The organism is Streptomyces sp. NPDC048671, from assembly GCF_055587045.1.
Genome location: NZ_JBVJHB010000008.1, coordinates 171,344 through 285,027, shown reverse-complemented (window position 1 = coordinate 285,027; position 113,684 = coordinate 171,344). Strand labels below are relative to the sequence as shown.

At 71.0% G+C, this 113,684-nt stretch carries 102 protein-coding genes, 1 tRNA gene and 1 pseudogene (2 of these 104 running past the window's edge); 57 read left to right on the top strand and 47 right to left on the bottom strand.

What is annotated here, in order from left to right; all coding sequences use genetic code 11:
• Positions 1-798: the 3' portion of a 4Fe-4S single cluster domain-containing protein gene (locus ACZ6S6_RS18240; RefSeq protein WP_469706213.1), read on the top strand. The gene continues 318 nt to the left of window position 1, outside the view; the window shows 798 of its 1,116 coding nt (coding positions 319-1,116); its start codon lies beyond the left edge, outside the window; its stop codon occupies positions 796-798.
• Here the strand turns inward: ACZ6S6_RS18240 and ACZ6S6_RS18235 are convergent.
• A complete protein-coding gene (locus ACZ6S6_RS18235; RefSeq protein WP_469706212.1) occupies positions 773-2,044 on the bottom strand; it encodes a macro domain-containing protein in 1,272 nt (423 codons plus the stop codon). The two genes, ACZ6S6_RS18240 and ACZ6S6_RS18235, sit on opposite strands and share 26 nt — an antisense overlap.
• Positions 2,045-2,056: 12 nt before the next feature.
• Between ACZ6S6_RS18235 and ACZ6S6_RS18230 the strand changes: the two genes are divergently transcribed.
• The 5 genes from ACZ6S6_RS18230 to ACZ6S6_RS18210 all read left to right on the top strand — a co-directional run bounded on the left by ACZ6S6_RS18230 (position 2,057) and on the right by ACZ6S6_RS18210 (position 9,084).
• Positions 2,057-2,374, top strand: a complete 318-nt coding sequence (locus ACZ6S6_RS18230; RefSeq protein ID WP_469706211.1) for a hypothetical protein — start codon at positions 2,057-2,059, stop codon at positions 2,372-2,374.
• Entirely contained in the window at positions 2,371-4,698 is a 2,328-nt protein-coding gene (locus ACZ6S6_RS18225; protein WP_469706210.1) for a serine/threonine-protein kinase, read from the top strand. The genes ACZ6S6_RS18230 and ACZ6S6_RS18225 overlap by 4 nt, the downstream gene beginning before the upstream one ends.
• Entirely contained in the window at positions 4,695-6,329 is a 1,635-nt protein-coding gene (locus ACZ6S6_RS18220) for a hypothetical protein (RefSeq protein ID WP_362953398.1), read from the top strand. Before ACZ6S6_RS18225 ends, ACZ6S6_RS18220 begins: the two co-directional genes overlap by 4 nt.
• Before the next feature lie 62 nt (positions 6,330-6,391).
• Positions 6,392-8,479: an AAA family ATPase gene (locus tag ACZ6S6_RS18215; RefSeq protein ID WP_469706209.1), complete on the top strand. Its 2,088-nt coding sequence runs from the start codon at positions 6,392-6,394 to the stop codon at positions 8,477-8,479.
• Entirely contained in the window at positions 8,476-9,084 is a 609-nt protein-coding gene (locus ACZ6S6_RS18210) for an FHA domain-containing protein (RefSeq protein WP_469706208.1), read from the top strand. Before ACZ6S6_RS18215 ends, ACZ6S6_RS18210 begins: the two co-directional genes overlap by 4 nt.
• Before the next feature lie 70 nt (positions 9,085-9,154).
• Here ACZ6S6_RS18210 and ACZ6S6_RS18205 read toward each other — a convergent pair whose 3' ends face one another.
• From ACZ6S6_RS18205 to ACZ6S6_RS18195, 3 genes are read right to left on the bottom strand one after another with little or no spacing between them, the layout of a single operon-like run.
• Positions 9,155-9,814: an RES family NAD+ phosphorylase gene (locus ACZ6S6_RS18205; RefSeq protein WP_469706207.1), complete on the bottom strand. Its 660-nt coding sequence runs from the start codon at positions 9,812-9,814 to the stop codon at positions 9,155-9,157.
• The gene (locus ACZ6S6_RS18200; protein WP_469706206.1) at positions 9,814-10,476 is read right to left on the bottom strand and encodes a hypothetical protein; all 663 of its coding nucleotides are present in this window, start codon (positions 10,474-10,476) and stop codon (positions 9,814-9,816) included. Before ACZ6S6_RS18200 ends, ACZ6S6_RS18205 begins: the two co-directional genes overlap by 1 nt.
• On the bottom strand, positions 10,473-14,222 hold the full coding sequence (locus tag ACZ6S6_RS18195) for a CHAT domain-containing protein (RefSeq protein WP_469706205.1): 3,750 nt from the start codon (positions 14,220-14,222) through the stop codon (positions 10,473-10,475). Before ACZ6S6_RS18195 ends, ACZ6S6_RS18200 begins: the two co-directional genes overlap by 4 nt.
• A gap of 326 nt (positions 14,223-14,548) precedes the next feature.
• Here ACZ6S6_RS18195 and ACZ6S6_RS18190 point away from each other — a divergent pair, with 326 nt between their 5' ends.
• The 7 genes and pseudogenes from ACZ6S6_RS18190 to ACZ6S6_RS18160 all read left to right on the top strand — a co-directional run bounded on the left by ACZ6S6_RS18190 (position 14,549) and on the right by ACZ6S6_RS18160 (position 20,214).
• Positions 14,549-14,929 carry a hypothetical protein gene (locus ACZ6S6_RS18190; RefSeq protein ID WP_469706204.1) on the top strand — a complete coding sequence of 127 codons (381 nt, stop codon included), beginning with the start codon at positions 14,549-14,551 and terminating at the stop codon, positions 14,927-14,929.
• Entirely contained in the window at positions 14,926-15,579 is a 654-nt protein-coding gene (locus ACZ6S6_RS18185; protein WP_362953391.1) for a hypothetical protein, read from the top strand. Before ACZ6S6_RS18190 ends, ACZ6S6_RS18185 begins: the two co-directional genes overlap by 4 nt.
• A gap of 120 nt (positions 15,580-15,699) precedes the next feature.
• Complete coding sequence (locus ACZ6S6_RS18180; protein ID WP_469706203.1) at positions 15,700-16,596, top strand: hypothetical protein; 897 nt, start codon at positions 15,700-15,702, stop codon at positions 16,594-16,596.
• Positions 16,597-16,689: 93 nt separating this feature from the next.
• The gene (locus tag ACZ6S6_RS18175; protein ID WP_469706202.1) at positions 16,690-17,649 is read left to right on the top strand and encodes an NADP-dependent oxidoreductase; all 960 of its coding nucleotides are present in this window, start codon (positions 16,690-16,692) and stop codon (positions 17,647-17,649) included.
• 56 nt (positions 17,650-17,705) lie between these two features.
• A complete protein-coding gene (locus tag ACZ6S6_RS18170) occupies positions 17,706-18,062 on the top strand; it encodes a DUF2630 family protein (RefSeq protein WP_469706201.1) in 357 nt (118 codons plus the stop codon).
• Positions 18,023-18,133: pseudogene (locus tag ACZ6S6_RS18165) on the top strand (DUF2630 family protein); the annotation flags it as partial. The gene ACZ6S6_RS18170 and the pseudogene ACZ6S6_RS18165, both read left to right, overlap by 40 nt.
• Before the next feature lie 164 nt (positions 18,134-18,297).
• Positions 18,298-20,214: an FUSC family protein gene (locus tag ACZ6S6_RS18160; protein WP_469706292.1), complete on the top strand. Its 1,917-nt coding sequence runs from the start codon at positions 18,298-18,300 to the stop codon at positions 20,212-20,214.
• Between the two features lie 200 nt (positions 20,215-20,414).
• Here ACZ6S6_RS18160 and ACZ6S6_RS18155 read toward each other — a convergent pair whose 3' ends face one another.
• Positions 20,415-20,819, bottom strand: a complete 405-nt coding sequence (locus ACZ6S6_RS18155; RefSeq protein ID WP_362953387.1) for an RNA-binding S4 domain-containing protein — start codon at positions 20,817-20,819, stop codon at positions 20,415-20,417.
• Positions 20,820-21,099: 280 nt separating this feature from the next.
• Here ACZ6S6_RS18155 and ACZ6S6_RS18150 point away from each other — a divergent pair, with 280 nt between their 5' ends.
• Positions 21,100-22,542, top strand: a complete 1,443-nt coding sequence (locus ACZ6S6_RS18150; protein ID WP_469706200.1) for a VWA domain-containing protein — start codon at positions 21,100-21,102, stop codon at positions 22,540-22,542.
• Here ACZ6S6_RS18150 and ACZ6S6_RS18145 read toward each other — a convergent pair.
• Both ACZ6S6_RS18145 and ACZ6S6_RS18140 read right to left on the bottom strand, forming a co-directional pair.
• A complete protein-coding gene (locus tag ACZ6S6_RS18145) occupies positions 22,491-23,687 on the bottom strand; it encodes a sensor histidine kinase (protein WP_362953385.1) in 1,197 nt (398 codons plus the stop codon). The genes ACZ6S6_RS18150 and ACZ6S6_RS18145 overlap by 52 nt on opposite strands.
• Complete coding sequence (locus ACZ6S6_RS18140; protein WP_362953420.1) at positions 23,684-24,337, bottom strand: response regulator transcription factor; 654 nt, start codon at positions 24,335-24,337, stop codon at positions 23,684-23,686. The genes ACZ6S6_RS18145 and ACZ6S6_RS18140 overlap by 4 nt, the downstream gene beginning before the upstream one ends.
• A 149-nt stretch (positions 24,338-24,486) precedes the next feature.
• Here ACZ6S6_RS18140 and metG point away from each other — a divergent pair, with 149 nt between their 5' ends.
• The gene (gene metG / locus ACZ6S6_RS18135; RefSeq protein ID WP_469706199.1) at positions 24,487-26,106 is read left to right on the top strand and encodes a methionine--tRNA ligase; all 1,620 of its coding nucleotides are present in this window, start codon (positions 24,487-24,489) and stop codon (positions 26,104-26,106) included.
• Between the two features lie 73 nt (positions 26,107-26,179).
• Here the strand turns inward: metG and ACZ6S6_RS18130 are convergent, their stop codons facing one another.
• From ACZ6S6_RS18130 to aspS, 3 genes are all read right to left on the bottom strand, one after another.
• Complete coding sequence (locus ACZ6S6_RS18130) at positions 26,180-26,761, bottom strand: Uma2 family endonuclease (protein ID WP_469706198.1); 582 nt, start codon at positions 26,759-26,761, stop codon at positions 26,180-26,182.
• A gap of 68 nt (positions 26,762-26,829) precedes the next feature.
• Positions 26,830-27,678, bottom strand: a complete 849-nt coding sequence (locus tag ACZ6S6_RS18125) for a L,D-transpeptidase family protein (protein WP_469706197.1) — start codon at positions 27,676-27,678, stop codon at positions 26,830-26,832.
• A 295-nt stretch (positions 27,679-27,973) separates the two neighbouring features.
• Positions 27,974-29,797 carry an aspartate--tRNA ligase gene (gene aspS / locus ACZ6S6_RS18120; RefSeq protein ID WP_362953382.1) on the bottom strand — a complete coding sequence of 608 codons (1,824 nt, stop codon included), beginning with the start codon at positions 29,795-29,797 and terminating at the stop codon, positions 27,974-27,976.
• Positions 29,798-29,962: 165 nt separating this feature from the next.
• Here aspS and ACZ6S6_RS18115 point away from each other — a divergent pair, with 165 nt between their 5' ends.
• Positions 29,963-32,110 carry an ATP-binding SpoIIE family protein phosphatase gene (locus ACZ6S6_RS18115; RefSeq protein WP_469706196.1) on the top strand — a complete coding sequence of 716 codons (2,148 nt, stop codon included), beginning with the start codon at positions 29,963-29,965 and terminating at the stop codon, positions 32,108-32,110.
• A gap of 74 nt (positions 32,111-32,184) precedes the next feature.
• On the opposite strand, the gene ACZ6S6_RS18110 is transcribed toward ACZ6S6_RS18115, so the two are convergent.
• The 3 genes from ACZ6S6_RS18110 to ACZ6S6_RS18100 all read right to left on the bottom strand — a co-directional run bounded on the left by ACZ6S6_RS18110 (position 32,185) and on the right by ACZ6S6_RS18100 (position 34,938).
• Positions 32,185-33,303 carry an AI-2E family transporter gene (locus ACZ6S6_RS18110; RefSeq protein ID WP_469706195.1) on the bottom strand — a complete coding sequence of 373 codons (1,119 nt, stop codon included), beginning with the start codon at positions 33,301-33,303 and terminating at the stop codon, positions 32,185-32,187.
• A gap of 84 nt (positions 33,304-33,387) precedes the next feature.
• On the bottom strand, positions 33,388-34,344 hold the full coding sequence (locus ACZ6S6_RS18105; RefSeq protein WP_362953379.1) for a pirin family protein: 957 nt from the start codon (positions 34,342-34,344) through the stop codon (positions 33,388-33,390).
• A 153-nt stretch (positions 34,345-34,497) separates the two neighbouring features.
• A complete protein-coding gene (locus ACZ6S6_RS18100) occupies positions 34,498-34,938 on the bottom strand; it encodes an SseB family protein (protein ID WP_018522179.1) in 441 nt (146 codons plus the stop codon).
• A 205-nt stretch (positions 34,939-35,143) separates the two neighbouring features.
• On the opposite strand from ACZ6S6_RS18100, the gene ACZ6S6_RS18095 reads away from it, so the two are divergent.
• From ACZ6S6_RS18095 to ACZ6S6_RS18065, 7 genes are all read left to right on the top strand, one after another.
• The gene (locus ACZ6S6_RS18095) at positions 35,144-36,970 is read left to right on the top strand and encodes an acyl-CoA dehydrogenase (protein ID WP_362953378.1); all 1,827 of its coding nucleotides are present in this window, start codon (positions 35,144-35,146) and stop codon (positions 36,968-36,970) included.
• 121 nt (positions 36,971-37,091) lie between these two features.
• Complete coding sequence (locus ACZ6S6_RS18090; RefSeq protein ID WP_362953377.1) at positions 37,092-37,703, top strand: Uma2 family endonuclease; 612 nt, start codon at positions 37,092-37,094, stop codon at positions 37,701-37,703.
• Positions 37,704-37,761: 58 nt separating this feature from the next.
• Positions 37,762-38,436, top strand: coding sequence for a hypothetical protein (locus ACZ6S6_RS18085; protein ID WP_362953376.1), 675 nt, complete (start codon positions 37,762-37,764; stop codon positions 38,434-38,436).
• 61 nt (positions 38,437-38,497) lie between these two features.
• Positions 38,498-39,796: a M18 family aminopeptidase gene (locus ACZ6S6_RS18080; protein WP_469706194.1), complete on the top strand. Its 1,299-nt coding sequence runs from the start codon at positions 38,498-38,500 to the stop codon at positions 39,794-39,796.
• A 100-nt stretch (positions 39,797-39,896) separates the two neighbouring features.
• Complete coding sequence (locus tag ACZ6S6_RS18075) at positions 39,897-40,112, top strand: DUF6458 family protein (protein WP_362953374.1); 216 nt, start codon at positions 39,897-39,899, stop codon at positions 40,110-40,112.
• Between the two features lie 123 nt (positions 40,113-40,235).
• Positions 40,236-43,013 (top strand): AfsR/SARP family transcriptional regulator, encoded by a 2,778-nt coding sequence (locus ACZ6S6_RS18070; protein WP_469706193.1) that lies wholly within the window; start codon positions 40,236-40,238, stop codon positions 43,011-43,013.
• 168 nt (positions 43,014-43,181) lie between these two features.
• Positions 43,182-43,886 carry a DUF4232 domain-containing protein gene (locus ACZ6S6_RS18065; RefSeq protein WP_469706192.1) on the top strand — a complete coding sequence of 235 codons (705 nt, stop codon included), beginning with the start codon at positions 43,182-43,184 and terminating at the stop codon, positions 43,884-43,886.
• Positions 43,887-43,917: 31 nt separating this feature from the next.
• Here the strand turns inward: ACZ6S6_RS18065 and ACZ6S6_RS18060 are convergent, their stop codons facing one another.
• Positions 43,918-45,729, bottom strand: a complete 1,812-nt coding sequence (locus ACZ6S6_RS18060) for an NHL domain-containing thioredoxin family protein (protein ID WP_469706191.1) — start codon at positions 45,727-45,729, stop codon at positions 43,918-43,920.
• A 64-nt stretch (positions 45,730-45,793) separates the two neighbouring features.
• Here ACZ6S6_RS18060 and ACZ6S6_RS18055 point away from each other — a divergent pair, with 64 nt between their 5' ends.
• Positions 45,794-46,285 carry an LURP-one-related/scramblase family protein gene (locus tag ACZ6S6_RS18055; RefSeq protein ID WP_469706190.1) on the top strand — a complete coding sequence of 164 codons (492 nt, stop codon included), beginning with the start codon at positions 45,794-45,796 and terminating at the stop codon, positions 46,283-46,285.
• Positions 46,286-46,339: 54 nt separating this feature from the next.
• Here ACZ6S6_RS18055 and ACZ6S6_RS18050 read toward each other — a convergent pair whose 3' ends face one another.
• Positions 46,340-47,140: a carbon-nitrogen family hydrolase gene (locus ACZ6S6_RS18050; RefSeq protein WP_469706189.1), complete on the bottom strand. Its 801-nt coding sequence runs from the start codon at positions 47,138-47,140 to the stop codon at positions 46,340-46,342.
• 176 nt (positions 47,141-47,316) lie between these two features.
• On the opposite strand from ACZ6S6_RS18050, the gene ACZ6S6_RS18045 reads away from it, so the two are divergent.
• Positions 47,317-48,141, top strand: a complete 825-nt coding sequence (locus ACZ6S6_RS18045; protein ID WP_362953368.1) for a maleylpyruvate isomerase family mycothiol-dependent enzyme — start codon at positions 47,317-47,319, stop codon at positions 48,139-48,141.
• Between the two features lie 107 nt (positions 48,142-48,248).
• On the opposite strand, the gene ACZ6S6_RS18040 is transcribed toward ACZ6S6_RS18045, so the two are convergent.
• Positions 48,249-49,559 (bottom strand): MFS transporter, encoded by a 1,311-nt coding sequence (locus ACZ6S6_RS18040; protein ID WP_362953367.1) that lies wholly within the window; start codon positions 49,557-49,559, stop codon positions 48,249-48,251.
• Positions 49,556-50,236 carry a GntR family transcriptional regulator gene (locus ACZ6S6_RS18035; RefSeq protein ID WP_469706188.1) on the bottom strand — a complete coding sequence of 227 codons (681 nt, stop codon included), beginning with the start codon at positions 50,234-50,236 and terminating at the stop codon, positions 49,556-49,558. Before ACZ6S6_RS18035 ends, ACZ6S6_RS18040 begins: the two co-directional genes overlap by 4 nt.
• Before the next feature lie 220 nt (positions 50,237-50,456).
• Here ACZ6S6_RS18035 and ACZ6S6_RS18030 point away from each other — a divergent pair, with 220 nt between their 5' ends.
• On the top strand, positions 50,457-51,356 hold the full coding sequence (locus tag ACZ6S6_RS18030) for a D-alanyl-D-alanine carboxypeptidase family protein (RefSeq protein ID WP_469706187.1): 900 nt from the start codon (positions 50,457-50,459) through the stop codon (positions 51,354-51,356).
• A gap of 170 nt (positions 51,357-51,526) precedes the next feature.
• Here the strand turns inward: ACZ6S6_RS18030 and ACZ6S6_RS18025 are convergent, their stop codons facing one another.
• Both ACZ6S6_RS18025 and ACZ6S6_RS18020 read right to left on the bottom strand, forming a co-directional pair.
• Positions 51,527-52,198 carry a DUF4232 domain-containing protein gene (locus ACZ6S6_RS18025; RefSeq protein ID WP_469706186.1) on the bottom strand — a complete coding sequence of 224 codons (672 nt, stop codon included), beginning with the start codon at positions 52,196-52,198 and terminating at the stop codon, positions 51,527-51,529.
• 144 nt (positions 52,199-52,342) lie between these two features.
• Entirely contained in the window at positions 52,343-52,702 is a 360-nt protein-coding gene (locus ACZ6S6_RS18020) for a hypothetical protein (RefSeq protein WP_362953363.1), read from the bottom strand.
• 128 nt (positions 52,703-52,830) lie between these two features.
• Between ACZ6S6_RS18020 and ACZ6S6_RS18015 the strand changes: the two genes are divergently transcribed.
• Positions 52,831-53,265, top strand: a complete 435-nt coding sequence (locus tag ACZ6S6_RS18015; protein ID WP_469706185.1) for a VOC family protein — start codon at positions 52,831-52,833, stop codon at positions 53,263-53,265.
• 50 nt (positions 53,266-53,315) lie between these two features.
• Here the strand turns inward: ACZ6S6_RS18015 and ACZ6S6_RS18010 are convergent, their stop codons facing one another.
• Together ACZ6S6_RS18010 and ACZ6S6_RS18005 are read right to left on the bottom strand one after the other, a co-directional pair.
• The gene (locus ACZ6S6_RS18010) at positions 53,316-54,182 is read right to left on the bottom strand and encodes a GyrI-like domain-containing protein (RefSeq protein WP_469706184.1); all 867 of its coding nucleotides are present in this window, start codon (positions 54,180-54,182) and stop codon (positions 53,316-53,318) included.
• 125 nt (positions 54,183-54,307) lie between these two features.
• Positions 54,308-54,790 (bottom strand): nuclear transport factor 2 family protein, encoded by a 483-nt coding sequence (locus ACZ6S6_RS18005; RefSeq protein WP_469706183.1) that lies wholly within the window; start codon positions 54,788-54,790, stop codon positions 54,308-54,310.
• Positions 54,791-55,087: 297 nt separating this feature from the next.
• On the opposite strand from ACZ6S6_RS18005, the gene ACZ6S6_RS18000 reads away from it, so the two are divergent.
• Positions 55,088-55,636, top strand: coding sequence for a DUF1062 domain-containing protein (locus ACZ6S6_RS18000; protein ID WP_469706182.1), 549 nt, complete (start codon positions 55,088-55,090; stop codon positions 55,634-55,636).
• A 99-nt stretch (positions 55,637-55,735) separates the two neighbouring features.
• Here ACZ6S6_RS18000 and ACZ6S6_RS17995 read toward each other — a convergent pair whose 3' ends face one another.
• The 3 genes from ACZ6S6_RS17995 to ACZ6S6_RS17985 form a co-directional block, all read right to left on the bottom strand.
• Positions 55,736-56,014, bottom strand: a complete 279-nt coding sequence (locus tag ACZ6S6_RS17995; RefSeq protein ID WP_362953358.1) for a hypothetical protein — start codon at positions 56,012-56,014, stop codon at positions 55,736-55,738.
• A gap of 306 nt (positions 56,015-56,320) precedes the next feature.
• Positions 56,321-56,794 (bottom strand): TrmO family methyltransferase domain-containing protein, encoded by a 474-nt coding sequence (locus ACZ6S6_RS17990; RefSeq protein WP_362953357.1) that lies wholly within the window; start codon positions 56,792-56,794, stop codon positions 56,321-56,323.
• A gap of 37 nt (positions 56,795-56,831) precedes the next feature.
• On the bottom strand, positions 56,832-58,223 hold the full coding sequence (locus ACZ6S6_RS17985; RefSeq protein ID WP_469706291.1) for a Tat pathway signal protein: 1,392 nt from the start codon (positions 58,221-58,223) through the stop codon (positions 56,832-56,834).
• A 937-nt stretch (positions 58,224-59,160) separates the two neighbouring features.
• Here ACZ6S6_RS17985 and fxlM point away from each other — a divergent pair.
• The 6 genes from fxlM to ACZ6S6_RS17955 all read left to right on the top strand — a co-directional run bounded on the left by fxlM (position 59,161) and on the right by ACZ6S6_RS17955 (position 66,797).
• On the top strand, positions 59,161-60,366 hold the full coding sequence (gene fxlM / locus ACZ6S6_RS17980; RefSeq protein ID WP_469706181.1) for a methyltransferase, FxLD system: 1,206 nt from the start codon (positions 59,161-59,163) through the stop codon (positions 60,364-60,366).
• Between the two features lie 63 nt (positions 60,367-60,429).
• Positions 60,430-60,621 (top strand): FxLD family lanthipeptide, encoded by a 192-nt coding sequence (locus ACZ6S6_RS17975; protein ID WP_469706180.1) that lies wholly within the window; start codon positions 60,430-60,432, stop codon positions 60,619-60,621.
• 158 nt (positions 60,622-60,779) lie between these two features.
• Positions 60,780-63,599 (top strand): lantibiotic dehydratase, encoded by a 2,820-nt coding sequence (locus ACZ6S6_RS17970; RefSeq protein WP_469706179.1) that lies wholly within the window; start codon positions 60,780-60,782, stop codon positions 63,597-63,599.
• Positions 63,596-64,840: a lanthionine synthetase C family protein gene (locus tag ACZ6S6_RS17965; RefSeq protein ID WP_469706178.1), complete on the top strand. Its 1,245-nt coding sequence runs from the start codon at positions 63,596-63,598 to the stop codon at positions 64,838-64,840. Before ACZ6S6_RS17970 ends, ACZ6S6_RS17965 begins: the two co-directional genes overlap by 4 nt.
• Positions 64,841-64,858: 18 nt before the next feature.
• Positions 64,859-65,689, top strand: a complete 831-nt coding sequence (locus tag ACZ6S6_RS17960; RefSeq protein ID WP_469706177.1) for a thiopeptide-type bacteriocin biosynthesis protein — start codon at positions 64,859-64,861, stop codon at positions 65,687-65,689.
• A 151-nt stretch (positions 65,690-65,840) separates the two neighbouring features.
• A complete protein-coding gene (locus tag ACZ6S6_RS17955) occupies positions 65,841-66,797 on the top strand; it encodes a hypothetical protein (protein WP_469706176.1) in 957 nt (318 codons plus the stop codon).
• Here ACZ6S6_RS17955 and ACZ6S6_RS17950 read toward each other — a convergent pair.
• From ACZ6S6_RS17950 to ACZ6S6_RS17940, 3 genes are all read right to left on the bottom strand, one after another.
• Positions 66,763-66,987 carry a DUF397 domain-containing protein gene (locus tag ACZ6S6_RS17950; RefSeq protein WP_469706175.1) on the bottom strand — a complete coding sequence of 75 codons (225 nt, stop codon included), beginning with the start codon at positions 66,985-66,987 and terminating at the stop codon, positions 66,763-66,765. The two genes, ACZ6S6_RS17955 and ACZ6S6_RS17950, sit on opposite strands and share 35 nt — an antisense overlap.
• Positions 66,988-67,054: 67 nt before the next feature.
• Positions 67,055-67,237 (bottom strand): DUF397 domain-containing protein, encoded by a 183-nt coding sequence (locus tag ACZ6S6_RS17945; RefSeq protein ID WP_362953354.1) that lies wholly within the window; start codon positions 67,235-67,237, stop codon positions 67,055-67,057.
• Positions 67,234-68,124, bottom strand: a complete 891-nt coding sequence (locus ACZ6S6_RS17940) for a helix-turn-helix domain-containing protein (RefSeq protein WP_362953353.1) — start codon at positions 68,122-68,124, stop codon at positions 67,234-67,236. The genes ACZ6S6_RS17945 and ACZ6S6_RS17940 overlap by 4 nt, the downstream gene beginning before the upstream one ends.
• 226 nt (positions 68,125-68,350) lie before the next feature.
• Between ACZ6S6_RS17940 and ACZ6S6_RS17935 the strand changes: the two genes are divergently transcribed.
• On the top strand, positions 68,351-68,848 hold the full coding sequence (locus ACZ6S6_RS17935; protein ID WP_469706174.1) for an ATP-binding protein: 498 nt from the start codon (positions 68,351-68,353) through the stop codon (positions 68,846-68,848).
• On the opposite strand, the gene ACZ6S6_RS17930 is transcribed toward ACZ6S6_RS17935, so the two are convergent.
• Genes ACZ6S6_RS17930 through pdhA (ACZ6S6_RS17920) form a run of 3 tightly spaced genes read right to left on the bottom strand, consistent with a single transcriptional unit; the run spans position 68,835 to position 72,473 of the window.
• Positions 68,835-70,316, bottom strand: a complete 1,482-nt coding sequence (locus ACZ6S6_RS17930; RefSeq protein WP_469706173.1) for a dihydrolipoamide acetyltransferase family protein — start codon at positions 70,314-70,316, stop codon at positions 68,835-68,837. The genes ACZ6S6_RS17935 and ACZ6S6_RS17930 overlap by 14 nt on opposite strands.
• Positions 70,317-70,326: 10 nt before the next feature.
• On the bottom strand, positions 70,327-71,307 hold the full coding sequence (locus ACZ6S6_RS17925) for an alpha-ketoacid dehydrogenase subunit beta (RefSeq protein ID WP_362953350.1): 981 nt from the start codon (positions 71,305-71,307) through the stop codon (positions 70,327-70,329).
• 2 nt (positions 71,308-71,309) lie between these two features.
• The gene (pdhA, locus tag ACZ6S6_RS17920; protein WP_362953349.1) at positions 71,310-72,473 is read right to left on the bottom strand and encodes a pyruvate dehydrogenase (acetyl-transferring) E1 component subunit alpha; all 1,164 of its coding nucleotides are present in this window, start codon (positions 72,471-72,473) and stop codon (positions 71,310-71,312) included.
• Positions 72,474-72,813: 340 nt separating this feature from the next.
• On the opposite strand from pdhA (ACZ6S6_RS17920), the gene ACZ6S6_RS17915 reads away from it, so the two are divergent.
• From ACZ6S6_RS17915 to ACZ6S6_RS17905, 3 genes are all read left to right on the top strand, one after another.
• Positions 72,814-73,473 (top strand): response regulator transcription factor, encoded by a 660-nt coding sequence (locus ACZ6S6_RS17915; protein ID WP_362953348.1) that lies wholly within the window; start codon positions 72,814-72,816, stop codon positions 73,471-73,473.
• Positions 73,474-73,582: 109 nt separating this feature from the next.
• The gene (locus ACZ6S6_RS17910; protein ID WP_362953347.1) at positions 73,583-74,020 is read left to right on the top strand and encodes a pyridoxamine 5'-phosphate oxidase family protein; all 438 of its coding nucleotides are present in this window, start codon (positions 73,583-73,585) and stop codon (positions 74,018-74,020) included.
• Between the two features lie 58 nt (positions 74,021-74,078).
• Entirely contained in the window at positions 74,079-75,071 is a 993-nt protein-coding gene (locus ACZ6S6_RS17905; RefSeq protein WP_362953417.1) for a phosphotransferase enzyme family protein, read from the top strand.
• Positions 75,072-75,131: 60 nt separating this feature from the next.
• Here ACZ6S6_RS17905 and ACZ6S6_RS17900 read toward each other — a convergent pair whose 3' ends face one another.
• A complete protein-coding gene (locus ACZ6S6_RS17900; RefSeq protein ID WP_469706172.1) occupies positions 75,132-76,766 on the bottom strand; it encodes a protein kinase domain-containing protein in 1,635 nt (544 codons plus the stop codon).
• Between the two features lie 350 nt (positions 76,767-77,116).
• Between ACZ6S6_RS17900 and ACZ6S6_RS17895 the strand changes: the two genes are divergently transcribed.
• From ACZ6S6_RS17895 to ACZ6S6_RS17870, 6 genes are all read left to right on the top strand, one after another.
• The gene (locus ACZ6S6_RS17895) at positions 77,117-78,769 is read left to right on the top strand and encodes a protein kinase domain-containing protein (protein ID WP_362953345.1); all 1,653 of its coding nucleotides are present in this window, start codon (positions 77,117-77,119) and stop codon (positions 78,767-78,769) included.
• A 358-nt stretch (positions 78,770-79,127) separates the two neighbouring features.
• Positions 79,128-79,637: a hypothetical protein gene (locus ACZ6S6_RS17890; RefSeq protein ID WP_469706171.1), complete on the top strand. Its 510-nt coding sequence runs from the start codon at positions 79,128-79,130 to the stop codon at positions 79,635-79,637.
• An 84-nt stretch (positions 79,638-79,721) separates the two neighbouring features.
• Positions 79,722-80,339 carry a PadR family transcriptional regulator gene (locus ACZ6S6_RS17885; protein WP_362953343.1) on the top strand — a complete coding sequence of 206 codons (618 nt, stop codon included), beginning with the start codon at positions 79,722-79,724 and terminating at the stop codon, positions 80,337-80,339.
• Between the two features lie 165 nt (positions 80,340-80,504).
• A complete protein-coding gene (locus tag ACZ6S6_RS17880) occupies positions 80,505-81,272 on the top strand; it encodes an ABC transporter ATP-binding protein (RefSeq protein ID WP_362953342.1) in 768 nt (255 codons plus the stop codon).
• A complete protein-coding gene (locus tag ACZ6S6_RS17875) occupies positions 81,269-84,130 on the top strand; it encodes an FtsX-like permease family protein (protein WP_469706170.1) in 2,862 nt (953 codons plus the stop codon). Before ACZ6S6_RS17880 ends, ACZ6S6_RS17875 begins: the two co-directional genes overlap by 4 nt.
• A 153-nt stretch (positions 84,131-84,283) precedes the next feature.
• Positions 84,284-84,832 carry a bacterial proteasome activator family protein gene (locus ACZ6S6_RS17870; RefSeq protein WP_362953340.1) on the top strand — a complete coding sequence of 183 codons (549 nt, stop codon included), beginning with the start codon at positions 84,284-84,286 and terminating at the stop codon, positions 84,830-84,832.
• A 161-nt stretch (positions 84,833-84,993) separates the two neighbouring features.
• Here the strand turns inward: ACZ6S6_RS17870 and ACZ6S6_RS17865 are convergent, their stop codons facing one another.
• The 7 genes from ACZ6S6_RS17865 to pdhA (ACZ6S6_RS17835) form a co-directional block, all read right to left on the bottom strand.
• Positions 84,994-85,983: an NAD(P)H-quinone oxidoreductase gene (locus tag ACZ6S6_RS17865; RefSeq protein ID WP_469706169.1), complete on the bottom strand. Its 990-nt coding sequence runs from the start codon at positions 85,981-85,983 to the stop codon at positions 84,994-84,996.
• Between the two features lie 102 nt (positions 85,984-86,085).
• A complete protein-coding gene (locus ACZ6S6_RS17860; protein ID WP_362953416.1) occupies positions 86,086-87,159 on the bottom strand; it encodes a potassium channel family protein in 1,074 nt (357 codons plus the stop codon).
• A gap of 20 nt (positions 87,160-87,179) precedes the next feature.
• Positions 87,180-88,775, bottom strand: coding sequence for a molybdopterin molybdotransferase MoeA (locus ACZ6S6_RS17855; RefSeq protein WP_469706290.1), 1,596 nt, complete (start codon positions 88,773-88,775; stop codon positions 87,180-87,182).
• A 41-nt stretch (positions 88,776-88,816) separates the two neighbouring features.
• Complete coding sequence (locus ACZ6S6_RS17850; protein WP_469706168.1) at positions 88,817-89,665, bottom strand: NTP transferase domain-containing protein; 849 nt, start codon at positions 89,663-89,665, stop codon at positions 88,817-88,819.
• A gap of 129 nt (positions 89,666-89,794) precedes the next feature.
• On the bottom strand, positions 89,795-91,132 hold the full coding sequence (locus ACZ6S6_RS17845) for a dihydrolipoamide acetyltransferase family protein (RefSeq protein ID WP_469706167.1): 1,338 nt from the start codon (positions 91,130-91,132) through the stop codon (positions 89,795-89,797).
• Positions 91,132-92,163, bottom strand: coding sequence for an alpha-ketoacid dehydrogenase subunit beta (locus tag ACZ6S6_RS17840; protein WP_362953335.1), 1,032 nt, complete (start codon positions 92,161-92,163; stop codon positions 91,132-91,134). Before ACZ6S6_RS17840 ends, ACZ6S6_RS17845 begins: the two co-directional genes overlap by 1 nt.
• A complete protein-coding gene (gene pdhA, locus ACZ6S6_RS17835; RefSeq protein WP_362953334.1) occupies positions 92,160-93,323 on the bottom strand; it encodes a pyruvate dehydrogenase (acetyl-transferring) E1 component subunit alpha in 1,164 nt (387 codons plus the stop codon). The genes ACZ6S6_RS17840 and pdhA (ACZ6S6_RS17835) overlap by 4 nt, the downstream gene beginning before the upstream one ends.
• Before the next feature lie 226 nt (positions 93,324-93,549).
• Here pdhA (ACZ6S6_RS17835) and ACZ6S6_RS17830 point away from each other — a divergent pair, with 226 nt between their 5' ends.
• Positions 93,550-94,056 (top strand): Lrp/AsnC family transcriptional regulator, encoded by a 507-nt coding sequence (locus ACZ6S6_RS17830; protein ID WP_362953415.1) that lies wholly within the window; start codon positions 93,550-93,552, stop codon positions 94,054-94,056.
• A 26-nt stretch (positions 94,057-94,082) separates the two neighbouring features.
• Here ACZ6S6_RS17830 and ACZ6S6_RS17825 read toward each other — a convergent pair whose 3' ends face one another.
• Positions 94,083-94,676 (bottom strand): TetR/AcrR family transcriptional regulator, encoded by a 594-nt coding sequence (locus ACZ6S6_RS17825; RefSeq protein ID WP_362953333.1) that lies wholly within the window; start codon positions 94,674-94,676, stop codon positions 94,083-94,085.
• 123 nt (positions 94,677-94,799) lie between these two features.
• Between ACZ6S6_RS17825 and paaN the strand changes: the two genes are divergently transcribed.
• Complete coding sequence (paaN, locus tag ACZ6S6_RS17820; protein WP_469706166.1) at positions 94,800-96,500, top strand: phenylacetic acid degradation protein PaaN; 1,701 nt, start codon at positions 94,800-94,802, stop codon at positions 96,498-96,500.
• Between the two features lie 214 nt (positions 96,501-96,714).
• Here the strand turns inward: paaN and ACZ6S6_RS17815 are convergent, their stop codons facing one another.
• The 3 genes from ACZ6S6_RS17815 to ACZ6S6_RS17805 all read right to left on the bottom strand — a co-directional run bounded on the left by ACZ6S6_RS17815 (position 96,715) and on the right by ACZ6S6_RS17805 (position 99,676).
• The gene (locus tag ACZ6S6_RS17815) at positions 96,715-97,446 is read right to left on the bottom strand and encodes a TrmH family RNA methyltransferase (protein ID WP_469706289.1); all 732 of its coding nucleotides are present in this window, start codon (positions 97,444-97,446) and stop codon (positions 96,715-96,717) included.
• Positions 97,447-97,520: 74 nt separating this feature from the next.
• Complete coding sequence (locus tag ACZ6S6_RS17810; RefSeq protein WP_362953330.1) at positions 97,521-98,807, bottom strand: HTTM domain-containing protein; 1,287 nt, start codon at positions 98,805-98,807, stop codon at positions 97,521-97,523.
• Positions 98,804-99,676: a DUF5819 family protein gene (locus ACZ6S6_RS17805; protein WP_469706165.1), complete on the bottom strand. Its 873-nt coding sequence runs from the start codon at positions 99,674-99,676 to the stop codon at positions 98,804-98,806. Before ACZ6S6_RS17805 ends, ACZ6S6_RS17810 begins: the two co-directional genes overlap by 4 nt.
• A gap of 114 nt (positions 99,677-99,790) precedes the next feature.
• Here ACZ6S6_RS17805 and paaA point away from each other — a divergent pair, with 114 nt between their 5' ends.
• From paaA to ACZ6S6_RS17775, 6 genes are all read left to right on the top strand, one after another.
• A complete protein-coding gene (paaA, locus tag ACZ6S6_RS17800; protein WP_362953328.1) occupies positions 99,791-100,795 on the top strand; it encodes a 1,2-phenylacetyl-CoA epoxidase subunit PaaA in 1,005 nt (334 codons plus the stop codon).
• Positions 100,792-101,082, top strand: a complete 291-nt coding sequence (gene paaB, locus ACZ6S6_RS17795) for a 1,2-phenylacetyl-CoA epoxidase subunit PaaB (RefSeq protein ID WP_362953327.1) — start codon at positions 100,792-100,794, stop codon at positions 101,080-101,082. Before paaA ends, paaB begins: the two co-directional genes overlap by 4 nt.
• Positions 101,079-101,780, top strand: coding sequence for a 1,2-phenylacetyl-CoA epoxidase subunit PaaC (gene paaC / locus ACZ6S6_RS17790; protein ID WP_362953326.1), 702 nt, complete (start codon positions 101,079-101,081; stop codon positions 101,778-101,780). The genes paaB and paaC overlap by 4 nt, the downstream gene beginning before the upstream one ends.
• On the top strand, positions 101,774-102,277 hold the full coding sequence (paaD, locus tag ACZ6S6_RS17785) for a 1,2-phenylacetyl-CoA epoxidase subunit PaaD (RefSeq protein WP_469706164.1): 504 nt from the start codon (positions 101,774-101,776) through the stop codon (positions 102,275-102,277). Before paaC ends, paaD begins: the two co-directional genes overlap by 7 nt.
• Positions 102,278-103,336 carry a 2Fe-2S iron-sulfur cluster-binding protein gene (locus tag ACZ6S6_RS17780; protein WP_362953324.1) on the top strand — a complete coding sequence of 353 codons (1,059 nt, stop codon included), beginning with the start codon at positions 102,278-102,280 and terminating at the stop codon, positions 103,334-103,336.
• 127 nt (positions 103,337-103,463) lie between these two features.
• The gene (locus ACZ6S6_RS17775; protein ID WP_362953323.1) at positions 103,464-104,651 is read left to right on the top strand and encodes an acyl-CoA dehydrogenase family protein; all 1,188 of its coding nucleotides are present in this window, start codon (positions 103,464-103,466) and stop codon (positions 104,649-104,651) included.
• A gap of 48 nt (positions 104,652-104,699) precedes the next feature.
• On the opposite strand, the gene ACZ6S6_RS17770 is transcribed toward ACZ6S6_RS17775, so the two are convergent.
• The 4 genes from ACZ6S6_RS17770 to ACZ6S6_RS17755 form a co-directional block, all read right to left on the bottom strand.
• On the bottom strand, positions 104,700-105,044 hold the full coding sequence (locus ACZ6S6_RS17770) for a rhodanese-like domain-containing protein (RefSeq protein ID WP_362953322.1): 345 nt from the start codon (positions 105,042-105,044) through the stop codon (positions 104,700-104,702).
• A gap of 55 nt (positions 105,045-105,099) precedes the next feature.
• Positions 105,100-106,167, bottom strand: coding sequence for a J domain-containing protein (locus ACZ6S6_RS17765; RefSeq protein WP_469706163.1), 1,068 nt, complete (start codon positions 106,165-106,167; stop codon positions 105,100-105,102).
• A gap of 58 nt (positions 106,168-106,225) precedes the next feature.
• The gene (locus ACZ6S6_RS17760; protein WP_469706162.1) at positions 106,226-107,677 is read right to left on the bottom strand and encodes a DUF2252 domain-containing protein; all 1,452 of its coding nucleotides are present in this window, start codon (positions 107,675-107,677) and stop codon (positions 106,226-106,228) included.
• 214 nt (positions 107,678-107,891) lie between these two features.
• On the bottom strand, positions 107,892-108,239 hold the full coding sequence (locus tag ACZ6S6_RS17755; protein ID WP_362953319.1) for a winged helix-turn-helix transcriptional regulator: 348 nt from the start codon (positions 108,237-108,239) through the stop codon (positions 107,892-107,894).
• A 148-nt stretch (positions 108,240-108,387) separates the two neighbouring features.
• On the opposite strand from ACZ6S6_RS17755, the gene ACZ6S6_RS17750 reads away from it, so the two are divergent.
• Entirely contained in the window at positions 108,388-108,999 is a 612-nt protein-coding gene (locus ACZ6S6_RS17750; RefSeq protein ID WP_362953318.1) for an FMN-dependent NADH-azoreductase, read from the top strand.
• Positions 109,000-109,307: 308 nt separating this feature from the next.
• Here ACZ6S6_RS17750 and ACZ6S6_RS17745 read toward each other — a convergent pair.
• A tRNA-Leu gene (locus ACZ6S6_RS17745) sits at positions 109,308-109,390 on the bottom strand.
• Between the two features lie 316 nt (positions 109,391-109,706).
• Here ACZ6S6_RS17745 and ACZ6S6_RS17740 point away from each other — a divergent pair.
• The 4 genes from ACZ6S6_RS17740 to ACZ6S6_RS17725 form a co-directional block, all read left to right on the top strand.
• The gene (locus tag ACZ6S6_RS17740) at positions 109,707-110,600 is read left to right on the top strand and encodes an FhaA domain-containing protein (RefSeq protein ID WP_469706161.1); all 894 of its coding nucleotides are present in this window, start codon (positions 109,707-109,709) and stop codon (positions 110,598-110,600) included.
• Between the two features lie 10 nt (positions 110,601-110,610).
• Entirely contained in the window at positions 110,611-111,126 is a 516-nt protein-coding gene (locus ACZ6S6_RS17735; protein ID WP_362953316.1) for an FHA domain-containing protein FhaB/FipA, read from the top strand.
• A 129-nt stretch (positions 111,127-111,255) separates the two neighbouring features.
• Positions 111,256-112,752 (top strand): Stp1/IreP family PP2C-type Ser/Thr phosphatase, encoded by a 1,497-nt coding sequence (locus ACZ6S6_RS17730; protein ID WP_469706160.1) that lies wholly within the window; start codon positions 111,256-111,258, stop codon positions 112,750-112,752.
• Positions 112,753-112,775: 23 nt separating this feature from the next.
• Positions 112,776-113,684 carry the 5' portion of an FtsW/RodA/SpoVE family cell cycle protein gene (locus ACZ6S6_RS17725; RefSeq protein ID WP_362953314.1) on the top strand. The gene runs 504 nt beyond the window's last position, so only the first 909 of its 1,413 coding nucleotides appear in the window; it begins with the start codon at positions 112,776-112,778; its stop codon lies beyond the right edge, outside the window.

Below are 113,684 nucleotides of genomic sequence, written 5' to 3'. Positions count from 1 at the left end.
TGTGTGCCGGGGCGAGACGACCGGCCCGGTCCGGCCGGCGGTGCCCGTACCGCCGCGCCGGCCTCACCGGTACGGACGGCGGGTCGCGAGGGAAGGGGGCGGCGGATGAGGGTCGAGCTCAGCGGGACACATTTTCCGCTGGAGACACTGGGTCCCGGCCGACGGCTGGGCATCTGGCTGCAGGGCTGCCCGCTGGCCTGCGCCGGTTGCATGTCGCGGCACACCTGGGCGCCGCACGGGGGTGAATCCGTTGATGTGGAAACGCTGTTGGACCTGTGGCGCGCGGCGCTCGCCGACGGCGCCGAGGGCCTGACGGTGAGCGGCGGCGAGCCGCTCGACCAGCCCGCGGCCCTGGCGGAGCTGCTCCGGGGCGCCGCGCGGCTGCGTTCCGCGCATCCCCGCCAGGGCTCGGCCGTCGACGGTCTCCCCGCCGATCTGCTGGTCTACACCGGGTACGAGGAGTCCGAGCTGGACGCTTCCCGGCAGGCCGCCCTGGCCCATGCGGACGCCGTGGTGGCCGGGCGCTTCCGGATCGCCGAACCGACCCGGCTGGTCTGGCGCGGCTCGGCGAACCAGCGGCTCGCGCCGCGCACCGCGCTCGGCCGGATCCGGTACGCACCGCACCTGGACCGGGAGGCGGACGGGCCGGTGGTGCAGGTCGTCGTGACGCCCGCGGGGGCATCCGGCCCTCCCGCGGTACGGCTCCTCGGAGTCCCTCGGCGAGGGGAACTCTCACACTGGGAAAGGTGGCTGGGTGAACGTGGGTTACGGCTCAGGGAGCGGAGCTGGCGACCGTGAGCAGCTTCGCCAGTTCGGGGCGCTGGGCCACCAGATGCACCGTCCAGGACGGATCCCGGCGCAGTTCCTCGTGGACGGCCCAGCACAGCCAGCGCGCCGCTTTCTCCGGCGGCAGCCCATGACCCGCGCCGAGCAGGGGGAAACAGAGGGAGGAGAGCGGCGGGTCATAACTGTCGCGCTCCGCGCGGGCCAGCCGGAAGCTCGCCGACACCGCCTCGGCCAGGACGTGCGGATCGACCCGGTAGCCGTGACCGTCGCTCGTGGGGGAGGCGACGGCCGCGTGATGGATGCGGCGCACTCCGCGCTCGGCGAGGGCGCCGGGCGAGGTCGGCACGACGGTGCCCGGCCGCACCGGGAGCCCGGCCCGGCCGTGGGCCCGCATCCACTCCACCAGTTCACGGGCGAGGACGTCGTCGACCGTCTCGCCGGACTCGTTGCGGATCGCGGCGGCCCGGCGCAGCGATCCGGACACCGTCGAGCGGAACGTCTTGGACATCTCCAGGTAGATGTTCTCCGAGGACACCAATATGTCGATGTCCCGCAGCAGTTCGATGGACGCGACGTGCACGCTGACGCGGTGCCCCGCGACGGGCGGCAGGGGCGGACCGGTCAGCCGGACCGGTGGATCGGGCACCGGATCCGGTGTCCTCGCGGGCGGTACGCCCGCCTCCTGCGCGACCGGACCGGCCGGGGGCGGCCCGGAGACGGCCGCACGGGCCACCGCCAGTACCGCGAGCGCCAGTTCGTCGGTCACTTCCCGCTCCTGGCTCTTGCGGAAGCGTTCGGACGTGACACCGTAGACGGCCGCCGCGGCCTTCCGCCGCTCCTGGCCGGACACACCCCGCCGGTCCGGCAGCAGCCCGAAGGTGTGTGCCGCCGCCCTGGCCAGCGGGTCGCCCCTGGCCCCGTCGGCGGACAGGGTGTGCCCGCCGAGGTGCCGTACCCCGGCCCGCAGCAGCGCCTCCACCCCGGCGGCCTCGTCGTCGGACCCCCCGCACAGCCCCGCGGCGACGGCCACCCGGATCAGGCCCTCGGGCCGCAGTGTGCGCAGGCCGGACAGACCGGGCCGGCGCAGCGCCCGCAGTTCCGCCGCCAGCCGCTCGGCACCGGGCAGCGGCACCAGGGCCCGGCCACCGGGGAGCCCCGGCGCGCCGGGGCTCCCCGCCCCGGGTGCGCGGGGTGTCTCCGGGACCTTGGGCCCGAGGGGCCCCGGGACGGACGAGGAGTGCGGGATCTCCTGGCTCATGGCCGCCACGATATGCCCGCCCACGGGTGTGCGGGAGGGCGCCTCGGCAACCTCGTCCGGCCTTCCGCCGGCCCGTGGCGGCGCAGGCGCCGTGCCCGTCCACCGCGCGGGCCTCGCCCGGCGAACCGGAGGCGTCCGCTCCGTCCGCCACCGGGCGCCGCGACCACCGCTTCCGCCCCGCCCGTCCCCGTCCGCTTCCCCGTACTCCTCACCGCCGCCGCCGTCACCGTCGCCGTCACCGTCACCGTCGCCGTCACCGTCGCCGTCACCGTCACCGTCACCGTCACCGTCACCGTCACCGTCACCGTCACCGGAAGGCCTGTCCCATGAGCATTCCGCCGCCCACCGAAATGGATGTCCACGAGTCCGGTACCGGCTACGACGACCTGCGGGACGCGGAGAGCCGCAGGGGGCTGGACCGGGTGCCGGCCGCGCTGAGCGGACGCTTCGACCTCACCCAGGTGCTGAGCAGCGTCCACCGGCCGTCTCAGGCCGTGGTGCTGCGGGTCAAGGACAGGGAGGCCCGGCACATGCCCACCGACGTCCCCCTCGTACTGAAGTGGTACCACCACCGGTTCGGCCCCGACCCCGGCGTCCGCCGCATCCTGGCCGAGGGCACCGCCGGGCCGGTCGCCGGGCTGCTGGAGAGCGGTACGGCAGACGGCCACCCCTACGAACTCGCCCTGTCCTACGGCGAGACCGACCTCGCCCGCTACCACGCCGGCCACCCGGGACCGCTGTCGCCCGCCCTCGTCCGGGCCGTCGTGGAACAGCTCCACGAAGCGCTGGTCGCGGTGCACGCGCGGGACATCGTGCACCGCGATGTCACGCCCGACAACGTCATGGTGCGCATCCAGAACGAGGACCGCCCCGAACTGGTGCTGATCGACTTCGGCGCGGCGGTGCACCAGCCCCAGCAGGACCGGCCGGGCCGGCGCGGATGGGTGGGCAAACCGTTGTACCTGGCGCCGGAGGCGGGACCGCACCGGCAGGCCGTGACCCCGGCCGTCGACTGGTGGTCGTTGGGCATGGTCGTCGCCGAACTGGCCGGTGGCAGCCACCCGATCGACTTCCGGGGCGACGAGGAGGTACTGACGGAGGTCGCGACCCACGACCCCGAACTGCCCCTGGTGACCGATCCCCGTCTGCTGTTGCTCTGTCAAGGACTGCTCACCCGCGCCCCGGAGCACCGTTGGGGTGGCGAGCAGGTGGCGGCCTGGCTGCGGGGCGAACACCCGCCGGTCGCACCCCGGACGACCGGTGCCGCGCCGCACGACCTCCCGCCCCGGCGCACGCTGCGGCCCTTCCCCTTCATGGGCCGGGAAATCACCGGCCCCGAGGAGCTGGCCCGTCTGCTGGACGTCAACCGCGTCGCCACCGGGCGGCTGCTGGCACGCCGGAGCCGGCGGGCCGGACTCGTCGAATGGCTGGGCCAGCTCATCGACGCGCCCGGCCGCGGCGCCGAGGAGAACGAACAACTCGTCGCGCTGCGCACGGAACTCGGCGAACCGCCGGACGCCCGGACCACCACACGGCTGATCAACTGGCTCGGCCCGCGGCTGGACGTCTCCCACCACGGCCTGCCCCTGGACACCCTGGGCATCCGGCGTCTCGCGTCGGCCGTCGCGGACGGTGACACCGAGGCCCACGCGGTACTGACCGACCTGCTCCACGACGAACTGCTGCCCCTGCTCGCCGAACGGCCGGGCGGCGCGGGGCTGGACGAGGTGCAACGGCGGTGGTCCGCGCACCGTGCGGCCTGGCGGCCGCTGACGGACGAGATCCTGGCGCGCGGCGGCCCCCGCGACCGCGGCGCCGCGCGGGCCCGGCTGCGGCACACGGCCGCCGTCGACGCGGCCCTGCTGCGCCTGGCCCGCGAGCCGGGGCGGGTCACCGCGGAGCTGGTGCGCGGGGCCGGCACGGTGCGCGCCGCCCTGGCCGTGCCCGTCGACTGGTACGACCGGCTCGTCGCCGATCCGGACGACACGCTGCGCCTGACCGCCGCGCGGCTGCTGGCCGACACCGCCGCCACCGAGGCCAGGGCCCGCCACGGGGAGCTGGCCGAGGCGGAGGCCGACCGGCTGCTCGCGGCCGATCTGGACGCCACCGCCGCCTGGCTGCGCCGGCTGGAGCGCCCGCCGACGCTGGGCTGGGCGCTGCTGGGCGCCACCGTGGCCACCGTGCCGTGGGGTTTCGTGATCGGGCTCGCCGATGTCGCCGGATGGGCTTCTCAGCGGGCGGTCGTGCTCGCCTGGGGACAGGCCCTGCCCGCCGCCGCCGCGGTGTTCGCCGTGGAGCTCTCCGTCGCGGCGTTCATCGGCCCGCCCGCCTACCATCCCCGGTGGTCGCTCGCCGGGCGGCTGATCGCCACCTCGGGGCGGCCCGCCCGGTTCGCCCGGTCCGGCGGCCTGCGCACCCTGCTGCCGTCGGCCGCGCTGCTGGCCGCGGCGGTCGCCCTGGCGGTCTACGCCGTCACCGTCGCGCCCTGGGCCTGGCCGGCCGGCACCGTCGTGGCGCTCACCGTCTGGACGGTGCGCCGTCTGACCTCCCGGCACCGGGAGCTGCGCCGGCTGCGTACCCGGGCCGCGATGCGCACCACGGGGGCCGGGCCCCCGGCGCGGCGGCCGTCCTCGCCTCGTGGAGGAAACCGATGAGTTCCGGAATCGCCCTGCCCTCGATCAGCGAAGTGATGCCCACGATGGACTACGCGCCGACCGGCCAGTCCGTCGGCGGTCTCGTCCCGCACGGCCAGGCCTTCGACCACGCCGGCGTCGGTCATGTGCCGGGAATGGGGGACGCCGTCCACCAGGCCGGCGGACACGTGGTCGACGCGGCCGCCCACGGTCTGCACGAGCTCCTGGCCCCGGCGGCCGTCGCCCTGGGGGCTCTTAGCGGAGCGCTGCTGGCCGGACGGGCCGCTCTCGTCACCACCCAGGTCCTCGCGGCGGCGGCCGTACGGGCCGCCGATGAGCAGGCGTGCCTCGAACGCCGGCAGGAGGCCGCCGCCACCGCCGCCCAGCAGTGGGAGGCCGCCGCCTTCGCCGCCACCCGGGCGAACGCGCGGCGGGCGGCGCTGATCGCACGGGTGCGGCGGGCCGCACGGACGGCCTCGCCCGGAACTCCCCGGCCGCCCCGGCCCGGCCTCCCCGGCCCTCTCAGCCCGGTCGGCATGCCCCTGTGCCGCTTGCGCGAGGAGCTGGCCGTCCTGGAGGACCGGATGTGCCGTGCCGAGGCCGCGCACGCCGACTGGGCCCTGCGGGAAATCGGGAACGCCTTCGCCGGCCCGGACGACGACACCTGGCAGCGTGAACTGCGGGCCCGGCGCGCGTCGGTGCCGTACCGGCAGGGGCCGGAAGCCGGCCCCGCCGCGCACCACGGGAACGAGGCCCTGCCGCAGCCGCCGGCCGCCGATGAGCTGCGGTACGAGGACGCCGTACGGATCGGGGCCCAGCTGCTCGCCCGCCTCGACCTGGCCGCCACCACCGCGGACGCCGCGCCGGCCACCGCCGCGGTACGGCACGCGCTGGCCTCGGCCGTGGACCGTCCGGCCAAGGCCCGTACCCACCTGCGCGAGGCACGCCGCTTCGTCGCCGACACCAACCGTGCCGTCCGGGCCCGCCGCGACACCGAGGAACGGGCCGCCGCACAGCTCCACTTCCTGGAGATCACCGCCCGGCAGGACACGGACCCGCCGCACCCCGCTCCGGCCGAGACCGCGCTGCTGCACCGGGTGCTCGACGAGGGCCGCCCACTGGAACCCCACGAGCAGCGGCAGGTGGACGACCGGGTGACGGAGCGGCTGGCGGAGCTGGAAGCCCGCTACATCGAGCGGATGCTGCGGCTCGCCGTCTCCGGGACGGACCGTCTCGACGACCGGTCGGCCACCACACCGCACCAGCAGGACCGGCTCGTCCGCTTCGACTGGACACCGCCCGGCTGGGGCGACGGGCACTGGCTGCGGTTCGCCCTGGACGGCAAGCACGCACGGGTGGTGACCATGCGCCGCGAACAGCCCGGCGAACGCGGTACGGCCGCGCTCGCCCAGGACGACGAACGGTGTCATCAGGCGGCCGGGCACCTGGGCGGCCTGCGGGACATCACGCTGCGGCTCGGCGTCGCCCTGGACTTCTCCTTCGAGGAGAGCGGCACCCTGCCCGGCGTACGCGGGGAGGAGGACGTCCTCCTCCTCGACGAGGACACCGCCGGCGGGGACAGGACCGAGAAGCGGGAGCGCCGGGCCGCGGACGGGCCCAGGTACCGCACGGCTCCGGCCGACGACCACTGACCCGCCGGCCGGCAACCGCCCGGCGGGCAACGCGCACACGACCGAGGAAGCGGAGGAAGGGTGTGAGCACCCACGGCATCGAGGACACCCGGTCCCACGAGGACGGTACGAACCGTCCGGGCGGCGGCACAGAGCTGGTCAAGGCCCAGGACAGTGCGGACGGAGAGAGCCCCGGGCACGCGGCTCCCCGGTTCGTCACCGAGCTGACCGGCACTCTGAGCGTGCATTCCCAGTACGTCCTGCACGGCAACATCCAGGACCTCCACCTGGTGCGCCACCGGTCCCGGGAGGCCCACCACTCATTGGTCGAGGTCGTGTGGAACTCCCTGCGCCCGCTGGGATACCAGGCGCTGATCCGTTACGACCAGATCCGCGGCTTCCGCGTCGTCACGGGTCCCGAACAGCTGGTGACCGAGGAACTGCTGCGCACCTCCCGGCAGTCCACCACCCGGCACCGCCCGCCGTCCCTCACGGAGATCGAACCGTCGCTGCGCGGCATCGTCACGGGGTGGGCCGAGCAGCGGCGCGCCGGCCAGGGCAACGGCCATGCGCGAGAGCCCCTCCGGGTCGCCCTGCTCATCGATCACGCCGCCCGGCTCACCACCGATGTCACCCGGCTCACCGAGTCCGAGCGCGACTTCTTCATGAGCTGCCTCCAGCTCGCCGATCAGGCCGCCCCGGTCCCGCTGCCGCCGGGCGTGCTGTCCGCGTCCCGGAGCCGCGGCTCCACCCCCCTGTTCAACCCGGTCATCTGGCTCACCGAGGGCGAACGCGAGCTGCCGAGCTGGCTGGTCTCCGGCAGCGAACGCATCCGCACCATCGCGGTGCCCGAACCGGACGCCGACGAACGCCGGCGGATGGCCGGGCTCCTGCGGCACGACCACTCCGGAGCGGCCCGGTTCCGGCCGGGCACGGCGGGCGACGACGGACACCGCGCCGATGACGGGGCGACGGGGAAGGACCCGGTGGACGCCTTCGCGCGGGCCGCCACCGGTCTTTCGCTGCGGGCCATGCGGCAGTCCCTCGATCTGGCGGTCGCCCGGGGGATGCCGTTCAGCTCCATGCCCGACGCGGTACGGATGTACCGGCTGGGAGTGGAGAAGAATCCGTGGCGGCGCGACGAGATCCGCCGGCGCATCATCGCGGGCGAGCGCACCGTGCCGCAGAGGGTCCTCGGTCAGGAGGCCGCCGTCTCCATGACCCTGGACATCCTCAAGCGCGCCGCGATGGGCCTGTCGGGCTCCCAGGCCAGCAACCCGGGCCACCGTCCGCGCGGCGTGCTGTTCTTCGCGGGGCCCACCGGTACGGGCAAGACCGAGCTGGCCAAGGCCGTCGCGTCGGTGCTGTTCGACAGCGACCAGGCCTACCTGCGCTTCGACATGAGCGAGTTCTCCTCGTCGCACTCGGCGGACCGTCTGGTGGGTGCCCCGCCCGGCTACGTGGGGTACGAGGCGGGCGGGGAACTGACGACGGCGGTACGCGCCAATCCGTTCCGGGTGATCCTCTTCGACGAGATCGAGAAGGCCGACAAGGGAGTTCTCGACAAGTTCCTCCAGGTGCTGGAGGACGGCAGGCTCACCGACGGACAGGGTGTCACCACGTACTTCAGCGAGTGCGTGCTGATCTTCACCTCCAACCTGGGGGTGCAGCGCACCGACCCGCGCACCGAGGAGCGGGAGTGGATCGTGAACCCGCGGACCCCCTACCGGGAGCTGGCCCGGACCGTGCGGCTGAACGTGAAGCGCCACTTCGAGCACGTCATCGGCCGTCCCGAGCTGATGAACCGGCTCGGCGGCAACGTGGTGGTCTTCAACTTCATCTCCGCCGAGGTGGCCGAACGGATCATGAAACTCCAGATCGACAACATCCGGCGCCAGCTGCTGGCCGAGCACCGCATCATCCTGGAGCTCTCTCCGCATGCCCGGGAGCAGCTGACCGAACACTGCACGCACGACCAGTGGAACGGCGGCCGGGGCATCGGCATGACGCTGGAGACCCACCTGATCAACCCGCTGGCCCGCGCCCTGTTCGCCGATCCGGCGATCGGAGCGGGCTGGACCGTACTGGTGCAGGACGTCCATGAGCGCGACGACGGCCGGGTGGAGATCAGTACCGAGCCGTTCCCCGGCTCCGTTCCGGGGCAGCGTTGACCGGGGCCGTCCTGGGCACCGGGGTGGACGACGTGGGCCGCGACGACGCGTACGACGACCTGGACGACTGGGAGCCCGTCCAGCCCGAGGGCGTACCCGCGCCGGCGCCACCGCCCCCGGACGGCCCGGCGGCCGGCTCCGGCGTGCGCTGCCCCGGCTGCGCGGCCCTCGTGCCGTCCGCGACCGTGCGCTGTCCGCGCTGCCTGGCCCGGATCGGGAGCGGGGAGCGCGGGAGGGAGAGCGACGGCGGCGGGCGGGTGCCGGCCGGCACCCCGGCGGTGCTGTACTTCGACACGCTGGCCCTGTCGCTGCCCGTCCTCCCCGGGGAACCCCTGCGGCTCGGCCGGGACCCGGACTGGGCCCCCGACTCGGCCGGTTCCCTCAGGGAGCAGACCACCGTGTCACGTCGGCACGCCGGCGTGTCCCTGGACCCCGACGGCACGGTCTGGGTCACCGAGGAGACCGGCGGGACCCTGAACGGCACCTGGGTGAACGGCACTCCGCTGCTGCCCGGCCAGAGGCACCGGCTGCGGCACGGTGACCGCCTCCGGCTGGGCCGTGCGGTCGGCTGCACCGTTCGCCTCGCGGGGGAAGGGCTCTGCTGAGACACCGTCGCCCGGAGCCCCGGACGACGGCGTACGGGGCGGCACCGCGACGGCCCGTCCGGGCGGGGCGTCAGTCGGGCCACGGGGACGAGATGACCGCACGGAGCGGGTTGAGCAGCCGGTTCGCCTCGGCCAGGCCCTCGGGGGAGTCGAGCGGAAGGCCGCGGGCCGTGTCGGCGACCAGCGGCTCGTCCCCGCAGCGGTCACCGAAGAGCTGCAGGGCGCTCCTCGGCCGGCAACGCTTCGACTCCCAGACCAGACCGTGTGCTTCGGCGGCGTGCTCGCGCATCAGCCGCACCCAGTAGCGGGTCTTCGGATAGTCCCCGGACTCGGAGTCGACCAGCCAGGAGTCCTGCCAGACGGCGGCCAGCCCCTCGGCCGTCGACAGCTCGATGAGCGACAGCTCGCGGGTGGTGCGCAGCACCGAGAGGCGGTACCGGGAAGCCTGGGCCCAGGGGATCAGCCGTACCGCCGTGCGGTCCTCGAAGTCGACCGAGCGCAGCAGGACTTCGCTCAGTGCGGTGACGGGATCGAGCGCGGCGTAGAGAAAGGGGTAGGGATCCTGCTCGGTGGCGTCGAAGCGGCTGCCGCCGAAGTACGGGTGGGCGCGGTTGGGGTTGAAGGACTCGGGTCCGTACATGTGCTGGTGGCAGCGCCACAGCTCGGTGCCCTCGGGCAGCGTGCGCAGCAGGGGGCTCATGGTCACGCCGGTGGGCGGCATCCGGTCCATCAGCAGCCCCCCACCAGTTCGAGCGCGGCCTGTGCGAGGTCCTCGTCGGGGACCGTGCCGAGGAGTTCGGCCGGGATTCCCGCCAGCCACCGGTTGCGCCCGAGCCACCAGTCGGCGGCGCCCCAGGGGTCCTTGCCGGCCATCAGGATGTGGTTGACGCGGCGCACCACCGGCAGCGGTCGTGCCGTGCCCGGTGCGAACTGGAACCGGGGGTACCGGTCCGCGAGACCGGGGTGGCTCAGCCGGATGAGGCCGGCGGCGGCGGGGTCGCGCACGGCGTCCCGGCCGAGGTCCGCCGGGCCCAGGGCCGGCGTCTCCCACAGGCGTTCGTGGGCGGTCCGGCGCAGTTCTTCAGGGCCGGGCGGAGGGTCGGCGAACACGTCGAGGAGTGCGCCGAGCAACTCCCGGTCGACGGCCGCGGCGCGGGGGGCGCCGGCGTAGCGGACCGTGCCGCTCAGCTCCCGGGCGACCGGGTGGCCGGGGGGCAGGGCGCGCAGTTGCATCCGCAGCGTGCGCAGGGCCCGCTCGGCGGCCTTGCCGTCGCCGGCCGCCGCGAGGTCGTTCAGAGCATCGACGAACCGTGCGCGCCGACCGTCGTCGAGGGCGGCGAGGGTGATCGGCCAGTGGCGGTGCAGCAGCGAGAGGAACGCGTCGGGGGTCATCTCCGTGTCTCTCCGTTCCCTCGGGCGTGCTTCTGTCGGCCGGTTGTACGGGTCCGGCCGGACGGTCCCGGATTGCCCTGGTGGATGAAGGCGGCCCAGGCGAACGGCACCGACAGGTCCAGTTCGGCCGCCGCGCGGCTCAGTTCGGGCGTGAGACCGCGTACGGCGTCGCGCCGGCCGGACGGCGCCAGCATCCAGCGCTGGGCGGCCCGCAGGGCGTCCGGCGGAGCCAGCCCCGCGGCGAGGCGGTCGTGGAAGACGGTCATCAGTACGGCACTGGCCACGTCCGGGGCCGTCCAGCGCGAGCCCACCACATCGGCGGCCAGCCGGTGCGCCAGGGCCGTGGTCAGCGTCAGTGCCTCGTCGTGGTCGCGGGTGCTGAGATCGGTCTCACAGGCGCTGAGCACGACCAGCGGGCCTCCCGCCTCCCCCGTGCGGCCGGGCGGGGTGTCCAGCAGGGCGGTGACCGTGAGTCTGCCCGCCTCCGGCTCCGTGTCCTGCGGCCAGCCCAGCTCCAGCGCGGAGGTGGCGGGGTCCGGCCCGGCCACCCCGTGGCAGGCCAGATGCACCAGTGCGACGCACCCGTTGTCCCCCGCCCCCAGCAGGTCCAGCACTTCGCCGGGGGTGCCCTCGGGCGGCACGGGGCTCGGTTCGCGGGTCATCAGGGTGCCGTACAGGGCCGCGTCCGGGTAGTAGGTGTCGAGGAGGGCCAGTACCTCGTCCTCGGCACCGTCCAGGTCCCAGCCCGGTACGCACACCAGTGCCTGCCCCCGGTCGGCCGGCAGCCGGTCGCGGCCGGCCGACCGCATGAACTCCCGCCCGGACGCGGCGTACGAGAGGACTGCCAGCTCGCACGCGCGTACGCCGGCGGCCCGTCCGGCCTGCTCACCCTCCTGTGGCCGGCCGCGTCCGTGCACGGGCGCGGGGGGAACCAGCAGGGCCGCCTGCCAGGGCACCACACCGAGGTTCCCGCAGGCGATCAGCGTCAGCCTGACCGGCTCCGGTGCGGACTCCGGTACGGACTCCGGTACGGCGGTGCCGGTCAGGGCCGCCTCCGCGATTCCCCGCTCCCACAGCGCGAGTTCGTCGAGCACCGGGGTCAGCACCGCCTCGCCCGCCCAGTCGCACAGGGTGTCCAGCGCGGCCTCCCAGCGTTGCTGTCCCCGCCGGGCCGTGGCGTGCTGGGCGGCGGCGTCCAGGTACGCGTCGAGCGGGGCCCGGCCGCCGGACGACAGACCGGGCAGGGTCAGCGTCCACGGAGGGCGCCCCGGAACCAGCAGCACCGCGGAGCCGTCCGCGCCTCCCTGCCCCGGCAGGAGGTACACCAACGCGTCGACCCCCGCCCGCCCGACCGCGGCCACCAGCTCGGAGGCGTCCGGTATCCGCCGGGCCGCTCCGTCCTCCTCGGCGGGGCGCAGCAGCTCCAGCGCCCGGCGGCGCAGCGCGCTCGGCAGTTCCGGGCTGCCCAACGCCCCGCCCAGCACGGCGTCCAGCAGCGGCGGCCGGCTGCCGCCCGCATCGTGGCCGGCGGCTCCGGCGGGAGCGCTCGCGCGCCACTTGTCGGCCAGGTCGTGCTCACCGCGCTCCACCAGCCGCTCGGCGACGGTGGCCGAGACCCCCGCCGCCCCGAGGACCAGCGCCCTGCCCTCCTCCAGACAGGCCACCGCCTCCGCGGGCAGCCCGGCGCGGACCGCCCAGCCCGCGGCGGCCAGCGCACGGCTGGCGCCGGTCCTGGCGACCTGGAGACCGTGCCGGACGCCCTGTTGGAGGAGGACCTCGTCGGCCGTGGCGCGCAGCGAGTGCCGGGCGTACCCGACCGCCTTGGCCAGATCGTCCGCCTCCCCGTCCCGCCGCCCGTACGCTTCGGCCAGCTGCCAGTGAACGGCGGCGACAGACGCCCTGCTCGACGACGCCAACTCGTCCTTGGCGCAATCGAGTTCATGGATGATTTCGTCCAGAACGGCCGGGTCGCCGGTCAGCCCGTGCACCGCGTCGAGAGCCAGTGCGATCGCGCCCCGTGCCCGCGCCCTCTGGTCGGCCATGACGGGCACGCCCTCCAGAGCCAGCCGGGCGCGCCGGATACCGTCCTGGATACGTTCGACGGAGGGCTCGAGATAGGAGCTGAGCGTCAGCAACGGCGCCCAGCACATGTCGAGCGCCGGCTTCATCATCGGCGGCGCGTTCGGGGCGGTCAGCGCCTGCTCCTGGTAGTGCACCGCGTTGCGCAGCGAGTCGACGCTGCCGGTCAGCGAGGCGAGAGCAAGATGGACCAAGCCCAGCACGTAGCACGGGAGGAACGACCACTCGTCGTCCCTGTCGCAGGTGTCCAGAAGATCGAGGAGGTCTCCCACGAGCTCTTCGAGCGCCTCCTCGTCGCCGGCCTCGACCGCTTCGGTCACCCGCATCTGGATCCGCATGCACTGGCTCACGAGCAGCAGCTCGGCCGATCCCGGATAGCCGGACAGCGCCCAGTCCCGCGGCTCCACACCGGGAAGCGGGATCTCCTCCAGAAGGGCGCGTGCAGCCTCCCGGTCCTGGAGGCTGCCGCCGACCAGCATGGCGCCGACCAGGGGGCCGGGCAGCACGCCCCGTACGATCTGGGCCAGGTCGTCGTCCGGCCCCGCGGCCGTCACGGCCGCGCGGAACAGCCGCAGCGCCTCCTGGAAGTCCTCCGGGCGGCCGGCGCGGAACCCCAGCCCCATCGTGCCGACTGCGGCCAGGAACTGATCACCGGGGTCCGCTCCCTGTTCGGGGTCTCCGAGCCTGGCCACCACCTGGGCCAGCTCCCCTCGCCCCAGCATGCCCGGTCGCTCCAGCTCGGTGAACAGGGCCAGGCTGTCGCGCCAGTTGTCGATCCGGCCGCCCGGATCCGGTGCCGACAGGGCGGCGGCCGCCGAGGCCAGACCCGACGGCGCCGTCGGACCCGCGTGTTCTTCGTCAGAGGGGGCCGACGCGGCGGGCGGCCCGCCGTCCGGCGTGGGCGGCGCCGCGCCGTCGGTCTCCAGGAGCCCGGCGTAGTACTTCACCATGGGAGCCAAGGTCCGGATGACGGAGCCCATCGGGCCGAAGTCCCCCGCCGGGCCGAGGTCCCTGGAAAGCAGCTTCTGGTACATGGCCGCCACGCCCTGGACGTCTCCCCCGGTCAGCGTTGCTGAGACCTCCCTCATCAGGTCGAGCCTCTCAAGCACGTCCGGCGGGACTCCGCCCCGTTGCTCACCGACCTCCTCCACGAGTTGCCTGATCTCAGGGACGGCTTCGATGACACCGGCGCCACCGAGGCTCTCGGGCCTGCCGATCAGCATCAGTTGCGAGAACCCGCCCAGACCGACCTCACCGGTCTCACCGATGTCCCCGCCCGAACCGCCGAACGAGGTATGCGCCGCCGGCCCCAGCAGCAGGACGACGAGGTCGCGTGCCGCGTCCAGGTGTGCGTCCGGGGCGAGGAGGCGGGACGCGCGCGCCCCGCGCAGCAGTCGTATCGCCTCGCGCCGGTCGGGTTCCGCCGCGTCGGCCGCCCACCGCGAGCCCGTCAGCGCCCCGAGCCTCGCCGCCACCGCCTGCCCCAGCGGATCATCCGGCAGACCACGGTCGCACTCCGCGAGCAGCGACCGCAGTTCGTCCATCAGTGCGTCGCGGTCCGCTCCCTGCGGGCCTGTGGACGCGGCGGGCAGCGCCCGCGCTCCCGCCGTCCGGCGGATCGCGTCGGCCACCCGCTCCCGCAGCCCTGCGTCATCGATGTCGTTCAACACCCCTCCTCGCAAAGCCTTTTCGGACAGCACTGGCCCTTCGCGGCCCGTTCGAGGCGCTGTTGTGGCCATGATGCCCGTGCACACCGGCTGCCAGGAGCGTTTCGCGTCAACCTCCGGAATGCGCCCCGCAATCGACCGGAAGCCGGACAACAGGCCTCTGGCCAGCGGATCTTCACTCCATACCCAGGGTTCCGGCATGGCCGCCGCCCGGATCGCGCACCGATCCGGGGCCGTCGCACCGAAGTACGGCCCGGTCTTCTGTCAGCATCGAATACCGAAGGCGAACGGCCGTCGTCCGCCGCGCCGTCCAGGGGAGATGCCTCGTGCCCGAGCCCGCCCCGCCCGCACGGAACCCGCCGGCGGACCCGAACCCGGCCGCCCCGCCCCGCACGCCCGCCCTGGCGTACGAGGAGGTCACCGAGCCCGGCTATCCCGCCGCGTACACCGCCTGCCTGCGCATCGAGCCCACCGGCGACGGTGCCGTCCTGACCGGCACCTGCCCACGCTGTCGCTGCACGATGATCTACACGTGGACGCGCTCCGTCGTCCGGGCCGCGTCGCGCACCAGGCGCGGGCGCACCGGCACGGGGCTCGTCGCGGTACCGGTCCTCTGCGTCTGCGTGACCGGGCATCCGGGCCGGCCGGACGGCGAGGAGGGCTGCGGAGCGTACTGGAACATCCAGCTGGAACGGGAGCGGAGATGACCTGGCGGGCCCGGCCGGGACCGGCCGGCTCCCCCGCCGACCGGCTGGCCGCCCGGCACCACCGCGCCCTGCTGCACCGGGAACTGCCCCGGGTCCGGGAGTCCGCGCTGGCCTGGCGCAACGGCCTCGCCGCGCTCCTGACGGGGCTCGTCGGGTTCAGCCTCCTGCGAGGCCGCAGCGACATCGGCTCGCTCGCCGCACCGTACGCCGCCGGCGTCGGAGTCATGCTGCTCCTGGCGCTGCTCTGCGGCGGCGCGGGGGGCCTTTCGCTGCTGCGCGCCGCCCACGGCCGGCCCGCAGCGCCCCGGCCGTCCCCGGGCGGCGGCGACGTGTCCGTCCCCGACACCGTCGCGACGGATCACACCGAGGCGCTGCGCGCCGCTCAGGCCCTCGGACGGGGCGTGCCGCTCACCCTCTGCTGTGCCGCGCTGCTCACCGCGGCCGTGGCGGTCGCCTGGTACGGGCCGCCCAAGGACGGCCCACGCGTCTCGGTCACCACTCCCGACGGCACGGTCTGCGGGGAGCCGCTGCACACCCGCGGGGGCAGGCTGACGCTCAGGACCGATACGGGCCGGGTCACGGCCGACCTCACCCGCGCCACCACCGTCCACGCGGTGATGTCATGCGCTCCGTTGCCTGCGGACGGCTGACCGCGGGGTGTGGAAGGACCACCGGGCCGGCGGGCACACCGGCGGACGGGCAAGCCGCCCGGCAACTCGAATGGCTCACGGCCCAGGGCGCTCCCGGCGCATCCGGGATTCCCTGGTGAGGTGCGGACCTACTTCTCGACGGCGCTCTCGGCGGCACTGCTGGTGCTGCTCGCCGTCCTGGTACCGCTGAGCGCACTCTCCGCCTGGGTCGACCTGGAGATCGACGACACGGACCGTTACGTCGCCGCCGTGGAGCCGCTCGCCTCCGATCCCGCTGTGCAGAACACCGTCGCCGACCTGATCACCGACGAGGCGATGAAGCAGATCGACGTCGGTCCGCTCGGGGACACCGTGCGCGGCTTCCTGCACGAGGCCGTACGGTCCTTCACCACGACCGATGCCTTCCGGGCCGCGTGGAAGGGCGCCAACCGCACCGCCCACGAGGCCGTCACCGCCGCGCTGGACGGCGGGACCGGCGAGAGCGTCACCATCGACCTGGCGCCCGTGACGGAACAGGTGAAGCAGAACCTGCTGGACAACGGGGTGCCGTTCGCCGACCGCATCCCCATCGAGCACACCGACATCCAGATCGTCTCCGCCGACCGGGCAGACCAGCTGCGGCAGAGCTTCCGGTGGCTGCGGGCCGCGAGCATCTGGCCGGGCGTCGGCACGCTGGTGTTCGCCCTGCTGGCCGTGGTCCTGGCGTGGGTGCGCGGCGGGCCCGGCCGCCGGGGCTCCGCGCTCGCCGCGCTGGCCGCCACCGCCGTCGCCGGAACCGGCTTCGCGGTCGGCGCGCTGCTGCTGCGCGGGGCGCTCGCCTTCGCCCGCAACCGGGTGCTGGCCGAGGTGCCGGGCAACGAGACCGACGGGGCGGCCGCGGTCTACGACGCGCTGACGGCGTCCCTGCGCACGACGGTGTGGATCGTCTTCGGTACGGGGCTTGCCCTGGCGGTGTGCGCGGTGGCGGCGCGGATCTGGGCCCAGCGGGTGCTGCCGGTGCCGACGCCCGACGCGTGACGGGCCCGCCCGCGGGCGCCGACGTGCGGGCGCGGGCGGGCCGGGGAAGAGTGGATCGCGTGCACTGACAGGGGCGACTGGGAGGTCTTCCGTATGCGAGCCATCGCCGTCGGCGCGTTCCGGGCCGACCCCGCACTGGTCGAGGTCCCCAAGCCGGAACCGGCAGTCGGCGAGGTACGGGTGAGGGTCGAGTACGCCTCCCTCAACCCCTACGACTGGCAGACGGCCGACGGCTCCCTGGAAGGACAGGTCCCGCATGTGTTCCCGTTGGTCGTCGGCGTGGACTTCGCGGGCCGGGTGGACATGATCGGCAGCGGCGGCAACCGTTTCCGGGTCGGCGACAAGGTCTTCGGCCGGGTCGGCCCGCCGGTCGGCGCCGGTACGTACTGCGACTACGTCTGCGTCGCGCAGGACGCCGCCATCACACTCGTCCCGCCCGGCCTGGACGCCCGGACCGCGGCCGCGCTGCCGTCGGCCGGGATGGCGGCCGCACAGATCCTGGAGACGGCGGTGCTCCGCGGCCACGAGAGCCTGCTGATCATCGGCGCGGCGGGTGGAGTCGGCAGCTGTCTGACCCAGCTCGCCCAGGCCCGCGACGTGCGCGTGATCGCGGCGGTGCGCGGCGACGAGCGTTCCAGGATGGGTTCGCTGGGCGCCGCCGCCACGGTCGACACCACTCGGGGCCCGGCGGCCGAATCGGTGCCGGCGGTCTGCCCGGACGGCATCGACGCGCTGGCCGACCTGGTCTCTGCCACCCCCGAGGCGTTCGCCGTCCACGCCGCGACGGTCCGCCCCGGCGGTATCGCGCTCAGCACCCGGGGCGCCGCGGCCGGGGCGGTGCTCCCCGAGGGCGTGCGCGGCATCGACTTCCGGCTCGACCCGAGCCCCGTCCTGCTGGACGTCCTGGCCGCGGGCGCGGCGGAAGGGGTGCTCCGGGTGCCCATCGACATCGAACTCCCACTGGAGAAGGCCCCGCAGGCCCTGAACCGCAACCGGACCGGCGGGGCCCGCGGCAAGACCGTCATCGTGCTGCGCAACCAAGGCCACCGCTGAACCGCACCCCGACACATCAGCGGGCGACATCCACCACCGAGCGGAACGAGGACGTCATGAGCGACCAGGAGCACGACATCATCGGCGGCATCGACGGACTCGTCGCGGAGGAGCGCGCCCTGCGCGCCCGCGGCGGCCGGGACCCGGGCCTCACCGCCGACGAGCGGGAGCGGCTGCGTACGGTGGAGGTCCGGCTCGACCAGTGCTGGGGAGTGTCCGTGAAGTATCGTCGTCCGCCCGAAGGGCGGGGCCGGCGGCGTCTGGTGCGTGCTCTCGCAAGGCGCCGGAGTGCCCTAGTAGCGGAGCTACTCGGGCATTTCGGCAACGCCGCGAGAGTGCGTGCCAGACGCCGCCGGCCAGACGAGACTTTGCGGACACGACCCAGGACCTGCTGCGGCAGCGCCGTGCGCTGAGTGAGTTCGGGGACGACCCGTCACGGGCCCGTGTCCGCCCGGCCGACGAGGTCGAGGGATACCAAGGCTGACCGCTGAACACCGGAGGGGCACAAGCCGACCCAAGCCGACCGCTGAACACCGGAGGGGCGCAAGCCGGCCGCTGAACACCTGAGGGAAACGCACACTGACCGCCGAACACCGGAGGGAAAACGCATTGGCCGGCACCGGTTCCGCCGCGGCGCCGCGGCGGGGGATGCCGCCCGTCTGGCTCCGGTACGGACTGCGCCCGCAGCCCACCCCCGTCCCCTGGGCCGCCGTTGCCCGCGCGTCCGTCGCCCTGGCCGCGCCGCTCGCCGCCGGATTCGCCGTCGACCGGCCGGTGTACGGGGCGCTCATCTCCATGGGCGCGCTCTCCGGCGTGATCGGCGACACCGCCGACGCGTACCGGATGCGCATCCTCAACATCGCCGTACCGCAGGTGTTCGGCGCGCTCGGCATCATGATCGGCACGCTTGTGCACGGGTCCGGCTGGGGCGCCGTGGCCGTGCTCACGGTCGTCGGGCTCGTCTCCGGGATGATGTCGACGATCGGCGCCGTGGCCTCCGTATCGGGGCTGCTGCTCCTGCTCAACTCGGTGGTGGGCGCCGGACTTCCGATGCCGGAACCGTGGTGGGTGGCGCCGCTGCTGCTGACGCTCGGCGGACTGTTCGTCCTCGTCCTGACGCTGCTGGCCTGGCCCCTGCGGCGGAAAATGCCGGAACGGGTCTCGGTCGCCGGAACGTACCGCACGGTCGCCGATCTGCTCGCCGCCGCCGGCACCGACGCGTACGAGGAGAAGCGGCAGGCCGTCACCCAGTCCCTCAACACCTCCTACGACCTGATCCTGGCCCGCCGCGCCCGCTACCACGGCCGCAGCGGCGCCATGGTGCGGATGCTGTCCCAGCTCAACGTCGTCATCCCGCTGGTCGAGGCGGCCCCCGCCGTGCACCTGCGGCGGCGCCCGCTGCCTCCCGAGATCCCGGCGGCGGTACGGAGCCTGGCCGAGGACATCGAGGAGAGCCGCACCGGCGGCGCCGAACCCGCCCTGCCCGCACCGGACTCGCCCGCCACCAGGGCCGTGGACAGCGCCCTGCGGCACGCCGCCGCGGTCGTCCACAAGGCGGAGCCCGATCCGTACAACGTCGACGACCGGCTCGGACGGCCCGCAGCGCTGGGGGTACGTGTCCGGCGCGCCACCCGCAGCGTCCTGCGCTCCGGGCCCTCGTGGCGGTACGGGCTGCGCCTGGCGCTCTGCATCGGGCTGGCCCAGTCGCTGACCTCACTGGTCGACGTGCCGCGTTCCTACTGGGTGGCGCTGACCGTGACCTTCGTCCTCAAGCCCGACTTCGGTTCGGTGTTCTCCCGCGCCGTGCTGCGTTCGGTGGGTACGGCCGCGGGCCTCGTCATCGCGGCGCCGGTGCTGGCCAAGGTGCCGATCGGCTGGTGGGACGTGCCGGTGATGGTGCTGCTCGCCGCGCTGATCCCGGCGTTCACGGCGAAGGGTTACGCCTTCCAGACGGCGGCCGTCACCCCGGTCATCCTGCTCCTGTCCGACCTGCTGAACCGTCAGGGCCTGGACCTCGTCTGGCCGCGCTTCCTGGACAGCCTGATCGGCTGCGGCATCGTGCTGGTGGCCGGATACCTGCTGTGGCCGGAGAGCTGGCACACCCGGATCGGCCACCGCCTGGCCGACGCGGTGACGGACATCGCGGACTACGTGGCGTACGCCTTCGAACCGGAGGCCTCCGGCGACCGGGCGGAACGGGTACGGGCCCGGCGCCGCATCTACCGCGATCTGTCCGCCGTACGCTCCGAGTTCCAGCGCGCCCTGACGGAGCCGCCCCCGACCGGCCGCCGGGCCGCCGCGTGGTGGCCCCTGGTCGTCGCGGTGGAACGGATCGTGGACGCCACGACCGCGGCCCGAGTACGCGTCAACCACGGGGCGCCGGAACCGGAACCGGCCGAGGTGGCCGAGGTGCAGCAGCAGCTCCGCGAACTGGCAGCGGGCATCAGGGCGAGCGAGGTCCTGGTGGAGGTGCGCGCCGAACTGCCGGGCGACGAGGACGGCGTACTGGCCCCGCTGCGCCAGGAGGTGGCAGCGGCCAGGGCGATCGCCTCTCCGCAGCCGTAACGCCACACCTCGTAGCCGTAAAGCCACACCCCGCACGGGCCAGGTCACCCTGCGCAGGCCCGGTCACCCCGCACGGGCCCCGGCCACTCCGTGCAGCCCCCGGTCACTCCGCACGGCCCCGGTCACCCCGCACGGGCCCCGGCCACTCCGTGCAGCCCCCGGTCACTCCGCACGGCCCCGGTCACTCCGCACGGCCCCGGTCACTCCGCGGGCGGCCCGTCCCCCCGCAACCGGTCCATCTCGCGCCGGTCCCGCTTCGTCGGCCGCCCCGCGCCCCGGTCCCGCACCGGCACCTGGATCGCGGCCTCGCGCGGCGGCGGGGGCGGGCTGTTGTCGACGAAGCACTCCGCCGCCACCGGAGGCCCGACCCGCTTCCTCACGATCTTCGAGACGACCACGACCCGGTCCCGGCCCGCATGGCGCAGCCGTACCTCGTCGCCGACGTGCAACGCCTGGGCCGGCTTGACGCGCTCGCCGGCCACCTTCACATGACCCGCGCGACAGGCGGCGGCAGCCTGCGCACGCGTCTTCGTCAGCCGGACCGACCAGATCCAGACGTCGACCCGAACGCTGCCCGCCGCCTGCGGCGCCTCACCGGAAACCATGCTTCCGACTCTAGTCCGCCTGCGACGCGCGGAACCCGGCCGCGCGCGTCAACCAGGCAACTCGGCACTACAGAAATACATGTGAATGACGTACATCAGACCACCACAGCGCGGTTACAGGACTCGGTCCGGGATCGGTTTCGGCTCAGTTGTCCCTCAGGCGGGCCGCGCCACCGAACGGCCTGATCCGGCCGCTAACCTTACGTATCCGCCCTGGCCAGGGATCAATTCCCGCAGTACGGACATTCATCGCACCCAACTCACGTGAAAGGCCTCGCCCATGGGCATTCGGAGCTTGCTGCGCAAGGTGTTCGGCCGTGACGTCACGGAGCAGGACGGCCGGACGACGGCCACGGTCCCGCCCCAGGGCGAGCGCACCCGGCCCACTGAGTCGGAGTCGGTGGCGGTGGACGAAGCGGTTGTGCAGGCCGAGTCGGAGCCCGAACCCGCCGCGGCCGCCAAGGCATCGGTACCGGCCCCGGCCTCCTCCACCTCGCCCCGGTCCGCCAAGTCCCAGACCAAGTCCAAGCCCGTCAAGGATGACGGCGATCTGGCGACGGATCTGGTGGCAGCGGCCTTCGACAAGGCCGCCGCCCCCGCGCCCAAGGCCGCTCCCACGGTTCCGGCACAGGGCTCCGGGCCTAGGGCGAAGGCCGCGGAGGTAGAACCGGAGTCGAAGCCGGAACCGGAATCGAAGTCGAAGCCTGAGTCTGAGTCGAAGCCGGAGCCGGAGTCGGAGTCGGAGTCGGTCGAGGTAGCGGCGGATGCCGTGGCCCCGGAGCCCGTTGAGGCTCCGGCCGAAGCCCCGGCCCCCGCACTCCCCGAAGCCCCCGCAGCCCCCGCCGCCGCCGAGCCGGTCGCCGCCGAGGCCGTGCCCGAGCCGATCACCATCGACATGGACCCGGACCCCGAACCGGAACCGGAACCGGTAGCAGAGGCAGAAGCGGAGCCCGAACCGGCCGCCGCGACCGCCTCCGCACCCGCACCCGCCCCGGAGACCCCGGAGACCGCCGCCACCCCCGCCACCCCCGCGCCCCCCGCCGACGGCAAGCCCGCGCTCTCCCTCGCCCGGGTCAAGTCCCGCGCGCCGGGGCTCGTCGCCCCGTACAAGGCCGCCCAGGCCGGGCTGAAGGCGCACGGGCTGACCGGCCTGCGTGCCACCGTCTACCTGGTCCTGGACCGTTCCGGCTCCATGCGGCCGTTCTACAAGGACGGCAGCGCCCAGCACCTGGGCGACCGCACCCTCGCCCTCGCCGCGCACCTGGACGAGAGCGCCACCGTCCAGGTCGTCTTCTTCTCGACGGACATCGACGGCACCGGCACGGTCGAGCTGTCCGGCCACGAGGGCCGGATCGACGAGCTGAACGCGGGCCTCGGCCGGCTCGGCCGGACGAACTACCACCGCGCCGTCGAAGAGGTCGTCGCGCACTACGAGAAGTCCGAGGCCACCGGCCCGGCGCTGGTGATCTTCCAGACGGACGGCCCGCCGGACGCCAAGCAGGCCGCCCGCCAGGCGCTGACGGACGCGGCACGGCTGCCGCTGTTCTTCCAGTTCGTCGCGTTCGGCGACGAGGACGCGAAGGGCTTCGACTTCCTGCGGAAGCTGGACGCCCCGAACGCCGGCTTCTTCCACGCGGGCCCCGCCCCACGCGAGGTCGCGGACGCCGCGTTCTACCGCGAGGTGCTCGCCGCGCTGCCCGCCTGGGTCGCCGCCGGCGCCTGATCGGCCGGCAGGCGTACGGTCACGGCGAGCCCGCCCTCCGGGCCCGGCACCGCCGTGACCGTACCGCCGTGCGCCATCGCAATAGAACGTACGATCGAGAGACCGAGCCCGGAGCCGCGTCCCATCCGGTCCTTGCCCTCACCCCTGCGGAACGGCTCGAACAGCCCGGGGATGTCCGCCCCGTCCACCACGGGACCGGTGTTGCACACCCGGAGCACCCCGCTCCCGCCCCCGGTGGTCAGCGACACCTCCACCGTCCCGCCGGGCACGTTGTACGTCACCGCGTTGGCCAGCAGATTGCCCACCAGCTGGGCCAGCAGCATCCGGTTCCCCAGCACCGCGCAGGGAACGGACTCGGCCGTCACCACCGGGTGCCGGACCGACTCCTCCGCCACCACCCGGGCCAGGTCCACGTCCTCCCGCTCGCCCTTGGCGAGCCCGCGCTCGCTGCGCGCCAGCACCAGCAGGCCTTCGATGAGCCGCTCGCTGCGCCGGTTGTTGTCCAGGAGCGTCTGCCGGGTCCGTACGAGGTCGTCCGGCGTCGGGTCGTCCAGGCCGACCTGGATCGCCGCCCGCTGGGTGGCCAGCGGGGTCCGCAGCTCGTGCGAGGCGTTGGCGATGAACCGCCGCTGGCTGTCGAAGGCCCTCTCCAGCCGGGCGAGCAGCGCGTCGAGGGTGTCACCGAGCTCCTTGAGCTCGTCGTCGGGGCCGCTGGAGGCGATCCGCTCGTGCAGCGTGTGCTCGGAGAGCCGGCGCGCCTTGGCGGTCATGGCGTGGACGGGCCGCAGGACCCGCCCCGCGGTCCACCATCCGACGCCCACCGCGCAGGCCGTCATCACGAGCAGGGAGGCGGCGGACCAGATGAGCAGCTGATGACCGGCCGCGTCGCTCACGTGGTCGGTGAGGTCGTAGACGGTCGGCGGACCGAGGCTCCGGCGGGTGACGAGGGGGCCGTTCACCGCGTAGCCGGGCTGGACGACCGCGGCCCTGCGGGCGATGGAGCGGGCCTGCGAGTCCGTACCGGCGCGGGAGGCCAGGTTGACGGTGACGAGCAGGGCCGTGCCGAGCACCAGGAACACCCCGCCGTACACGAGCGCGATCCGGGTCCTGATCGTGGAGTGCGGCACCCGGCCCGGATGCTTCACAGGGCGTACCCGACGCCCTGCACGGTGCGGATCACCCCCGGTTCACCGAGTTTGCCGCGCAGCTTGCTCATGCAGACGCGGACGGCCCCGGTGAAGGGGTCGGCGTTGGCGTCCCAGGCCCGCTCAAGCAGTTCCTCCGCGCTGACCGTCCCGCCGTCTGCCTCCAGCAGCAGTTGCAGCACGGTGAACTCCTTCGGCGAGAGGTCCAGCTCCTGCCCGTCGCGGGACGCGGTGCGCCGTACGGTGTCGAGCCGGATGCCGTACCGCTCCAGCTGCGGCGGCACGGGGCGGGCGCTGCGCCGCCGCAGCGCGCGTACCCGGGAGACCAGCTCGGGGAACTCGAAGGGCTTGCCCAGATAGTCGTCGGCGCCCAGGTCGAGCCCGGAGACCCGGTCCTCCATGGACCCGGCGGCGGTGAGCATCAGGATCCTGGTCCGGGAGCCGGAGGCCACGAGGGCGCGGGCCACGTCGTCGCCGTGCACCCTGGGCAGATCGCGGTCCAGGACGACGACGTCGTAGTCGTGCAGTCCCAGATAGGCCTGGGCGGCATCACCGCTGTACACCGTGTCGACGGCGAACCCCGCCCGCCGCAGCCCGGTGGCGACCAGCTCCGCCAGGATCTCCTCGTCCTCGGCGACCAGTACCCGCATCGTGATGTCCTCTGCCTCGTGCATGCGTGTCCACTCCATCCCAGGATGCGTCTTTGCTACGGGAAGCGATGTTTCGCAAAGCTCTCCGCATCCGGCCCCGCGTTTATTCGGTGCGAGTGGATCTCCCACGGACCGTTAGGATTTCGACCATGGCGGCCACTGGATCAGAGAAGCAGGGGGGCGAGGACGTGCGGAGTTTCTACGTCTCGACCCCCATTTACTACGTCAACGACGCTCCTCACCTGGGCCACGCCTACACGACCGTCGCAGGCGACGTGCTCACCCGCTGGCACCGCCAGCGCGGCGAGAAGGTGTGGTACCTCACCGGCACGGACGAGCACGGTCAGAAGATCATGCGCACGGCCGAGGCGAACAACGTCACGCCCCAGGCGTGGTGCGACAAGCTGGTCGAGGAGTCCTGGAAGCCCCTCTGGGAGCACCTCGGCATCGCGAACGACGACTTCATCCGTACGACGGAGAAGCGGCACACCGACCGCGTGCAGGAGTTCGTGCAGGACCTGTACGACAAGGACGAGATCTACAAGGGCGGGTACGAGGGCCCGTACTGCGTGGGCTGTGAGGAGTACAAGCTCCCCGGCGACCTCATCGAGGCGGAGGACGGCACGAAGCTGTGCCCGATCCACAAGAAGCCGGTGGAGATCCTCAAGGAGGAGAACTACTTCTTCAAGCTGAGCGCGTACGGCCCGAAGCTGCTGGAGTTCTACGCGGCCAACCCCGGCTTCATCCAGCCGGAGTCGGCCCGCAACGAGGTCGTGAACTTCGTGAAGCAGGGCCTCCAGGACCTGTCGATCTCGCGCTCGACCTTCGACTGGGGCGTCCCGGTCCCGTGGGACGACAAGCACGTCATCTACGTGTGGGTCGACGCGCTGCTCAACTACGCGACGGCGGTCGGCTACGGCGCCAACCAGGAGAAGTTCGACGGTACGTTCCCGGCGAACGTGCACCTGGTCGGCAAGGACATCCTGCGCTTCCACGCGGTGATCTGGCCCGCGATGCTGATGGCGCAGGGTCTGCCGCTGCCGGGCAAGGTCGTCGCCAACGGCTGGCTGATGGTCGGCGGCGAGAAGATGTCGAAGTCGAACCTGACGGGTATCAAGCCGCAGGACCTGACCTCGCACTTCGGCGTGGACGCGTACCGCTGGTACTTCCTGCGGGCCATCGCCTTCGGCAGCGACGGCTCGTTCTCCTGGGAGGACTTCACCGCCCGCTACACCTCCGAGCTCGCCAACGACTACGGCAACCTGGCCTCGCGCCTCGCGGCCATGGTCGGCAAGTACTACGGCGGTGCGCTCCCCGAGGCCACGGCCGCGGCCTCGGGCGAGGCCGAGCAGGCGGTGCGGGACGGGCTGTCGAAGGCCGTCGCCGTCGCCGACCGGAAGATCGGCGAGGAACTGGACTTCCAGGGCGGCATCCTGGCGATCTTCGACTTCGTGAAGCAGGTCAACGGCTACATCACGGAGCAGGAGCCGTGGAAGGTCGCCAAGGACGAGTCGCCGGAGGGCCGGGCCCGCCTCGCGACGATCCTGTACACGGCCGCCGAGGCGCTGCGCGGTGTCGCGGTCCTGCTGAACCCCGTCATGCCGGACACCTCGCAGAAGCTGTGGGAGTGCCTGGGCGCCGAGGAGTCCCTCGGCGCGCTCTCCGGCCAGCGCTTGCAGGACGCCCCCACCTGGGGCGGGCTGCCGGCGGGCGCGACGGTGACGAAGGGCGCGGTGCTGTTCCCGCGCCTGGAGGAGAAGCCCGAGTAACGGCTTGTACGTACAGCGGGAGGGCCGGGACCGCACCACGGGTCCCGGCCCTCCCGCATGTCCGGTCTCCCGGTCAGCGCACCCAGTTCTTGAGCGGTTCGGTGTCCAGCTCGATGCCCACCGGCTCGGGCAGCCGGACCGTCTTGCCGAACGGGACCGTCACCACCGTCTCGTACCGCACACCGTCCGGCTGGGAGTGCACCTTGACCTCGTAGCTGTCGCGGTCGATGAGCAGGTACACCGGAATGCCGGTCTCCGCGTAGGCACGCGGCTTCTCGACCCGGTCCCGGAGGTCGGTGTCGTCGTCGTACGAGGTGACCTCGACGAGCATGAGGACGGCGGCGGGATCCGCCCATTCGCCTTGGCCGACGAAGGTGTCGAGTCGGGCCAGCGTCCCGTCGGCACGCGCGTTGCCTTTCCGGTACGTCTCGATGCGCAGGCCCTGCTCCGCGAAAAGCCAGTTACGGGGATCCGCCTGCATGCAGATCTGCGTGAGCCAGGCGATGATCCGCCCGTGGTCCCCGTCCGGCACAGCCTTGACCCCCAGTTTCCCGTTCACGAACTCCAGACGCAGCGCTTCTTCCGCGCGTATGGCATGACGGGCCAGGTCCTCGAAGACTTCCTGGGTCAGCACACTGTCGTCGACCACGCTCACGCCTGCCTCCTCAAGAACCGGTCGGGCAGTCTCCAGGTTACGGTCCACGGACCTGGCGCGCAGCGACTTCAGCCGCTCAGGGACGCGGCGTCCCCCATCACGACGACGGGGTCCTTGGCGGGGTCGAGCAGGCCCAGCAGCTCCTTCATCCGGTCCTCGGCGATCGATACGCAGCCCTGGGTGGGGCCGCCGTGGTCGACGTGGATCCAGATGCCGCCGCCGCGCTCCGCGCCGAGCGGACGGGTGTGGTCCAGGGGGGAGGTGCCGGGGACGCGGTTGTAGTCGATGGCGATGACGTAGTCGAAGGAGCCCTCCAGCGGCTCCCCGTCGAAGCCCTCGCCCGCCACCTTGAAGTCCGGGCTCAGGTCGTACGGGAACGCCGTGGCCGGAGGATCGAGCCGGCCGCCCGCCGCGGTCAGCGTGTAGACGCCGACGGGTGAGCGGAGATCGCCCACCCAGTGCTCGGCGGTCCAGCCGTTCAGAGCGTTGTGGGCGGGCCAGGGCGCCATGGCCGCCCGCCAGTCGGCGGCGGGGCCTTCCCGGGTGTAGAGCACGGCGGTGGAGCGGTTGGAGTCGGGGGACTCGCCGGTGACGACGAACGCCTGACGGGACCCGGCCGGGATCGCCGCCCTGGTGCGCGGGCCGAGCCCCGGGATCTCCCGCGCCGGGGCGGGCGACGGTCCGGGCGGTGCGGCGGCGGGCCCGGCCGACGACGGTGTGGATGACGACGGTGCGGCCGACGCCCCGCCGGCCCCCGGCGGGCCGGGAACGCCGGGGGCGCCCGCGGTCCTCGTGAGGGCACCGCTCTCCCCCGTACCGGCGATGCCACCCGTTCCGCACCCGGCCAGCAGCAGGACGAGGACGGCGCAGACGACGTACGGGAGCCGCAGAGGAACGCTCGAACGGGGCACGGACACGGAGGGGCTCCTGAGCAGTCGGTGGCGAAGCCGTGGGGGCTCTGCGGACACGGCCTGGGGTCCGCCGTGCCGATGTCGGCCCAGGCAGTCTTTGCCGCAGCCGGGATTCGCCAATCCGGCACCGGGGCCATCCGGCTGTAACCGTTCAGGTGATTTGTGTACTTGTATGCCCGGAGCCCCTCCGTGGGTAGGCGGCGCGACCGGGGGCGGCCGGGACGCGGAACAGCCCCCGGCCGGGCGGCCGAGGGCTGTTTCACGTGGAACCGAAGTGGAACCGAAGCGGAACCGCTGACGTTTACTTCGCGCCGGTGTCCCTCGCGACCGAGTCCTTGGCCTCGGCCTCGGCCTTCTCCTTCGCGGGCGCGACCGGCTTGCGGAGCTGGATGTTCAGCTCGCGCAGCCGGGTCTCGTCCAGCACCGTGGGCGCGCCCATCATCAGGTCCTGGGCGTTGCCGTTCAGCGGGAAGGCGATCGTCTCGCGGATGTTGGGCTCGTCGGCCAGCAGCATCACGATGCGGTCGACACCCGGGGCGATACCACCGTGCGGCGGGGCGCCGAGGCGGAAGGCGCGGAGCATGCCCGCGAACTCGTGCTCGACGGTCTCGCGGTCGTAACCGGCGATCTCGAAGGCCTTGAGCATCAGCTCGGGCTCGTGGTTCCGGATGGCGCCGGAGGACAGCTCGATGCCGTTGCAGACGATGTCGTACTGCCAGGCGAGGATGTCGAGCGGGTCCTTCTCCTCAAGGTCCTTCAAGCCGCCCTGGGGCATCGAGAAGGGGTTGTGCGAGAAGTCGATCTTCCCGGTGTCCTCGTCCTTCTCGTACATCGGGAAGTCGACGATCCAGCAGAACCGGAACACGCCGTCCTCGAAGTGACCGGCACGCTTGGCCGCCTCGACACGGACGACCGACATGATCTTGGAGACCTCGTCGAACTCGCCGGCGCCGAAGAACACGGCGTGGCCGGGGACGAGGGAGAGCCGCTCGGTGAGCGTCTTGACGTCCGTCTCGGTGAGGAACTTGGCGATCGGGCCCGCCAGCTTGCCGTCCTCGCCGACCCGGACCCAGGCGAGGCCCTTGGCGCCGTGCTCGACGGCGTAGTCGCCGAGGCCGTCGAAGAACTTCCGGGACTGGCCCGCGGTGTCCGGCACCGGGAGGGCGCGGACGTGCTTGCCCGCGAAGGCCTTGAACTCCGAGTCCGCGAAGACGTCGGAGATGTCCACGAGCTCCAGCTTGGCGCGCAGGTCCGGCTTGTCGTTGCCGTACTTCAGCATCGACTCGCGGAACGGGATGCGCGGGAAGGGCGAGGTGACGTGGCGGCCGTTGCCGAACTCCTCGAAGAGCTCGGTCATCAGCTTCTCGATCGGGCGGAAGACGTCCTCCTGCTCGACGAAGGACATCTCGACGTCGAGCTGGTAGAACTCGCCGGGCGACCGGTCGGCACGGGCGTCCTCGTCGCGGAAGCACGGCGCGATCTGGAAGTAGCGGTCGAAGCCGGAGATCATCAGCAGCTGCTTGAACTGCTGCGGGGCCTGCGGCAGCGCGTAGAACTTGCCGGGGTTCAGCCGGGACGGGACGACGAAGTCACGGGCGCCCTCGGGAGAGGTCGCGGTGAGGATCGGCGTCGCCATCTCGTTGAAGCCGAGGGCCACCATCTTGGCGCGGATCGCGGCGATGACGGAGGAGCGCAGCATGATGTTGCGGTGCATGCGCTCGCGGCGCAGGTCGAGGAAGCGGTACTCCAGGCGCCGCTCCTCGTTGACCCCGTCCTCGGCGTTGATCGTGAAGGGGAGCGGGGCGGCCTCGCCCAGCACCTCGACCTCGGTGACCTCGATCTCGATCTCGCCGGTCGGCAGCTCCGGGTTGACGTTGTCCGCGCCGCGGGCGGAGACCTTGCCGTCGATCCGTACGACGGTCTCCTTGGTGAGCTTCGCCAGGGCGTCGTTGCCGGGGGTGCCGGGGCGGGCGACGAGCTGCACCAGACCGTAGTGGTCGCGCAGATCGATGAAGAGGATGCCACCCAGGTCTCGGCGATTGTGCAGCCAGCCGCTCAGCCGGACGTCGGTGCCGACGTCAGAGGCGCGGAGCTCGCCGCAGGTGTGGGACCTGTACCGATGCATCGTCGTTCATCCAGTCTTCGCGGTTGGGGGCGGATACAGCCACCCCAGGCTACCGCCCGCGACCGGACCGTTTCATTGCCATTGTCCCCGGCGGGATCACCTGAGGGCGCGGGGCGGCGCGACCCTCGGTGGCGTTCGGGACGCACATCTTCCTAAAGTGGGGCAATGCGCACCGAGGATGTCCTGGCCGCGACCGCGACCGGTCTTTGGCGCTGGGACAACGGAGCCGGGACGGTCACGCTCGACGCGGAGGCGGCCCGGCTGCTGGAGCTGCCCTCCGAGGAGGGCGTCTTCCGTGAGTCGGAGGTGCGCTCCCGCTTCCATCCCGTCGACTGGAACGAGATCCACGGGGTGGTCAACCTGGCCGTCGCCGAGGGCACGCTCGCCGAGGCCCGGCTGCGGATCGTGGACGAGCACGGGCACGTGCTGCGTACCGTGCGCACCCGTTCCAGGCCGCTCCATCCCGTGGAGGGCAGCGGCCTGGACTACGTGCTGGTCGGCACCCTCCAGGAGGTCGCCGATCCGCCGCCCGGCGCCACCGGGGCACAGAACAGGATCACCGGCGACTGGCGCCGGTCCCGCGAGGCGTTCCTGCTGGACGCGGGGCGGGCACTGGCCGAGGCCCGGTCGACGGCGGAGGTGCTGCGGGTCGCCTACTCGCTCTCCATGCCCGGATTCACGCCGGACGGACTCGCGGTCTTCGGCGTCGAGGGCGAACGGCTGACGATCGTCGGGCACCACGGTCACACCACGGGTGACGAGGGACCGTTCAACGACATGCCGCTGGAGACCGACTATCCGGCCGCGGAGGTCGTACGGACGGGGCGGGCGATCTATCTGCCCAGCCCCGAGGAGTACTACCACCGCTACCCGGCCACCTGGCCGCTGGCCCGGCGGTTCGGGCGCCGCTCCTGGGCCTTCCTGCCGCTGATCGTGGCGGGTCGCACGATGGGTGCCTGGATGGCCGGCTTCCGGCATCCGGTGTCGTTCTCGCCGGACGAGCGGTCCGTGCTGACGACGGTGGCCCGGATGCTCGCGCAGGCGCTGGCCCGCGCCGGGATCGCCGAGACCGAGCGGGAGCTCTCGCAGGGGCTCCAGCGCACGATGATGCCGTCCCTGGTGCCCAGCATCCCGGGGATGACGGTGGCCGCCCGCTATGTGCCGACCGGGGGCGGGCTCCAGGTCGGCGGTGACTGGTACGACATGATTCCGCTCCCCAACGGCCGTATCGCCCTCGTCATCGGTGACGTCCAGGGCCACGACGTACGGGCCGCGGGGCTGATGGGCCAGTTGCGGATCGCCCTGCGCGCGTACGCCTCCGAGGGGCACCGCCCGGACGCGGTGCTCGCGCGGGCCTCGCGCTTCCTCTCCGGGCTCACCGACGCGTACGAGGACGGGGAGCACACCGGACCGCGCTTCGCGACGTGCCTGTACGCGGAGGCGGATCCGGACACCGGCACCCTCGACATCGCGCGGGCGGGGCACCCCGACCCCGTGGTGATGACGGCGGACGGGACCGCGGTCATCCGGCAGACCGCGGGCGGGCTCCCGCTGGGCATCGAGGCGGACACGGACTATCCGACGACCCGGTTCACCCTGGAGGCCGGAGAAACGATCATGCTCTGCACGGACGGGCTGATCGAGACCGGCGGGCACGACCTGGCCACCGGCTGGGGCCGGCTCCGGCCGCTCCTGGAGCAGCACACCAGCGATCTGGAGAAGCTCGCGGACGCCCTGGTGCAGGCCGTGCACGGGCCGGCCTCGCACTACACGACGGGCCCTCTCTCGGACCGCCGCGAGGACGACGTCGCGGTGCTGCTGCTGCGCCGCGAGGGCCCCACGAGCCGGTCGACGGCGCCGCGGCGGACGGCGCTGACCATCGCCCAGGCCGAACCGGAACGGATCTCGGCGGCCCGGCAGCAGGTGCGCGAGATGCTGCACGACTGGGCGGACCCTGAGCAGGTCGACTCGGCGGTGCTGATGATCTCCGAGATGGCCACGAACGTGCTGGTCCACACGGACGGCGACGCGCTGATGGTCGCGCGGGCCAGCGGGGAGCACGGGGAGCGGCTGCTGCGGGTGGAGGTGGCCGACGGCAGCGACGAGCTGCCGCACAAACGGCGGCCCGGCGAGATGGCGTCCAGCGGGCGGGGGCTGGTGCTGATGGAGCTGCTCGCCGACGCGTGGGGGGTGGATCCGCGGGGTGAGGGCAAGTCGATCTGGTTCGAGCTGTACGAGTCGGCGGAGCCGGTGGAGTTGGTGGATGCGGTGGATGCGGTGGATGCGGCTCCGGTTCCGGAACCGGAGCCGTAGCCGTAGCCGTAGCCGGGAGGCCCGGCGTGCCCAGGACGTTTGTGCGCGCGGCCCCCGGCGCGAGGGTTCCGTCCTCAAACGCCGGACGGGCTGGAGGGTGGCGCGGAGGGTGCGTCCGGTGAGGGGTCCGCCCCGGCTGTCGCCTCCGGTGGGGGCAGGCGGCCGTTGCGCAGTTCGCCGAGGATACCGAAGGCCGCCGCGCACACCGGGACCGCGAGCAGCATCCCCAGCAGGCCCGCCACGCTCGCGCCCGCCGTCAGCGCGATCATGATCGTGGCGGGGTGCATCTGGACCGTACGGCTCTGGATCACCGGCTGGAGGATGTGGCCCTCCAGCACCTGCACGGCGAGCACCACCCCGAGCGCCCAGAGCGCGATCACGAAACCCCGGTCCGCGAGCGCCACCAGCACGGCCACGGCGCCGGAGATGAAGGCCCCGAGATACGGGATGTAGGCGCCGACCAGGACCAGCGCGCCCAGCCCCACCGCACCGGGCACGCGCAGGATCAGCAGCCCCACCGTGATGCAGACGGCATCGATGAGCGCGATGAACGTCGTACCGCGCATGAAGCCCTCGACGGCCTCGAACGCCCGCCGGCCCATCGCCTCGACCAGGTCGCCCGCGCCGCGCGGGGCGACGGAGTGCGCGAGGTGCGCGGCCCGGTCGGAGTCGCGCAGGAAGAAGAAGGTCAGCAGGAGCGAGAGCACGCTCGTGGCGACGAGGGAACCGATCAGGCTGATGCCGGTGAGCAGCCCGCCCGCGGCGCTCGCGCCGAACTTCTCGACGAGCTGCTTGGCGTTGCTGGCCAGGTCGTCCACATTCGTGTTGCCCGCGATCCCGAAGTGGTCGACGACCCACTGACCGGCGTCCTTCAGCGACTGGACGATCTGGTCGCCGGTGTCGATGAGCGCGGTGACCACGATGTAGCCGGCGCCGCCGACGACGGCGACGAGGAGGGCGCAGGTGAATCCGGCCGCCACCGAACGGTTCACCCCGTGCGCGGTCAGCCTGCGGTGGACCGGACCGAGCAGGGCCGTACCGAGCAGCGCGAGCAGGACGGGGGTGACGGCGGTCTTGAGGGCGACGCACAGCCAGATGGCCACCGCGGCGACGCCGGCGACCAGCAGGACGACACCGCACCAGGCGGCCAGCCGCCGCGCACCGTCGGGCAGGAGGGACTTCCGGTTCTGCACCCTCCCACCCGATCACGCCGCGGGGGCGCTGTCCCGCCCGCGCCGCCGTACGAGTGACGAACCGTCATACGGCGGCGGCGCGGCTCACATCCCGTGGACGGCGGGAACGGTGCCGAGGCGGCCTGCCTGGAAGTCCTCGAAGGCCTGCTTCAGTTCGGCCTGGCTGTTCATGACGAACGGCCCGTAGTGCGCCATCGGCTCCCGGATGGGACGCCCGCCGAGGAGGACGACCTCCAGTTCCGGGGTGTTGCCGTCCTGCTGCTCGTCCGCGCGGACGGTCAGTGAGGAGCCGTCGCCGAAGACGGCGGTCTGGCCCATGTGGACGGGCCGGCGGTCCTCACCCACGGTGCCGCGGCCCGCGAGGACGTACGCGAGGCCGTTGAAGTCCTCGCGCCACGGCAGCGTCACCTCGGCGCCGGGGCGCACGGTGGCGTGGATCATCGTTATGGGGGTGTGGGTGGCACCGGGGCCCTCGTGGCCGTCGAGCTCGCCCGCGATCACCCGGAGCAGCGCGCCGCCGTCCGGGGAGGCGAGCAGCTGGACCTGGCCGCCGCGGATGTCCTGGTAGCGCGGGGCCATCATCTTGTCGGCCTTGGGCAGGTTCACCCAGAGCTGGAGGCCGTGGAAGAGGCCGCCCGACATGACGAGCGACTCCGGCGGCGCCTCGATGTGGAGCAGCCCGGATCCGGCCGTCATCCACTGGGTGTCGCCGTTCTGGATGGTGCCGCCGCCACCGTTGGAGTCCTGGTGCACGAAGGTGCCGTCGATCAGGTAAGTGACGGTCTCGAAGCCGCGGTGCGGGTGCCAGGGGGTGCCCTTCGGCTCGCCTGCCGCGTACTCCACCTCACCCATCTGGTCCATCATGATGAACGGGTCGAGGTACTTGTAGTTGATCCCCGCGAACGCGCGGCGCACGGGGAATCCCTCGCCCTCGAACCCGCTGGGCGCCGTGGTCACGGCGAGCACGGGACGGGCCACGGCCTCGGCCGAGGCGGCGACCTTGGGGAGGGTCAGCGGGTTTTCGACGGTTACTGCGGGCATGGGGAGCCACCTCCGGGGACTGTTCTGTGAATAATTTAGTTGAATGGTGAACATCTAGCAAGGCGGCGTCCATTCCCGCACCACCCGGAGCAGTACAAAGGGCCCGTACCGCTCGGCGGCACGGGCCCCTTCCGGGGAGTCGGGGTCGGCGGGTCAGCCGTACATGCGGCGCATCGCGAAGTCGACCATCTGCTCCACGGCCTTGGCGTCGAAGACCATGCGGTGCTCGCCCTCCATGTCCAGGACGAAGCCGTAGCCGGTGGGCAGCAGATCGATCACCTCGGCACCGGTGATCACGAAGTACTTGGACTCCTTGCCCGCGTACAGCCGCAGCTCCTTGAGCGTCGTGAACATGGGAATGACCGGCTGCTGGGTGTTGTGCAGCGCGAGGAAGCCCGGATTGTCACCGCGCGGGCAGTAGACCTTCGACGTCGCGAAGATCTGCTGGAAGTCCTCGGCGGCCAGCGAACCGGTGGTGAAGGCCCGTACCGCGTCGCCCAGCGAGGGCGGCGAGGGTTCGGGATACAGCGGCTGCTCGCCGTAGCCGCCACCCATCGGCTGCTGTGCGCCCTGATTCTGGTCGTAGCCGTACATGGGACAAAGAGTAATCGGACACATCTCTGCCTTGAGGGGTTGCGTCTTATTACTGACGGGTAGCATCATCGTAGAGGTCAGCTGATACGTCCGGGCCCAGCCAGGTCCCCGACCGCGCGGCAGACCGGTATCCGCGAGCCCGTCGCCCGATCCTCACCCTCCACGGGGCGCTGCGCGCCACTGCTATTGATTACGGAGCCTTCCCATGGGGCACTACAAGTCGAATCTCCGCGACATCGAGTTCAACCTCTTCGAGGTCCTCGGGCGCGACAAGCTGTACGGCACCGGACCGTTCGCGGAGATGGACGTCGAGACCGCGAAGAGCATCCTCGACGAGGTCGCCCGCCTCGCGGAGAACGAGCTCGCCGATTCCTACGCCGACGCCGACCGCAACCCCCCGGTCTTCGACCCGGAGACCAGCACCGCACCGGTCCCGGAAAGCTTCAAGAAGTCCTACCAGGCCTTCATGGACTCCGAGTACTGGCGCCTCGGCCTCCCCGAGGAGATCGGCGGCACGACCTCCCCGCGCTCCCTGATCTGGGGTTACGCGGAGCTGCTGCTCGGCGCCAACCCGGCCGTGTGGATGTACTCCTCCGGCCCGGCCTTCGCCGGCATCCTCTTCGACGAGGGCAACGAGGCGCAGAAGAAGATCGCCGAGATCGCCGTCGAGAAGCAGTGGGGCTCGACGATGGTGCTGACCGAGCCGGACGCCGGTTCCGACGTCGGCGCGGGCCGCACGAAGGCCGTCGAGCAGGAGGACGGCTCCTGGCACATCGATGGCGTGAAGCGCTTCATCACCTCGGGCGAGCACGACATGTCCGAGAACATCATTCACTACGTACTGGCCCGCCCCGAGGGCGCCGGACCGGGCACCAAGGGCCTCTCGCTCTTCATGGTCCCGAAGTTCCACTTCGACTGGACCACCGGCGAACTGGCCGAGCGCAACGGCGTGTACGCGACGAACGTCGAGCACAAGATGGGCCTCAAGGCGTCCAACACCTGCGAGATGACGTTCGGCGACCAGCACCCCGCCAAGGGCTGGCTGATCGGTGACAAGCACGACGGCATCCGCCAGATGTTCCGCATCATCGAGTTCGCCCGCATGATGGTCGGCACGAAGGCCATCGCGGCGCTCTCGACGGGCTACCTGAACGCGCTGGAGTACGCCAAGGAGCGCGTCCAGGGCACCGACCTGTCGCAGTTCATGGACAAGACGGCCCCCAAGGTCACCATCACGCACCACCCCGACGTGCGCCGCTCGCTCATGACGCAGAAGGCGTACGCCGAGGGCATGCGCTCCCTCGTGCTGTACACCGCCTCCGTCCAGGACGCGATCCAGGAGAAGGAGGCCGCGGGCGACGACGCGAAGGCGCTGCACGGCCTCAACGACCTGCTGCTCCCGATCGTGAAGGGCTACGGCTCGGAGAAGTCGTACGAGCAGCTGGCGCAGTCGCTCCAGACGTTCGGCGGCTCCGGGTACCTCCAGGAGTACCCGATCGAGCAGTACATCCGTGACGCCAAGATCGACACGCTGTACGAGGGCACGACGGCGATCCAGGGCCAGGACTTCTTCTTCCGGAAGATCGTCCGCGACCAGGGCGCCTCGCTCAACACGCTCTCCGAGGAGATCAAGAAGTTCCTCTCGGGCGCCCAGGGCAACGAGGAGCTGTCCGGCGCGCTGGACTCGCTCGCCAAGGCCGCCGTGGACCTGGAGGCGATCGTCGGCACGATGATCACCGACCTCACCGCGACCGGCGAGGACGTGAAGAACATCTACAAGGTGGGCCTGAACACCACCCGCCTGCTGCTCGCCTCCGGCGATGTCGTCGTCGGCTACCTGCTGCTCAAGGGCGCGACCGTGGCCGCCGAGAAGCTGCCGACCGCCGCCGCGAAGGACGCCGCCTTCTACCGGGGCAAGATCGCCGCCGCGAAGTTCTTCGCCGCGAACGTCCTGCCCGGTGTCGGCGCCGAGCGCGCGCTGGCCGAGTCCGTCGACAACTCCCTGATGGAGCTGGACGAGGCCGCGTTCTAGGTTTCACCGCTCAAGATCGTCAACACGCACCGTCACCCGGACACGCTTTCGGGTGGCGGTGCTGTCGTATGGCCTGGGTACGCTGAGTACAGGTCCGAGAATCCCGTTCATGGGAGGAACCATGACTGCCGAGGCACTGCCCGACTCGCCGCACCGCCAGCCGGACGGCTCCAAGTGGCCGGTCCCGCCGACGGACGGCTACACCGTGGACGAATTCTTCACGCTTGACCTCCCGCCGCACACAGAGCTGATCGACGGGAGCCTGGTTTTCGTGAGTCCGCAGCGAGAATTTCACACGCTGGTGATGGACCTGCTGGTCAACGGTCTGCGAGTGCATGTTCCAGAAGATCTGCGTGTCCGCCGAGAGATGGCGGTCGTCCTGAGCAAGAGGACCGCCCCCGAACCAGACATTGTCCTGGTCAAGGCCGAAGCCATCACGAGCCTTCGCCAGACCCGCTACCAGGCCGCCGACATCCTGCTCGCCGTCGAGGTCGTCTCGCCCGACTCCGAGGACCGCGACCGTGACACCAAGCCGCACAAGTACGCGGCCGCGGGCATCCCGCACTTCTGGCGGGTCGAGATGAGCGGCGAGCACGACCGGCCCGCGGTGTGGACGTACGAGTACGACGCGATGTGCAAGACCTACACCTCCACCGGCGTCCACCGCGACCGGCTCAAGCTCTCGGTGCCGTACGACATCGATATCGATCTGACGGCGATCGACAAGCTGTAGCGGCCGTACCCCGCCCCTTCCTATGATCGGGACCCGGTTCCGAGGGGGAGGTCGGCGCATGAGTCGTCCGGGCAAGCGGTGGTACGTGCGGGGCATGGCGGGCGGCGCGGCGGCGCTGCTGCTCGCGGGCTGCGGCGGTGACGGAGGTGGGGACAGTGCCGCGAAGGCGCTCGGGAAGGCGGAGGTCGCCTCGGTCCTGCCGGACGCGAAGGCGGTGCCCGGCTGGCGGACCGCGATGAAGCCGCAGGCCGAGGCGCGGAACCCGGAGCTGCCCCCGCCGGCCTGTGTGACCACGTCGGAGAAGAAGCACGGGACGGCCTGCGACCCGGTCACCTTCTGGGGCGCATCGGCCTACGTACGCGAGTCCGACCCGGCCGCCTCGCTGAACTTCTGGGCGCTCGCGTACAAGGACGAGAAGACGGCCGGCGCCGCCTACGACGCGCTCGCCGAGTACTACGGCGGGGACCGGGCCGGCGTGGGCGCGGTGCCGGTGGCGATCGGGGAGCCGGGCCAGGAACGCGTGTCCAACCGTGCGAAGACCGGCACGATGGGCGGGCCGGCCACCATCACGCAGATCCGGGTCGGGACGGCGGTGCTCGGCGTCAGCACCGGCACCCAGGGCACATCGGCCCTCTCCGACGATCAGGTCAAGGCCCTCGCCGCCATGTTCGCCGAGCGCGCCCGGCAGGCCCAGGACGGCGACAGGCCCTCCGCGGCGCTGCCAGGACGATAGCCGCGTCGCACCGGGGGATGACGGTGAATTCTCGTGCACGGGCCTGGTTACAGTGAAGAACATGAGTTCTTCCCACCGCTTCGACCGCGGGCACACCGACGATCTGATGGCCTTCCTGATGGCCGGCCCCTCCCCGTACCACGCCGTGGCCGCCGCCGCGTCGAGGCTGGAGAAGGCCGGTTTCCGGCAGGTCGAGGAGACGGCGGCCTGGGACGGGTCCAGCGGCGGCAAGTACGTCCTGCGCGGCGGCGCGATCGTGGCCTGGTACGTGCCCGAGGGCGCCGAGGCGCACACCCCGTTCCGGATCGCCGGGGCGCACACCGACTCGCCGAACCTGCGCGTGAAGCCCATGCCCGACACGGGCGCCTACGGCTGGCGGCAGATCGCCGTGGAGGTCTACGGCGGCACGCTCCTCAACACCTGGCTGGACCGGGACCTCGGCCTCGCCGGGCGGATCTCGCTGCGCGACGGCACGCACCGGCTGGTCGACATCGACCGGCCGCTGCTGCGCGTCCCGCAGCTGGCGGTGCACCTGGACCGGACGGCGAACCCCGACGGCCTCAAGCTCGACCGCCAGAAGCACATGCAGCCGATCTGGGGCCTCGGCGACGTGGCGGAGGGCGACCTCATCCGGTTCGTCGCCGAGGAGGCGGGCGTCGACGCCGAGGACATCACCGGCTGGGACCTGATGCCGCACCCCGTCGAGGCGCCGTCCTACCTGGGCCGTGACCGCGAGCTGGTGGCCGGGCCCCGGATGGACAACCTGCTCTCGGTACACGCGGCGGTCGCGGCGCTCGCCGCCGTCGCGGGACAGCCCGACGCGGAGATCCCGTACATCCCGGTGCTGGCCGCCTTCGACCACGAGGAGAACGGCTCACAGTCCGACACCGGCGCGGACGGACCGCTGCTCGGCACGGTCCTGGAGCGTTCGGTGTTCGCCCGCGGCGGTACGTACGAGGACCGCGCCCGCGCCTTCGCCGGCACCGTCTGCCTCTCCTCCGACACCGGCCACGCGATCCACCCCAACTACGGCGAGCGGCACGACCCGACGCACCACCCGGTCGTCAACGGCGGACCGATCCTCAAGGTCAACGTCAACATGCGGTACGCGACCGACGGCAGCGGCCGGGCCGTGTTCGCGTCGGCGTGCGAGAAGGCGGGCGTGCCGTGGCAGACGTTCGTCTCCAACAACTCGATGCCGTGCGGCACCACGATCGGCCCGATCACCGCCGCCCGGCACGGCATCCAGACCGTCGACATCGGCGTGGCCATCCTGTCGATGCACAGTGCCCGTGAGCTGTGCGGCGCCGACGACCCGCATCTGCTGGCGACCGCGCTGGCGTCGTTCCTCGCGGGCTGACCCGGACGCCGACCGCCCACCGCACACATGGTCGTGGCCGGGCCGGGTACCCGCTCGGTACACGGCTCGGAGCTTCCGGGCCGTCGAGGAGGCGGAACTCATGGGACTCGGAGGATGCATCATTCTCATCGGTGCGGGGGCGGTACTGGCGTTCGCGACCGACTGGAAAATGGACAGCGTCAACGTTGACATGGTCGGCTGGATCATGATGATCGTCGGCATCATCGGCGTCTTCGTCTACGCGAGCGTCATGCGGCGCCGCCGCATGGTCATGTCCCCCACCACAGTGGTTTCCGAGGACGAACGCCACCTGTGATCCTGCCGGGTGCGCCCGCCGGGCCGGGCGCACCCCCTCCCCGCCCACTGGACAAGCCCGATATTCTGGGACCTTGTCCGTGACCCGGCACCGGGCGCGTCATGCCCGGAAGGGGAGCCGCTCGTGGAGTTCCGGCTGCTCGGCACCGTCTGCGTCGACACGCTGACCGGGCCGCTTCCACTCGGCCCCGCCAAACGCCGCAGCCTGCTCGCCGCCCTGCTGCTGCGCGCCAACACCCCCGTGTCCGTGGCCCGGCTGACGGACTGTCTGTGGGACGACGCCCCTCCCCTGCACGCCCGCACGGTCGTCCAGGGCCATGTGTCCCGGCTGCGTGCCCTGCTGACGGGCGCGGACGCGGAGGCGTACGGGGTCGAGCTGGCGACGCTCGGCGACGCGTACGTACTGCGGGTGCCGGAGACCCTGCTGGACTCCCAGCGGTTCGAGGAACTGCTGATGCTGGCACGGGAGCAGCGCAGCCCGGCCGACAGCGTGCTGATGCTGAAGGAGGCCCTGTCGCTGTGGGAGGGGCCGGCGCTGACCGGTACGTACCCCAGCGCACCGCTCCAGGCGGCCGCGCACGCGCTGGAGGAGTCCCGGCTCACGACGGTGGAGCAACTGGGCTGCGCCTACGCCGTGCTGGGCGAACACCACCGGGCTGCGGCGGTGCTGCGGGCCGAGGCGGTGGCCCATCCGATGCGGGAGTCGCTGGCGGCGGCCCTGATGACGGCGCTGCACCGGTCGGGGCGCCAGTCGGAGGCGCTGGACTGGTTCCACCGCACGCGGCGGCTGCTCGCCGACGAGCTGGGCATCGACCCCGGACGTGAACTGGCGGACGCGTACGCGCAGATCCTCCGCGGCGACCCGGAACCCGAACCGGGCACGGCGACGGCGGGGGCGACGGCGACGGCCGGGGACGGTGCCGGGGCCGTTGTGCCGGGCGGCACCGGTGCCGGTGCGTCGGGCGGCAGCGGGAGCGGCGACTCCCACCCCGCCGATCTGCTGCCCCGCGCCCCCCGCGGCTTCCAGGGCCGGGCGGCCGAGCTGGCCGCGCTCTCCCGGGCCGCGGCCGGTGAGGCGCCCGTCTGCCTGGTGACCGGACCGGCCGGGGTGGGCAAGACCGCGCTGGCCCTGCACTGGGCGCGCCGCTCCCCCGCCGCGTTCCCGGACGGCCGGCTCTTCGCCGATCTGCGCGGGTTCGGCGACACGGGGGAGCCGACACCGCTGGAGGTCCTGCGCGAGTTCCTGCTCGCGCTCGGCGTCGCGCCCCGCCGGGTCCCGGAGTCCGCGCAGGGCGCCGCCGCGCTGTTCCGCTCGCTGACCGACCGGCGCAGCCTGCTCGTCGTCCTCGACAACGCCCGCGACTCGGCCCAGGTCAGGCCGCTGCTGCCGGGCGGCACCGACTGCGTCACTCTGGTCACCAGCAGGCACCGGCTGGGCGGCCTCATCGCCTCGGACGCCGCCCGTCCGGTGCCGCTGGACGTGCTCGAACCGCCGGACTGCGCCGCCCTGCTGGCCGGGGTGCTCGGTGAGGAGCGGGTGCTCGCCGAACCGGTGGCGGCTCGCCGGCTGGCCGAGCTGTGCGGCGGGCTGCCGCTCGCCCTGCGGGTCACGGCGGCCCGGCTGGCGGGCCGCCCGCACCGGACGCTCGCCGGGACGGCCGACGAACTGGCCGACGAGCGCAGCCGGCTGGCGTATCTCGACGTGGAGGACACCGGGGTCTCCGCCGCGCTGCGGCTGACCGTGCAGCAACTGCCGCCGGACGCCGTCCACCACTTCGCCCGGCTCGGCCACCACCCCGGCAGCCACTTCGACCCGTACACCGTCGCCGCGCTCGCGGGCAGCGACCCGGTCGTCGCCGCGGCGGCGCTGGAGCGGCTCGCCGCCGCCCACCTCGTCGGCGAGACGAGTCCAGGGCGCTGGGTGCTGCACGATCTGGTGCGCCTCTACGCCCGCGGCCTCGATCCCGCGTCCGGGCCCGACGCCCTCCTCGGCGTCCTGGACCACTGCATCGCGACCGCGCTCGCCGCCGCCGACACGGCCGAACCGGGCGGCGAGCCCTGCTTCGTCCTGCCGGAGGGCTACCGGCGGCCGACCGCCGTAAGGGATTTCACCGACCGGGCCGAGGCGATGGGCTGGCTGGCCGCCGAGCGCGAGGACCTGTTCCTGGCGGCCGCGGCCGCCCGCGCCGCCGGTCTCGACGACCGCGCCTGGCGGATCATCCTGCTCCAGTGGCCCCATGTGGTGTGGCGGGCACGGGACGGCTGGGCCCCGGTGCTGCAACTGGCGCTGGACGCGGCGATCGCGCGGAGCGACCCGTACGCCGAGTCGCGGGTGCGCAATCTGCTGGGCTGGGTGCTCTCGGAGGAGGGCAGGACCGCCGAGGCCGAGGCGATGCTGAAGCCCTCGCCCGGTCTGGCCCGGCGGGCCGGGGACCGGCTCGGCGAGGCGACGGCCCTGATCAACCTGGCGATCGTCCACACCGAACAGGGCGGTCCTGAGGAGGCGCTGGAGAGCTGTGGGCAGGCCCTCGCGCTGGCCAGGAAGGAGCGCGACGCGCACACCGAGATGCTCGCCCTCCAGCACCTCGCCCGGATGCAGCTCTCGGCCGGCCGGCCGCGGGACGCGCTGGACTCCGCCCGGACCGCGTTCGATCTGGGCCCCGAGCACGAGGAGGCCGCCCGTCGCGTGCTCCTGCTGACCGTCAGCGGCGAGGCGCACCTGGCCCTCGGCACGGAGGACGAGGGCATCCGGCTGCTGGACCTGGCAGCCGGGGAGGCGGAGCGCGCCGGGTACGACGAGGGCGCGGTGCGGTCGCTGGAGGCGCTGTTGCGGGTGGCGTCGGGGACGCAGTACGTGCGGCGGTACGAACAGGCGGTGCGGCGGCTCACCGACGACGGGTGACCGGCGGCTGACCGGCGGGTGACCACCCGGTGAGCGGCGTCAGCGGGACGTTAGCCGCACGACAGCGGAACGTGAGCGGCACCCGGAAGACTCATGGTTGTCAGCAGGGCGGGCGCGACTCACCAACGCGCCGGTCCCTCGCCTTACCGTCCGCACGGGGGAAACCACATGTCTGCCTTCCGCTACCGCACCACGGCCCTGGCCGCCACGACCACCGCCGTACTCGCCCTGGCGCTCACCGCCTGCGGCGGCAGTGACACCGGCACCAGGGCGGAGGGCCCGGCGAGCGACTCCGCACCGGCGTCCGCCGCCAAGTCCGAGGACGGCACCGCCACCAAGGTCGACGCCGCCGCCAAGACCCCCGCGACCGCCAAGGGCGGCACCACCGCAGGCAGCGGAACGGGCGGCAGCACCGGCGGCGGTACGGCGAAGGGCACCACCGGCTCCGCGAGCACCCCGCTCTGCACCACCAAGGACGTCAGGATCAGCGCCGCCACCCAGGACGGCCCGCCCTACACGCACCTCGTCCTGACGGCGAAGAACACCTCGGGCCACAAGTGCGAGATGAAGGGCTTCCCGGAGATCCAGTTCCTGGAGAGCCACAAGCAGAACATCCCGTCGGTCGCCAAGAGCAAGCCGGAGGCCCGCATCGTGCTCGACGCCGGCGCACCGGCGTACGCGCTGGTGAAGCTGTCGGACGGCGGCGCCGACGAGGACGTCGAGCCCGTGACCGCGTTCGCCGTGTGGCTCCAGGGCGGCGACGGCCAGGTCGCCGTGCGGGCACCCGGTGCCGAGGGCATCGCCGTCGACCCGGCGAAGTACAAGACCGGCTACTGGACGTACGAGCTGCGCAACGGCGCCGACGACTTCTGAGCCGCTCGTCCCCGTCCCCTCCGGACCGCTGTCAGCTCTGCTCGTCCATCCCCGCGAGCACGAGCGGCAGCCGGGGCGTCCCCTCCGCGCCGACGCGGACGGGGACGCCCCAGTCCTGTTGGTGGACATGGCAGGCCGGGTACTCGTTCGCGGGATCGTCGTCGCAGGACGCGGCCATCGCCGAGACGTGCAGGACGCCCTCGGTCACCCCGTCCGCGAGGACCAGATCGCGGAACAGATCGGTGCCCGCGCCCTCGCCCCCGGCCAGCAGCTCCGGCGGGGTCGAGGAGACCAGCAGCCGGGTCGAGGGCCCGTACCGGGTGTCCAGCTTCTGGCCGGCGGGCGCCTGGAAGACGATGTCGAGCCGGAGTGTGCCCGGGGCGATCTCGGTGGCGGTGCGCTGGGTGCGGTGCGCCTGATCGGTGACGCGTACCGCTTCCTCGGGCAGCCGCAGCCTGGTCAGCCGGTGCCGGGCGGACTCGACGACCACGAGATCGCCGTCCACCAGCACGGCGTCGCTGGGCTCGCGCAGATCCGTGGCGAGCGTGGTGACCTCACCGCTCGCCGGGTCGTAGCGGCGCAGGGCGTGGTTGTACGTGTCGCAGACGGCGACGGACCCGTCGGGCAGCGCGGTGACGCCCAGCGGGTGCTGGAGCAGCGCCTGGCCGGCGGCCCCGTCGCGGTGGCCGAAGTCGAAGAGTCCGGTGCCCACGGCGGTGTGGACGGCGCCCTCCAGGTCTACGTAGCGCAGCGCGGACGTCTCCGAGTCGGCGACCCAGAGCCGGTCAGGGGTGGCGGCGAGCCCGGACGGCTGGGCGAACCAGGCCTCGTCGCCCGGACCGTCGACCAGGCCCTCGTTCGTGGTGCCGGCCGCGACCTGGACGGTGCCGTCGGCGGGTTCGTACGTCCACAGCTGGTGCACGCCCGCCATGGCGATCCAGAGCCTGCCGCCGAACCAGGCGACGTCCCACGGCGAGGAGAGGTCGACCTCGCGGCCCGCGCCGCTGGTCGGCGCCCCCTGCCACCACTGGCGGCCGCTGCCCGCGAGGGTGGTCGTCGCACCGGTGGTGAGGTCGAGCGCGCGGATCGCGTGGTTCACCGTGTCGGCGACGGCGATCCGCCCGTCGGGCAGTACCGCCAGCCCCTGCGGTTCGCTGAACCGGACCTCCTCGGGCCCGCCGTCGGTGAACCCGCGGTCGCCGGTGCCGAAGTGGCGGCGGACGCTCTCGCCGTCCGCGTCCAGCTCGACCAGCCGGTGCCGGGTGGTGTCGGAGACCAGGAAGCCGCCGTCGGCCAGCGGCAGCGCCTTCCCGGGGAACCGCAGATGCGTCGCGACCGGCTCGGGCGCCACATACGGCCCGTCGCCGCGTCGCAGGGTGCCCTTCGCGGCGTGCTCGGCCTCCAGCTCCCCGACCAGCTTCTCGATGGCGTGGGCGTGGCCCTCGCCCGCGTGCTGGGCGACGACATAGCCCTCGGGGTCGACGACGACGAGCGTCGGCCAGGCGCGTACGGCGTACTGCTTCCAGGTGGCGAGCTCGGGATCGTCCAGCACCGGGTGGTGCACCTCGTACCGCTCGACGGCGTCGACCACGGCCTGGTGCTCCGCCTCATGGACGAACTTCGGCGAGTGGACGCCGATGATCACCACGGTGTCGCGGTGCTTCTCCTCCAGCTCGCGCAGCTCATCGAGGACATGCAGGCAGTTCACACAGCAGAACGTCCAGAAATCCAAGATCACAATGCGTCCTCGCAGGTCAGCGAGGGTGTACTGCTGGTCGCCTGTATTGAGCCAGCCGCCCTTGCCGATCAGTTCGGGGGCCCTGACGCGCGCACGTGTTGCCATGTCAACAGTCAACATCACCGTGGCGTCCACGCATTCCACAGGTACCTCGGGGAACCTGTGAGCCATGAGACTTCTCGTACGTGAGCGTGTGTTCGGCATCGGCGACGACTACTGGATCGAGGACGCGGACGGCCGAAAGGTCTTCCTCGTCGACGGCAAGGCCATGCGGGTGCGTGACACCTTCGAGCTGAAGGACACCCAGGGCCGGATCGTCGTCGAGATCAAGCAGAAGCTGATCAGCCTGCGCGACACGATGCTGATCGAGCGGGACGGCGAACAGCTGGCCAAGGTCAAGCGGAAACGCCTGTCGCTGCTGCGCAACCACTACCGGGTGTCGCTGGTGGACGGCACCGAACTCGACGTCAGCGGCAAGATCCTGGACCGCGAGTTCGCGGTGGAGTACGACGGGGAGCTGCTGGCCCAGATCTCGCGCCGCTGGCTGACCATCCGGGACACGTACGGGATCGATATCGTGCGGGAGGACGCCGACACGGCGCTGCTGATCGCGGTGGCGGTGTGCGTCATCGTGCTCGCGGAGAAGGAGCACGAGGACTGAGCGGCGGCGGTGCCTGTTTCACGTGAAACAGGCACCGGTCCCTACGAACGGGCCCTAGCGGCGGACGGCCGGCGGCGCGAGTCCCAGGCGGCGGTCCTTGAGGGCCGGGAACTGCTCACGGGTGGCGGCGACCCGCGACGGGTCGAACTCCACGCTCAGCACCTCCTCGTCCGCGCCCGCCTCGGCGAGCACCTCGCCCCAGGGGTCGACGACGATGCTGTGCCCGGCCTGCGGGACTCCGGCGTGGGCACCGGCGCATCCGACGGCCAGCACGTACGCCTGGTTCTCGACGGCCCGCGCCTGGGCGAGCAGCGTCCAGTGGGCGCGGCGGCGCTCGGGCCAGCCCGCCGCGACGACCAGGGTCTCGGCGCCCGCGTCGACCAGCCCGCGGAACATCTCCGGGAAGCGCAGGTCGTAGCAGGTGGCGAGGCCGATCGTGGTCTGCGGCAGGGCGAGCGTGACCAGCTCGTCGCCGGCGCCCATCATGACCGCCTCGCCCTTGTCGAAGCCGAAGCGGTGGATCTTGCGGTACGCGGCGGCCCGCTCACCCTCGGGGGTGAAAACGAGCGTGGTGTTGTAGAGCGTGCCGTCGTCGGCCCGCTCGACGAAGGAGCCGGCGTGCAGCCAGACCCCGGCATCGGCGGCGGCCCTGGCCATCACCGCGTGGGTGGGGCCCGACAGCGGTTCGGCCTCGTCCTCGAACTCCGTGTAGGCGAAGGCTCCGACCGGCCAGAGCTCGGGCAGGACCACCAGATCCGCACCCCGCTGGGCCGCGACCAGCGAAGCCGCTCGCTCCCTGCGTGCATCGACGGATTCGTCCGGGTCTACTGCGATCTGGATGAGAGAGGCGCGCACACTACCACCGTCCTGGCATATGAGCCGTCAACACGGGCCTACGATCGTCACACGAAAGCACTGCCGGGGTGCCTGCTCGCAGCGTAACTTGGACCGACCGAACCTCTGCAGCTCGCAGCCCGCCGTCCGCGCCCAGTTCTCCAGCCCATGCACCGCAGAACCGCACGAGGGGTCCCGTGACCGTCCATCCCAGCCTCCAGACCTACGCCGACGCCTGGACCCATTCCATCGAGTCGATAGCCGAGCTGGTGAACCCGCTCACCGAGGGGGAGTGGAACGCCCGTACTCCATGTCCCAACTGGTCGGTGCGTGACATCGTGTCGCACATCATCGGCATGGAGTGCGAGCAGCTCGGCGACCCGCGCCCCATCCACACGCTGCCGCGCGATCTCTACCATGTGCAGAACGACTTCGCCCGCTACATGGAGATGCAGGTCGATGTGCGGCGCCACCACACCGCACCGGAGATGACCTCCGAGCTGGAGTACACGATCATCCGCCGGGCCCGTCAGCTGCGCAACGAGACGCGTGACCCGGAGACCATGACGCGGGCGCCGCTCGGCGCCGAGCAGACCCTCGAACTGGCGCTGCGGATGCGCGCCTTCGACGTCTGGGTGCACGAGCAGGATCTGCGTACGACGCTGGGGAAGCCCGGCAATCTGGACTCCCCCGGTGCCGTGATCGTCCGGGACGCCCTGCTGGACGCGCTGCCGAAGGTGGTCGCCAAGGACGCGGGCGCACCGCCCAACTCGGCGGTCGTGCTGGACGTGCACGGACCGGTGGAGTTCCTGCGCACCGTCCGGGTCGACGCGGAGGGCCACGGTTCGGTGGACGGCGCGCCGTCGCTGGGCCCCGCGGTGACGCTGGCGATGGACTGGGAGACGTACGTACGGCTGGCCTGCGGCCGGGTGCGGGCGAGCGCGGTCGCGGACGGCATCAAGGCCGAGGGCGACCAGGAGCTGGCCGCCGCCATCCTGCAGAACTTCGCCGTCACCCCGTAGACACGGCAACCGGCGACGCCCGCCCCGCGCACCGCGAAGGGGGACGGGCGCGCCGCCGTTTCCACGGATACGCCGCCGTTTCCACGGACGTGCCGCCGTTTCCACGGTTACGCGGGTACGTGCACGGCCTCCACCCGGCTGATCACATGGTGTTCGCGCTCCCGGTGCGCGGCCCTGGACCGCAGCCGCAGGATCTGCACGACCCCGAGCGCCTCCAGGACGAAGACCGAGGCGAACGCGATGCGGTAGTTGTCGCCGGTCGCGTCCAGCAGCACGCCGACGGCGAAGAGCGTGGTCATCGAGGCGACGAAGCCGCCCATGTTGACGATCCCCGACGCGGTGCCCTGGCGCTCCGGCGGATTGGCCGGGCGGGCGAAGTCGAAGCCGATCATCGACGCTGGTCCACAGGCGCCGAGCACCACGCACAGCGTGACCAGCAGCCACATCGGCGCGTGGTCCCCGGGGTGCAGGATCGCCGACGCCCACAGCAGCGCCGTCATCGCGACCGTGCCCAGTGCGAGCGGGACGCGGGCCGCGTGGTGGCGGGCGATGATCTGCCCGTAGACGAGGCCGACGGCCATGTTGGAGAGCACGACCAGGGTGAGCAGCTCCCCCGCGGTCCCCCGGCTCAGCCCCTGCGCCTCGACCAGGAACGGCATCCCCCACAGCAGCAGGAACACCATGGCCGGGAACTGCGTGGTGAAGTGCACCCACATCCCGAGCCGGGTGCCGGGTTCCCGCCAGGCGGCGGCGATCTGCTCGCGCACGTACGCCCCGCCGGCGTGCTCGGCGGGCGGCGGCGCGTGCCCCTCGGGGTGGTCCTTCAGGAAGAGGAGCAGCAGGACCAGCACCACGACCCCGGCCAGCGAGCTGCCGACGAAGGTGGTGGTCCAGCCGAGGCCGTGCAGGGAGCGGGCGATCACCAGCGTCGAGACGAGGTTGCCCGCCATCCCGAAGAGCGCGGCGACCTGCCCGATCATCGGCCCGCGCCGGGCCGGGAACCAGCGCGCCCCCAGCCGCAGCACGCTGATGAACGTCATCGCGTCGCCACAGCCCAGCAGGGCGCGGGAGGCCAGCGCGGCACCGTACGAGGGGGAGAGCGCGAAGCCGAGCTGCCCGAGGGTGAACAGGACGGCGCCGATGGTGAGCACCTTCTTGGTGCCCAGCCGGTCCACCATCAGGCCGACGGGTATCTGCATGCCCGCGTAGACCAGCAGCTGAAGGATGGAGAAGGTGGAGAGCGCCGAGGCGTTGACGTGGAACCGGTCGGCGGCGTCGAGCCCGGCGACGCCCAGGCTGGTCCGGAAGATGATGGCGACGAAGTAGACGGCGACGCCGATGCCCCAGACCCGGGCGGCACGCCGGCCGCCGGGCGGATCGCCGGGCAGGGACAGGGTGGGGGAGGCGGCGGAACTCACCGTTCCTCACCCCTGACCAGCACCTTGACCCGGCTCACATGACGGCGCACGACGTGCGCTGCCCCTTCCGCGTCACCGGCCCTGATCGCCTCCAGCAGCTCGCCGTGCTCGGCGATGTTGGCGGCGATCCTGCCGGGGTGGGCCTCCATGACGGCGACGCCCATCCGCAGCTGGCGGTCGCGCAGCTGGTCGTAGAGGCGGGACAGGATCTCGTTCCCGGCGTGCCGGACGATCTCGGCGTGGAAGCAGCGGTCCTTCACCGAGACGGCCGCCAGATCGCCCGCCTCCGACATCTGCCGCTGCTCCTCCAGCAGTTCCTCCAGCCGGGCGATCAGCTTCGCCGACGCGGGCACGGCCCGGCGCACGGCGAACTCCTCGACGAGCAGCCGCGTCTCCACGACGTCCGCGATCTCCTGCGCGGAGACGGCGAGCACCAGGGCGCCCTTCTTGGGATAGAGCTTGATCAGCCCCTCCACCTCCAGCCGCAGCAGCGCCTCGCGCACGGGTGTGCGGGAGACCCCCACGGCGTCCGCGAGGTCGCCCTCGGTGAGGAGCGTCCCGCCCTCGTACCGGCGGTCCAGGACCGCTTCCTTGATGTGGGTGTAGACGCGCTCGGCGGCCGGGGGCCGCTTCACGGGCGGGCGGACGGGGGACGGAGCTGGGGCGGAGGCTGGCATGCGCACAGCATAGATACAACATGTACGCATGACGGAACCGTTCCAGTATGCGGACGCGCGCGCCCTGCCCACGCCCCTCGCCCGGCACTGGGAGCGCCCGCCCCCGGATGTCATAAAAAATCACCCCTCGTGCGCCACAACCATTCACCGGGCTGATCGGTCTCATCAGCGCGCGGCACCCTCATGTGGCCGCATTCCAGGGGCATTTGGAGCGTTCAACTTGAATATCGGCATTAAGGGCATAAGGCGCGTATCGGCCACCGCTACGGTCGCCCTCACCGCGGGTGCCGTCATCGCGGGCGGTGCGTTCGCCTCCACGGCACAGGCCGCCGCGCCGAAACCGCCGACGATCGTCGCCAAGGGCGGCTTCGTGATGAACAACGGCACCGGGAAGTCCCTCTTCACCAAGGCCGCGGACACCCGCCGTTCGACCGGCTCGACCACGAAGATCATGACCGCCCGGGTGGTGCTGGCCCAGAAGGGCCTGAACCTGAAATCCAAGGTCACGGTCCAGAAGGCGTACAGCGACTACATCGTCTCCAAGGGCGCGTCCTCGGCCCGCCTCATCGTGGGCGACAAGGTCACGGTCGGCCAGCTGCTGTACGGCCTGATGCTGCCGTCCGGCTGCGACGCCGCGTACGCGCTGGCCGACAAGTTCGGCTCCGGCTCCACGCGTGCGGCCCGGGTGAAGTCGTTCATCGGCAAGATGAACAGCACCGCGAAGACGCTCGGGCTGAAGAACACCCACTTCGACTCGTTCGACGGCATAGGGAACGGGTCCAACTACTCGACCCCGCGCGATCTGACGAAGCTCGCGAGCAGCGCGATGAAGTACTCCACGTTCCGCACGGTCGTGAAGACCAAGTCGACGAAGCAGAAGGTCACGACGAAGAGCGGCGGCTACCGCTACATGTCGTGGACGAACACCAACAAGCTGCTGGGCTCCTACAGCGGCGCGATCGGTGTGAAGACGGGCTCCGGCCCGGCTGCCAAGTACTGCCTGGTCTTCGCCGCGACCCGCAAGGGCAAGACGGTCATCGGTACGGTCCTGACGGCCACGTCCGAGTCCACCCGGACCGCGGACGCGAAGAAGCTCATGGACTACGGCTTCAAGAAGTAGCCCTGCCGGGTCATGCCGGGCCCTGCCCGGTCATGCCCGACGTCACGGAGGAGGGGCCCCGCGGAAAGCTCGCGGGGCCCCTCCTCCGCGTCGGCAGTCCCTGAGCCGAACGGCCCCTGGGCCAAACAGTCCCTCGGCCGAACAGTCCCTGGATGTACTGACCCGTACGGTCAGCCGCCCTGGCCGGCGCTTCCGATCGGGCCGACCTTCACCGGGGAGCCGCTGCCGTCCGTGACGGGGAGCGAGCCGGAGCCCGGCCAGTCGAGGGTGACCGACTTCGTCTCGTCCGGCGGGGTCACCACCAGCCCCGTGACGCGGACGCCGGAGCCGCCCGACTCGTTGAGCGGATAGTCGATGGCGAAGGCCGTCAGCTCCCCGTTCTTGAGGATGTACGGGTCCGCGGGCTCGCCCCTGCGCGTGGCGGACAGCGACCCCGCGTTGGTCTTCAGGTCGACGCCCGCGAACCCGGCGATCGAGCAGTCCCCACCGCTGCGGTTCTTCAGCTCCACCACGACGGTACCGTCAGGGTCGCCGTCGATGAAGTCGTCCTTCGCCGTGATCTCCAGCCCGTCGGTGCGGCACTTGCCGGCCTTGCCGTTCTCGTCGGAGCCGGTCCCGCCCGTCGTACTCTTCCCGCCGGAGCCCGACCCGGCGGAGTCCTTCCCGCCGCCCTGGTCCGAACTGCCCGAGCCGGAACCACCGCCCGAGGAGGACGAGGATGACGCGGACGACGCGGACGACGGGGCGGTCTGTCCCGTGCCGTCGTCATCGTTCTGGCAGGCCGTGAGCGAGAGACCCGCGACAACGGCCAGGGCTGCGAAGGTGAGCTTGTGAACGCGCATCGTTTCTTCCTCAGTATCGGTGGGGGGTGCGGGCCGCTCGTACGGGTCGGTACGAGCGAGCCGTTCTGACCACCAGGAGCGGCCCGGCACGATGGACCGTTCCGCTCAACCACCGCCTAATACATTCCTGTTACACGTGGAGGCTCAGCTGTCCTGCCGGCCCTCTGCCTCGGTCGCACGCGAACGACGGCTGCGGAAGCGTTCCATGACGGTTACGCCGAGGATCACCAGCCCGATGGCGATGACTTTGCCCATCTGAATGCCGACCACCGGCACGTCCACGTCACCGGAGCCCAGGAACATCCACAGCCCCCAGCCGATCCCGACGACGATGAGGAGGACGGCCCCCACGGGGCCCAGGCTCGCCCACCACGGCGCCTCGGGATGCAGGTCTGACTTGTCGTGCTCATTGTTCGTCAAGACGTTCTCCAGCTGATGAAACGGGTAGCGGTTCCCGGCGCCGTCACGGGCCGGGAACATGGAGAGACGCGTGGCGCGGGCCATCGGGTTGCCCGCGACGCGTCTCTGCTCCACCGCCTGCCCACAACTCCACGGCGTACGCTCGGATTTCCGGGCAATCCGCGGCCGCCTCCGGCCGGGCGACTGTCAGAGGCGCGCAGTACGGTCGCCCCATGGCAGCCAAAATCACCCTGACGCTCGACTGTGCGGACGCACAGGCCCTTGCCGTCTTCTGGAAGACGGCCCTCGGCTATGTCGACACGCCACCGCCGGCTCCCTTCAGAACGCGCGAGGAGTGGTTCGCGTCCTTCGACCTGCCGGAGGACGACTCCGTGGACGACAGCGCGTGGCTCTGCGACCCGGACGGCGTCGGCCCCAGTCTGTCCATCCTCAAGGTCCCCGAGCCCAAGACGGCGAAGAACCGGCTGCACATCGACGTCCGAGTGCCGGGGCACGGCAGCCCCGCCGAGCGATGGGCGCGGCTCAAGGCGGAGTCCGCCCGCCTGGTTCGGGCGGGCGGAACCGCCCTGGAGACGTTCGACGGGCACCATGTGGTGATGGCGGACCCGGAGGGCAACGAGTTCTGCGTCGCCGCCGCCTCCGCGTGACGCTCCCGGTGCCGAGGCCACCGCCGGCCGGAGGTGGCCTCGGCCCCGGTTCAGCCGCCCACCCGCTCCACCGGAATCCACAACTCCGCGTCCGCGTGCGTACCGTCCTCGGACACCCGCGTACGCGAGAGCGACGGACCGGGCCGGCTCCGGTACGGGTTCGACGGGAACCACTGCGTGTACACGTCCCGCCAGAGGTACTGGACCGCCGCCGGGAACTCACCCGAGGACTCGAACACCGCCCAGGTCCCCGACGCGACGTCGAGGCTCTCCGAGGCCCCGGGCACCTCCGCGTCACTCACCACCCCGTGGAAGTAACCGAGTTCGGTGCCCTCCACGTCATCGGCGGAGTGGTTGCTGACGACGCCGACGACACCTGCGGGCTCCCCGTCCGCATACGCCTCCCAGCGCCCCAGCGTCTCCTTGCCGATACTTCTGACGAACTCCACGATCGCCGGGTTCATCCCCTCGTAGACCAGCGGGACCTGCGTCCCCCTGCCCACCAGCCTGAACCCGTCCTTCTCCACGACCCGGTACCGCATGCTGCTCTTCCCTTCGACGATCAGCCGGAAGGACATCCGGGGCTGGGAGTGCAGCGCCGCACCCGTCCGCCGCGCCTCGCCGGGGCCGACCCCGTGCACAGCGCGGAAGGCACGCGCGAACGCCTCGCCGGAGCCGTACCCGTACCGCACCGCGACATCGAGCAGCGTCCGCTCCCCGCCGAGCACCTCGGCCCCGGCGAGCGTCAGCCGCCGCCGGCGGATGTACTCGGAGAGCGGGATGCCCGCCAACGCGGAGAACATCCGCCGGAAGTGGTACTCCGACGTCATGGCGATACGGGCCGGCTCGGCCACGTCGATGGGATCACCGAGATGGTCCTCGATGTAGTCCACCGCCTGATTCAGCCGCTCCAGCACCCCTGGCCGTCCTTCCCTTTACCGATCTCCACGCTAGGGAAGCCCCACTGTGCCGGACCCGACATCCTGTGCCCGGCACGGTCGGGCCGGCTCGCCGCCCGGATACCGGTGCGCGGCGGACAGCGTCACGCGCGCGACGGGGCGGGATCCGCGCTCTGGCCTTCCGCCTCCGCCTCGAACGCCCGAGCCACCGCGAGGCTGTCCTCGTAGACGTGGTGCCGGGTGACCAGACCGTCTTCGAACGTGAGGTGCAGGGCGAACCGTGCGCGGTAGGCGCGTCCGGTGGGCCGGGCGGTCTGCCGGATCTCGCCGAACACGACCGCGTCGTCGCCGTCCACGAGGATGCGCTCGATCTCGGTGGCCGCGGACCCGGGCACGTGGAACTCGGCGAGCTCGCGGTAGTGGGCGGCGGCATCGGCACGGGTGGACCGGTGGCGGATCCACGGGGTGGCGGCGCGGCCGTGTTCGGCCTCCGGCCAGTCCAGCTTCCAGTCACCCCGCTCGGCGTACAGCTCGGCGATGCGCTCGGGGTCGCCCCCGCCGATCCGGCGCAGCAACTCCTCCACGGCGGCGCGGGTGGTCGTGGGTGTGGGTGTGGCAACTGCCATGTCCGGTCCTCCAGTTCGCGACCCACGCCCTCCGACGTGGACATCACCAGTCTTGCCGGGCCGGACCGCCCACGGCTATTACCTCCCGGGTAAGCGCGCCCTCCGGCGAGGCGCTCAAAAACCACTGGAACGGGGCCGCTGCACGCAGTTACCGTGCTGCCGAACCACGTCGCCCAGGCAAGGACGTTCCGTTGTACACCGTTTGAGACCTCCCACGAGCTGATCGGTCGCGCGTCGCACCTGTGCGCCGCGCTGCTTCCTGCTGCGGACTTCTCACACTGAAACCGGTGTACCCCTGTGCTCAACAACTGGGTCGTCATGCCCACTTGCCTGCCACTCGTCCTCCGCCGTTGCCACACGTGCGCGTCCGAGAGCTTCCGGGCGAACGGCAAATTCCGCGTCAACGCGAACCACAAGCTGCTCGACGCCTGGCTCCTCGCCCTCTGCACCGCCTGCGGGGAGACCACAAAGCTCACGGTCCTGGAGCGGACGCATGTGCGCTCCGTACGGCCTGAGCTGCTGGACCGGATGCACGACAACGACCCCGGCCTGGCAGCCGAACTGCTCCAGGACCCGGTCGTGCGGCGCCGCAACCGCATCGCTCTCGACTGGGGCGACGCCTGGCGCCTCGACACCGGCGGATCGGATCACCTGGACCGCGAGGTGATCGACGTCTCGGTCCACTTCGCCGCGCGGATTCCGGTCCGGCCGGTGCGGCTGATCGCTGAAGGGTGCGGTCTGTCGCGGGCGGAGGTCGAGCGACTGCTCGCGGAGGGCAAGCTCCTCTCCGCGATCCGGCTGAGCGGCAAGACCTCCGGCGACTTCACCTTCATGCTCAAGCGCTGAGCTGTCCCGGTGACGTCAGGGCCTGTCCGGCAGGACCACCGGACAGGCCCTGATCCACGACGGCGGGCCGGGCCCCGTCCCGTTTCGAGAGGTCGGGGTCTACGTACTGTCGCGTTGAGCATTCCGCTCGTTCTGCTGACGCTTCACGTACTTCCATGAAACCGCCGCGAGGACGAGCGATACGCAGCCGATCACTACGAGCACCAGTCGCTCGACGATTCCCTCACCGGTGACGGCCCCTGCGAATCCGCCCAACGTTCCACAGACGCCGAGGAAAAGCGATCGCCATCCGAGAAGCATTTCACTCAGACCAGCGGCAGAACCTTTGAGGAATCCGCCGCCCTGTAGCGCTTCCCACTTACTTTCTCTCTTCTTCATCTCACCACATCTGCATCATCGGAGATTTCCGCGAAGGGCGGTTGAACGGCCCGGGGTTCGATATACCGAACCGGGCCGACTTCCGGAAGAAGGTAGTCCACGATCGCCGCTCCGAAGTCAGCAGGCCGGCCACATCCCCTGGTGCCGGACCGGCCAGCGTACCCGTCACCGGGCCGATCAGGGCTCCGCCGGTCACAGTCCCACCGACTGGATCGGCTCCTTCGACAGCCCCAGTCTGTAGTGCCGAGGCCGAAACGGGTTGCGTCCTGATTGTTGGCCAGCCGAAAACCTGCCGTGCGACCCGGCTTAGCTCCCTTTCGCCCAGTAATCCACCAGCATCTCCCCGGGCCAGAAGGGCTCGCGGACCGCGCCGCGCGGCCCCATCTCCGTGAAGAATGGCGAGACGTCGTAGATCTTTGTGCCAACCACCGCGTCCAGGTCCGCCACTCGGAGCTGGAGGCCGTCGACTTTCAGCAGGCGCGGGAAGCTCTGCGCCAGTTGGTTGGGGCGCCGATGGTTACGGTGCGCGAACGTCCCCGTGGCAGGCCACTCTGTGTTTCCCCGCGGACTGCGGGCGTGATATTCCACGTCATCGGACGACGCCTGATCGAAATGCCACACCACCACCAAGTGGGAGAACTCTTCCAGGCCCTGCACGGAGTCGAGGGGGAACTCGGCCTCGTTGAGCTGGATCACGGACTCAACCCCGCCCCAGTAGTCATCGGCCACCTCGGTGCGCCCTGCGACTACTTCCCCGATCGGCTCGATCTCCAAGGCCATGGGCCAACCCCTCAACTCAATGCGTGGATGCCGGCGGTCAATCTACTTGGGCGAGGTACGAGGCCGCGCGGGCATCGAGTGCCCCCACCACGGGGATGCCGCGCTTGCGGTAGGGCGACAGCAGGTGCCTCATGTCGACGACTCTCTGCCGGGCCCGGCCGGAGTAGATCCCGTCCTCCATCGCGTCCAGGACGCTCGTCCAGGTTGCACACGCCTCTTCCACGCCACCGTGGGCAATCTGCGTCGCACCCATGTATCCGAGGGTGACCGCGTGCGTGCGCCGGAACGCAGCACCGCGCGTGCGCACGGAACGGCGGAACTCCTTCACTGCCCGCTGATGATCGCCCAGATCCCTCAACGTACATGCCGTTTCGTGGGCCAAGGACGCCTCTCCGAAGAAGAACGTCCGGTCAGGCTCCTTGATCCCGTCATGTGCGTTGGAGAGATCGTCCTCAGCTCGCAGCAGGGCCTTGGCCGCCTCGTCGTTGTGGCGGTTCGCAGCGAGTGCCCGCGCGTGCACCACGCCTAAGAGCGCTCGCTCGCGAGGGGTAGCGGCCGCGTACCGCTCCCCGTGCACCGAAGCCCGTGCGAGTTGGAGAGCTTCATGGCGAAATCCCATGTCGAGGGCCTGGTGGGCCATGGCTCGCAGAATGTGCCCGCTCAGAGGGGCGTCACCGGACCGGGCTGCCAGTTTCACCGCGATGTTGAATCGCTGGAGCGCGACGGCGTGCTCGCTGTTATCGAAGGCCATCCAGCCCGCCACATAGGCAAGTTCGGCGGAGGCCGAGAACATGGCACGCCGCGTCTCATCGTCCGTGAACCGGCCCCGGAGGAAGTCATGAGCTTCATGCTTCAGATACTCGTCGAGGGCCCGCCGGCCGTGCCCGCCTCCGCGTCGTTGGTCCATGCGTGAGAACGCCAGAGTCAGTTCGCGTACGGTCTCGACGTCGCCATGGCCGACCCGTTTCCGAGCCACCGTCTCCTCGGCCGGTGGCTTGGCCAAAGCTTCCCACCATGTCGCATCCGGCAAGATCAGGGCCGCAGCAGAGTACACGCCGCCTGCCAGTACTCGCCGCCGGTCGGTGTTCACGCCATTCCCCAAGTCGCTCAGCGCGATCAGAGGATCGACGCGCCAGTCCAGCGCCCTCTGCGCCGGCGAGGTGGCGGCTGCGAACCCGATCTCTTGTGGCGTGATCTCACGCTTCAACCGCCGGGACAGCGCCTGGCACAAGATAGCGGGAGCGATCCCTGATGGCTGGACGCCCCCCACCCACATACTCACGTGGGAGCGTCCGATCTTGGAGTTCTCCAGCACTTCGCCGTTCAGCGTTTCGGCAGCGACACGGTTGTATGCCGCGGCGGCCTGAGCCCGTGACCAGCCAGCTTCCAAGAGGAGCGAGGCCAGCCGTTCATTTCTCTCTCGCGCCATTCTGCGCCCCCGCACCAGAAAACGATCTTTGACCACGTTGACCGGCCGCCCCGGCAGATGGCGCTGGGGCGGGAACGGATTCACCGTAGTGCTCACCTGCCCCTTGGCTCATGGAAGGTGTCGCGAAGTCACCCTGCCTCTGAAGGATGACGTTCACTCCCATGCACCGAAAGTAGCCCCTCCGTTACCGGACCGCCCAGGAGCTGGGCAATGGGAACGCAAAGTCTTCCAGTCCAAAGGGATACCCGAGCTCGGGACTCTTCCTGTCGTTCGGTCACCGGGCGTCGTTGACTGGACGTCAGCCGTCACACCACATGTCGACATGGAGTGGAACTCGGCTCTGTGCCGTACCGACCAGGCGGTCCTAGGTGATCTTTGACCACCTTGACCACTTCCAAGCCCTTGACCCCATGCCAATCGCCGCGGTTAGGCGGTTCGCTCTTCTAGGCCAGCTACTCGACGAGCGGGAGCACTCCACATGAACGCCTCCACCGGCACCTTCGACGCCGTGAGCGCTGCACGCCTGGCCAGCGTCGACCGGCTGCGGAACCGCGTCCTGCTGGGGAGGCCGTCATGACCCAGTCGGTGGACGTACCTGGGCACCCGTACGACGTTGCCATAAGCGAGGTGCGGAGTGCGCGACGCAACGGCGCCGCACAACGACATCCTCTCCCGCAGCGCTCGAAAGGACGGCTCGGTGCCGGAGAAGAGGCGTGGGGGGGAGCCGTCTCCCGGCGGCCCCTCCCCCACAGAACTGATCGAGAACGAGAGCAGAGGCGGCAGTACCACATCACCTGCACTCCATATCCGGCCACTTCACACGCCATCCGCGCCCGCGGCGCGTAGTCGGCCTCGGAAACCTGATCCCTGACTAGCGTCCCTGCCGCAGCGCCGTCCGGGCACCATGCCTCAGCCCTTCTACGAACCAGGTCATCGCATGACTACAACTGACACTTCTGCCGTCCGCGATCCCGAGGCCCTGCGCGCGGACATGCTGCGCGCCCTGCATGAGCAGGACGGCATCAAGTCCGAGGCCGTCGCCGCTGCCTTCGCAGCGGTGCCACGGCATCTCTTCACCCCCGACGCACGTCCGGAGCTTGCCTACGACCTGCACAAGACTGTGCCGGTCAAGACGGACGAGAACGGCCTGAGCCTCAGCGTCATGTCCGCGGCACACCTCCAGGCCGTCATGCTGGAACAGGCCGAGGTCCGGCCCGGCATGAACGTCTTGGAAGTCGGGTCCGGCGGCGTCAACGCCGCCTACCTGCAAGAGCTTGTCGGAAGTACGGGCAACGTCACGACTGTCGACATCGACAGCGACGTCATCGACCGAGCCCGCAAGTGCCTGGACGACACCGGCTACACCCGGGTCAAGACAGTGCTGGCTGATGGTGAGGACGGGGTTCCCGAGGGCGCCCCGTATGACCGAATTATCGTGACCGCCGAAGCCTGGGACATCCCGCCGTCCTGGGTTGACGGCCTGGCCCAGCAGGGGCGGATCGTCGTCCCGCTCAAGGTCCGGGGCACCACTCGCTCGATCGCCTTCGACCGCGAGGGAAGCGACCTGGTCAGTCGTTCCTACGGCCTGGCTCACTTCGTGCCCATGCAGGGCGAAGGCGCCGCCGAAGAGCGCAAGGTGATGCTGCGGGAAGGCGTCGCATTGCAGACGGACGACGTCCGGGTCCCCCTGGAGCCCCAAGCACTCAACGAGGCTCTGAACATGCCCCGGCTGGAGCGTTGGTCCGGCGCTGCGTACGACCTGCCCGACGAGCTGGAGCTGTTCCTCACGCTGAACCTGCCGGGCCCGGCCCGGCTCCACGCCTCCGAGGACATCGTCGCGAACGGGCTCGTGGAGGCGTCCGCCCTCAAGGGCGTGCCTGCCCTGGTGAGCCGCGACAGCTTCGCCTACCGCACTCGCCGCGAGAACGCCGACACCGACGGCTTCGAGAGCGGCGTGATCGCCCACGGCCCGCAGGCCGAAGCGCTCGCCGAGGTGTACGCGGACCTGCTCCGCCGCTGGGCGCAGAACTACCGTCGGCGGGGAGCCGCGACGTTCCGCTACCGGCCGGGCCCGGCTCCCACCCCCCTGCCCAAGGGCGCCGTACTGCGACGCCACGGCGTCGTCACGGCGACCTGGGCCTAGGACTCCGGGGCTCTCGGGCCTCGGGACCACGCACCATCCCTCAACTGCCCAAGGAGGCAACGCATGACCGTACAGATGGAGCGTCCGCTGACGCCCGCGCAGCCGGCCGCCACCTCGAAGTCGTCCGATGAGTCGGCGGACTGGGAGCTCGACATCACCATCGTCGAGGGTGGCCCCGCCGCGGACCAGCTCATCCGCCTTACGAGCGATGGCTGCAACTCGACGTGCGCCACGGCGTGCTTGAGCTGCCCGTAAGCAGCACCAATCCCCTTATAGCAGTGTCCGGCCACGCCTGTACGGGCGGCCGGGCACCGCGCGGCCACAGGAGGCACATGTACCGGCACGTCGATGCAGCGCTGATCCGGGCCGCTGCGGGACACCCTGAACCAGCCGGCTGGCCGCCCCTGGTCGGCATGGCCGCAGATCCCGCGTCATGGCGGACGTGGGTGCACCAGGCCTGGCAGCACTCCGGGTTCGCCACTGCCGTTACCGCCGCCAGCCCCGACCTCGCCCGCCAGGTCGAACAGCTCAGTGCCGGCCACCCGCTGTCGGATTCCGCCGTGCGCCGCGCTGCGCTTGCTGTCCTTCGCTACCTGCTGCGTGCCCGCACGCGCGCCACACCATTCGGTCTGTTCGCCGGAGTCACAGCCGCACGAATCGGTGCCGTGGGCGTGCTGCGCACCGGTTCCGCACACCACGTAGCGGCCCGAGCAGACGCCGAGCACAGCGCGACCCTCGTCGACCGCTTCGAGCAGCACCCCGTGCTGCAACCGTATCTAATGCTGCTCACCTCCACACTCATCGTCGAACGTGACGACCATGTGGTGATCGAGCACCGGTCCAGCGGACGGCGCGACCTCGGCCCCGAGCACGTACGGGTACGACTGACCGGGCCCGTGCGCAGAGCACTGGATGGTGCACGCACCTCGATCCGCTGGGGCGACCTCACGGCTAAGCTCGCCACCGACTTCCCCGGCATCCCGGCCGTGACCATCAACGCGCTTCTCGCCGGCTTGGTCCGACAGCAGGTTCTCCTCACCAACCTGCGGCCGGCGATGACGAACAGCGACCCTCTCGCCGGTCTCAACGACCACGCTCACCACCTGCCCCAGCACGAGAGGGCAGAAATTCGTGGAGCGCCCCGGCCTGCGCTCGACCTCCGGCTGGACTGGGACCTGACGCTTCCCGAAGCCGTGGCCCATGAAGCGGCAGCAGCTGCTAGGGCCCTCACCCGGCTCGCCCCCCGTGCTGCGCTGACGGGCTGGACCGAATGGCACGCCCGGTTCCTCGACCGGTACGGGCCGCGTGCGGTCGTCCCTGTCCTGGATGCCGTCGACGCCCTCGGATACCCGCCCGGCTACCTCGGGGCCACGATCAAGTCGACGCCCTCGCCGCTGCCCGACCGGGACGGCCGCCTCATCAAGCTCGCCCAGGTCGCCACCGTGCAGGGCCGCGTCGAGGTCGCGCTCGATGACGCCGAGCTGGAGGATCTGGCCACGAGCGATCCCGGCCACCCCGTCCAGCCCAGCACCGAGTTGACCGTACGTATCGACGCCGAGGACGTATCGGCGCTTCAGCGGGGCGAGTTCATCTTGCACGTCGTGGGAGTGGCGCGGTCGGCCGGAGCGACCACCGGCCGCTTCCTGAACCTGCTCCCCGACGAGGACCGCCGTCGTATGTCCGAGGTGTACGCAAGGCTGCCCGCAGTGCACCGCGGCGCGCTCGTCGCACAGATCAGCGCCACCCCGCTGTCCGCGCGTGCTCAGAACGTCGCACGAGCACCACGGGTGACCGACTCGGTGATCTCGCTGGGCGAGTACCAGAGCCCGGACACCTCTCTCATCCCCGTCACGGACCTGGCCGTCACCGCCGACACCAAGCAGCTCCATCTCGTCTCGCTCTCCCTACGCCGTCCGGTGCACACCCTGATGCTCAACGCCGTGGACCTGGGCCTGCACTCTCATCCGCTCACCCGGTTCCTGGCCGAGGCGCCCGTGGCGCTGGCCGTCCCCTGCACCGGTTTCCTGTGGGGCACCGCCGCGTCGAACCTGCCGTTCCTGCCCGCGTTGCGATACGGCCGCACGATCCTGTCCCCGGCCCGCTGGCGCCTCACCCGCGATCAGTTACCCGCCACGTCAGAGCCATGGGCGCAGTGGGACGCGGCCCTGACCCGGTGGCGCCGCGATGTCCACCTCCCCGAGCGGGTGTACCTGAGCGAGGCGGACCAGAGTCTCTCCCTGGACCTGGCAGAGGGCTCCCACCGCGCGCTCCTGCGCGCTCAGTTGGACCGCGACGGCACGGCGATCCTGCACCCTGCTCCCCGCCCCCAGGACCTGGGCTGGACTGGCGGCCGGGCCCATGAAGCTGTGATCCCGCTGGCCGCCGACCAGAACGGTGCCCCTGTGCGGACCACGGCCCACGTCGTTCCCCACAAGCACGGGCATCTCCCCGGCAGCGGGAACCACCTCTACCTTCAGCTGCACGGCCGCCGCGACCGGCAAGATCCCATCCTGACCAGACACCTCCCGACTCTGCTCGGCGAGCTGGGCGACCCACGCTGCTGGTTCATCCGTTACCCCGACCCTGCCGAACATCTGCGCCTTCGCCTCACCTGCGCGCCCGGCACCCTTGGCACAGCCTTCGAGCACATCGGCGAGTGGACCGAACAGCTTCGCCGCCGCGATCTGATCACCCACACCAGCGTGGAGACGTACCACCCGGAGGCCGCACGGTTCGGCGGTCCCACGGCCCTCGATGCGGCCGAGGCGTACTTCGCCGCCGATTCCGCCGCCGTGCTCGCCCAGCTCACGGCGGCAGGAACGAAGGGTGCACCGGACGCCCGCGCGGTGACCGCCGCGAGCATGGTGGACATCGCCACGGGCCTGCTCGGCGACCGAGCCACGGCGATGCACTGGCTCATCGAGCACACCCGCACCGCACCGGCCCCGCCGCCCCGAGCCGTCTACCGCCAAGCCGTCGACCTTGTGCACACGCACCCCGCGGGCTTGGACAAGCAGACGGCCGCGACCTGGTCCGCGCGGCGGGCAGCCCTGGCCGACTACGCACACGTACTCGCGGAGACGGACGAAGATCCCGGGGCACTGCTGCCTGACCTGCTGCACCTGCATCACGTACGGATGTGCGGGCCCGGACTGCCGGAAGAGATCACGCACCTGCACCTGGCCAGGGCCGCCGCTCTGAGCTGGACGGCACGAGCAAGGAGGACACCGTGACCACGACAGCCCACGCCCCCGTCGCGCTGTCGGCCGCCGGCAAGCTGGCCGACGCATTGGCCGACCCGACCGCCGTGTGGCCGGGCGGTCGGCCCAGCGGCGGCCGGGCCTGGCCCCAGTCGCTCGCAGGAGGCGCTTCGGGCATCGCCCTGCTGCACATCGAACGGGCCCGCACGGGACACGGTGACTGGGGCACCGCACACGCCTGGCTGGCTGCGGCCGTGGAGGGAGCGATCAGTGCAGCATCCAACGCGAACCTGTACTTCGGCGCCCCCGCCCTGGCATTCATCACGCACCGCGCGGCGAGCGCGTCAAGCCGCTACCTGCGGCTCCTGGCCCGGCTGGATGCGGCCGCCCTGGCCGTCACCCGCAGCCGTCTCACCACCGCCCACCAACGTATCGACCGGGGTGAACGCCCTCCAATGGAGGAGTTCGACCTGATCCAGGGACTCTCCGGGCTCGGCGCCTACCACCTCAGCCGCCACCCTCACCACGAGATCACCCGCCACACCCTCGCCTACCTGGTGCGGCTGACCGATCCCCTGCCTGAACCGGCCGGGCTGCCGCCCTGGTGGATGAACGTCGCCCCCACCGGCGCACCCCATCCCGACTATCCCGGCGGCCACGGCAACTTCGGGCTCGCCCACGGCATCGGCGCCACCCTGGCCGTGCTCTCGAAGGCCCTGCTCCACGGGGTGGCCGTGCCAGGCATGACCGACGCTGTCGAACGGATCTGTACCTGGACCGACCGCTGGCGACAAGGCGACGACGCCCAACCCTGGTGGCCCGGTCAGATCACCGAGCAGCAAGCAGCCGACCGCGGCGTCCACTCCGCTCTTCGCCCGCGCCCCTCCTGGTGCTACGGCGTCAGCGGCACCGCCCGTGCCCAACAACTGGCCGGACTCGCCCTGGGAGAGACGGTCCGGGTGCAGGCCGCTGAGCGGGCGATTCTCGCCGCGCTGCGCGATCCCGTACAACAGGGTCAACTGCCTGAGATCGGGCTGTGCCACGGGATGGCCGGACTGCTTCATGCCGCGTGGCGGATGGGAACCGACACGGACAATTCCGAGATCACCGCCGAGTTGCCCTGTCTGGCCGATCGGTTGATCCGCTCACTCGATGGTGTGCCGCACGATCCGGAACTCCTCGACGGAACCGCCGGCGCAGCGCTGGCTCTGCACACCCTCGGCACGGGCCAGGCTCCGGCCCCGTACTGGGACACCTTCCTCGCCCTGGCGTGACCACCCGGAGGAACCCTCATGAGCACACCTCACTGGTGCCAGGCCAACGTCTCCTTCCCCAACTGGGAGCAAGCCGAGGCCACGGCGCTGTCCCGCATCGCCCCGCTCCTGCGGATGGCGGTGAACGACGGCGCACTCAGCACATGGTTCATCATCCGCAAGCGCCCCTGCTGGCGCATCCGCTATCAGAGCACCGCAGGTGGTCGAGACCGCTTCGGTGCAGTTCTCGACGGCCTGACTGCTGAGGGGCACATCAAGAGCTGGACAGAGATTGTCTACGAGCCGGAGCGCCACGCCTTCGGCGGTGATGACGCCATGGTCTCCGCCCACCACTTCTTTCACCGCGACACCCTCGGCCTCATCGGGTTCCTGGGGAGCGACGCCGCCCGCCATCGCCGAGAGACCTCCCTCATGCTGTGCGGGCTCATGATGCGCTCCGCCCGACTGGACTGGTACGAGCAAGGTGACGTCTGGGCCCGCGTCGCCGCACACCGCCCGCAGCCTCCCCAGGCCGCCTCACCCCACAGTGGACAGTTCCACGACGCCGTACACCGGCTGCTGCGTGTCGACCCGCAGTACGCGATGCAGCCGGACGGACCGCTGGCCCATGCAGCTGAGTGGGCCCGTGCCTACGTCGAGGTCGGCAGCGACCTGGTCGTCCTCAACGAGTCCGGACGCCTCCACCGGGGGCTACGGGACGTGCTGGCTCATCACGTGTTCTTCGCCTGGAATCGGCTCGGCCTGCCCTACGCCACGCAGGCAACCCTCACGGCCGCCGCGAGAACCGTGATCTTCGGCCAGGACCCAGCCGCCGAGAGGAGCACCGCAGACCATGTGGAGACTTCCTGATGCCCTCGCGAGTCGCTTCCCGCTCGTGGCCCGTCCACGTCCTTCGTGTCTTCCACTGACCCAGCGCGTCCAGAACCTGTCCACCCTGGCCAACTCCGCGGCAGCTCACAGCGACCTCAGCAAGGCGTCCACCGTCTGCAACCAAGCCGCCTTGATCGCCTCCGACATCGGCGACACGGACGCGGCCCGCACCTGGTGCCGACAGCACGCCGCCGTCTATCTGGACGCCGCCCCTCTCAAAGCCGCCGACGCGATCAGGGCCCTGGAGCCCGTCGTCAACCTCGTCCGACTTCAACTCCGGACCGGCAACGCAGACGCGGGGCATCAACAGCTCGAATGCCTCTTCAACGCCGTCGCTGCTGACCAGTCCGCGCACATCGACGGAGTGACCGTTCCTCCAAGCCTCGTGTGCACGGCACAAGACCGCCGCGAAGTCGCCACCTGGCTGTGGGCCGTCCTACTGGCCGACGGGACCCGCGCCCTGACCAGTGCCGGCCGCTGGGGCGAAGCGCTGTCGCACATTCAACGCCATCGCGGTCTTGGTCGCCGAATGCTCGACGGACGTCAAGTAGCGCTGATCGCCGAACTGTTGAGCTCGGACACAGCACACGCCAACCACCTGCTGACCCACACCGAACCGGGCGACGTCTGGGAAGCCGCTGTCACGGACTGCCTGACGCTCCTCTGCCTCCGCAGCAGTGACCTGGAATGGCGGCGCCCCCTGCACAACCTCGTCGATACCTACCTCGCACTGCCTGACCGTGAGGGCCTGACAGCCTTCCGATCTCGGCTTGGGCTGGTCGTGCTGGATCTGGTGAGCTCGCCAGAGGACTCCGCTGCCAGGCAAGTCGTGACCGACCTTTGCCGCCGCGCCGCGAGGACCGAGGACGGCTACGCCGCACGCGATGCGCTCTCACACCCGTTGACCCGCGAGCTGGCCACAGACGGCGAAATGAAGGAATGCCTTCGGCTTCTCAGCTCCTGCGCACTCCGAAGCGGAGAGCTTCCCGCCCAGGAAAGGGCCCAGCTCACCGGAGCCGTGCGCCAATGCCATCGAACAATCCACGCACGGCTCAGGCAGGCGACGGCATCGGAAACCCTCTGCTGATTTTCGCGTGGATGCGCGCCTGCAAGGCCTCCTGGAAAACGTCCCACGCAGCGGGGGCCAGGAGAAGAACGGGACCGTCCAGCCGCTTGGAGTCACGGACGGCGACGGCGTGGGCAATGTTGCGGGCGACCTCGACGCACTCGCCGTTGCCACTGCTGTAGCTGGATTTGACGAACCCGAATGCCTTCACTTACTACTCCTTTCCCCAATGCAGCACCAGTCAACACCCGAGCAGGTGCGGTCAGAACGCCTGTGTCCTACGGCTGCCGCCCCAAGGCCTCCTGGAAGGCGTCCCACGCAGCGGGCGCCAGGAGGAGGACGGGACCGTCCAGCCGCTTGGAGTCACGGACGGCGACGGTGTGGGGGACGTTACGGGCGACCTCGACGCACTCGCGCTCCGCAGTGCTGTAGCTGGACTTGGCAAACTGAAAGGTTGTCATTCCTTCAATCCCTTAGCGATGCCATGCATGAACTCAATCGAATCGTGAGGTGACAGGCTCATCTTCATCAAGTAGTTGAACATCACGACGAATGCTGCACTCTCCTCCGCATTCTCGACCCAGATCGTCGACCGGGGAGCGTCCATGTGCACGACGTCCACAGCCTCGTTCTCCCCGAAAGACAGGACGGCGAAGGGGCCGCCGATCCCCGAGTTTGCTCCCACTCGGAAGGGCAGAACCTGAATATGGACGTTGGGCCGTTCAGCAAGCTGACACAGGTGCGTCAACTGGCGCCCCATGACCGTGGGTCCGCCCACCATCTGGCGAAGTGCAGCCTCCCATATCACCGCATGGATGGGCAGTGGGGCCTCTCCATAGAGCCGCTGCTGGCGCTTGGCACGCCCCGTGACCACGTCTTCGATCCGGTCGAGATCCTCCCCTGACATGCTGGCTACGCCCAACGCGCGGGTGTACTCCGCTGTCTGAAACAGTCCCGGGACAAGGGCCATTTGCCACTGCCTGATCCTGATCGCGGCGTCTTCCATAGCGATGTAGTCCACCTGCGTGGCAAGGGTGGGTGTGTCATTCCACCAACCCTTGACCTTACGTCGGTCTCGGTCCGTCTTCGCAAGGTCCAGCAAGCCTGCCAGGACCTTGTCGTCCGCCATTCCGTACAACTGGCACAGCGCCCGGATGTCCGGATCACGGACCGGCACCAAGCCGCTCTCCATCTTGACGACCTTGGTTGCGGTCGCGCTGAGGTACACGGCCGCCTGCTGTTGAGTCATGCCAGCGGCCAGGCGCAGCCCTTGCAGCTCACCGCCCAAGCGGCGACCAAGCACAGTCGAGGCTTGCTTGCCGCGCGTACCGCTTCCTGATTTCTGCATGTAGCCCTCCCGCTGGTCGTGCCCAGTGTGCCAGCAACCGCACTGCCGGCAGGCTTGGTTAGCTCGTTTGAGGAATATATTCCTGACGCACTTGAGCGTGAGAACTTTTCATCGCTACTGTCGGACTCCTGCCGCTCACCCAGCGGCACCGCCCGGCGGAAGTGCACCGCCCTGCCCTGCTCAGGGTCGGCATCGCCACCGCCCCCTCACCGAGAGGCACGCGTCCATGACCGCAGCCCAGGAGAAGGCCCCCACCACCCCCGAGCCCGTCCTCCAGGAGGACCGTCTCGATTACACCCCCACCGCCCGCAGTGTCAGTTACAGCCGACGTCGAGCCGTGCGACTCGTCACCGAGTGGGGGTATCCCAACCGCGTCGGGGAAGTCGCGTTGCTGGTCAGTGAGTTGGCGACCAACGCCTTGCTCCACGGCTCCGTGCGGGGGCGGCTCTTCCGCGTTCACCTCGTCCTCACCGCCACCACCCTCCGCATCGAGGTCAGCGACCCGCGCGGCGAGCGGTTGCCGGCGGTGCGCGAAGCGCAGGACGACGACTGCTACGGGCGCGGGCTGCTGATCGTCGCCCGGGTCGCTGATCGCTGGGGCGTCGAGCCGCGCACCGTGGGCAAGACCGTGTTCGCCGAACTGGCCCTGCGGCAGGGGCCGGACATGCCGATGGGCCCGCGCGAACTCCGCGCGGGCCCATCGCACACACCTACGCCCAGGTGATCAGGCGCTTCGGCTGTTCCAGGATCGCGGCGACGTCCGCCAGCACCTTGGAGCCGAGCTCGCCGTCGACCAGGCGGTGGTCGAAGGAGAGCGCCAGGGTGGTGACCTGGCGGGGCTTCACCTTGCCCTTGTGGACCCACGGCTGGAGCTTGATCGCGCCGACCGCGAGGATCGCGGACTCGCCCGGGTTGAGGATCGGCGTACCCGTGTCGACGCCGAAGACGCCGACGTTGGTGATGGTCACCGTGCCGCCCGCCATCGCCGCCGGGGACGTCTTGCCCTCGCGGGCCGTGGAGACCAGTTCGCCCAGGGAGGCGGCCAGTTGCGGGAGTGTCTGCTCGTGCGCGTCCTTGATGTTCGGCACGATCAGTCCGCGCGGGGTCGCGGCAGCGATGCCCAGGTTCACGTAGTGCTTCTGCACGATCTCCTGGTTCGCCTCGTCCCAGGCGGCGTTGACCTCGGGGTGCCGCTTGATCGCGACCAGGAGCGCCTTGGCGATGATCAGGAGCGGGTTGACCCGCACCCCGGCCATCTCCTTGTCCTCCTTGAGCTCCGCGACCAGCTTCATCGTGCGCGTCACGTCGACCGTCACGAACTCGGTCACGTGCGGCGCGGTGAACGCGCTGCCGACCATCGCCTGCGCGATGGCCTTCCGTACGCCCTTGACGGGGATACGTGTCTCCCGCGCACCCATCGAGGCGACCACGGCCGGCGCCGAGACGGGGGCCGGGGACGGGACCTCGGTCCGCACGGGCTCCGGGGCCGGAACCTGCTCCGGCGTCGTCGCCGCGTGCACGTCCTCGCGGGTGATGACGCCGCCCTCGCCGGTCGGGACGACCGTCGCCAGGTCGATGCCCAGGTCCTTCGCCAGCTTCCGTACCGGAGGCTTCGCGAGCGGCCGGGTCTCGGGTACGGCGGCGGTGCCCTGCCCGTTCATCTCGCCCTGGATCGCGGCGGACGCGGCGGCGGGGGCCGCCTCGGCGCCCTTGCGGGCGCGCCGCTTCGTGGAGGACTCGGCCACGCCGTAGCCGACCAGCACGGGCGTACGGCCCTTCGGCGCCTCGGCCTCCGGCTCGGCGGCGGGCGCGGGGGCCGGCTCAGCCGAAGCCGAATCCGAGGCCGAATCCGAGGCCGAAGCCGAAGCCGAAGCCGGAGCCGAAGCCGGAACCGAAGCCGGAGCCTCGTCACCGCTGCCCGGCGCCACGTCCACCACGATGATCACCTGGCCGACATCGACGGTCGTGCCCTCGCCGAAGCGCAGCTCGTGCACCACCCCGTCGAACGGGATCGGCAGCTCGACGGCCGCCTTCGCCGTCTCGACCTCGCAGACGACCTGGCCGTCGGTGACGGTGTCGCCCGGCTTGACGAACCACTTGAGGATCTCGGCCTCGGTCAGTCCCTCGCCCACGTCGGGCATCTTGAACTCACGGAAGCGAGCAGCGTTGGAAGTGTCGGTCATCGTTGTCACGCCCCAGTCCTCAGTACGCCAGCGAGCGGTCGACGGCGTCGAGCACACGGTCGAGACCCGGCAGGTACTCGTCCTCGAGCCGGGCCGGCGGGTACGGGACGTGGTAGCCGCCGACCCTCAGCACGGGTGCTTCCAGGTGGTAGAAGCAGCGCTCCGTGATGCGAGCGGCGATCTCCGCGCCCGAGCCGTAGAACACCGGCGCCTCGTGCACCACGACCAGCCGGCGGGTCTTCTCGACCGACGTCTGGATGGCGTCGAAGTCGATCGGGGACATCGAGCGCAGGTCCACGACCTCGATCGACTTGCCCTCCTCCTGGGCGGCCGCGGCGGCCTCCAGGCAGACCTTCACCATCGGGCCGTACGCGACCAGCGTGAGGTCCGTGCCGGGGCGGGCGACGGAGGCGTGGTGCAGCCCGCCGGGGATGGACTCGGTGTCGAGCTCACCCTTGTCCCAGTAGCGGCGCTTCGGCTCGAAGAAGATGATCGGGTCGTCGCTCTGCACGGCCTGCTGCATCATCCAGTAGGCGTCCGACGCGTTGGAAGGCGAGACCACCTTCAGGCCCGCGACGTGCGCGAAGAGCGCCTCGGGCGACTCGCTGTGGTGCTCCACCGCGCCGATGCCGCCGCCGTACGGGATCCGCACGACGACCGGCAGCTTGATCTTGCCGAGCGAGCGGGCGTGCATCTTCGCGAGCTGCGTGACGATCTGGTCGTACGCGGGGAAGACGAAGCCGTCGAACTGGATCTCCACGACCGGCCGGTAGCCGCGCAGGGCCAGGCCGATCGCCGTACCGACGATGCCGGACTCCGCGAGCGGGGTGTCGATGACCCGGCCCTCGCCGAAGTCCTTCTGGAGGCCGTCGGTGATCCGGAAGACCCCGCCCAGCTTTCCGACGTCCTCACCCATGATGAGGACCTTGGGGTCGGTGTCGAGGGCCTTGCGCAGCGACTCGTTGAGCGCCTTCGCGATGGACATCTTCTGCATGGCCATGGCTACTTGCCCTCCTCGGCGAACGATGCCTGGTAGGCGGCGAACTGGGCGCGCTCCTCGTCCACGAGCGCGCTCCCGTCGGCGTAGGCGTGGTCGAAGATCGCCAGCCGGTCCGGGTCGGGCATGGCCCGCACCGCTTCCCGCACCCGCTTGCCGAGGGCTTCGCTCTCCTCGTCGAGGCCGGTGAAGAACGCCTCGTCGGCGGCGCCCTGCTTCTCCAGATACGTGCGCAGGCGCAGGATCGGGTCCTTGGCCTCCCAGGAGGCGCGCTCCTCGTCGGCCCGGTACTTCGTCGGGTCGTCGGAGGTGGTGTGCGCGCCCATCCGGTAGGTGAACGCCTCCACGAGGGTGGGGCCCTCGCCGCGGCGGGCGCGCTCCAGGGCGGAACGGGTGACGGCCAGGCAGGCCAGTACGTCGTTGCCGTCGACGCGGACGCCGGGGAAGCCGAAGCCCTGGGCGCGCTGGTAGAGCGGCACCCGGGTCTGCCTCTCGGTCGGCTCGGAGATCGCCCACTGGTTGTTCTGGCAGAAGAACACGACCGGGGCGTTGTAGACCGCGGAGAACGTGAACGCCTCGGCGACATCGCCCTGGCTGGAGGCACCGTCACCGAAGTACGCGATCACGGCCGAGTCCGCGCCGTCCTTGGCGACGCCCATGGCGTAGCCGGTGGCGTGCAGGGTCTGCGAGCCGATGACGATCGTGTACAGGTGGAAGTTGTTGGTGTTCGGGTCCCAGCCGCCGTGGTTCACACCGCGGAACATCCCGAGCAGATTGGTCGGGTCGACGCCGCGGCACCAGGCCACACCGTGTTCGCGGTAGGTCGGGAAGACGTAGTCGTCGTCCCGCAGGGCCCGGCCTGAGCCGATCTGCGCGGCCTCCTGGCCCAGCAGCGAGGCCCACAGGCCCAGCTCGCCCTGACGCTGGAGGGCGGTGGCCTCGGCGTCGAAACGGCGGGTCAGGACCATGTCCCGGTACAGGCCGCGCAGCTCCTGCGCGGTCAGGTCGATCGAATAGTCCGGGTGCTCGACGCGCTCGCCCTCGGGCGTCAGCAGCTGTACGAGCTCGGGTCCGGAACTCTGTGGCGTCTTCGCGGACGTCTTCGCGGCGCTGGTCCGCTTGCTGCTGCGTCGCGGTTTACGCGCGGCAGCAGTGCTCTCCACGGTCACGTGCGTGCTCCTCCGTCGGTCCGGTCCCCGGGGTCTGCCGGGAGACCAGTGCGGCTCGCCTGTGTCCGTACCCGTGCACGGGGTGGGTGCCGCTCGGTCCGGGAACAGGCGTGACAGGTGCCCCGGCGAGCGCCCTGTTATAAGGCACGTTACCCAGTGCCTCGCGTAACTGCGAAACCCTATCTGACCTGCGATTTTGCTTGGATATCCAAGTAAATCGAGGAATTCGGGAACTCTCGCTGGTCACAGCACTGGTAACAGCCTTGCAGGCAGCCGGAACAACGGCACGTTATCCCGCCGGACAGCGGCAGGGAAGAGGTGAGTGTGTGAGACTGCGTTTGTGAGCAAAGAAGGAAAAATCACGGTTTTTCTGCTGGATGACCATGAAGTCGTCCGCCGCGGAGTCCATGAGCTGCTCTCGGTGGAAGACGATATCGAGGTGGTCGGCGAGGCCGGTACGGCCGAGGACGCTCTGGTCCGTATCCCCGCGACCCGGCCCGATGTGGCCGTCCTGGACGTACGGCTGCCGGACGGCAGCGGGGTGGAGGTCTGCCGGGAGATCCGGTCGCGGGACGAGTCCATCAACTGTCTGATGCTGACCTCGTACGCCGATGACGAGGCACTGTTCGACGCGATCATGGCGGGCGCCTCCGGATACGTGCTCAAGGCGATCCGGGGCAACGAGCTGCTGAACGCCGTACGGGACGTGGCGGCCGGAAAGTCGCTGCTCGACCCGGTGGCCACCGCGCGGGTGCTGGAGCGGCTGCGCGACGGCAAGAAGGGCCGCGGCGACGACAAGCTCGCGGGCCTCACGGATCAGGAACGCAAGATCCTGGATCTGATCGGTGAGGGGCTGACGAACCGGGTGATCGGGGAACGGCTGCATCTCGCCGAGAAGACGATCAAGAATTACGTCTCCAGCCTGCTCTCCAAACTCGGCATGGAGCGCCGCTCGCAGGCCGCCGCCTATGTGGCGCGGCTCCAGGCCGAAAAGCGCTGAATCCGCACAGAAGGGGCCGCGGTCCCGGGCAGACTCGGGACTTTGGTCCCCCGGCGCCCGGGGCCGCGGCCTCTTATTCCGCGCCCCTCGGTAACGGACAGTGGAGGTCATGTCCACCGAGGAAGAACTCCACGCAATCGACCTGCTCGGCCGGGTCCCATACGGCCGGCTGGCGACGAGCATGAGGGCCCTTCCGTTCCTCACGGTGGCCCGCCACGTCGTGATCGACGGCCGGGTCGTCCTGCGGATGCACAGCGGCCTCGGGTACCACGACGCGTGCAACGGCACGGTCGTCGCGTACGGGGCGGACAACTTCAACGCGGCCACCTCGGCGGGCAGCCGCGACCTGTGGTCCGTGCAGTTCACCGGGCCCGCGGAGACCGTCGAGCCGCCCCGCGTCCAGCGGGAACTGTTCGGCCCCACCCCCGTCAAGGTGAACGGGGAGCCCTTCACCCCGGCCTTCCTCCGGCTCGACCCGCACTTCGTCAGCGTGCACACTCTGGACTTCCACGCAACTCGTCAGGGTGTGCAACACAGCGTGATCTAACATCTGGCGAGTGCCGCGCTCATCTGTAACCCTCCCGCCTGTCCCCCCGGTCGGCGAGGTGCTCCGCCGCTACCCGCACACAGGTGAACCGCTCACCTGCAAACCCCTGGACCAAGGCCTGCTCAACCACGGATACCGGGTCTCCACCACCCGCGGTTCCTACTTTCTCAAGCACCACCTGGACGACTCCACCGGCGACCGCGCCACGATCGTCCGCCAGCACCGTGCCACCCAGCGGCTCCAGTCACTCGGTGTGCCTGTCGCCCCGCCCATCGAGGACAACGAGGGTGGCACCGTCACCGAGATCGGCGGCCGCTGCTACGCCCTGCACCCCTGGGTCGACGGGCTGCACCGGGCAGGCGCCCAGCTCACTGTCGCCCAGTCGGTGCGGCTCGGGGCGCTCCTCGGAGCCGTACACACCGGTCTTGAGCAGGTGATGGAGGCCGGCGCGGGGGCCGCGGGCAGACCCACCGGCCATGCGAGCCCGGACCCCGCCGACACCTTCGCGCTGATCGACGAGCTGCTGGCCGCTGCGCGCGGCCGGCGGCCCCGGGACTCCTTCGACGAACTGGCCGAGCACCGGCTCCTGGAGCGGCGCACCCTGCTGGACCAGCACGCGGGCCGCCGGCCGCCCACGCCCGGGGTTCCGGCGACCGGCTGGGTGCACGGCGACTTCCACCCGCTGAACGTGCTCTACCGGGGCGCTGACCCGGTGGCGATCCTCGACTGGGACCGTCTCGGCGTGCAGCCGCGGGCGGAGGAGGCGGTACGGGCCGCGGCGATCTTCTTCGTCCAGCCGGCCGGTGAGCTGGAGCTGGCGAAGGTGCGGGCGTACGCGCGCGCCTACCGGCGGGCGGCCGGGGCCGGGGCCGCCGAACTGGCCGCCGCGGTGCACCGGGTGTGGTGGGAGCGGCTCAACGACTTCTGGATACTGCGCTGGCGCTACTGCCTGAACGACCGAAGGGCCGACCCGCAGTTCCCTGCGGTGTCGGCCCTGGCGGTGTGGTGGACCCGTGAGTACGACGCGGTGTGCGAGGCCTTCACGGGGTGAGGGTGGGTGGTTACGGGTGCGGGTGACGGTTCACTGGGTGACGGTTCACTGGGTGACGGTTCACTGGGTGGTGCCCACCGTCCCCGCGGCGGTGCCGGTGCTGGCGCCCTCCGCGGTGCCCGGCTCGCCACCGCCCGCTCCGCCGGTCGGCGTCGTGCCGCTCGTGTCGCCGTTGGCGCCGCCGTCGGTCGTCGTGCCGCCCGTGTCGGTGCTCGAACCGCCGTCCGTTGTCGTGCCGCCCGAGTCGGTGCTCGAACCGCCGTCCGTCGCGGTGCCCGGGGCCGTGTCCGTCGGGCTGGGCGTGGGGGGCTCCTCCGACTCGGTCGGTGTGGTCGACGGGCTGTACGAGCGCCTCGGCGGCGTCTCCTGCTGATTGCCGGTGGAGTTCCCGGGCAGCTGGGTGTCCTCGGTCTGCTCCTCGGTCGGCGAGGGCGAACTCTTCGTCGGGGAGGGCGAGCTGGACGTCGACGTCGGCTTGTCCTTCGGCTTCTCGTCGCCGCTGTTCGCCGCGTTGACCGCGATGGCGACGCCGGCGCCGATCGCGATCAGTGCCAGCACGATGAACAGCCACAGCTTGCCGCGGCCGCTGCCGCCCTGCCGGCTGCTGCCGCCGCCGCCGTCGTAGCCGCCGTCGTCCGGGTTCATCGGCGGCAGGATCGGGCCCTGCGAGGTGTCCCCGTACTGCGGATGACCCATCGCACGGGTGGCGCCGGTCATCCCCTGGGGCGGGGTGGCACCGCCCTCGTGCATCGCGACCGGGCCGGTGTTCCACGTACCGGTGTGGCCGCCCTGGACCTGGAGCATCTGCAGGCTGTACTGGACGAGCCCGCGCATCTCCTCGGCGCTCTGGAACCGGTCGTCCGGGTCCTTCGCGAGCGAGCGCATGACAAGCCCGTCCAGCTCCGCGGGCACCACGTCGGAGACCTCCGACGGCGGGACCGGAATGTCCTGAACGTGCTGGTACACCACGGAGAGCGGCGTCTCACCCGTGAACGGGGGCCGCAGCGCGAGGAGTTCGTACAGCAGACAGCCGGTGGCGTACAGGTCGGAGCGGTGGTCGACGGCCTTGCCCAGCGCCTGCTCGGGGGAGAGGTACTGCGGCGTCCCCATGACCATGCCGGTCTGGGTCATCGTCGACTGCGCGCCGTGCAGCGCACGGGCGATGCCGAAGTCCATCACCTTGACCGCGCCGGAGTGCGTGATGATCACGTTGGCGGGCTTGATGTCCCGGTGCACGATCCCGTGCTGGTGCGAGTAGGCGAGCGCCTCAAGCACCCCGGAGACGATGATCAGCGCCTGCTCCGGAGGCGGAGGCTCGGCGTTGAGCAGCAGGTCACGGATGGTGTGACCCTCGACGATCTCCATCACGATGTACGGGACGGTCTGCCCGGCCACGGTGTCCTCGCCGGAGTCGTACACCGCCACGACCGCATGGTGGTTGAGCCCCGCGACCGACTGGGCCTCACGCGTGAACCGGGCCTTGGAGACCGGGTCCTCCGCGAGATCGGAGCGCAGCAGCTTCACCGCGACCGTACGTCCGAGCCGGACGTCCTCGGCCGCGAACACCTCGGCCATACCGCCCCGGCCGAGCCGGTGGGTCAGCCGGTAACGCCCGTCGCCGACAACACCGCCGATGCCCCAGGAGTCGGTGCCATCCGGAACTCCGCCGCCGTTTGCTTCGGGTTCGGGTGCCATCAGTCCTCGCCGTCGTTTCTGTCCGCGCGTCCGCGGGTTCTCACGGTGCCTTGGATCCTTCGGTTCGGATCATGCCGAGTTCGGCCCGGTCCGGGCGGAAGGCCCTTGCTGCATTGCCACGTCACGCTACAGCCTTCGTCGGACACACCGATTTCGAGAGGGACCGGTCATCCAACCGGCTGGCGAGCCGCGCGCGCAAATTACATGCGGTTCCTGTAACGCTTCCGAGACGCTTCTTGTGCGTAGGGTCACGGAACGGGCACCCGGCTTGACGTGTCCGACCCCTCGGGCAGACTTGGCGCGTAATACGGATCTTCGCGTGAGTCGCGCGCCCGAGGGGGAAGCAAGTCATGAGCCAGGACGGCGCACAAGGGGCCCAGGGTCGCTACGCGGGCGGTTCGGTCGCCGGCGGCCGCTACCAGCTGCGTGACCTGCTCGGCGAGGGCGGGATGGCGTCCGTATATCTGGCGTACGACTCCGCGCTCGACCGGCAGGTCGCCATCAAGACCCTTCACACGGAACTCGGGCGCGAGCAGTCCTTCCGCGAGCGGTTCCGGCGCGAGGCCCAGGCGGTCGCGAAGCTCCAGCACACCAACATCGTCTCCGTCTTCGACACCGGCGAGGACGAGCTCGGTGGCGCGCTGATGCCGTACATCGTCATGGAGTACGTGGAGGGGCAGCCGCTCGGCTCCGTGCTCCAGTCGGACATCAGCGCTTACGGTGCGATGCCCGCCGACAAGGCGCTCAAGGTGACGGCCGATGTGCTGGCCGCCCTGGACACGAGCCACGAAATGGGCCTGGTCCACCGCGACATCAAGCCGGGCAACGTCATGGTGACCAAGCGCGGCATCGTGAAGGTCATGGACTTCGGCATCGCCCGCGCCATGCAGTCCGGCGTCACGTCGATGACCCAGACCGGCATGGTCGTCGGCACCCCGCAGTACCTCTCCCCCGAACAGGCCCTGGGCCGCGGGGTCGACGCGCGCTCCGACCTGTACTCGGTCGGCATCATGCTGTTCCAGCTGCTGACCGGCCGCATCCCGTTCGACGCCGACTCGCCCCTCGCCATCGCGTACGCGCATGTGCAGGAGGAGCCGGTCGCGCCGTCCACCATCAACCGGTCGATCACCCCCGCGATGGACGCGCTCGTCGCCCGTGCGCTGAAGAAGAACCCGAACGAGCGCTTCCCGAGCGCCTCGGCCATGCAGGACGAGATCACCAGGGTGCTGGGCGCGAGCGGCCAGGCGGGCGCCCCGGTGATCGTCAGTGGCAGCGGTGCACCGGCGAACAGCGGCTCCGGCGTCGGTTCGGCGGTCTTCCCGCCGGTCGACCAGTCCGCCCCCGCTCCGCAGAACGTGCAGATGCCGTACCAGCCCGGCCCGTACCAGTCGCAGCAGCAGCCCGGCCCCTACGGTCCGCCGACGCCGACGCCGGCCCCGTCGTACGGCTACCCCCAGTCGGCCCCGGCCTACCAGAGCCAGGCGCCGATGTCGCCGATGTCGCCGATGCAGCAGCAGACCCCGCCGCCGTACTCGGTGTCGCCGCAGCAGACGTCCAACTCCTCGGGCGGCGGTTCCAAGCGAAACGTTCCGGTGATCGTGGGCTCGATCGTGGTGGCGCTGATCGCGATCGGCGGCCTGATCACGGTGCTCTCGATGAAGGGCGACCCGGGCAAGGGCGACGACGCCTCGTCGAGCGAGTCCCCGGCCGGTGAGCACCGAGGTCCGGAGCGGAACCGGACGATGGACACCGACAAGTGCACGGACGCCATGGAGAACTCCGACGACCCGAACAAGGTCGATGCCCCGAGGTTCATCTACAAGGACATCCTTTCGGCGCGGGCGTGCGCGGACGCGGCGGGCTGGACCATCAAGATCATCGAGGAGCCGGGTAACGCGTACGCCGAGGACCAGGTCGTCAACCAGTTCCCGACGTCCGGAACTGCCATCTCGAAGGTCGGAGCACACTTCGAGCTGAAGGTTTCCACCGGCGATCCGGCCTGATCCAAACGAAAGACCCTAGTTTCAGTCTGCGTCAGCCGGCGCGACGAGGCCCGCGCTCCGGTAGCGGAGGCCCGCGCTCCGGTAGCGAACGCACATCTCCCGAGAAACCCGAGATGCCGGACGTACCGTCACATGTGACGCTGACCACATGGCTTCAGGACACCTCCCCTCGCGGCCCTCAAGGTGCGTGGCCTGCCTCGTGCTGACGGCAGCCGCGACCCTGGGGGCCGTTACGGGCGGCGAGGCGGCCGCGGGACCGCGTACGGCGGCGAGCGCGGAGTCTTCCGCGACCGCGCCCGGCCCGCCCGGCTCCCCTTACGGTCCCCCTTCCGGCCTCCCGTCCGACTCTCCCTCCGGCGTGACGCCGTCCGCCACCCCCACCGTGCCGCCGTCGGCCGGTACCTCCACGACGCACGGCTCCGGCGCGTCCGCCGGCCCCTCGGCCGCGCCCGCACCGCCCGCGCCCCTGCCGTCCGTACCCCCGGGCTCCCCGCCCGATGCCACCGGATCGCCCTCGCCGAGCGACGGATCGCCGGTGCCGGGGGACGAGCAGTCGCCGCTGGCCGGGCTGCTCGCCGGGGAGGGGCGGCAGCGCCCCGGGCGGCAGCTGACGCCCGAGGAGATCGCTCGGGCGGACGAGGACGCCGGAGCGGACGAGGACGCGGAGGAGCCCGCCGCGACGGACTCCGCCGCGGTGCCGGCCGCCACCCCTGACGCGAGCACATCGCCCGAGGCCGGCCGGCCCGCGCGGCAGGCCCTCGACGGACCCGCCGCACGACAGGCCCAGGACATGTCACTCGGCGTGGGAATCTCCCTGGTCGGGCTGGGTATCGGCTTCCTCGCGCTGCGTATGCGCCGCACCGACTGATCACCGCGCCCGGACCGGCCCAGCCCTTCCGCACCAGGTCGCGGAGACTTGCACTCGGCAACATACTCGGTATACATACTCAGTATGTCGATCCGCCACGGGCTACTCGCCCTCCTGGAACGGGGGCCGCGCTACGGCTCCCAGCTCCGCACCGAATTCGAGTCCCGCACCGGCTCCACCTGGCCCCTCAACGTCGGGCAGGTGTACACGACGCTGAGCAGACTGGAGCGCGACGGCCTGGTCGCCCAGGACGGCGAGGACGACCAGGGGCACTCCCTGTACTCGATCAGCGACGAGGGGCGCACCGAGTTGCGCACCTGGTTCGAGACCCCCGTCGACCGCAGCAGTCCGCCCCGCGACGAGCTGGCCATCAAGCTCGCCATGGCCGTGGGCGCCCCCGGCGTGGACATCCGGGCCGTCATCCAGTCCCAGCGCCACCACACCGTGAAGGCGATGCAGGACTACACGCGCCTCAAGGCCCAGGCCCTCACCGACGTGCCCGCCAACCGCGACGAGGTCGCCTGGCTGCTCGTACTGGAACAGCTGATCTTCCAGGCCGAGGCGGAGGCCCGCTGGCTGGACCACTGCGAGTCCCGGCTGGTCCGTCTCGCCGAGGCCGCCGCCACGGAGCCGGAGACCACCACGACCACGCCCGGCCCCGCCCGTACCGCACGTACCGCACGGGCCCGCGCACGCCGCTGAACCGTGGCCCGGCGGTCCCGGCGGCCTCAGTGGCCTCAGCGGCCCCACACCGCTGAGGCACGGCCCCGGCCGCTCGCCCGTCCGCCCGTCCGTCCGTCCGCCGGGCACCGCGACACCGCGACACCGCACCGACCACAGAAACGCTCCTAGGGGGAACAACCCGTCATGTCACCGCACGCCCCGTCCCCAGCCGCCCCACCCCTGCCGGTGGATGCACCGGTGCTCGAACTCCGCTCGCTCACCCGCACGCACGGCACGGGCATCGCCGAGGTGCACGCCCTGCGCGGCATCAACCTGTCGGTTCACGCCGGTGAGCTCGTCGCCGTGATGGGCCCTTCCGGCTCGGGCAAGTCCACCCTGCTGACGATCGCCGGCGGCCTCGACACCGCGACCTCGGGCCAGGTCGTCATCGAGGGCCAGGACATCTCCGCGCTCGGCCGCAAGGGCGTGGCCGCGCTGCGCCGCCGCAGCGTCGGCTACGTCTTCCAGGACTACAACCTGATCCCCGCCCTGACCGCCGCCGAGAACATCGCCCTGCCGCGCGAGCTCGACGGCGTCCCGGTGCGCAAGGCACGCAAGGAGGCCCGTGCCGCGCTGGAGGAGATGAACCTCCTGGAGATCGGGGACCGCTTCCCGGACGAGATGTCAGGCGGCCAGCAGCAGCGCGTCGCGATAGCCCGCGCGCTGGTGGGGGACCGGCGCCTGGTGCTCGCCGACGAACCGACCGGGGCGCTCGACTCCGAGACCGGCGAGGCCGTCCTCGCGCTGCTGCGCAACCGCTGTGACCAGGGCGCGGCCGGTGTGATGGTGACGCACGAACCGCGTTACGCCGCCTGGGCGGACCGGGTCGTCTTCCTGCGGGACGGCTCGATCGTCGACCAGACGCTGAGCGTCGGAGCGGATTCGCTGCTCGCCGCCGGGGGCACCGAGTGAGCGTTTTCACGGGGTGGCGCGCCGCCCTCCGGATAGCCCGGCGCGACGCCCTGCGCGCCAAGGGCCGCAGCGCGCTGGTGGTCGCGATGATCGCCGTACCCGTACTCGGGGTCACCGCGCTCGACGTGACGTACCGCAGTGTGGAGCCCACCACCGCCGAGAAGCTGACGGCTCAGACGGGCTCGGCCGACGCGCTGTTCAGCGACCCGCAGGCCGGTCCCCTGGACCAGTCGGTCGCCGGGGACAACTACAGCCCCCTCAGCGACACCGCTCCGTCGCCCGAGGACGTCCCCGCACTCGACCTGCGGACCACGTTCCCCAAGGGTGCGCGCGGCATCAGCATCCAGTCCGTGCCCGCGAGCGTCACCACCGGGTACGGCGTCGCGAACGCGGACATCTTCGAGTTCCGGACCTCGGACCCAATGGCGCGCGGCAAGCTGGACCTCGTCGACGGATCGTTCCCCAAGGGCGCCGGCGACATGGTCGCCACCAAGCCGTTCCTGAAGTCGGCCGGACTGCACGTCGGTTCACACATCACCGTGCGCGGACCGGAGCAGAAGTACACCATCACCGGCGCGGTCGAGCAGCCGGACAACCTGGCGGCCAAGGCCCTGTACGCCGACCCGGGCGCGGTCATCGCCCCGTGGAAGGCCACGGCCGCCCGCGACAAGAAGGTGCTGCCGCCGAACGCCGACGACCTGACCTGGCTGGTGAAGGCGGACAACGGAAAGGGCGTCAGCTGGCCGGAGGTGATGGCGGCCAACAAGATGGGCGCCCTCGTCGTCTCCCGTCAGGTCGTCCTCGACCCGCCGCCGGACTCCGAGGTCCCGCTGATCCGGAAGCGGGGCACCAACAACTACCCGTCCGAGAACTCCGGTGAGCTGAGTGCCGCCCTCATCACGGTCGTCGCCATGGCGGTCCTGGAGGTCGTACTGCTCGCCGGACCGGCCTTCGCCGTCGGTGCGCGCCGCTCGCGCCGTCAGCTCGGCCTCGTCGGCACCTGCGGCGGGGACCGGCGCCATGTACGGGCCGTGGTGCTCTCCGGCGGGCTGGTGCTCGGCGGCGCCGGAGCCGTGGTGGGGGTGGGTGCCGGGCTGGCGCTGACAGCGGTGTTCCGGCCGCTGATCGAGGACCGGGCCGGACACCGCTTCGGCTCGCTCGCCCTGAATCCGAAGGAACTGCTGGCCATCGCCGTGATCGGGATGGTCACCGGGGTGCTGGCGGCGTTGGCCCCGGCGATCGTGGCGGGCCGTCAGTCCGTACTGGAGTCGCTCACCGGGCACCGCGGGGTCCGTCGCGGCTCCCGGGTGCTGCCGATCGTGGGCGCCTGCGTCCTGGGCCTCGGCATCGCGATCGCCGTCCTGGGCGGCACCACCGGCAACTCCACCTGGGTCGCCGCCGGCTCGGTGATCGCCGAGCTGGGGCTCCTCTGCTGCATCCCGGTGATCGTCGGGCTGCTCGGCCGGCTCGGCCGCGCACTGCCGCTCTCGCCGCGGATGGCGCTGCGCGACGCGGCCCGCAACCGCGGGAGGACCGCTCCGGCGGTCGCGGCGGTCATGGCCGCGGTCGCGGGCTCGGTGGCCATCGCCACGTACATGTCCAGCCAGGCGGCCCAGGGCGAGTACGACTACACGCCGATGCTCAGCTCGAAAGCCGTCGTGCTGTACACCACGCACGAAAACGGCGACAACGCGCCCGAGCAGCTCCCGCTGGCACAGGCGGCCGTGGAACGGAACATGAAGCCCACGGGCGGACCGGCCGGGATCTCCCGGGTCTGGGCGGGCAGTGACTGCGACACCTACTACGACGACGAGGACAGCTGCGGCAAGCTGTCCCTGGTCAAGCCCACCGGCAAGGAGCACACCTGCCCGCTCAACAGCAAGGGTGCCAAGGAGCTCGCCCTACGGTTGAGCGACGAGGAGCACCGCACCATGATGCACTCCCCCCGGTGCGTGGACGAGCGCTACACCATCAACACCTTCAGCGCCGGCGAGAGCAACATCGTCGTGGGCGACGCGTCGCTGCTGAGGACGTATGTGAGGCTCGACGACCCGGCCGCCGCCAAGGCGCTGGAGGCGGGCATCCCCGTGCTGCTCAACCGGGCGTACGCGAAGGACGGCCAGGTCACGGTCAAGGCGGTCCACCAGTACAGCGACAAGGACAAGAAGAACCGCGCCCTGCATCCGGGACCGGCCAGGACGACGACGGACCGGATGAAGGTGTACGTCGCGGACGCGAAGTACGCCGAGACCCCCGGAATCCGCATGATCATGCCGGAGAAGACCGCCCAGCGGCTCGGTCTGCACACCTCGCTGTACGGCACCGCGTACGCCGTCTCCCGCCCTCCTACGGACGCCGAGCAGCAGCGGACCCAGGCCGCGATCGAGCAGGCCGGTGGGAACGCCTACGTGCAGTCCGGAACCGAACCCGGCGACCGCGAGGACATCATGCTGCTGGTGCTGACGCTGTTCGCCGGGGTGGTGACCGTGGGTGCGGCGGCGATCACGACCGGGCTCTCCAAGGCCGACGCGGAGGCCGACCTCACCACGCTCAGCGCGGTGGGCGCGCCCCCGAGGGTGCGGCGGACCCTTTCCGGGTTCCAGTGCCTGGTGGTGGCGCTCACCGGGGTGCTGCTCGGCACGGCCGCGGGGTTGCTGCCCGCGGTGGCGCTGCGCCTGATCGACCTGCGCAGCGCGCTGAAGGAGATGCGGCTGGATCCCATGCAGTCCGCGTACACCCCGATCGTGGTGCCCTGGGCGACCATCGGACTGCTGACCGTGGTCGTCCCGCTGCTGGCCGGGGTGCTGGCGGCGGTGTTCACCCGCTCCCGGCCGACGCTGTCACGGCGGGCCGGATGACCGGGCGGGAGGTTCCGGCAGCGGGCTGACCGGCTGCTTCGGAGGGCTTCCGGAGTGGTTCCGGAGTGGTTCCGGTGCCCTCGGAAACGGTGGATCACACCTTTCCGGGGGCACCACAGTGCTGTCCGGCAGGTGTGCGAGACAATGGACGACATGGAGATGCCGAGGAATGAACGGTCGCAGGAGCACCCCCAAGTCCTCGTGGTGGGACAGGACGGAATGGCGATCGGCGGCGGTGGCACTGACGACGAGTCGCGCGAGGTCCCGGTGACGGAGATGGTCGAACAGCCCGCGAAGGTCATGCGCATCGGCAGCATGATCAAGCAACTCCTGGAGGAGGTCAGGGCGGCGCCTCTCGACGAGGCGAGCCGCGTACGCCTCAAGGAGATCCACACCAGCTCGGTCAAGGAGCTGGAGGACGGCCTCGCTCCGGAGCTGGTGGAGGAGCTGGAGCGGCTCTCGCTGCCGTTCACCGAGGAGTCGGTGCCCTCCGAGGCGGAACTCCGGATCGCGCAGGCCCAGTTGGTGGGCTGGCTGGAGGGCCTCTTCCACGGTATCCAGACGGCGCTGTTCGCCCAGCAGATGGCGGCCCGCGCACAACTGGAGCAGATGCGCCGCGCGCTGCCTCCGGGCAGTGGTCACGAGGAGGAGGAAGGCGCCGGCGACCCGCACGGGGCGATCCGCTCAGGCCCGTACCTGTAACACCGGTCCCGTTCTCGTACCCCTACTGATCAGCCAGAACGCCCGAAGGGCCCGGCACACGATCTTCGTGTGCCGGGCTCTTCGGGTGTCGGGCCTTCGCGTGTCGGCCTTCGGGCGCCGGGCCTTCGGGTGCCGGGCTCTTCGGTTCGGGTCAGGGTGGCTCAGGCCGCTGCGGGCGAGCGGAGGAGCACCTTGCCGATGTGCGCGCTGGACTCCATCACCCGGTGCGCTTCGGCCGCGTCCCGCATCGGCAGCGTACGGTCCACCACCGGCCGCACGACGCCGTCGGCGATGAGCGGCCAGACGTGCTCGCGTACGGCCGCGACGATCGCGGCCTTCTCGGCGAGCGGGCGCCCGCGCAGCGAGGTCGCCGTGACGGCGGCCCGCTTGCTCAGCAGGGCGCCCAGGTTGAGTTCGCCCTTCGCTCCGCCCTGGAGGCCGATGATCGCGAGCCGGCCGTTGACGGCGAGCGCCTGCACGTTCCGGTCCAGGTACTTCGCGCCGATGATGTCGAGGATGACGTCGGCGCCCGCCCCGTCCGTCGCCCTGCCGAGCTCCTCGACGAAGTCCTGCTCCCGGTAGTCGATCAGGATGTCGGCACCGAGCTCCGCGCAGCGCGCCAGCTTCTCGGGTCCGCCCGCGGTCACCGCGACCCGGGCGCCGACCGCCTTGGCGAGCTGGATCGCCATCGTGCCGATGCCGCTGGACCCGCCGTGCACCAACAGCGTCTCGGCGGGGCGCAGATGGGCCACCATGAACACGTTGGACCAGACGGTCGCGGTCACTTCGGGCAGCGCCGCAGCGAGGACCAGGTCCAGCCCGGCCGGTACGGGGAGCAGTTGACCGGCGGGTACGGCGACCTTCTCCGCGTATCCGCCGCCGGCCAGCAGCGCGCACACCTCGTCGCCGACCGACCAGCCGGTGACACCGGCGCCGACGGCGGAGATCCGGCCCGCGCACTCCAGACCCGGGTAGGGGGAGGCGCCGGGCGGCGGGTTGTAGAAGCCCTGCCGCTGGAGCACATCCGCGCGGTTGACCGCGCTGGAGACGACGTCGACGAGGACCTCGCCCTCACCGGGTACGGGATCTGGCACCTCGGCCCACACGAGCACCTCGGGGCCACCGGGTTCGGGGATCGTGATCGCATACATGGCCGCGAGGCTACTCCGTGCCGTGCCGCGCGGTGCGGTGCCGACGGCTGCGGCAAGGCGCGGCACGGCAGGGCACAGCACGGGCGGACGGGACCGCTCGGGTCAGGGGCGCGGGGCTGTCGGCGGGGTGTAGCTCGTGGGCGGTTCATTGGTGACCCGCACGATGGTGATCAGCCGGTCCGTCAGCTGGAGGGGGCTGGCCAACGGATCGTCGTAACCGAGCAGCCGGTGACCGCGCAGAACGCTGACCACGAGATCGTCGGTCTCCCGGACGTTCTTGCCCACCTCGGCCTTTATCACCGGCCGTTCGACCAGATCGAGCCCGCTCCCCTGCTGGATCAGGTCCTCCATCACCGTGCCCGCACTGGGGCTGAGCACGGAGAGGCCGAGCAGCCGGCCCGCCGCGCTGGCACTGGTGATCACGGCGTCGGCACCGGACTGCCGCAGCAGCGGGGCGTTCTCCTCCTCGCGCACCGCGGCGACGATCTTCGCGCCGCGGTTGAGCTGGCGCGCGGTCAGCGCGACCAGTACCGCCGTGTCGTCCCGCTGGGTGGCGATGATGATCTGACGCGCCTTCTGCAGCTCGGCCCGCAGCAGCACATCGCTGCGCGTCGCATCACCGAGCACTCCGGTGTACCCCTCGGCGTTGGCGATCTCTATCACCTTGGACGCCGGGTCGACGATGACGATCTGTTCCTTCTTCAGGCCGGTGGCGCAGAGGGTCTGAATGGCCGAGCGGCCCTTCGTGCCGAAGCCGACGACAACGGTGTGGTCACGCAAGTTGGTTCTCCAACGCTTCAGCCGGAAGTCCTCTCGGGTCCGCTCCGTGAGGACCTCAAGGGTGGTGCCGACCAGGATGATGAGGAAGAGCACGCGCAACGGTGTCACGAGCACCACATTGGTGAGCCGGGCGCCGTCGCTGTACGGGGTGATGTCGCCGTACCCGGTGGTCGAGAGGGTGACCGTCGCGTAGTAGACGGCGTCCAGGAGGTCGACCTTGCCGTCGGCCGCGTCGTGGTAGCCGCCGCGGTCGACCCAGACGATGAACACCGTGGCAGCCAGCACCATCAGCGCCATCATCAGCCGCTTGGCGACCTGACGGGCCGGTCCGGCGACGACCCGGCGCGGAAGCATCACCCGGGTGGGTACGACCTGCTCATCGGCACGCCTGGCCATCGCGTCATGGCCGGGAAGTTTCACGTGAAACACCCTTCAGTCCACGGCGTCGCCGGGGCCCACGGTAGATCGAGGATCTCCACCTCGGTGCCGGACCGTACCCCGCCCGGCTCCACAACGGCCAGCCCGTCCGCGGCGGCGATCCCGCGCAGCATGGCGGGACCGTTGTAATGCAGGGGTACGACGTGGTCGGCCCCGTCGCCGGTTCCGGCGCGGCCGTGGGTGAACTCGCGGGGGACTCCAGCGCGATGGACCACGGGGACCAGCCGGGTGTCGTGCGGGTGGCCGTGCACATCGTCACGGACCGCGACGCGGTAGAGGTCCTGCGAAATCCGGCCCGCCAGCCCGCTGAGCAGCGGCTCGGCAAGCGTGAGCAGCCCGGAGACGGCGGCCAGCGGGTTACCCGGCAGCCCCACGAGATACGGCCCTCCGGCACGGATCCGGGCCAGCAGCATGGGGTGACCGGGGCGGACGGCGACACCGTCCACGAGCAACTCGGCCCCCAGATCGGCGAGCACGGGGTGCACCTGGTCGACCGGGCCCGCGGCGGTGCCGCCGGTGGTGATGACCAGATCGGCCTCGGAGACGACGAGCGCCTGGCGGAGGGCTTCCGCGTCGTCACCGAGGCGGCGGGGCGCGGAGACCTCGGCACCCAGCGCGCGCAGCCAGGGGCCGATCATCGGGCCGAGTGCGTCACGGATCAGCCCGTCGTGGGGCAGCCCCGCCGTCAGCAGTTCGTCGCCGAGGACGAGGACATCGACGCGCGGCCGGGGGCGGGTGAGCAGTTCGTCGTACCCGGCGGCAGCGGCCAGCCCGAGAACGGCGGGCGTCACCAGCGTTCCAGCGGGGAGGAGCTGCTCTCCGGAGCGGCACTCCTGTCCGCGCGGCCTGATGTCCTGGCCGGGGCTCACCTGCCGCAGTGCGTACAGGAGCCCCTTGGCCTCGTCGGCCTGGGCGTGTTCGCTCCGGATGACGGCGGTGGCGTCTGCCGGGATACGGGCGCCGGTGGCAATGCGTACGGCGTCACCGTCGGGGAGCGGCGCGGGGGCGGCGTGGCCGGCGAGGATGCCCTCGTTCTGCCGGATGCGCCACGGCCCCGGCCCTGCGACGGCCCAGCCGTCCATGGCGGAGGTGTCGAAGGACGGGAGATCGGTGAGCGCGGCGAGCGGCTCGGCCAGCACGTGTCCGAGCGCGTGGTCGAGGGGGCGGCGTCCGGTGCGGGGAGGAACCCTGCGCCCGGCACGGGCCGCGACGGCACGGGCCGCGTCCCACGGCGTCGCGTGGGTACGCGGCCGGCCGCGCGCGGCGGGGCGGTGTTCGTCCTGGGGGGCGGAGGCGGGGTCGGGGGATGGGGACGGGGACGGGGACGGGGACGGGGATGGGGTGGCGGACGGTTCCGGTCCGGGTCCGGGTTCTGGTTCTGGTTCAGGTCCGGGTTCGGGACGCGCGTCGCTGTACGGCTGTCGGCCGACCAGCGCGAGGGCCTGCGCGACGGCCCGCTCCTCGTCGGCCTCGGCCTCGGCTGCGCGGCGCGCGGCGGCGTCAGCGGGCTCGGGGGACTGACCAGGCTCGGCAACGGTCTTCGCGGCAGCCGGGCCCTTCGCCGCCGGGTTCATCGCGGCAGCCGGGAGCCGCCCGGTACTGCCACTGCGGCCCGTCATGGCGTCTCGGTCTCGTCCGCCCACCGGAGAGCGAGCGCGGCGGCCTTGCGGGCGGCCTCGGCCACTGCCTCGGGTCCGCCCCCGTCGCTGCTCGCCTTCGCCGCCGCGTACCCGACCAGGAAGGTCGTCAGGGGCGCGGCGGGCCTGGCGACGCCGTGGGCGGCGTCACGGGCGAGGTCGAGCAGGACGGCGGTGTCGACGTCGAGTTCGATGGCCAGTTCGTTCTTGACTGCGGTGATCCATTCGTCCAGCACGGTCCCATGCTCTCTGATCCGGGCCCTGGCCGAAGCGATGTCCTCCCAGGTGTCGCAGTCGAACGAGGCGAGCGGGTCCGCGGCCACCCGGGAAAGCCGCAGCTCGTGCTTCAGCAACCGCAGGGGCAGCCCGGCGAGTCCACCGTGCTCCGCGGCGAGCAGTCCCAGTTCGCGGCGCAACGGCTCCGCCCGGTAGACGGCCACCAGCGGCTGGTCACGGCCGTCCTGATCGGTGCAGACGGCGCCCTCCAGGTCGCCCCGGCCGACGGCTGCCAGCAGGGACCCGACCGTGTCCGCGCCGAGGAACGGCAGATCGGCGGAGAGCACCAGCAGGCGTTCCGCCGACGTGTGCCGCACCCCGGCACCGAGTGCGGCCAGCGGACCGCCGCCCGGAGGCTCCTCGCGCGCCCAGGTCACCGGGCGCACCGTGGGCCGCCTGCCCCCCACCACCACCGTCGTCCCGGCGTCGGAACAGGCCGCGAGCACCCGGTCCAGCAGCGCACGGCCACCGATCCGGAGCCCTGGCTTGTCGGCGCCGCCGAGCCGCTTGGCGGCACCTCCGGCGAGAACGATGGCGTCATACGCGGTCATGCCCCGAGTATGCGGGCCGCCCGTCCCGGTGGATCCTCCCGGTCCGCGATCCCGTGGATCAACGCGGAACGGAACAGGGAGAACCGGGAGAAGCAGGAGAACCGGGAGCAGGAAGACCCGCGGCGGTGCCTACAGCGTCCGCAGGAGCACCGCCGGCTGTTCCACGCAGTCGGCCACATAGCGCAGGAAGCCTCCCGCCGTACCGCCGTCGCAGACCCGGTGGTCGAAGGTCAGCGAGAGCTGGACGACCCGCCGCACGGCCAGCTCGCCCTGGTGCACCCACGGCTTGGGGACGATGCGGCCGACGCCGAGCATCGCCGCCTCGGGGTGGTTGATGATCGGGGTGGAACCGTCGACCCCGAACACCCCGTAGTTGTTGAGCGTGAACGTGCCACCGGTCAGCTCCGCCGGCTTCAGCGTTCCCGTCCTGGCGGCCTCGGTGAGCCGGGTGATCTCGGCCCCGATCGACTCCGTGTTGCGCCCCTGCGCGTCCCGTACGACCGGGACGACGAGCCCCCGCTCGGTCTGGGCCGCGAACCCGAGGTGGACACCGGACAGCCGCACGATCTCGCGCGCTTCCTGGTCCACCGTGGAGTTGAGTTCGGGATACCGGGCCAGGGCGACCGTGCAGATACGGGCGAGCAGCGCGAGCACCGACACCTTGGGCCCGGCACCGGGACCACCGGCGCCGTTCATCGCCGCTCTGGCCGCCATCAGCTCAGTGGCATCGGCGTCCACCCAGCAGGTGGCGTCGGGGATCTCGCGCCGGCTGCGCGCCAGCTTGTCGGCGACCGCGCCCCGTACACCGCGCAACGGAATCCGTTCACCGGCGGGACCTGCCGATGCCTGGTCCGTCACGGCGGCCTGCTGCGGGGCCTCGGCGACGGACCGGATGGCGGACTCAACGTCGGCCCGCAGGATCAGCCCGTCGGGGCCGGAGCCCGAGAGCTGCCGCAGATCGAGGTCGTGCTGCCGCGCGAGCTTGCGCACCAGCGGGGAGACAACGGCGACCGGCCCCCGTACCCGGTCCGGAACGACAGAAGGAGCGGGAGCAGCAGGAGCGGCGGCCGGCGCCGAGAGTCCCTCCGGCCGGACCCGCCTCCGGCGCACCGGCGGTGCGCCGGTCCCGTACCCCACCAGCACGTTGCCGGACCCGGACGATTCCGCCCCGGCGGCCCCCGTACCGGACCCGGATTCCGCCGTACTCCCGGACGGCTCCACGGTCCCGACCGCGACCGTCAGCAACGGTGCCCCGACCGGGAGTTCCTTCCCCTCCTCACCGAACCGCGCGGTCACCACGCCCCCGTACGGGCACGGCACCTCCACCATCGCCTTGGCCGTCTCGACCTCGACGACCGGCTGATCGATGGCGACGACATCGCCGACCTCCACCAGCCAGCGCACGATCTCGGCCTCGGTCAGCCCCTCGCCGAGATCCGGAAGCTTGAATTCGAGTACCTGCGGCATCAGTGCTCCGCCTCCCACTGCAGTCGCGCGACGGCGTCGAGCACCCGGTCCACGCCCGGCAGGTGGTGTCGCTCCTGCATCGGCGGCGGGTACGGGATGTCGAAACCGGCGACGCGCAGCACCGGCGCCTCCAGATGGTGGAAGCAGCGCTCGGTGATCCGGGCCGCGATCTCGCCGCCCGGACCGCCGAAGCCGGTGGACTCGTGGACGACGACCGCACGGCCGGTGCGACGCACGGACGCGGCCACCGTCTCGTCGTCGAACGGCACCAGCGAGCGCAGATCGACGACTTCGAGGTCCCAGCCCTCCTCGACCGCGGCCTGCGCGGCCTCCATGCAGACGGGCAGCGACGGCCCGTACGTGATCAACGTCGCGCTGCGTCCGGGCCGTCGCACGACGGCCCGCCCGATCGGCTCCACGGCGGCGGGCGCCTGCGGCGACCAGTCCGCCTTCGACCAGTAGAGCCGCTTGGGCTCCAGGAAGACCACCGGATCGTCGGAGGCGATCGAGGCCCTCAGCAGCCCGTAGGCGTCATCGACCGTGGCGGGCGTGACTACATGGAGACCGGGGGTCGCCATGTAGTACGCCTCCGAGGAGTCGCTGTGGTGCTCGACGCCGCCGATTCCGCCGCCGTACGGCACCCGGACCGTGATCGGCAGCGGCATGGCGCCCCCGGTCCGGTTCCGCATCTTGGCGACATGGCTGATGAGCTGCTCGAACGCCGGATAGGCGAAGGCGTCGAACTGCATCTCGACGACGGGCCGCAGCCCGTACATCGCCATGCCGACGGCCGCCCCGAGGATGCCGGCCTCGGCCAGCGGGGTGTCCGTGCAACGGTCCTCGCCGAACTCCTTCGCCAGGCCGTCGGTGATCCGGAAGACACCGCCGAGCGTCCCGACGTCCTCCCCGAGGACGTGCACGGAGGGGTCCTGAGCCATCGAGTCGCGCAGCGCACGCCCGAGGGCCTGCGCCATGGTGGCGGGTTTGGCCCTCGCCGTCCGCTCTCCGGCCGTGGCCGCTGCGGTGGTCATCGCGCTGCTCCCCCGTCGTCCGTGCCGTGCTGCTCGTTCTCCGCGTCCAGCTCGACGCGCAGGCGGGCCGCCTGCTCACGCAGCTGGGTGGTCTGCTCCGCGTACACATGGGTGAAGAGATCCATCGGGTCGAGCACCGGATCCCCGTTCATCCGCTCGCGCAGTTCGGCCGCCATTCGCTCGGCGGCCGTCCGCGCCTCCTCGATGCCGTCGTCGCCGAGCAGCCCGCGCCCGGTCAGCTCCCGTTCCATGAGCTGGACCGGATCGTGTGCCCGCCACGCCTCGACCTCGCTGTCACCGCGGTAGCGGGTCGCGTCATCGGCGTTCGTATGCGCGTCCATGCGGTAGGTGATGGCCTCCACGAGCGTCGGGCCGCCGCCGCTCCTGGCCCGCTCGACCGCCTCGGAGAGCACCTGGTGCACGGCCGCCGCGTCGTTGCCGTCGACCAGCCGGCCCGGCATCCCGTATCCCACGGCCTTGTGCGCCAGGGAGGGTGCCGCGGTCTGCTTGGCCAGCGGTACGGAGATGGCGAAGCCGTTGTTCTGCACGAGGAAGACGACCGGGGCCTTCCAGACGGCCGCGAAGTTCAGCGCCTCGTGGAAATCGCCCTCACTGGTGCCGCCGTCACCGACCATGGCGAGCGCGACCACGTCGTCCCCCTTGAGCCGCGCCGCGTGCGCCAGGCCCACGGCGTGCGGCAGCTGGGTGGCGAGCGGGGTGCAGAGCGGGGCGATGCGGCGCTCGCGCGGGTCGTAGCCGGTGTGCCGGTCGCCTCGCAGCAGTGTCAGCGCCTCGACCGGGTCCAGCCCCCGCGCCACGGCCGCGAGAGTGTCGCGGTAGCTGGGGAAGAGCCAGTCCCGCTCCTCGAGCACCAGGGCGGCCGCGATCTCGCAGGCCTCCTGCCCCGTGCTCGACGGATAGACGGCGAGCCTGCCCTGCTTGGTGAGGGCGGTCGCCTGGGTGTTGTACCGGCGGCCGCGCACCAGCTCGGCGTAGAGCCGCAGCAGCAGCTCGGGATCTGCGTCGGCCGCGGCGTCCGTACCGAGCACGCGGTACGGCTCGGGGTCCGGGAGCAGCGGCGCCGGGTCGGTGAGCGGCTTCCACGCCGGGGGCGGCGTGGGCCGGTAGGCGGCCGCGCCGGGCAGCTCTTGGACCGTCATGACAAGCACCTCCTGGCATCGAGGGTTATCGAGGGGTGGTGAAATATGTCCAAATATCAAGTACTGCGCGAGCCACGAATGTGGCGCGCCTCACCTACCGATTGTTCGGTCGTGAGCGCATTTTGGCTACAGGCGCCGTCAGCCTGTGGACAAACGGTTCTCCACAGCCTGGGATGGAGACAGCTCGTCCAGGACAGGGAGGCGCGGGAACATGGCAGCTGAACAAATGGCCGACGGGGGCGAGGACCCCCGCCGGATTCCTCCGGCACGGCCGCTCGACTCCACCGACCGCGCCATCCTCCGGTTGCTCCAGACGGACGGCCGCGCCTCGATACGGTCGGTGGCCGATCGCGTCCACGTCTCGCGCGCCAACGCCTACGCCCGGATCAACCGGCTCATCGACGACGGGGTGATCCGGGGCTTCAGCGCACGGGTGAACCACGAACGGGCGGGGCAGGGGGCCTCCGCCTACATCACGCTCAAGATCGTCCAGAATTCCTGGCGCACCGTCCGCGAGCAGCTCCAGGCGCTGCCGGGAGCCACGCACATCGCGCTGGTCAGCGGCGATTTCGATGTCCTGCTGCTGGTGCACACGCAGGACAACCAGTCACTGCGCGATCTGGTGCTGACCAAAATCCAGTCCATCCCGGAGGTGCTCTCCACCCGCACCCTGCTGGTGTTCGAGGAGACGGACCTGGCCCCGGGCCCCGACCGCCCCACAGAGCTCACCTGAGGCGAAACAGGGGCTGCGGCGTCGGCTCAGCGGCTGGACTTCATGCCGTCGAAGGCCAGCTGCACGACGGTGTCCGCGAGCTGCTCCCGCTCCGCAGCGCCGTCGGGCAACGGCCGGTACCACTCCACCAGCGAGTTGACCATGCCGAAAAGCAGCCGGGTCGCGAGGCGTATGTCCACGTCGGAGCGGAGATCGCCGTCCGCGACCGCGGCCTTGAGCAGATCGCCCACCCGCTGGTCGAACTCGCGCCGCCGCTCCAGCGCCCAGCGCTCGGTCTTCGTGTTGCCCCGCACTCGCAGCAGCAGCGTGACGTACGGCAGTTCGGCTATCAGCACCTCGACGGTACGACGGGTGACGTACTCGACCCGCCCGATCGCGCGGCCTCGCGTCGCACCCGATTCGTCGAGGATTCCGAAGAGGCCGTCCAGCGCCCGGCTGACCGCTCGCCGCAGCAGCTCTTCCTTGCCGGCCACGTGGTGATAGATGGACGACTTGGAGATCCCCGCCGCCTTCGAGAGATGCTCCATGGACGTGCCGTCGTAGCCGCGCTCGTTGAAGACACGGACAGCGACGGTGAGCAGAGTCTCCGGGGTGTACGTGTCCCGCTTGGCCGTGGTCATGCCAGCGATCCTCCCCTACGAGTTGTCCACAGGTTTCGTGGGGCCCCTTGTCCCGACCGATCGTTCGGTTACTCTAACTCTGTCCGCCCGTCCCTGCCCAGCTCGATGAGGAGTTGGTCCGTCATGGCCGCCGAGCTCTCCCCGCACCTGCTGTCCGAGAAGCACCGCCCCACGCTCGACCGGGCACTCGACGCGATCCGCTCGCGTGCCTACTGGTCCCCGCACCCCGAGCACCCGAAGGCGTACGGCGAGGGCGGCGCCCCCGGCAGCCTGGGCCCCGCCGAGGGCAAGGCCGCCTTCGACGCCGTGCTGAACACCCGTATCGACCTCGGCCAGCCGGGCACCGACGGATGGGCGGGCGGGGAGATCTCCCCGTACGGACCGGAGCTCGGCGTCGAGTACCCGCACGCCGATCCGAATGTCCTGATCCCGGCGATGCGCGCGGGGGTGCCGGCCTGGCGCGCGGCGGGCCCCGAGACCAGGGCCCTGGTCTGCCTGGAGATCCTGGCCCGGATCAGCGCCCGCACCCATGAGTTCGGCCACGCGGTGATGCACACCAGCGGACAGGCCTTCATGATGGCCTTCCAGGCCGGTGGCCCGCACGCCCAGGACCGTGGCATGGAGGCGGTGGCATACGCGTACGAGGAGCAGATCCGCGCTCCGCGGACCGCGGACTGGTCCAAGCCGCAGGGCAAGCGCGACCCGATCGAGCTGCACAAGACGTTCACCGCGGCGGGCCGCGGCATCTCGCTGCTGATCGGCTGCAACACCTTCCCCACGTGGAACGGCTATCCGGGCCTCTTCGCCTCTCTCGCCACCGGCAATCCCGTCCTGGTCAAGCCGCATCCCCGTGCGGTGCTTCCGCTGGCCCTCACGGTTCAGCTGGCGCGCGAGGTGCTCACCGAGGCGGGCTTCGACCCCAACCTGGTCGCCCTGGCCGCCGAGCGGCCGGGCGAGGGCATCGCCAAGTCCCTGGCGGTCCGCCCGGAGATCAGGATCATCGACTACACCGGGTCCACCGCGTTCGGTGACTGGCTGGAGGCCAACGCCCTTCAGGCGCAGGTCTATACGGAGAAGGCCGGGGTCAACACGATCGTCCTCGACTCCACCGACGACTACCGCGGCATGCTCTCCAACCTGGCGTTCTCGCTCTCCCTCTACAGCGGCCAGATGTGCACCACCCCGCAGAACCTGCTGATTCCCCGGACCGGCATCACGACGGACATCGGCGAGAAGACGTACGACGACGTGGTCGTCGACATCGCCGCGGCGGTCACCGGACTCCTGGGTGACGACGCACGGGCCAACGCCCTGCTCGGCGCCCTGGTCAACCCGGAGGTTCGGGCCCGTCTGGAGGCAGCCGCGACGCTCGGCGAAGTCGCCCTGCCCTCAAGGGAGGTGGCCAACGCCGACTTCCCGGAGGCGGTGGTCCGTACGCCGCTGATCGTCAAGCTGGACGGCACCAAGCCGGACGACGACTCCCCCTGTCTGTCGGAGTGCTTCGGCCCGGTCTCGTTCGCGGTCGCGGTCGACTCGACGGCGGACGCCGTGGAGCTGCTGCGCCGCACGATCCGCGACAAGGGCGCGATGACGGTGGGCGCGTACACCACATCACCCGAGGTGGAGGACGCGCTGGTGGACGTCTGCCTGGACGAGTCGGCCCAGCTCTCGCTGAATCTGACCAGCGGGGTGTACGTGAACCAGACGGCGGCGTTCTCCGACTTCCACGGCTCGGGCGGCAACCCGGCGGCCAACGCGGCCCTGTGCGACGGGGCTTTCGTCTCCAACCGCTTCCGCACCCTGGAAGTCCGCCGCCAGCGCTGATCCCCACACCCGGCACACGACTGAGCCCGTCCGACACACAACTCAGCCTGTCCGACACACGACTCAGCCCGTCCGGCACACAACTCAGCCCGTCCGGCGTTTGAGGACCGGGGGCCCGGGGGCAGAGCCCCCGGTTACGGGAAGGGGCGGGTAGGGGACAGCCGCCGCAGGCACCCCACCCGCACCCAGCCCCCGCTCGCCCTCGCCCGGCCCCTCACCCAGAGGCCGGCCCCGACACCCCCGCACCCGCACCCGCACCCGCACCCGCCCCCGGAATATCCGCATACCGCTGCACCCACGCATGCATGGCAATCGCTGCCGCCGCCCCCGCGTTGATCGACCGTGTGGAGCCGAACTGCGCGATCGAGCACACCATCGACGCGTGCTTACGGGCCTCCTCGGTCAGTCCGGGCCCCTCCTGCCCGAACAGCAGCACACACCGTCGCGGCAGCTCGGTCCGCTCCAGCGGCACGGCGCCCGGCAGATTGTCGATGCCGATGATCGGCAGCCCCGCGGCCTCCGCCCAGGCGGTCAGATCCGTGGTGTCGGGGTGGTGGCGGACATGCTGGTAGCGGTCGGTGACCATCGCCCCGCGACGGTTCCAGCGCCGCCGCCCCACGATGTGGATCTCCTTGGCGAGGAAGGCGTTCGCCGTGCGCACCACCGAGCCGATATTGAAGTCGTGGCCCCAGTTCTCCACCGCCACGTGGAAGTCGTGCCGCCGCAGATCCAGATCGGCGACGATCGCCTCCCTGGTCCAGTACCGGTACGCGTCGCCCACATTGCGCCGGTCGCCGTGGGCGAGCAGCTCGGGGTCGTAACGTTCACCCACGGGCCAGGGCAGCGGGTGCGGCCCGACACCGATCTCCGTCCCGAACCCGTCGTCGTACTGAGCCGGCTCGTCCACCACGGGCGGCTCGTCCACCACGGGCGGCTCGTCAACCACGGGCGGCTCGGCCGTCGCGGACTCATCGGTCGACGGATTCCTGCTGGTACTGCCGGTGCTCCCGGTCTCGCTGCTCACCCGACGAGCGTATGGCCCCCGGAGTCGCTGTGCTGCGGTGCCTCCCGGTCCTCGGCGCCGTCCCGGGGCCCCGGCACCTGGCCGCGCGCCCGGAACAGCAGGTCCCGCCCGAGCGCCGCCCGGCCCCCCAGCCACACCAGGAAGACGGTCGGCAGGAAGACGGCGTCCGCGGCGATCATGGCCATCGAGAAGAAGGGCAGCCCCAGCAGCAGGGCGATACCGGCGTGCTCGCCGATCATCACGACGAGCAGGACGTTCTTGACCCGCCGGTTGAACAGGGTGAACGGGAACGCGACCTGCACGATGACCGTGGCGTAAGTCAGCACCATCACCATCACCCCGCTTGAGGCGAGGATGTCCGAGAGACCGGGCCACGGCGTGAAGTAGTCGAGCTTGAGCGGGTAGTACAGCGCTGTGCCGTCCTGCCACCTCGTACCCTGGATCTTGTACCAGCCCGCGGTGGAGTAGATCAGGCAGACCTCGGCCATGATCACGACGAGGGTGGCGTTGTGGGCGAGATTGGCGATGACGTCGAGCAGGGTGCGCGGCTCGCTGTGCGGCGCGTACCGGTTCACGGCCCACCAGGCACCGTGGCCGGTCCACAGAATCCAGAACAGCACCGGCAGCCAGACGGTTCCGCCCAGGCTGTCCGTCACCGTGGCCCCGAGCAGAACGGCGCCGAGCGCCACCCACAGCAGCGGACCGGCCACGTCCCCGCGTACCGGACGCCCGCCGCCGGCCTTCCCGTCCGGCTCCACTCCCCCATCCGCCCCATCCGCCGCGTCCGCCCGCGCTCTGCGCGCCGCGCGGCGGGCGTCCAGGGACCAGACCTGACCGCACCGGGTCAGCACCAGGTAGATCGCCATCAGATGGAGGACGTTGTCGCCGCCGTCACCCATGAAGATGCTGCGGTTCTGCAGCGAGAGCACTCCGGCCATGAACAGTACGGACATGGCGCGGGTGTGCCAGCCCACCAGCAGCAGCGCGGCGGCCAGCAGCGCCAGCGCGTACACGATCTCGAACCAGACGGTGTTGTCCGACCACATGAGTGTGGTGAAGGCCTGGTTGTTGGATATCAGCTTCTCCGCCATGTCCCAGCGCCACGGGGCGTCGGGGCCGTACATCTCGCGCCGGTGCGGCAGTTCCCGCAGCAGGAACAGCAGGTACGTGGCGGAGAAGCCGATCCGGATGACGGCGCTCTGGTACGGGCCGAGGGACGAGGCGGTGACGCGCTGGATACCGCGGGCGAGCCTGCTGTCGCGGCCGGGGCGGGGCGTGCTCACTGGTCCGTCTCCTTCGGGTCCGCCGAGCCCTCGGGGAGGTCGGCCGCGGTGACGGTCCACCAGGGCAGGACCCGGTAGGACGGCTTCGTACTGATCTTCTCGTCGCTCCACGGAGGCGCCGGGACGGACCGCACCTCGGAGCGGACCTGGATCCGTTCGACGGTGCCGCCGTAGTCGTGTTCGCCGAGGCGCAGCATGACGATGCGGCGGATGTACTGCTCGGAGAGGGTGCCGCGCAGCCCGTTGGCCCGGTTCTGGCTGTCATGGGACCCGAGGTAGAAGTCCCAGCCCCGGCGGAGTTCGTTCTGCTGGACGTGGCTGGGCAGCGGGTTGCCGCGTATCGCCTTGCCGTCCTCGCCCGAGAGATTCATCCAGGGGGTGGTACGACGACCGTCGGCACCGGCTATCTCGGCGCGTACGTGCACGGCGATGTTCTGCTGCAGCGGATTGGGGGCGAAGAGCTTCCAGTTCTGCTCGAACTCGGGATAGACCCATTCGTCGATCCCCTTGCCGTGCTGCTTGGTCAGCGTGTTGGAAGGGGCGACGTGCAGAAACACCATCGCCAGCTGAGTGCACGTGATCATCCCGATCACCGCCAGCGCCACAGCGGCGGCGACCTGGTACGGAAACGACAGCCCCGCCATTCCGGTACGAGGCTCCGGCTCAGCGAGCGGCTCAGCCTCGGAACGCGGATCAGGCCCCGTACGAGGCTCCGGCTCGGAACGCGGTCCGGGCTCGGGGCCAGGCTCGGCAGGAGGCTGCGGACCGGGTTCGGTACGCGGATCAGGAAACGTGGGAACCGTCCCTGAATCGGGACCGGCGACGCGCCCGTCCCCGCCGCCGACGCCCCTGTCGTCGTACGAATCCATCCCGCCCCGATCCCCGTCGATCCCGGTCAGTTATCCACAGGGTTGACACCCTACGGGCCGCAGACTCACCATTGAAGACATTGAACCGAACGATCGGTCGGTAGGGAGTCCGGGATGGCGGCAGTGACTGCGGGCCAGACAGCGCAGGCGACAGCGGGCAGTACCGATGGGGCGGACGGGGCCCTCGCGGCGGCCTTCGACGCCGCGGTGGCGGCCGACGAGCGCATCGAGCCGCGTGACTGGATGCCCGATGCCTACCGGGCATCGCTGGTCAGGCAAATGGCTCAGCACGCCCACTCCGAGATCATCGGCATGCAGCCCGAGGCCAACTGGATCACGCGAGCGCCCTCGCTGCGCCGCAAGGCCATCCTGATCGCCAAGGTGCAGGACGAGGCGGGACACGGTCTTTATCTGTACAGCGCGGCCGAGACCCTCGGCACCGGCCGCGAGGAACTGCTCGACAAGCTCCACGCGGGCCGTCAGCGGTATTCGTCGATCTTCAATTACCCCACCCTGACCTGGGCGGACGTGGGCGCGATCGGCTGGCTCGTGGACGGCGCCGCGATCACCAACCAGGTGCCTCTGTGCCGCTGCTCCTACGGCCCCTACGCCCGCGCGATGGTCCGTGTCTGCAAGGAGGAGTCCTTCCACCAGCGCCAGGGCTACGAACTGCTGCTGGCTCTCAGCGGCGGCACGGCCGCACAGCACGAGATGGCCCAGGACGCGGTGAACCGCTGGTGGTGGCCGTCCCTGATGATGTTCGGCCCGCCGGACGACGCCTCGTCGCACTCCGCCCAGTCGATGACCTGGAAGATCAAGCGGCACTCCAACGACGAGCTGCGGCAGCGCTTCGTCGACATCTGTGTCCCGCAGGCAGAGGTGCTGGGGCTCACCCTCCCCGACCCCGACCTCCGGTGGAACGAGGAGCGCGGTCAGCACGATTTCGGGGCGATCGACTGGACGGAGTTCCAGGAGGTCCTGAAGGGCAACGGCCCGTGCAACGAGGAGCGCCTCACCCAGCGCCGCCGAGCGCATGAGGAAGGCGCCTGGGTCCGCGACGCCGCCGCCGCGTACGCGCAGAAGCAGACAGTTGTACCGAACGTGGAGGCGACAGCATGAGCAGCTCGACCGACTGGCCGTTGTGGGAGGTGTTCGTCCGCTCGCGGCGTGGCCTCTCCCACACCCACGCCGGCAGCCTGCACGCCCCGGACGCCGAGATGGCCCTGCGCAACGCACGCGATCTGTACACGCGCCGGTCCGAGGGGATCTCGATCTGGGTGGTGCCGTCCACTCAGATCACGGCGTCCTCGCCGGACGAGAAGGACACGTTCTTCGAGCCGGCCGGCGACAAGCCCTACCGGCACCCGACGTTCTACAAGATCCCGGACGGGGTGAAGCACCTGTGACCGCGGCTCTCGCCCTGGGCGACGACGCGCTGGTGCTGTCGCACCGGCTGGGGGAGTGGGCGGGCCACGCCCCCGTGCTGGAGGAGGAAGTGGCCCTCGCCAACATCGCCCTGGACCTGCTGGGCCAGGCCCGCCTGCTGCTCTCCCTCGCCGGGGACGAGGACGAGCTCGCGTATCTGCGCGAGGAACGCGCCTTCCGCAACGTCCAGCTGGTCGAGCAGCCGAACGGCGACTTCGCCCACACCATCGCCCGCCAGCTCTACTTCTCCGTCCACCAGCACGGACTGTACGAGCAGCTGGCGGCCGGTGACGGCGAGTTCGCCGGGATCGCGGCCAAGGCGGTCAAGGAGGTCGCCTACCACCGGGACCACGCCGAGCAGTGGACGCTGCGCCTCGGCGACGGCACGGCGGAGAGCCACGACCGGATGCAGCGCGCGGTGGACGCGCTGTGGCGTTTCACCGGTGAGCTGTCCGAGCCCGTCGAAGGCGTGGAGGTGGACTGGAAGGCCCTGCGGAACAACTGGCTGGCATCCGTCACAGCCGTACTGGAACGGGCCACGCTGACCGTACCGACCGGGCCGCAGTCCGGAGCCTGGACGGCCGGAGCGGGCCGGCAGGGCATCCACACGGAGCCTTTCGGCCGGATGATCGCCGAGATGCAGCACCTGCACCGCAGCCACCCGGGGGCGTCATGGTGACCTGGACGGCGTTGGAGGAGGAGCTGCGCCACCTCGCGGGCTCCGTCCCCGACCCCGAGCTGCCCGTGCTGACACTGGAGGAGCTGGGTGTGCTCCGGGGGGTGGAGGTACTCGCACCGGGCCGTGTCACGGTCCGCCTCACCCCCACCTACACCGGCTGCCCCGCGATAGAGGCCATGTCCATGGACATCGAGCGGGTGCTGCTCAAGCACGGCATGACCGAGGTCTCCGTGGTCACCGTCCTCTCTCCCGCCTGGTCCACGGACGACATCAGCGCGGAAGGGCGGCGCAAGCTCACCGAGTTCGGCATAGCGCCCCCTCGCCCGCATGACGCGGCCTCCCCCGCCGGGCCCGTGCCGCTCACCCTGTCGGTGCGCTGCCCCCACTGCGGCTCCACCGACACCGAGCTGCTGAGCCGGTTCTCGTCCACTGCCTGCAAGGCGCTGCACAGGTGCGTGACATGCCGCGAACCGTTCGACCACTTCAAGGAGTTGTAGATGTTCCATCCGCTCCGGGTCAGCGCGATCGAACGGCTCACGGACGATTCGGTCGCTGTCGACTTCGCCGTGCCGCCGGAACTGCGCGAGACCTTCCGCCACAAGCCCGGCCAGCACCTCAACGTCCGCTACACCGTCGACGGCGAGGAGGTCCGCCGCTCGTACTCGATCTGCGCACCGGCCACCGAGCAGCCGGCCGACCCCGCACTACGGGTGGGCATCCGGCTCGTCGACGGCGGCGCGTTCTCCACGTACGCGCTCAAGGAACTCGCCGTCGGCGATCAGGTCGAGGCGATGCCTCCGATGGGCCGCTTCGTGCTCACGCCACGCGCCGGGCAGTTCGCGGCGATCGTCGGCGGCAGCGGGATCACACCGGTGCTGTCCATCGCGGCGACGCTGCTGGCGCGGGAGCCCGACGCCTCGTTCTGCCTGATCCGCAGCGACCGGACCGCTGCGTCGACGATGTTCCTGGACGAGGTCGCCGACCTCAAGGACCGCTATCCGGACCGGTTCCAGCTGGTCACCGCGCTCTCCCGGGAGGAGCAGCAGGCCGGCCTCCCCTCGGGCAGGCTGGACCGCGAGCGGCTCACCGGTCTGCTGCCCGCGCTGCTGCCGGTGGCCGAGGTGGACGGCTGGTATCTCTGCGGCCCGCTCGGCCTGGTCCGGGCCTCCGAGGGCGCGCTGCACGGTCTGGGCGTCGAGCGGACCCGCATCCACCAGGAGATCTTCCACGTAGACGACGGGCCCGGAACGTCCGCCCTGCCGCGGATCGAGGCCCCGGCCGGCAGCATGCTCACGGCGACCCTGGACGGCCGCTCGGGCAAGTGGCCGGTACAGGAGGGCGAATCGCTGCTGGAGACGGTGCTCCGCAGCCGCTCGGACGCGCCGTACGCCTGCAAGGGGGGCGTGTGCGGGACCTGCCGGGCCTTCCTGGTCTCCGGTGAGGTGCGGATGGACCGCAACTTCGCGCTCGAACCGGAAGAGACGGGGGCGGGCTATGTGCTGGCCTGCCAGTCCCATCCGGTGACCGGGGAGGTGGAGCTCGACTTCGACCGGTGACCGCACCGAACCGAACCACGCGGACCGGTGACCGCACCACACCTGTTCCCTTCTTGTAGAACCTGTTCTATCTTGACGCTCCGTCAGGTCCGGGTACGGGCGCAGCGGTTCGCGGGAGGCCAGGACAGTGGACTTCACCTTCACCGAGGAACAGCAGGCAGCCGCAGAGGCGGCACGAGCGGTCTTCTCGGGCGTTGTGCCCGACGCGGTTCCCAGCCCCGCACTCGTACCGGGTGCGGTGGCCGAGGACATCGACAGGCCGCTGTGGGCCGGACTCGCCGCAGGGGACCTGCTGAGCCTGACGCTCTCGCCCGAGCACGGCGGGGCCGGCCTCGACCTGATCGCGCTCTGCCTGGTGTTGCGCGAGTCCGCGAAGGTCCTCGCACGGGTCCCTCTGCTGGAGACGTGCGCGGTCGCGATGACGCTCCAGCGCTACGGGGACCAGGGACTGGCCGCCGAACTGCTGCCCGGCGTCGGCCGCGGTGAGCTGGTCCTCACCGTCGGAGCCAACGGGCGCACCGGCCACGATCCGGCCGAACTCGCCGTCACGGCCCGCCTCGACAGCGACCACGGCAAGGCCGGCGGGGACGGAGACGGAGAGGGCGGCGACGGCTCCGAAGCCGTCTGGGTACTCGACGGTGTGCAGTCGGCCGTGCCGTGGGCGCAGACCGCGAACTGGATCGCGGTGCCCGCCCACACCGGGGACGGCCGGGCCGTTCTGGCCCTGATCCGGCGCGACCACGACGGTGTCACCATCGCTGAGCAGGTCTCCACCAGCGGCGAACTCTTCGGCGAGGTACGGCTGGACGCGGTACGGATCACGCGCCGCGAGCTGATCGAAGCCGCCGGCGCCTGGGAATGGCTGCACGCGCTGCTCACCACCGGAACCTGCGCACTCGCGCTGGGTCTGGGTGAGGCCGTACTGGCGATGACGAGCCAGTACACCGGAAAGCGCGAGCAGTTCGGCTTTCCCGTGGCGACCTTCCAGTCCGTCGCCGTACAGACCGCCGACCGCTACATCGATCTGCGGGCCATGGAGGTGACCCTCTGGCAGGCTGCCTGGCGGATCGCCACCGGCGGGAGTGGCGCACTGCCTCCTGCGGGCGATGTCGCCGTGGCGAAGATCTGGGCATCCGACGGGGTCCGCCGGGTCGTGCAGACGGCACAGCACCTGCACGGCGGCTTCGGCGCGGACACCGACTACCCCCTGCACCGCTTCCATGCCTGGGCGAAGCAGATCGAACTCTCCCTCGGCCCGGCCGCGGCCCACGAAGAGGCACTGGGCGACCTGCTGGCCGCGCACTCCCTCGACTGAACACACCGGCACCGACGAGGGGTGGCAGCAGCGGGCACAGGGCCCAGGTCAGGCGACGAAGGCCGGGTTGCCGCTGTCCGTGACCATGGGGCGCCCGGCACCGTCCCAGGCGAGCATTCCGCCGTCGATGTTCACGGCGTCGATGCCCTGCTGCACCAGGTACTGGGTGACCTGGGCGGACCGGCCGCCGACCCGGCACATCACGTGCACGCGCCGGCCGTCCTCCGCCGCCTCGGTCAGCTCACCGAAGCGGCCCACGAAGTCACTCATCGGAATGTGCAGGGCGCCTTCGACGTGCCCGGCCGCCCACTCGTCGTCCTCCCGTACGTCCAGCACGAAGCCGTCCGCCGGCACCGTCGCGGCGTCGACCGTGGGAAGCGGGCCGAAATTCATGGGTCATGCCTTCTCTCGCTAAATGCGTGAACGCGCTCCGAAGTCACCGGAAACGCTACTGCACCAGACCTGCCAGTTCAGTCTCCCGCTGCGACACCTCGCCCAGCAGCTGATCGGCGATCTCTTCGAGCAGGTGATCCGGATCGTCCGGTGCCATCCGCAGCATGGCGCCGATAGCGCTCTGCTCCAGCTCCTGGGCGAGCACCGTCAGCAGTTCCTTGCGCTGGGTCAGCCAGTTCAGCCGGGCGTAGAGCTCGTCGGCCTCGCCGAGCTCCGCCTCCGGGGCAGCCGGCCCGGCCGCCCACTCCTGGGCCAGCTCCTTGAGCAGTGCCTCGTCCCCACGTCCGTAGGCGGCGTTGACGCGCGTGATGAACTCGTCCCGGCGGGCCCGCTCCTCCTCGTCCTGGGCCAGATCCGGATGGGCCTTGCGCGCCAGCTCGCGGTACAGCTTGCGGGCCTCCTCGGTCGGCCGGACCCGCTTCGGCGGCCGTACGGGCTGCTCGGTCAGCATCGCGCTCGCCTCGGGGGACAGCCCGTCGGAGTCCATCCAGTCGTGGAACAGCTCGTCGACACCCGGCATGGGCATCACGATCGCCCGCGCCTCCTGCGCCTTGCGCAGATCCTCGGGATCACCGGTCCGCGCGGCCCGCGCCTCCGCGATCTGCGCATCGAGCTCATCGAGACGCGCGTACATCGGGCCCAACCGCTGGTGGTGCAGCCGGGAGAAGTTCTCCACCTCGACCCGGAAGGTCTCCACCGCGATCTCGAACTCGATCAGGGCCTGCTCGGCCACTCGCACAGCGTGCGCGAGCCGCGCCTCGGGCCGCGCCTGCTCAGCAGATCCTCCGCCGGCCCCGCCTGCGGTTCCGCCACCAGCTCCGCCCGCCTCGGCAGTACCGGCCTCTGCGGTAGTGGCCTCTGCGGTACCGGCCTCTGCGGTAGTGGGCGATGCGGCGCCGGCCTCAGCGGTACCGGTATCCGCCGCACCGGCGGCCGGGGCTCCAGCAGGAGCCGTCTCCGCGGGCGCGTCGGCCGGGCGGCCTGGCTGCTCGTGCTGCCGGTCGTGGTCCTGCCGGTCATCGTCGTTCCGGGTGGTCGGCACCCCGGCGGCTTCGTGGGTCACCCGTCCAGCGTATGGCCACGGCCCACGCCCCCGGGACGCGCGGTCGGCGCAACGGGCTTCATACGCCCGCCTCGGCGGCTGTGCGGCCCGCGCCGATCGCCCGCACAAGCTCCGCGTGGTCCGCCTCCGTACGGTCCGCGTAGGTCATCGCGAACGCCGCCACCGCCTCGTCCAGCTCGTCGTTCTTGCCGCAGTAGCCCGCGATCAGCCTCGGATCGGCGCTGTGCGCGTGAGCTCGGGCCAGCAGCGCGCCGGTCATCCGGCCGTAGTCGTCGACCTGGTCGGCTGCCAGGGCCGCCGGATCGACGCTGCCCTTGCGGTTCCTGAACTGCCTGACCTGGAAGGGCCGCCCGTCCACGGTCGCCCAGCCCAGCAGGATGTCGCTGACGACCTGCATCCGCTTCTGCCCGAGCACGACCCTGCGCCCCTCGTGCGGCACCTCCGGCACATCGAAGCCCACGGCGGGCAGATGAGGCGCCAGCACCGAGGGCCTGGCCTCCTTCACCTGCAGCACCAGCGGCTCACCCCGGTGATCCAGCAGCAGCACCACATACGACCGGGTGCCCACGCTCCCCGTGCCGACCACCCGGAACGCCACATCGTGAATCGCGTACCGGGCGAGCAGCGGAACCCGGTCCTGCGAGACGGTGCCCAGGTAGTCGCCGAGCCCCACCGCCACGGACGCGGCCTCCTCGTCCGGCACCCGGCGCAGCACCGGCGGTGCGTCGACGAATCGGCGTCCGCCGTCCCCTGAGGCCTCCGTGGACTTCGCGGCGAAGCGGGCGCTGGTGTTGTTGCGGGCCTTCTCCGAGACCCGCTCCAGCGTGCCGAGCAGATCCCGCGCGTCCGTGTGCGAGACGAGTTCCTCGTCGGCGATGGCGTTCCAGGCGTCGAGCGCGGGCAGCTTGGCCAGCAGCCTCATCGTCCGCCGGTAGGCGCCCACCGTGTCGTACGCGCCCCTGCGGCAGGTCTCCTCGTCCGCGCCCGCCTCACGGCCCGCGAGCACCAGTGAGGTGGCGAGGCGCTTGAGATCCCACTCCCACGGGCCGGTCACCGTCTCGTCGAAGTCGTTCAGGTCGATGACCAGATTGCCCCGCGCATCGCCGTACAGACCGAAGTTGGCCGCGTGGGCGTCACCGCAGAGCTGGGCTCCCACCCCGGTGACGGGGGTGCCCACCAGGTCGTGGGCCATCAGCCCGGCCGAACCCCGGAGAAAGGCGAACGGGGTGGCGGCCATCCGCCCCACCCGGATCGGAGTGAGCGCGGGCACCCGGCCCCGATTGGACTCCTCGACCGCCCGCACCGCGTCGGGCCGGCCCGCGGGCAGGACCAGCGACCCGTGCGCGGACCTGGGTATCCGCTCACGCAGTGCCTTGCCCGCCTCTTTCGGCGATTGCGGGCCGCCCCGGACCTTCGGGTGAGCGCGGCGGGCGAACCCGGGCACCGCCGGAATGCGCGGATCGTCCTTCGCGGCCCGCTGCACCGGCACTGGCGCTTCGATCTCACCCATGGCGCACAGCTCCCCCGAACTCGCCCTGTGCCGCCGCCCGGCACCCCCGGTCCCACATCAACCGCTGACGACGGTACCGCCGTTCACCGGCACCCGTCTGCCCCTGTGGATGACCGGCCGGACCACCTGTGGACAACCTCCCGGCACCGCTCCGCCGGCCCCCGCCCGCCGGCCCCCGCCCGCCGGTCGCGGCCCGCCGGTCGCGGCCCGCCGGCTAACAGCCGCCGCCGCTCTCCCTGAGATGCGTCTCCGCCCAGCGCCCCAGTTCCTTGAGCGCGGGCTCCATCGCGGCACCGGCCTGCGTCAGGCGGTACGACACCCGTAGCGGCGGCCCCTCGTCGACCTCCCGGACCACCAGGCCCGCCGTCCCCAGTTCGGAGAGCCGGTCCGAGAGCATGCGCTCGCTGATGCCCGGAATCGCCCGCCGCAGATCGGCGAAGTGAACGGGCTGCTGGAGAAGCACCGAGATGATCGGCCCCGTCCAGCGCTTGCCGAGCAGCTCGAAGACGCGACTGATGCTCACGTCGACCCGCCGGCACGCCTGCTCGCTGTGATCCGCCATACGCCCAGAGTACTGCGACACCATGAGGGACTTACGATTAGTAAGTCCCTATGTTATTAATAGTGACGCACGAAACCTCGTCCCGCCTCAACGGCCCGCCGCCCCATCGAATCCCCACCGCGCCACCGACACCCCGTGGAGACCCCCCATGGCCACACTTCTGCACCTCGACTCCGCCGTATTCCCCCAGGGCTCCGCGTCGCGCGAGGTCACCGCCGCATTCGTGGAGGCCTGGCGCGAGCAGCACCCCGACGGACAGGTCGTCTACCGCGATCTCGCCGCCGACCCGCTGCCGCACCTGAACGCCGCGGCCGTCGCCGCCGGCGCCGAGCACCCGCTGCGTGGCGAACTCGCCGCCGAGCTGGCCGCCGCCGACGCGGTCCTGATCGGTGCGCCGATGTACAACTTCACGATTCCGTCGACCTTGAAGGCGTGGCTCGACCACGTGATCATCGTCGGCCACAACGCGGGCTCCGACAGCCCGGTGGCCGGCACCCCGATCACCGTCGTCGCCAGTCGCGGCGGCTCCTACGCCGCCGGCACCCCGCGCGCGGGGGCCGAGTTCGTCCAGAACTATCTGGCAACGCTGCTGACGTCCATGTTCGCCGCCGAGGTCGACTTCATCGTCCCGGAGCTGACCCTGGCCCACAGCAAGCCGGAAATGGCCGAGCTCATCCCGCTCGCCGAGACGTCCCGCGCCAAGGCACTCACGGACGCCGCGGAGAAGGCCAAGAGCCTCGCGTCCCGCTTCGCCGCCTGAGGCGACCGAGACGACGACAAGGAAGGCCGGGGTCAACAAACCCCGGCCTTCCCGCATAACAATCCCAGCACTCCCGGATCCGCGGCGAGCTGACCACCATCCCCGCAGACGCCCCCTCCAGCGCCTCGCCGGGGGCCTCGCCACGGCCCTCACCGCGGACCCCACCAGAGAGACCAATCGGGCGTTTCACGTGAAACCAAGCCCGGCCTGAATCCCCACCCGACCGGGCGTCAGCCGAAACCCGCCCCGGCCCGGAGAGCAAACCGAAGAAGCCCCGCAGACCGTGGTCTGCGGGGCTTCTTTACTTGTGCGCGAGGGGGGATTTGAACCCCCACGTCCCTAAGGACACTGGCACCTGAAGCCAGCGCGTCTGCCGTTCCGCCACTCGCGCAAGAATGGTGTTCCAGAATCTCCCACTTTTCGGTGCGAGCCCCTGGCGACATCAGGAAGATTAGCACGCTGGACAGGGCGGATTCACATCCGTTTGTTTCGCCGAACGCCTGACGGGAACCGGGAACCCGCAGCCGCCGCCACCCACTCCTCCTGAGTGCACCCAAGGTGCGGGACACTGTCAGGAGGCCACCTCTACGATCCGTGTGAGGGGGGACACTCATCCGCAGTGCAGACAAGGGGAACCAGCCGATTTCCCGACGCGTGGATACGATCAGTAAGCAGTACAGGGACGACGACACCGGAGGAGGTGCCCCATGGGAGTCATGAAGCGTTTCGAGCAACGTCTCGAAGGTCTCGTCAATGGCACTTTCGCCAAGGTCTTCAAGTCCGAGGTGCAGCCGGTCGAGATCGCTGGAGCCCTCCAGCGGGAGTGCGACAACAACGCCACCATCTGGAACCGCGAGCGGACCGTCGTCCCCAACGACTTCATCGTAGAACTCAGCGCCCCCGACTACGAGCGGCTCAGCCCGTACTCGGGCCAGCTGGGCGACGAGCTCTCCGGCCTGGTGCGGGACTACGCCAAGCAGCAGCGGTACACCTTCATGGGCCCCATCAAGGTGCACCTGGAGAAGGCCGACGACCTCGACACCGGCCTCTACCGGGTCCGCAGCCGCACTCTGGCATCGAGTTCGTCACAACAGGGCCAGCCCGACCAGCAGGAGTTCCAGAGCCAGCCAGGACAGCCGGCCCAGCCCGCGCGTCCCGGCCATGGGCGCCCCGCCGCCCCGCAGGCCCCCGGCGGCTACGGCTACCCGCCCACCTCAGCCCCGCCCATGCCCGCGGCCCCGCCGCCGGGCTCCGGGCGTCCCGCGGCACCCGCATCCGACCGGCGCCCGCCGGCCAATCCCAGCCCCCTGCCGAACACGCAGGTGCGACGCTGGATCGAGATCAACGGCACCCGCCATCAGATCTCCCGCCCGACGTTGGTGATGGGCCGCAGCACCGACGCCGATGTGCGGATCGACGACCCCGGCGTTTCCCGCCGGCACTGTGAGATCCGGACCGGAACGCCCTCGACGATCCAGGATCTCGGGTCTACCAACGGCATCGTGGTAGACGGGCAGCACACAACCCGCGCTACGCTCCGCGACGGCTCGCGGATCGTCGTGGGCAACACCACCATCGTTTACCGGCAAGCCGAAGGGTGAAGCGGGGGCAATGTCAGAGCTGACCCTCACGGTCATGCGGCTAGGTTTTCTGGCTGTTCTGTGGCTATTCGTGATCGTGGCCGTCCAGGTCATCCGCAGCGACCTGTTCGGAACGCGCGTAACGCAGCGCGGCTCACGCCGCACCGCGTCCGACGCGCGCCCGCCACAGGCACGCCAAACCGCCGCGGCACCACCGCAGCAACGCCAGCAGCCCGGCCGCCAGCGCCGGGGCTCACCGACCAAGCTGGTCGTGTCCGAGGGCACCCTCACCGGCACCACGGTGGCGCTCCAGGGGCAGACCATCTCGCTGGGCCGGGCCCATGACTCAACGATCGTGCTGGACGACGACTACGCGTCCAGCAGGCATGCCAGGATCTACCCCGACCGTGACGGCCAGTGGATCGTCGAGGATCTCGGGTCCACCAACGGCACGTATCTGGACCGGACCCGTCTCACCACCCCGACGCCTGTTCCGCTGGGCGCGCCGATCCGGATCGGCAAGACCGTCATCGAGCTGCGGAAGTAGTACGACAATGAGCGAGCGGAGCGAGCCGGCCGCGGCGGTCCGGGCATCGGACCCGGCCGGGCTCCCGACCGGAGGGTGGGCAGTGTGGCTCGAGACCGGCTGTACCCCGAACCGACGGGCGAGGTGCGCATGAGTCTTTCCCTGCGCTTCGCCGCCGGATCGCACAAGGGCATGATCCGGGAAGGCAACGAGGACTCCGGCTATGCCGGACCGCGTCTTCTCGCCATCGCCGACGGGATGGGCGGCCAGGCAGCCGGTGAGGTCGCCAGCTCCGAGGTGATCTCCACGCTCGTCCAGCTGGACGACGACGTACCCGGCTCCGACATCCTCACCTCGCTCGGCACAGCGGTCCAGCGGGCCAATGACCAGCTGCGCATGATGGTCGAGGAGGACCCGCAGCTGGAGGGCATGGGCACCACGCTCACCGCTCTCCTGTGGACCGGTCAGCGTCTCGGCCTCGTCCACGTCGGCGACTCACGCGCGTACCTGCTGCGTGACGGCGTACTGACCCAGATCACGCAGGACCACACCTGGGTCCAGCGGCTGGTCGACGAGGGCCGGATCACCGAGGAGGAGGCCACCACCCACCCGCAGCGCTCCCTGCTGATGCGCGCGCTGGGCAGTGGCGACCACGTCGAACCCGATCTCTCCATCCGCGAGGTCCGGGCCGGCGACCGTTACCTGATCTGCTCCGACGGCCTCTCCGGCGTCGTCTCCCACCAGACGATGGAGGAGACGCTCGCCAGCTACCAGGGCCCGCAGGAGACCATCCAGGACCTCATCCAGCTCGCCCTGCGCGGCGGTGGCCCGGACAACATCACCTGCATCGTCGCGGACGTCCTCGACGTCGACAGCAACGACACCCTGGCCGGGCAGCTCAACGACACCCCGGTCATCGTCGGCGCGGTCGCGGAGAACCAGGCCGCCCAGCTGAACGACGGCGGCGCGATGGAGACCCCCGCCGGACGGGCGGCAGGCCTCGGCCGCCCCGTCCCGACGCCCTCGGGCGGCTTCGGCCCTCCCGGCAGCGGTGACGACTCCGGCTACGACGGAATGCCGGACGGGTCCTTCGGGTCCTACTCCGACGAGGATTTCGTCAAGCCCGGCGGCCGCAAGTGGCTCAAGAGGTCGCTGTACATCGTGCTCGCACTGGCGGTCATCGGCGGCGGTCTGTACGGCGGTTACCGCTGGACCCAGACCCAGTTCTACGTCGGCGCGAAGAACGACAACGTCGCGCTGTACCGGGGCATCAGCCAGGACCTCGCCTGGGTCTCGCTCTCGAAGGTGGAGAGCGACCACCCCGAGATCGAACTCAAGTACCTCCCGTCCTACCAGCGCAAGCAGGTCGAGGCGACCATCGCCGAGGGCAACCTCGCCGACGCCCGCGAGAAGATCACCGAACTCTCCGAACAGGCGACCGCCTGCAAGAAGGACGCACAGCGCCGCGCGGCCGAGAAGAACGCCCCCAGCGACGAGGGCCAGGCCGGCAGTACGGACAAGGACGCCACCGAGGCGTCCTCGACGTCCGACGCCACCAAGACCAGCCAGACTTCAGCGACTCCCACTCCTGGTCCCAGCCTCTCGGAGGAAGAGAAGAAGCTGGTCCCGCAGTGCGGTAAGCAGTAAAGCCGTAGGGGGCCTTCAGCACCATGAGCGTTGTCACCAACACGACCACCATCGGCGCGATCGACGCACCGAGCCGGCGCAACACCGAACTGATGATGATGGGCTTCGCCATCGCCATCTCGGTGTTCGCCTACGCCAACGTGGGCCTGGCCATCGACGGCCGGCTGCCCTCCGGCATGTTCGGATACGGGCTCGGCCTGGTCCTGCTCGGCGGCGTGGCCCACCTCGTGGTGCGCAAGTTCGCGCCCTACGCGGACCCGCTGCTGCTGCCGCTGGCCACGCTGCTCAACGGGCTGGGGCTGGTGCTGATCTGGCGGCTGGACCAGTCGCCGAAGCTGATCAGGGATGCCAAGAACCTCTATGGAGTCTTTACCCCCTCCGCTCCCCGTCAGCTGATGTACTCGGCGGTCGGCGTGGCTCTGTTCGTCGGTGTACTGGTGCTGCTCAAGGACCACCGCATCCTGCAGCGCTACACGTACATCTCGATGGTGGCGGCGCTGATCCTGCTGATCCTGCCGATGTTCTTCCCCGGCAAGTTCGGCGCCAAGATCTGGATCACGATCGCCGGTTTCTCCATCCAGCCCGGAGAGTTCGCGAAAATCATCATCGCGATCTTCTTCGCGGGCTACCTCATGGTCAAACGCGATGCGCTGGCCCTCGCCAGCCGCCGTTTCATGGGGTTGTACCTGCCGCGCGGCCGCGACCTGGGACCGATCCTCGTCATCTGGGTGCTGTCGATCCTGATCCTGGTCTTCGAGACCGACCTCGGAACGTCGCTCCTTTTCTTCGGCCTCTTCGTGATCATGCTGTACGTCGCGACGGAGCGGACCAGCTGGATCGTCTTCGGTCTGCTGATGTCCGCGGTCGGAGCGGTGGGTGTCTCCACGTTCGAATCGCACGTGCAACAGCGTGTGGACGCGTGGATGGACCCG

Bases quoted from the DNA above. Each gene is read 5' to 3' on its own strand.
- ACZ6S6_RS18235 (WP_469706212.1), bottom strand. From the start codon at position 2,044: ATGAGCCAGGAGATCCCGCACTCCTCGTCCGTCCCGGGGCCCCTCGGG.
- ACZ6S6_RS18230 (WP_469706211.1), top strand. From the start codon at position 2,057: ATGCCCGCCCACGGGTGTGCGGGAGGGCGCCTCGGCAACCTCGTCCGG.
- ACZ6S6_RS18225 (WP_469706210.1), top strand. From the start codon at position 2,371: ATGAGCATTCCGCCGCCCACCGAAATGGATGTCCACGAGTCCGGTACC.
- ACZ6S6_RS18220 (WP_362953398.1), top strand. From the start codon at position 4,695: ATGAGTTCCGGAATCGCCCTGCCCTCGATCAGCGAAGTGATGCCCACG.
- ACZ6S6_RS18205 (WP_469706207.1), bottom strand. From the start codon at position 9,814: ATGGACCGGATGCCGCCCACCGGCGTGACCATGAGCCCCCTGCTGCGC.
- ACZ6S6_RS18200 (WP_469706206.1), bottom strand. From the start codon at position 10,476: ATGACCCCCGACGCGTTCCTCTCGCTGCTGCACCGCCACTGGCCGATC.
- ACZ6S6_RS18185 (WP_362953391.1), top strand. From the start codon at position 14,926: ATGACCTGGCGGGCCCGGCCGGGACCGGCCGGCTCCCCCGCCGACCGG.
- ACZ6S6_RS18175 (WP_469706202.1), top strand. From the start codon at position 16,690: ATGCGAGCCATCGCCGTCGGCGCGTTCCGGGCCGACCCCGCACTGGTC.
- ACZ6S6_RS18170 (WP_469706201.1), top strand. From the start codon at position 17,706: ATGAGCGACCAGGAGCACGACATCATCGGCGGCATCGACGGACTCGTC.
- ACZ6S6_RS18160 (WP_469706292.1), top strand. From the start codon at position 18,298: ATGCCGCCCGTCTGGCTCCGGTACGGACTGCGCCCGCAGCCCACCCCC.
- ACZ6S6_RS18155 (WP_362953387.1), bottom strand. From the start codon at position 20,819: ATGGTTTCCGGTGAGGCGCCGCAGGCGGCGGGCAGCGTTCGGGTCGAC.
- ACZ6S6_RS18150 (WP_469706200.1), top strand. From the start codon at position 21,100: ATGGGCATTCGGAGCTTGCTGCGCAAGGTGTTCGGCCGTGACGTCACG.
- ACZ6S6_RS18140 (WP_362953420.1), bottom strand. From the start codon at position 24,337: ATGCGGGTACTGGTCGCCGAGGACGAGGAGATCCTGGCGGAGCTGGTC.
- metG (WP_469706199.1), top strand. From the start codon at position 24,487: ATGGCGGCCACTGGATCAGAGAAGCAGGGGGGCGAGGACGTGCGGAGT.
- aspS (WP_362953382.1), bottom strand. From the start codon at position 29,797: ATGCATCGGTACAGGTCCCACACCTGCGGCGAGCTCCGCGCCTCTGAC.
- ACZ6S6_RS18115 (WP_469706196.1), top strand. From the start codon at position 29,963: ATGCGCACCGAGGATGTCCTGGCCGCGACCGCGACCGGTCTTTGGCGC.
- ACZ6S6_RS18105 (WP_362953379.1), bottom strand. From the start codon at position 34,344: ATGCCCGCAGTAACCGTCGAAAACCCGCTGACCCTCCCCAAGGTCGCC.
- ACZ6S6_RS18100 (WP_018522179.1), bottom strand. From the start codon at position 34,938: ATGTACGGCTACGACCAGAATCAGGGCGCACAGCAGCCGATGGGTGGC.
- ACZ6S6_RS18095 (WP_362953378.1), top strand. From the start codon at position 35,144: ATGGGGCACTACAAGTCGAATCTCCGCGACATCGAGTTCAACCTCTTC.
- ACZ6S6_RS18090 (WP_362953377.1), top strand. From the start codon at position 37,092: ATGACTGCCGAGGCACTGCCCGACTCGCCGCACCGCCAGCCGGACGGC.
- ACZ6S6_RS18085 (WP_362953376.1), top strand. From the start codon at position 37,762: ATGAGTCGTCCGGGCAAGCGGTGGTACGTGCGGGGCATGGCGGGCGGC.
- ACZ6S6_RS18080 (WP_469706194.1), top strand. From the start codon at position 38,498: ATGAGTTCTTCCCACCGCTTCGACCGCGGGCACACCGACGATCTGATG.
- ACZ6S6_RS18075 (WP_362953374.1), top strand. From the start codon at position 39,897: ATGGGACTCGGAGGATGCATCATTCTCATCGGTGCGGGGGCGGTACTG.
- ACZ6S6_RS18065 (WP_469706192.1), top strand. From the start codon at position 43,182: ATGTCTGCCTTCCGCTACCGCACCACGGCCCTGGCCGCCACGACCACC.
- ACZ6S6_RS18060 (WP_469706191.1), bottom strand. From the start codon at position 45,729: ATGGCAACACGTGCGCGCGTCAGGGCCCCCGAACTGATCGGCAAGGGC.
- ACZ6S6_RS18055 (WP_469706190.1), top strand. From the start codon at position 45,794: ATGAGACTTCTCGTACGTGAGCGTGTGTTCGGCATCGGCGACGACTAC.
- ACZ6S6_RS18035 (WP_469706188.1), bottom strand. From the start codon at position 50,236: ATGCCAGCCTCCGCCCCAGCTCCGTCCCCCGTCCGCCCGCCCGTGAAG.
- ACZ6S6_RS18025 (WP_469706186.1), bottom strand. From the start codon at position 52,198: ATGCGCGTTCACAAGCTCACCTTCGCAGCCCTGGCCGTTGTCGCGGGT.
- ACZ6S6_RS18020 (WP_362953363.1), bottom strand. From the start codon at position 52,702: ATGGCCCGCGCCACGCGTCTCTCCATGTTCCCGGCCCGTGACGGCGCC.
- ACZ6S6_RS18015 (WP_469706185.1), top strand. From the start codon at position 52,831: ATGGCAGCCAAAATCACCCTGACGCTCGACTGTGCGGACGCACAGGCC.
- ACZ6S6_RS18005 (WP_469706183.1), bottom strand. From the start codon at position 54,790: ATGGCAGTTGCCACACCCACACCCACGACCACCCGCGCCGCCGTGGAG.
- ACZ6S6_RS17995 (WP_362953358.1), bottom strand. From the start codon at position 56,014: ATGAAGAAGAGAGAAAGTAAGTGGGAAGCGCTACAGGGCGGCGGATTC.
- ACZ6S6_RS17990 (WP_362953357.1), bottom strand. From the start codon at position 56,794: ATGGCCTTGGAGATCGAGCCGATCGGGGAAGTAGTCGCAGGGCGCACC.
- ACZ6S6_RS17985 (WP_469706291.1), bottom strand. From the start codon at position 58,223: ATGGCGCGAGAGAGAAATGAACGGCTGGCCTCGCTCCTCTTGGAAGCT.
- fxlM (WP_469706181.1), top strand. From the start codon at position 59,161: ATGACTACAACTGACACTTCTGCCGTCCGCGATCCCGAGGCCCTGCGC.
- ACZ6S6_RS17975 (WP_469706180.1), top strand. From the start codon at position 60,430: ATGACCGTACAGATGGAGCGTCCGCTGACGCCCGCGCAGCCGGCCGCC.
- ACZ6S6_RS17970 (WP_469706179.1), top strand. From the start codon at position 60,780: ATGGCCGCAGATCCCGCGTCATGGCGGACGTGGGTGCACCAGGCCTGG.
- ACZ6S6_RS17960 (WP_469706177.1), top strand. From the start codon at position 64,859: ATGAGCACACCTCACTGGTGCCAGGCCAACGTCTCCTTCCCCAACTGG.
- ACZ6S6_RS17945 (WP_362953354.1), bottom strand. From the start codon at position 67,237: ATGACAACCTTTCAGTTTGCCAAGTCCAGCTACAGCACTGCGGAGCGC.
- ACZ6S6_RS17940 (WP_362953353.1), bottom strand. From the start codon at position 68,124: ATGCAGAAATCAGGAAGCGGTACGCGCGGCAAGCAAGCCTCGACTGTG.
- ACZ6S6_RS17935 (WP_469706174.1), top strand. From the start codon at position 68,351: ATGACCGCAGCCCAGGAGAAGGCCCCCACCACCCCCGAGCCCGTCCTC.
- ACZ6S6_RS17925 (WP_362953350.1), bottom strand. From the start codon at position 71,307: ATGGCCATGCAGAAGATGTCCATCGCGAAGGCGCTCAACGAGTCGCTG.
- ACZ6S6_RS17910 (WP_362953347.1), top strand. From the start codon at position 73,583: ATGTCCACCGAGGAAGAACTCCACGCAATCGACCTGCTCGGCCGGGTC.
- ACZ6S6_RS17900 (WP_469706172.1), bottom strand. From the start codon at position 76,766: ATGGCACCCGAACCCGAAGCAAACGGCGGCGGAGTTCCGGATGGCACC.
- ACZ6S6_RS17895 (WP_362953345.1), top strand. From the start codon at position 77,117: ATGAGCCAGGACGGCGCACAAGGGGCCCAGGGTCGCTACGCGGGCGGT.
- ACZ6S6_RS17885 (WP_362953343.1), top strand. From the start codon at position 79,722: ATGTCGATCCGCCACGGGCTACTCGCCCTCCTGGAACGGGGGCCGCGC.
- ACZ6S6_RS17880 (WP_362953342.1), top strand. From the start codon at position 80,505: ATGTCACCGCACGCCCCGTCCCCAGCCGCCCCACCCCTGCCGGTGGAT.
- ACZ6S6_RS17870 (WP_362953340.1), top strand. From the start codon at position 84,284: ATGGAGATGCCGAGGAATGAACGGTCGCAGGAGCACCCCCAAGTCCTC.
- ACZ6S6_RS17865 (WP_469706169.1), bottom strand. From the start codon at position 85,983: ATGTATGCGATCACGATCCCCGAACCCGGTGGCCCCGAGGTGCTCGTG.
- ACZ6S6_RS17860 (WP_362953416.1), bottom strand. From the start codon at position 87,159: ATGGCCAGGCGTGCCGATGAGCAGGTCGTACCCACCCGGGTGATGCTT.
- ACZ6S6_RS17855 (WP_469706290.1), bottom strand. From the start codon at position 88,775: ATGAACCCGGCGGCGAAGGGCCCGGCTGCCGCGAAGACCGTTGCCGAG.
- ACZ6S6_RS17850 (WP_469706168.1), bottom strand. From the start codon at position 89,665: ATGACCGCGTATGACGCCATCGTTCTCGCCGGAGGTGCCGCCAAGCGG.
- ACZ6S6_RS17845 (WP_469706167.1), bottom strand. From the start codon at position 91,132: ATGCCGCAGGTACTCGAATTCAAGCTTCCGGATCTCGGCGAGGGGCTG.
- ACZ6S6_RS17840 (WP_362953335.1), bottom strand. From the start codon at position 92,163: ATGACCACCGCAGCGGCCACGGCCGGAGAGCGGACGGCGAGGGCCAAA.
- pdhA (WP_362953334.1), bottom strand. From the start codon at position 93,323: ATGACGGTCCAAGAGCTGCCCGGCGCGGCCGCCTACCGGCCCACGCCG.
- ACZ6S6_RS17830 (WP_362953415.1), top strand. From the start codon at position 93,550: ATGGCCGACGGGGGCGAGGACCCCCGCCGGATTCCTCCGGCACGGCCG.
- ACZ6S6_RS17825 (WP_362953333.1), bottom strand. From the start codon at position 94,676: ATGACCACGGCCAAGCGGGACACGTACACCCCGGAGACTCTGCTCACC.
- paaN (WP_469706166.1), top strand. From the start codon at position 94,800: ATGGCCGCCGAGCTCTCCCCGCACCTGCTGTCCGAGAAGCACCGCCCC.
- ACZ6S6_RS17805 (WP_469706165.1), bottom strand. From the start codon at position 99,676: ATGGATTCGTACGACGACAGGGGCGTCGGCGGCGGGGACGGGCGCGTC.
- paaA (WP_362953328.1), top strand. From the start codon at position 99,791: ATGGCGGCAGTGACTGCGGGCCAGACAGCGCAGGCGACAGCGGGCAGT.
- paaB (WP_362953327.1), top strand. From the start codon at position 100,792: ATGAGCAGCTCGACCGACTGGCCGTTGTGGGAGGTGTTCGTCCGCTCG.
- paaD (WP_469706164.1), top strand. From the start codon at position 101,774: ATGGTGACCTGGACGGCGTTGGAGGAGGAGCTGCGCCACCTCGCGGGC.
- ACZ6S6_RS17780 (WP_362953324.1), top strand. From the start codon at position 102,278: ATGTTCCATCCGCTCCGGGTCAGCGCGATCGAACGGCTCACGGACGAT.
- ACZ6S6_RS17770 (WP_362953322.1), bottom strand. From the start codon at position 105,044: ATGAATTTCGGCCCGCTTCCCACGGTCGACGCCGCGACGGTGCCGGCG.
- ACZ6S6_RS17760 (WP_469706162.1), bottom strand. From the start codon at position 107,677: ATGGGTGAGATCGAAGCGCCAGTGCCGGTGCAGCGGGCCGCGAAGGAC.
- ACZ6S6_RS17755 (WP_362953319.1), bottom strand. From the start codon at position 108,239: ATGGCGGATCACAGCGAGCAGGCGTGCCGGCGGGTCGACGTGAGCATC.
- ACZ6S6_RS17750 (WP_362953318.1), top strand. From the start codon at position 108,388: ATGGCCACACTTCTGCACCTCGACTCCGCCGTATTCCCCCAGGGCTCC.
- ACZ6S6_RS17740 (WP_469706161.1), top strand. From the start codon at position 109,707: ATGGGAGTCATGAAGCGTTTCGAGCAACGTCTCGAAGGTCTCGTCAAT.
- ACZ6S6_RS17735 (WP_362953316.1), top strand. From the start codon at position 110,611: ATGTCAGAGCTGACCCTCACGGTCATGCGGCTAGGTTTTCTGGCTGTT.
- ACZ6S6_RS17730 (WP_469706160.1), top strand. From the start codon at position 111,256: ATGAGTCTTTCCCTGCGCTTCGCCGCCGGATCGCACAAGGGCATGATC.